Below are 115,343 nucleotides of genomic sequence, written 5' to 3'. Positions count from 1 at the left end.
CCGTAGTGCGAGACTGCGAAGTGGAGCCGACATTGCCTTGAGACTGCGGCATAGTACTTTCCATAACGCAAAATAGCATACGCCCGCAAAGTTAAGTCGCGGTGAACGAATTGTTAACAAGCCGTTAATAGAGGTCCGGCCAGGGCTATTCCATCCGTTGCAGATAACCCTTTTGGTGTATTATGTCCGAACCACTTTATTCTTGGACATATCAAATCTTTGACAACAGCGCATGGCATGTATGCATATTAGGTGGAATCGCCGAAAATGATAGCCCTTTCCCGCAATGCGACATACAACGTGTACATCAATGTTCTTATTTAATAGCCATCGGTTGTCAAGTATTATTTTCGTAGCAGGGTTGGACAACACAAGGCGCAGCGCAACTGGCAGAAGAACTTATAGAATGGCTAGGCGCGCAGCCGTTCGCCTAATCTTCAAGCCATGCCCTCGCTACCGTGAAGCGGAATGTGCTGCCTATGCCTTCTTCGCTTTGCACACTGACTTCGCCGCCGTGCGCTTGGACTATTTGCTGCACTATGGCGAGTCCCAGACCGCTGCCTCCGTCTCGCCGCGCTCTATCGACTTTGTAGAATCGCTCGAACACATGCGGCAGGTGCTCCCGCGCTATGCCGCTGCCCGTGTCTCGCACTTGCACGGCATGCTTGTCCTCGTCGCTTTCGATGGACACTGTCACGCTGCCCGCCGCCGTGTTCTTCAGCGCGTTGTCCAGAAGATTCACCATCGCTTGGCGCAGCTTGCCGCCGTCACCCAGTGCGAATGCAGGATAGCCCGGCGCATCGACGCGCAGGCTCACTCCGTCCGCCGTTCTGCCGCGGTATTCCCAGACGACCTCGTTCACCAGCGCGGACAGGTCGAGCGGCATCAGGCTCGGCAGCTGCTGCCCGCTTTCTAGGCGGGATAGTTCCAGCAAGTCCTCGACGATAGCGTTCATGCGGTCGAGCTCGCGGTTGATGCGCTGCAAGTAGTCTCGCGCGGTGGGCCTGCTTTCCAGTGCGCCGTCTTCCAGAGTTTCCACCATAATCTTGACGGACGCCAGTGGCGAGCGCAGTTCGTGCGATACATTGGTCACGAATTCGCGCAGTGTGTTTTCCACTTGACGGTTGGCGGTCAGGTCGTGCAGCGTCAGCAGGATGCTGTTCGAATCGCCGCCTAGTGGCGTTGCGATGGCGTTCAGGAAGCGGCGATGATGCAGCAGCTCGACTTCCGCCTGACGCAGTTGCCCGCTCGTCAGCGACAGCGTGGCGACTTGCTGTATCTCGTGGTCGCGCAACGCCTCTACCAAGCGCGCACCAACCGCGTCGCGCGCGCTGACGCCAAGCAGCCATTCGGCGGCGCTGTTCATCAGCGTTATTCTGCCGTCCGCCTCTATCACCACCACGCCGTCTTCCATAGTGTTCAGCATCGCCGTCAGCTTGCTGCTCTCCGCCGACATGTCGTTCAGCATGCGCCGTATCGTGTCCGCCATGGCGTTGAACGCGGCGGCGAGTTCCTGCGTCTCGTCCGACGATATTGGCGATACGCGGTGTCCTAAGTCGCCCTGTGCGAACCGAGTCGCGCCATCGGCGACCGCGCGCACGGAGCGCGATGTGCGGCGAAATATGAAATAGCCCGCTCCGACCGACAGCAGCCCAACTAGCACCGCAGCGACCGCGATTCGCGCAACGAGGCGGTTGATGTCGGGCTGCACTTGAGACAACGGCGCGGCAACGCGCACCGCTCCGACGACGCTGTCCGGGACGCCGGCGCCTGCTGTGCCGCCGTCCTGCGCGATTATCGGGACAACGGCGTAGAGCATTGCCTCGGTGGCATTAGGTTTGAGCGGAGTGCCTACACCGATGGCAGCCGTGCCATTTTGCGAGAGCGCCGCCCGAACATCATCGCGTCCAAGCTGCAACGGAAGCTGGAACGGAAGCTGGAACGGCGCCTGCCAACTGTCCGCGACAATCGCGCCGTCCATGCCAATAACAGTAACCCGCGCACCCGCGAGACCGCCAAGATTCGCGGTAAGCGCTTGTAAGTCGGCGGCGTCCTGCGCGTCAATGTACTGTACGCCGGCGCTTTGGTTGCTATTGCCTTGACCGGCATTACCTTGCTCGATTTTATCTTGACCATTCGCGGCAAGCGCAGCGGACGCCCTTTCGCTGACGAGCAGTGCTTGGCGGTGCAGACTGCCTTGCAGGTTGGCGATGTATGTGTCGCGCACGAAGCCGACGAGATACAGGCTGACGATGCCCAGGCTCAGGAATATCAGCGCGGTGTATGCGAGGGCGATGCGCCAGTGGAGCGAGCGGGGCAGCCTTACCATCCCATCTATCCGTCAAAGCGGTATCCGACGCCGCGAATCGTGACGATGCGGACGGGCTTGCCGGGTTCGGGCTCGATCTTCTCGCGCAGCCAGTGGACGTGGACGTCCACCGTGCGGCTGTCGCCGTAGTAGTCGTGCCCCCAGAGGCGTTCGAGGATTTGGTCGCGGGTGAAGGCGCGTGCGCGGTTCTTGGCAAGCAGCGCAAGCAGATCGAACTCGCGAGGCTTGAGTTCCAGCCGCACGCCGCCGCGCCGCACGATATGGCTTGTGCTGTCGATTTCTAAGTCGCCGGTGCGAAGTATATCCACATCTGCGGATTTGCCGTCTGTGGCGGGCGGACGCGTGGAACGACGCAGCATATTGCGAACGCGCGCCATCAGCTCGCGGACGCTGAACGGCTTGGTAACATAGTCGTCCGCGCCGAGCTCCAAGCCTACCACGCGGTCAATCTCTTCGCTGCGCGCGGTGAGCATCAGAATGGGCACTTCGCTCTCGCGGCGCAGGATGCGGCACACTTCGAACCCGTCAAGTTGCGGCAGCATAACATCGAGAATAACGAGGTCAGGGCGAACGGAGCGCGCGGCATTCAGCGCCTGTTCGCCATCAATAGCCGTCTGCACGGAATAGCCCTCGCGCTCTAAATTATACCGAAGCGCCTCAAGCAGATTCTCTTCATCCTCAACGACAAGTACGGTACTCATGTGTGTAAGTATGTCAGCATATCCGCGTAACAGTCAATACGACACGTGCTTAACGGGGTCTTTTGGTTGTCGAGACGATTTCACAATTCCCTAATGTTGTCATTCCGAACGCAGTGAGGAATCTGAAGCATGTCCCTACGAAGGCAGCGATCGTTGCATGCAAACCTGTTTCCGACTTTAGATTTCTCGCTTCGCTCGAAATGACATGAATAGGCGAAAGACCCTAGCGCTAACTATGTCACTTTAAGCGACGCAAGCCGCCGTTCCAATGCCAGTCCCTGCGCTAGCGGCATGTCCGCGCCTTCGAGTATGGCTCGCTTGGCTAGGGACATTGCGGACGGGTCGAGCGCGGCTAGTTCTTGTGCGGCTGCGATTGCCTCTTGCATCAGCGTGTCTGCGGGGACGACGCTGTGCGCCAAGCCGATACGCTGCGCTTCGTCCGCGCCGATGCGCCTGTTGGACAGCACCATTTCCAGCGCCCTGCTCGCGCCCACGACTCGCCGCAAAGTCTGTGTGCCGCCCGCCGCCGGTATCATTCCAAGCGCGACTTCCGGCATGGCGAACTGTGCGTCATCGGCGGCGATGCGAATGTCGCACAGGCAGGCAATCTCCACGCCCGAGCCGATGACATACCCGCGCATCGCCGCGACGAGTGGCTTGCCCAGCGACAGGAACAACCCCCAAATGTCGCGTTCCCAGCGCACTTGCCGCGCGATGACCTGCGACGGCGCAGTGCCGAACTCGGTCAAATCCGCGCCGGCGCAGAACGCGCGCTCACCGGCGCCGCTGATTATCGCGACGCGCACATCCGGGTCGTCGCGCACCGCCTCCAGCGTGATGAACAGCTCGTCGCGCATCTGCACATTGTATGCGTTCATCACGCGCGGCCGGTTCAGCACGATGTCCGCCACCGCGCCGCTCTTGTCGTACAACACCACAGGTTCATTCATAGTCAGTCAGTATTTCAGTCCGTCAGTCTGTCAGTCAGTATATCAGTTGGTCGGTGTTTTGATATTCATGGATCGTCGCTTCCGATATTTGTTAGGACTTGTTGATATAGGCGACCAGGATATAGAGTGTAGAAGACTGACAGGCTGACACACTGTCCGACTTACAGACTTGGAGGCACGACAATGAAAATCGGCTTTATCGGGCTTGGCAATATGGGCGGCGGGATGGCGGCGAATGTGCTGCGCGCCGGATACGACCTGACGGTGCACGACTTGCGCCGTGAATCGGCGACTCCGCTATTGGAGGCTGGCGCGTCTTGGGCGGACACTCCGGCGGAACTGGCGGCATCGTGCGACATCGTTCTGACATCGCTGCCCGGACCGCGCGAAGTTGAGGCTATCGCACTGGGCGAGGGCGGCGTGTTGGAGGGAATGGGCAGCAAGGCAGCGGAAGGTGGCGAGAGCGGCGGCGTGTATGTCGACCTTAGCACAAGCTCGCCCACGCTGATACGCGACATCGCAGCTCAGTTCGCCGAACAAGGTTTGAGCGTGCTGGACGCGCCGGTGAGCGGTGGGCCAGTCGGCGCGCGCACGGGCAGGTTGGCAGTGATGGTCGGCGGAGAACGCGATGTTTACGACCGTGTGAAGCCCGCTTTAGATGCCATCGGCGACAAGGTGAGCTACATTGGACCAGTCGGTTCCGGCAGCATCGCCAAGCTAATGCACAACTGCATTGGCTACGGCTTGCAGACCATCGTCGCCGAGTGCCTGACTCTGGGCGTGAAGACGGGCGTTGATCCGGAGCCGCTGTACCAAGCAATCTCCAACGGCTCGGTCGGACGCGGCAGTTCATTCGCCAATACCTACCCGAACACATTCCTCGCCGGAAACTTCGACCCGCCCAGCTTCGCATTGCGTCTGGCGCACAAAGACGTCAGCCTCGCATTGGAACTAGCGCGCGAATACGGCGTCCCGATGAGCGTAGGCAACATAGCGCACCAAGAGCTGACCGCCGCACTAAACCGAGGCTGGGCAGACAAGGACTCGCGCATAGCCATGACGCTGCAAGAAGAGCGAGCGGGCGACGTGGAAGTGCGTATAGTGAAGCCTGATGCCGACGCGCTGGATGCGTAATGGTAATTTCAGGAGACGATTTCACAAATCCCTAGCGTTGCCATTCCAAGCATTTCTCTATCGTCATTCCCGAAAGCAATGAGGATCCCAAAATCTTCGCCCGCAAACCTGTTTTCGACTTTAGATTTCTCGCTTTGCTCGAAATGACAGGAGCAAGGCAAAATGGCAGAGGAAAGGCGGTATGATAAAAGCAAATCACATTTGTGAAATCGTTTCAACTTTGGCTAATTAGACCGGAAACGAACGCGAAATGAAACGCGGCGAAAATCCTGTGAACCGCAGTAATACCTGATAAAATATGAAATGAGTTTGAAATGACATCAGAAAATATCAGCCGCTACATCATTCCGCAAAGGTGGAGCTACGCCAACTTTTGAGTGGACGCTGAAAAGCACAAGAACGCCCCGCTTGACACGCCGCAAAACCCGCAAGTATCATCCCGCCCATGCCAGACGCAGCGCACGCCACAGATCTCGACATACCCGCGCTTGAAGCTGCCCTCGCTCAGCGCATCATTGGGCATCGTGTTTGCCACTACGACCTGATAGGCTCGACTATGGACGAGGCGCGGCGGCTTGCGGCTGAGGGCGCGGCAGAGGGCACGGTGGCCATTGCCGAGGAACAAACGGCGGGCAGAGGTCGATTCAATCGCGCGTGGGTGTCGCCGCGCAGCGAGAATCTGTCGTTTTCGGTCATACTTACGCCGCCGGCGAGTCAACTGCCCTACATGAACATGGCAGCGACTCTGGCAGTCGCGCACACCGTCGCAGACTGCACGAATTTGCAGCCCACCATCAAGTGGCCCAACGATGTGCGCGTGGGCGGACTGAAGATTTCCGGCATCCTCATCGAGACGGCGATCGAAAGCGCGGACGCCGTATGCGCCATCATCGGCATCGGCGTCAATGTGAACTTCGATCCGTCACGCTACGCCGAAATCGCCGACATATCCACAAGCATCTACCGCGAAACCGGGCAGCGCCGAAATCGCACGCCGGTCTTGCAAACGCTGCTGGAACACTTCGACGACGCATATGCCATCGTGCGCTCCGGCGGCTCGCTGACCGCCGAATGGTCGGCGATGATAGACACGCTCGGGCGCTCCGTAACCCTGCGCTCGCAGAACGACACCATTGAGGGCATAGCAGAGTCTGTTGACAAACAGGGCAACCTGCTGGTGCGCCGCAATGATGGCTCGCTCTATACCGCCACCGCCGGCGAGGTTACATCGCAGACGTGATGGTGGTGGCGCGGATAGGTGGTATGCTAGAAGGGTAGAGAAGGGGACGCGCCCCATGAGTGAGCAATCAAGAATTGCATTGAAACGGCGCGCCCAGAAGGACAGCGATGAAACTCCACATCAAAAACTTCCGCTCCATAAAGCAGTTGGACTTGGAGCTCGCGCCCATCACCGTGCTATATGGACACAACGGCACAGGCAAGTCCAGCGTACTCTACGCTCCGCTGACGCTGAAAAATATCGTGGTTAATCCCGATCAAAACCTTTCAGAGTTCTTCAACTACGGCTTCACCAGCCTAGGAGAGTTTTCGGAGGTTGTGTTTGATCATAACCAGAACAATGAGTTGGAGTTGGGAATATCTCTTGAAACCGCTTCTGTGAACTTGCTAGACCATGAAGGTGCGGACTATGGTGGCTATGATGTTGAGATTGACTATCGCTTCGCTTGTCTCAGTAATTCCATAGGATCATTCAAATTCAAAACGCTGCTGCACGATTGGGATGGTGGTACACGGGTGTCTATTGATTTGATGTGTGTAGCCACACCCCCTGACCAAGAAAGCAACCGCGAACTTATATCAGAAGTTAAATCAGGCAAGACTTTCGTTTGGAATGGTGTAGCCACCAACGAGGTTGCGATAGGTCATGGAGATGTTCCTCATGATGTGGCAGACGGAGCTATGAAGATGCTAAACCTGCCGACAGAAGAGTTGGAACGGGTGGCTTTTGTGCCACTAGGACGGGGATTCTATCAACCTTTGTACTCTTTGCAAAAAGTATCGCCGATGATGGCCACTGAGCAAGAAGTTACCAGCATGCTTGCTAGTGACGAGCATCTCGAATACAAAATCGGTCGATATATGGAACAGATTCTGGATAGAGACTTTCGAGTAAGAAATCGCATAGGCTCTAAGAATTTTTCCCTGAATAGCATAGACAGACGCACTGGCATGGGCGCGTCCCTAGTGAACGAAGGCTTCGGCGTCAATCAACTGGTGTATATGCTGGCAAAGGTGTTGCATCCTGACTCCGGTATCGTGTGCATCGAAGAGCCGGAAATCCACCTTCACCCCACAGCCATTCGCCGATTGGCACGAACACTCGCCGACATAGTTCAAGAAGAACCTACTAAGCACCTGATAATCTCCACTCACAGCGAGCAGTTCATCCTGTCTCTGCTGGCGCTTGTTGCTGAAGATACGTACTCTCCCGACAACCTTGCAATTTATCACGTAACCAAGAAAGGCAAAGAGTCTGAATTCCAACGCCAACAGGTGAATGAAAACGGACAGGTCGAAGGCGGCCTCGCAACTTTCATGGAGGGTGAACTAGAAGATATGAAGGCGTTTCTGGGAGTGTAGAACTTGACGGAATTGCCTTCTAAAATGCTCGTGATAAACGAGTGGCTGTTTCAAGACATCAAAGGCGAGAACGGTCAAACCAAAAGACAGGAAACTGGTATATTCCTTACGCAATTCGCACAAGGGCAGGACAAGTTCGCGGTTCTGACTGGCAATCCCTGGATGCAAAAGGCCTACGAACTGATGACATATAGTGCACCTGATATACGAGAGCTAAGTAAGCTAGTGCGAAGCCTGATCATAAACCCGAGCAAGTGCATGATTCTTCAACCTGAACAGTCTGCGGATGTCGTCCCCCCAAGAGGCAATTACCGCCGCACCCCAAGAGGACATATATCTGATTCAGACATATTACGCTTCAAACGCCGACCTGCTGATTACCACCGACAAAGGCTTGCTTGAAGCCTTCAAATCCCACCAAGATATTGAAGTCGTTCACCGCGACACCTTTCTCGACGACTACCTGAATTCATGAAAACATATCCTTTTCATACCCAAGGACAAGGAGATACACAAACATGCTTGAAAAACTGAGTCTGGACGGCAAGACTGTCGTCATTACGGGCGGCGGCACCGGGTTGGGACGCGAGATGTCCGTCGCCATGGCGAAGGCGGGCGCAGATCTTGTGATTGCCTCTCGACGCATGGGACCAATCGAAGAGACCGCTGATGCCGTGCGCGCGGTCGGCAGACGCGCCATCGCCGTTTCGACCGATGTTACCGACTCGGCGCAGGTCAACGCCTTGTTCGAGCGCGCTATCGACGAGTTCGGCAAGGTGGATGTGCTGTTCAACAACGCGGGCATCGTGCGCGGGCAAGGCTCCATCCCGATCTGGGACATCTCCGACGAGGATTGGCGCATCGGTATAGACACGAACCTGACGGGGGCGTTCTACTGCTCTCGCGCAATTGCCCAGCACATGATCGAGCGCGGCGGCGGCAAAATCGTCAATGTGTCGTCCGGCTTCGGCTTTCGCGGCGGGCGCGACAACTATATGTACACCTGCGGCAAGGGCGGCATCGTGCAGCTCACGCGCACCATCACCACGAGCATGAGCCGATACGGTATCACCTGCACCTGCATCGTGCCGGGCTACATCCCGACCGAGGGCACGGCCGAATCCAATGACACTCTGCCCCGCGGCGGATTCATCCCGATGGGTCGCGTGGGCAGGCCGCACGAGATGGGACCGCTCGCCGTGTATCTGGCGTCGGACGCTTCAGACTACATGAACGGCGAGATGTTCGTCATAGACGGCGGCGGACTAGCAGGCGGCTACGCGCCCACCGGCTACGCGCCGGAAATACCGCTGGAAATTTAGAGTTTTCAGTTTTCAGTTGTTATTTCACAGTTTTCAGTTTTCAGTCATTGACTGACTGGCAAGGGACAATCCTAGAAATTGCACTACTGAAAACTGTTCACTGACTACTGACAACTAAAGGAGAATGACATGCCCATACCTGAAGAATGGAACCTGAGCGGCAAGGCGGCGATTATTACGGCGGACAGGCGCGGTTGGACGCCGTTTCTGGCGGCGGCGCTGGCTGAGGCAGGCGCGGATGTCGCAATCGCGGGCGCGGTGAACTCGGACGCCGCAGAAGCAGCGAGAGCGGTCGAGGCGCAAGGACGCCGCGCACTGCAAATCACGACCGATGTTACGAACGCCGACGATGTGGAAGCGATGACGCAGCGCGTCGTGGACGAATTCGGCAAGGTGGATATTCTGGTGAATAACGCGCGCGCCGAGTTCGGCAAGCCGTTTGAGGATGTGCTCGAAGACGAATGGCAGCGGCTGATGGACTTCAATGTGAAGTCGATGTTCCTGTGCAGCCAAGCGGCGGGCAGGCGGATGCTGGCGCAGGAGAGCGGACACATCGTGAACATCGGCTCCGGACTTGCGTTGCGCGGTCTGTGGAACTCGGTCGCGGCGTGCGCGGCATCGGGCGCGGTGGCGCAGATAACATCATCGTTGGCGCTCGAATGGTCGCGGCGCGGCATCCGCGTCAACGGCATCGGAGCCGGTTGGATTACGCCCGAAGAGCCGACCGAAGAATCGCAGCGCGAACTGCTGGTGCGCTATCTACCTTCGCGCCGCAAGGGGCATCCGACCGACCTGTGCGGCTTGCTCGTCTATCTTGCATCGGACGCCTGCGACTTCGTAACCGGCCAGACCATCTACATAGACGGCGGTGCGTTGGCGCATGCCTAGCGCGGCGGCGTAACTGACACCGATATGCATTACGATGTCCATTATTTGAAGCGTCTATCTTTATTTGCCAACTTCGTCAGATTGCCCACGCATATTATCCCTACATATTGTGTCCCTCCGTCCGACAGGATAGGACAAAGCGATGACATCCCGCCAAGCCGAACAGAACGCCAACATTGCGCTGGGAAGACTGCTCACGCGCATGCTCCCCACCTGCGCGGTGAAGACAGAGAATACCCGCGTTATCGTGGACAACCCCGCACTGCGCCCTGACATCCTCATCACCGGCGCCGACCGCGCGCCCGTGGTCATCGAAGCCGAGTTCATGCCGGCCGCCACTGCCGAGCAAGAGGCGAAGGACAGGCTCGGACTGGAAGTTGTGGACGGACGCCGCCCCATCGAAGCGGCAATCGCATTGCGCTATCCTGATGGGTTTGAGTTCACGGACGACATGAGCGGCGGCTTGGCAGGCGCGCGCTTGGAGTACGCAGTGTTCTACGCGGATGAAACGCGCTTCCCCGAATCCGGCTGGCTTCAGGGAACGCCCGCCGACCTTGCGGACATTGCGCGGCTGGTGTCCGTTCCGCAGTCTGCCGTGGACGCCGCGACGGATGCGCTCCAAAGCGGCATAGACCGCGCCGCCGCAATTCTGAAAGACCTCAACGAGCAGCGCCCGGCGATAACCCAAGCCGTCGCCGCCCTGCTCGGAATGTCCGACGTGCCGCAGACGCACCGCATGGCATGCGCCATCATCGCCAACGCGATGGTGTTTCACGACCGCGTAGCCGACATTCACGGCGACATTAAGCCGCTGCGCCTCGTGTGCAGTAGGGATGTGGCAAATCCGCAGCGCGAAATCATCGCCGAGTGGACGCGCATCCTCGCCATTAACTATTGGCCCATTTTTGCCGTATCAAGAGACATCATCGAGCAGATTCCGACTGCCGAAGCTTCGCGGTTGCTGCGGCTGCTGGAGTACACGGCGGGCGATGTGGCGGCGAGCGGCGCGAATGTGGAACACGACCTGACGGGGCGCATATTCCAGCGTCTCATCGCCGACCGCAAGTATCTCGCTACCTTCTATACCCTGCCCGCATCCGCCGCGCTACTGGCTCGTCTTGCCGTGAGCAAGCTGGAGAGCGTGGACTGGGCGGACGCCGACGCCATCGGCAAGCTGCGCGTGGGCGACTTCGCCTGTGGCACGGGCGCGCTGCTGTCCGCCGTATATGAGCAGATAGCGGCGCGGCATGAGCGCGAGGGCGGCAATCCCGCAGACTTGCATCGGGCGATGATGGAAGATGTGCTGTACGGCTGCGATGTGATGCCCTCCGCGATACACATCACGAGTTCCACGCTGTCGGGCGCGCAGCCCACTGTGGGATACAACGAGTCGCGCTTGTACAACATGCCCTACGGCAGGCAGGCCGACGGCACGGTCGCCATAGGCTCGCTGGAGCTGCTGCAATCGTCCTCCGTGATGACGCTGTTCAACACCAGCGACCCCGCCATGCGAACCGGCAGCGCGGGCGAAGAGACTGCGGCGAGTGTGCTAGTGGATGTTCCCGACGATGGGTTTGACTTGGTGATAATGAATCCGCCGTTCACCAGTAATACCAAGCACTATGACGCTGAAGATGGTGTTCTCAATGCCGCGTTTGCTGCTTTCGACTCTTCAAAAGAAGAGCAAGACGACATGGCGAAACGAATGAGGGAGAAGGCAAAGAATACATCCTACCACGGGCATGCAGGATTGGGTTCAGCGTTTGCCGCGCTTGCCGACCGCAAAGTTAAGCAGGGCGGCGTTGTCGCCTTCGTGCTACCGTTCACTGCGATAAACGGCTCGTCTTGGGCAAAGTTTAGAACAGTCATTGCCACGCGATACACCGATGTAACCATTGTGAGCATAGCCGCGAATGGTAAGGAAATGTCCTTTTCGTCTGATACAGGGATGGCGGAATGTTTGATTATAGGGCGCAAGTTAAGGAATAAAGAAAAGGCTGGTGGTCGCGCAGACTTCGTTTCTCTGCGACGCAGGCCCGCTGGTTTCGTCCACGCATTGGAACTTTCAAAGGACATGTCGGGCAGCGAAGATATTCGTAGAATTGAGGATGGACCTTATGGTGGCAATCCAGTCTATTGCGGTGAGGAACTTGCGGGCGAGATGCTCGTTGCGCCGACTGACAACTATGAGAATGGCTGGGGTGCAGCGCGTTTAGCGGACGCATCAGTAGCACAGACAGCGCAGGCGCTGTCGAATGGCAAGTTGTGGCTGCCTGCCCAACTGACAGCATTGCAATTACCAACTGCTCAATTGAAGGTCATAGGGCGACGTGGGCAAGACCATCAGATGTTCATCAGCACCGCGCACAAGGGACCTTTCACGAAATCATCAGCAAGCCCTACCGCGACTTATCCTGCGCTCTGGAATCACAATGCCAGCAAAGAAAGACGGATAATCTGCGAACCTGATTGGCAGATGCTGGTAAAGATTGGAATGGAAGAGAGGGCCAATGAACTATGGGCAACCGCAAGTAGAGGACACCTTAATGCCGATTTCACATTCGGATCACAGGCACTTGCAATTGCATACACGGAGCGAAAGTCAATAGGCGGAAGGGTATGGCCGAATGTCATATTCGACAATGAACGCTACGACTACACATTCGCCGTATGGGGCAACAGCACACTAGGCTTGCTTTCATACTGGTGGCATGCCAGTCGTCAGCAGTCCAGCAAAGCGGGTATAACAACACGGAAGGCGGAAACCCTCCCCATCCTAGACCTACGCGCCCTCACCGACGCCCAGCACGCCATCGCGCGCGAGATATTCGACGACTTCCGAGAGCGCGACCTGAAGCCGGCGTATCTGGCGGACGCCGACGAGAACAGGGCGCTGCTGGACAGGCGCGTGGTGTGCGATATGCTGGGCTTCGGCGAAGATGTGTACGAGGGCGTTCGGCTGCTTGCGGCGAAGTGGTGCGCGGAGCCGTCGGTGCACGGGGGGAAGGGGCGGCCGCGGGGGACGCGGCTGGTGGTGTGAGAGGGAAGGCTACCGATACACATCACCCCTAGCGCCCGCATGATAGACATGAACAACATTCTCGCCATCTATCACCTCATACAGCAGGCGATAGTCGCCCTGACGCCAGCGATAGTTGCAGTGCCACTTGCCCTTCAGATGGTTGATACGTCCGCCCTGCCTAGGCGATTCCGAGATACGATTACTGATTTCGTCCCAAATTGCCGCCAGTTCGTGATGCCTTATGAGAAACCGTCTTACGCTTCTGTGCAGTTCCACATCGTATCGCCGTCGGCCGGAAACCATCTACCGCGCGCCTCCGGGCATCCGCCGCTTGGACAGGATTTTTTCTATGTCGTCGCCTGCCGCTACGGTCTCCTCCATAGACGCGAACCAGCCGTTCAGCAGCCGTATCGTCTCCAAATCGGTATGCCCACCACTGTGGACAGCATCAACAGTGGCGTTCATCACTGTCGCGGCAAACTCTCTCAGGTCATCTATTTCTAATTGGGATATGACCGCAGTCACTTCATCTGGACTTGGTAGCATCTCAATCTGAACCTTGCGCTCGTCGCTCGCGGTTTCGACGGCTTGTATGTCGGTAGCCATACGGTTCCTCGCTTATGCTGGGATTGCGGAATCGCCAATGCTATCTGTGTAGTGATGATACATGTGCCGCGATGGACATGCAACCAGAGCAACTGAGACTTGACTGAACGAGCAGATGCACCGCAATCTTCAAGCAAGCCACAGCCGAACAGACGATACGCGAGATGAAGCACACGGACATCAGGCAGTTGAAGAGCGTCTGCGCGAACAGGCTACGATGAGCTTGCTGCAGACGCGCCCATCCTATATTCCCCGTTCGCTGTGGTCCTGCGGCAAATGGCGATGTTTGTCCCCCGAGATTGCCATTTGCCGCTTTCGCTTGCCTCTTGTATAGTGCTCTTGTTATACAATTGCTAAACAGCATCATAAATTGTTGTTCATTATTTGGCACAAAGAACAGAGGGCAGGTGAGATTATGCCTCAAGAGATTAATTTGCAGATGGTTACGCGGGACGATGTGGTGCGCATTCGGCGCTGGCTGCAGGACGAAGAGGTGTCGGAATCGTGGTTCGGGCGCTATGCGTATGGCGATCCGGCGCACTTGGGCTACCATCCCGAGGAGATGGACGATGTGGACGAGGAGGAGTGGGTGCATGTCTTCGACAATCCGGAGCATCGGATCCTGTCGATTTACAGCCCGGCAGCCGGGCATATCGGCGAGATTCACCTCGCTATCGAAGAGTCGCTCGGAGATGGGCAGCTATCGATTCTCATCGGGCGCAAGGATTTGTGGCATCATGGCTATGGGTCGGCGGCGGCGCGGCGCGCGCTGGAAACGGCGTTCGACGAATACGGGCTTTACCGCGTCTGGGTCGATATTCCGGAGTACAACACTGCCGCGCGGAGCATGTTCGCGCATTTGGGCTTCCAGCACGAGGGCACGCTGCGCAAGAGCCGCCCGCACGAAGGCGCGCGCTTCGACTCGGTGGTGATGGGCTTGCTGGCGAACGAGTATGTGCCGCTGGACGGCGCGTCGGTCCAAGCGATCCCGCGCGTGTAGCGTGTAGGACGACGCAGGAAGGGCACACAGGTGAGGCGAGAGTGCTGTACGATGCGCAGGCAGGCAATCTGACGCTGATAGCAAGCGGCGATACGATGATAACCCGCAGGATGTCCGTCTTCCGCGAGGATGGCTTCGCGCGTCTGCGGAAGCTGTTCCAAGACGCGGATGTGGGGTTCACAAACCTAGAAATGCTGATGCACGAGTACGAGCATTCGCCGGGCATGGCGGGCGGCACTTACACTGCGTCCGACCCGAAGAACCTGCGCGAGCTGGAGTGGATGGGCGTCAACCTGGTGTCGTGCGCGAACAACCATAGCTACGACTACGGCGAAGGCGGCGTGCTGACGAATCTGGCGCATCTGCGCGAGTCCGACCTCGTGCACGCCGGCACCGGACGCAACCTGAGCGAGGCGCGCGCGCCGGCATATCTGGACACGGCGAACGGCAGGGTCGCGCTTATATCGGCGTCGTCCACATTCGCGGAGGCGGGTCGCGCGCTGAACCAGCGGCCGGACATCAACGGGCGGCCGGGCTTGAACCCGCTACGATTCAGCACGACGCACATCGTTGACCGGCCTGCGTTCGATGCGCTGCGTCGCGTCAACGCGGAGCTGGGCTTGGAGGCACAGCGTAATGCGCTCCGCAACTTCCGCCATCCGGGAGCAATACCGGAAGACACGGACAGTCGCATGGTGTTCTTGGACAATGTGTTCGCGCTGGGCGAGGAGTTCAAGGTCAACACGCAGCTCAACCGCAGCGACCTGAACGACAACCTGAAGTGGGTGCGGGACGCGCGCCGCATGGCAGACTGGGTGATGGTGTCTGTGCACTGCCACGAGAGCGGCGACCACAGCGATGAGCCACCGCAGTTTTTGGTGGACTTCGCGCACGCGTGCATCGACGAAGGCGCGGATGTGTTCGTGGGGCACGGGCCGCATACTACGCGCGGCATCGAGATATACAAAGACCGCCCGATAATGTACAGCCTGGGCAACTTCATCTTCCAGAACGACACGGTGAAGTGGCAGCCGTCGTACAATTACGAGAGCGTGAAGCTGGACGCGGACGCGACGCCGGCGGACTTTTACGACGCGCGCAGCGACCACGACAAGCGGGGCTTTCCGGCGGACGCGCTGTATTGGGAGAGCGTGGTGGCGCGCTGCGAATTCAAGCGCGAGTCGCTGCACAGCCTGACGCTGCTCCCTATAGACCTGGGACACGGCAGAAAGCGCTCGCAGCGCGGCAGACCGCTGCTGGCGTCGTCCGGGGTCAGCCGTCGCGCGCTAGAGCGCCTAAAGCGCCTGTCCAAGCCGCTCGGCACCGACATCCGCATAGAGCGCGGCGTAGGGAAGGTGCGCCTATGACCAAGACGATGTGATCGTCTTTGAATTGAGGCAAAATGCATGCTGGCATTTTTGGATGAAAGCGGAATACCGCATCCTAACGACGAAACTAGCAGACCTGTCATAGTGAGTATCTGCATAAATGAGGAAGATGTGCGTGGAGAGTCGGCGCATCTATATTCTCTGAAACGCCGACTTGGAACTCCCGACGCGGAACTTAAAGGGAGTAAATACATAACTCCGAGGGTGTTCAGAAACAGACCCAACGAATGGGAATTGGCAGAGTCTTTCTTTGACCTGTGTCGCTCGTTGCCCTTTACCTTGTTTGCGGTTGTTATGGAGCATCCGGAGCAATTACCATATGGTCGTGAGGCAGAAAACTACTTGCCTAACGAATACAGATACCTGCTTCAACGCATAAATCAACTTGCCGAAGAAAAGAACAGAGTGGCAACAGTTCTGTTCGATGGTGAGGGACCTACTCTATACGGTGGCTTGCTCCCAAAGAAGTTCGACTCTTTTCTTTATCGTTCCGCAGAAGGGCAATCGTTCACATCAATATGTGATTCCCCGTATTTCGTAGATTCTGGCTTGACGCAAGGCATACAGATAGCGGACATGACGGCGTATGTGTGTCGTGTTTATCAAGAGAACAGCCTTTATGAGGGAATACCGCAAGCGGATGGCTACCTGTCCGCCATCAACAGATACTACAATGTAGTCAGGGCAAAAACGATCGACTTTACGACGCCGGAGGGTTATCCGCGTCCCGGCATCTACTTCATGCCTGAGAGCGACCATTATAAAAGCAGCGAGTAACGATGCGGTGAATATCAGTCAAAAAATAATGCCAGCAGTCATCTATAACCACTGGCATTAATAGGGAATCACCCATGACGCCCGCCGGGAATCACTTATGAATCCACTCCCAGATTATCATACGGAAACACCGGACGCAACTTAGGAGAGCAACCTTGACCCTCTACCTAACCGAAAGCGAAATCAACCAAATCCTGACGATGGAACTTGCCCTTGAAACCGTCGAGCAAGCCTTCAGCCTGCTATCCGATGGCGGCGCAACTAATGGCGCGCGTTCGCGCATTCGGCTGCCGGCGGGCGGGCTGTTCAACTTCATGTGCGCGGCGGCTCCCGGCGCGGGCGTGATGGGGCTTAAAGCGTATGGCGTAGTCCCCGGCAACCCCGTCAAGTTCTATGTGCAGCTGTTCAGCACCGACACGGGCGAACTTCTGGCGCTGATGGAAGCGGGCGATCTGGGGCAGGTGCGTACCGGAGCGGCGAGCGGCGTTGCGACGAAGTACATGGCGCGCGAGGACGCGGCGAGCGTGGGCGTCATCGGCTCCGGGTATCAGGCGCGCACGCAGCTCGAAGCGGTGTGCAAGGTGCGCCCCATCACGAGCGCGCGCGTGTTCAGCCGCAACCCTGAGCGCAGAGAGAGGTTCGCCACAAGGATGGGCGAGCGGCTGAACATAGACATAACCGCCGTAGATAGCGGCGAGGAGTGCGTGGCGGACGCGGATGTGGTCATCACGATGACGAGCGCGAATCGTCCCGTGCTCAACGGCGAGTGGCTCAAGCCGGGTACGCACATCAACGCGGCAGGCGCGAACCACTGGATGCGGCGCGAACTCGACGGCAATGCGGTGCGCCGATCGGATGTGATCGTAACAGACGACATAGAGCAGGCAAAGATGGAGTGCGGCGACCTGATTTACCCTGCCGAACTCGGTTCGATTCGCTGGGAGCAGGTGCGCAGCCTAGCCGATGTGGTCGGCGGCGCGGCGTCCGGGCGCAAGACAGACGACGACATAACGCTGTTCGAGTCGCAGGGGCTTGCGGTGCAGGACATTACCACGGGGATACGCGTATATCAGATGGCGTTAGAGCGCGGCATAGGCGCGGCGATGCCGTGATAGCGTTCCATTCAGGTGGTTTGATAAAAAACCCGTTCGTCCTTCGACACGCTCAGGACGAACGGGTTCTGTTATTTCGACCATCCGAATGGAAGCGCTATCATCTTACTCCTTCCTATTGACCGCCGAGAGGACCATAAATCGTACTCTTGGCGTACTTTTGGCATCGGCGGGAACTCCCAGGGTGTGTTGACATTTGTGTCATTCCCGTGAAAACGGGAATCCAGAATCTCAAAATCCAGCTTTTGTCTCATTAACGGCTGCTTGCAGACACTGGATTCCTGCGAAAGCAGGAATGACGGAATGTAATGGTGAAATGGCAACAGAACCTAGTTACGGTGTACATTCTTCGCCATCACTTTATCATCAGAGTCCCTGCTATCTCGCTATCACACCTTCTGGGGCGGTTACGGCAAGGGTGGCGGGAATAATGCGGGGGACTAAGCGGGAGATTACACGAATGACGCTCGCCGCCGCTTGACATAGGGATGAGTTAGGCGCACACTTTCACACGCGAATCAGCCGCTGACTGACGCGCTTTGACATATAATTAATCCCAAAGATGGCCGAAAGACGGCATGAACACAGGAGGAAACGACAATGGCGCTGACACCTGCCATTTTGGAAATGGGAATGGGCATAGACTTGCACGGGCGGAACTACACGGAAGCCGCCAAGCGCGCGACTTGGAACGCCGTGCACCAGAGCAGCCTGATGTTTCTCGGCTTGCTCGGACCTGACACATCCAAAGAGATGATTGTGGAAGTAACGATTGCTATCCCAAATCCGGACGCTGTTGACCACGACGAAGTGCTGAGCGTGCTGCCCCACGGCAAAGGCGTGCTCAATGTGGTGCAGGGCGGCCTGGAAATCGAGCCTAGGGAAGGCTCGGGCGATTTCACCGTAATGGCGAACGCTGCCGTCGTCGTAAAGGTTGATGTCGAATGATTGCCGCAATTGAGCTTGCCAATAGAAGGGAACGCCAGCACATTGCCTAAGGACGACTTCAAGTTCAAGCACAGCCTGCGTGTGCGCTGGGGAGAGTGCGACGCGCAGCGGATTGTGTTTAATGCGCAGTATGTGAACTACATAGAAGTCGCGCAGGCGGAGTACTTTCGCAATATCGGCATTGCGCATTACAGCGACGAGGTGCGCGCACGGTTCGACCTTGCCACTGTCAAGGCTACTTTGGAGTTTCTGGCACCCGTGCGCATCGACGATATGCTTGATGTGTACACGCGCGTCTCACGCATCGGCAACAGTAGCATTACATTCATTACCGAGATGTACATTCACGGCAAAAATGCGCCGTGCAACCGCGCCGAGGGGATTTACGCCAACTTTGACGCTGCTACGGGCGTGCCGCGGCGTGTGCCGGACGATATACGCGAGGCGGTGCGGCGATTTGAGGGCTGGGAGTATTAAGCCCCCGCTGACCCATCCTAATCTTCCCCAAGAACCTTCCGGTTGTCACCCTGAACGAAGTGAAGGGTCTAAAATCGCTGTGTGGAAACAAGCCTGTCCATAGTCAACGCGTTTAGATTTTTCGCTTCGCTCGAAATGACATGAATAATCGAAAGACCCTTCCCCCAAAGGAGGGAAGGGATATATTGCAAATGAGCGCGAGAATTATGCGGGTGCGATTTTGACGATGACGCGCTGCTCGTCGGGGTTGCGGAGCGGGTATTCGTCCACGCCGAGGTATTTCTTGGCGAGCGCGTCGATGTGCGCGTCTGCGCCGTCGTGCGTGAACTCCACGACGCGACCGCGAATCGTAACCTGCTCGTAGGGATTATCCGCATCGGTAACGGCGATGGCGACTCGCGGATCGCGCCGCAGGTTCTCGGTCTTGACGCGCCCTTCGGCGGTGTTGAATATGACATGCTCGCCGTCGGTGTCTATCCACACGACGGTAGCTTGCGGCGAGCCATCGGGCATCACGGTGGCGATGGTGGCAATGTTCTTGCCCTCGCTAAGCATCTTAATGGCGTCCGCGCTTAGTTTGCTCATATTTGTGCCTCCTAGTTGAGTTTTGCGCTGTTCGCTACGGCTTTGCTCACGCGTGCCTGTTACGGCAATTCGCCGCGCATACGGCGCAATTCGGCTTCGAGTTCAGCCATTCGCGCTTCCGTTTTCGCTCAATAGCACTGATTCTAGCACAGGGTGCCGCGGGTTAGAGGCATTGATTTAGAGGCATTGATTTAGAGTGAAACGATTTTCCCCGTCCTGCCTTTGGCCCCATTCTAACCTTCCCTCTAAGGGAAGGTGCTATATGACTAGCATTGACAAGAGTCTTGTCAATGCTAGGTTAGAGATATTCACTAGCCATTGGGCGATGAAAACTGGTAACTTTGATGGTGAGATGACTATCGTGTCGCGCACATATTTGCGGGTTGGCGTTGGCGGCGCATTGATTGCGCTGGTGATGATTTGCGGCTTGGCGCTGGGCGGCGTGCGAGCGATTGCCATTGCACAGCAGGCGCCGGTTACCATTGAGGGGCAGGTGGTGAACGCTTCGCCGGGCGCGGACAGCGCCGTTGGGCTGGCGGTTGTGCTGCACATGCAGGGCGCTGATTCGTATGACAACATGACGACCATCACCGACGGCGACGGCAACTTCGCGTTTGAGGGCATCCTGTACGACCCGGAGCTCGCCTATGGCGTGTCGGTGCGGTATCAGGACGCGCTGTATGGCACAGAAATCGGCATCGCGGACGGCGCGACGACCGAGGTTGTCATTGAAGTATATGACGCCATCTACGAGCAGGATGTTATTCGCGTGGGCTCGGCATCACTGCTTTTTGCGGACGCGGATCGCGTTACTCAGACCGTATCGGCGCTGGAAATCGTGAAGGTCGTCAACGATTCGGACTTCACATTCGTGCCGGGCAGCGAGGGACCGATGAGCCTGCTGCGTTTCGGGCTGCCGCCGGGCGCGGAAGGCTTGCAAGTCGATACGCGGCTGCTCGGCGCGGATGTCGTGCAAGTCGATAGGGGCTTCGCTGTCATCGGCAGCGTGCCGCCAGGCGAGCACGACATAATGTTCACCTACGCCTTCCCCTACGACGGCGACCGGACGACAATCGAGAAGTCGTTCCCGTTCGGAGCGGACAACCTGCGCGTGCTTTCGCCGGACGAAGTGCTGACGCTGGGCAGCGTGGACTTAGGCGCGCCGGAGTCTATCAGCATCGGCGAGCGCCCGTATCAGCTCATCGAGACGGCAGATATCGAGCGGGGCAGGCGCGTCGAGATGCAGCTGACGGGACTGCCTCGCGCATCGCTCGCCGACCGTGCGCAGGCCATCGTCGCCAACGCGCGCTACGAATACGCCGCGCCTGCGCTGCTCGTGGTGTTCCTGACGGCGCTGATTCCGTTCGCCGTACTGCGGCACAGAGCTAAAAAGGCTGCGGCAGAGCATATTACTGACGATGCAGTGGACGGCTCCGTGTAGAGGCGCGTATAGTTCAGGCTACGCCAAATCACATCTATGCTAATCCTAACCTTCCCGGAGACGATTTCACAAATACAATTCATTCGTGTCATTTCGAGCGAAGCGAGAAATCTAAAGTCGGAAACAGGTTTGCATGCGACGATTTCAGATTCCTCACTGTGTTCGGAATGACAACGGTAGGGATTTGTGAAATCGTCTCTAACTTCCCCATAGAGGGTTGACAGGAATGGATAAACGCGGCGGTTCAGGGCTGGGATGATGGCTGCGCGAAAATTACGGCAGCGGCTTGATAAGATATTCGCAGACTTCGCGCCATTCGCGCCGGATGCCGTGTCTGTCGTGAAATGTGCCGCCGATTTGGAACTCGCCGATGCCGGTGTCCGCGTAGCCCAGCCGATCGTACAGCGCACGGGCGCGCGGGTTGTCGATGCCGACCGCCAAGCCTATTTGCGTGAAATCGCGCGACACGGCGATACGCTCCGCCTCTGCCAATATCCGCGTGCCGATGCCATACGAGCGCAGGTGCGGCATAACGAATAAGTCTTCCACATGGGCCACATGGGCGCAGTCGGATATGCGGTCGGCGACATAGGCGTCCGTTGTGCCTGTCCAGCACACCATCGTGTGCCCGATGGGTATGCCGTCAAGCCATGCAATCAGGTATGTCAGGCAGCCGTCCCGCTGCTGCGCAAAGCGGTCATCGTGCCGCCCCGCCAGCCTGTCCACATCGAGATGCGCGTCTAGCAGTGGTATTTCGGACTTCGATAGTGGGCGTATTGTGGGCGCTGGTTGATATGGCATAGTAGAGTGCTTTACATGGATATGCAGGATGGACAGGATGGGAGCAATGTTGATGCTACTTTATCAGCCGGCGGCGCATTTGGCGGGAGGCTATCCACAGGGCTAATAGCAGGAATGCTACCATTTCCGCCACCGACACGAACATCCATGGCGTTATGTCCCCGGAGAATAGGCCTCGCACCAGCGCCGCGGCAGCCGTGAGCGGCAATGCCCATGCCGCGTTTTGCACCACTTCCGGCAGCCTGTCGAGTGGGAAGAATACGCCGCTCACCCAGAACATCGGCAGTATGAACAGCGTCAAGAAGTTGTTGATGCTGCCTATCGTGCTTGCTGTCGCCGTCATAATCATGGAAATTGCGGCGAATGTCATGCCTATCAGGTACGCCGCCGGCAACGCCAATATCGCCCACGGCGATTCCACCAGACCAAACAGCAATGCCACGAACATCACCGCGATGGCGGAAATCAGCGCGCGAGACGCGCCCCACATCACCTCGCCCATCACGATGTCGCTTGGACCGAGCGGTGTGAACAAGATGGATTCGTAGAGATTGTGTGTCTCCATGCGCATGTACGCGCCGTATGATGCATCAAATGTCGCGTGGAACATGGCGTAGGACGCGATGACGCCCGGCGCGAGGAAGTGCGGATAGCTGACGCCCTCGCCAATGTTGGATATGTATGTGCCAAGCCCGAAGCCCACGCCCACGAGCAGCACGAACGGCTCGACGAAAAGCCCGCCTATCTCGAAACGCCACGCGCGGCGAAACGCCTCTAAATTGCGCTGCCACACGCGGAATCCGCCCCAGATGGGGGTTCTGTGAATGCGCTGAATGGTGAGTTGGTTCATCAGTGGGTCGGTCAGTCAGTCGGTCGGTTGGGTAATCAGTCAGTTGGGCAGTCGGGAAGAAGTTCCTTTTGTCTAGCCCTCGCGCAATCCACGTCCGGTTAGTCGCAGGAATAGGTCTTCCAAGTTGCCGGGGCGCTGGAACATTTCGTAGCCGTTCAGGCTGGTGTTTTCGCTTAATCCCGCGCCGTTGTCGCCGTAGAAGTAGAGCGAATCGCCGCCGTACTCGAACTTCACGCCTTCGTCCGTCAGCTGCTGCACGATGCCTGTCATGTGTACCGGATTGACACGCAGCTCGACGACCTGATCGCCGACATGCTCGCGGATGAGCTGTCGCGGCGTGCCTTCCACCAGGATGTTGCCAAGGTCGATGACGACGAGACGGTCGCACAGGTGCGCCGCTTCGTCCATGTAGTGCGTGGTCAGCAGGATGGTGATGCCCTGCGATTTGAGCGTGGCGAGCTTTTCCCACACCAGCATTCGCGCCTGCGGGTCTAGCCCGGTCGTCGGCTCGTCGAGCACCATTATGCGCGGATTGTGCAGCATCGCGCGCGCGATGAGCAGCCTGCGCCGCATGCCGCCGGAGAGCTGGTCTATCGTCTGGCGCGCCTTTTCTTCGAGTTGGAAGAACTCCAGCGATTCCCAAGCGCGTTCCGATGCGAGCGCGCGGGGCATGTTGAAGTATCGAGCGTAGGTGAGCAGGTTTTGCAGCACTGTCAGGTCCGGGTCGAGGCTGTCCGCCTGCGACACGACACCGAGCGTGTACTTGATACTGCGCTGGTCGCCGCGCACATCCTTGCCGTCAACGAGCAGCTCGCCTTCGCTGACCGGCGAGATGCACGAGAGCATCTTCATGGTCGATGTCTTGCCTGCGCCGTTGGGACCTAGAAGGGCGAAGCACTCGCCTTCGTATATGTCGAAGTCGATGCCGTTGACCGCCGTGAGTTCGCCGTACCGCTTGGTGAGATTGCGCGCCTGAACCGCGATATGGGTATGGGTGTCGCGCAGCGTAGAGTTGCCCTGCAAAGTGAAATTCTAACCGTCCTGAAATTTGCGCTCCGAGGAAGAACGCGCACTTGTCCATTGTATCAATTATCAGTACCTGCATGTCAGTGATAATTTACATGGATATGAGACGCTTTCACAAATAAGCTACAAGCGTTAATCAGGCCGTTTTCATCCTATCGGTTGAAGTGGCGAGGATTGCGCTTGGCAGTCTCCCATTTATGACATATTCAAACATAATTCCTGTGGCCATTTGCTACACCATTAACGAAATTCGTCTCATCATCTCTACGGCTCTTACTTAGGCCTAACACTCCCAAACCCAAGAGCCTGTAATTCGACTGAAGCTCGCCCGTGGAACACCCTTGAATACTTGGCCGTCCAATGGGAACTTCGCGGATGGATTGTGGTACACCCGAATACTATGACTCGGAACATAGTGACGCATCACGTCAATTTTGTATATGAAGTCTAGGGGTGGGCAAAATTAGGGTTCCCGTCCAATTCCAGGACTAGCCCTTATTGAAAATTAGTGCGCCTCGATGCTCTTGTTGAGACTATGCGATAAGGGGAGCCGCTTTGTAATTCAGTGACTGGCCTCATGCCTTTGGCAGAAAACTGGCTTCCGCCGCTGCCTTACATTTTCTGTTGCTCTCTGGATAGTCGCGCAAAGCTCAGAGTAGGAATCATATTCCGATCAAGGTTGCACCCGTTACATAGTGTCGCTGTGAGAGCAACTGTGCACTCTCTTCACTAGCGGTCAAAAGTGGATTCGACGCTATCTGCTCCATAAGCTCCAAGCAGTTTCGCCTTGTCTATTAAGTCTAGGCATCTTGATTTCACTTCATCATTCGTCGCCTTGCTGTACACGCGAATGATAAGGCTCATCACGGTGCTTGAATCCGCTGCCACTCGGGTGCTCACATCACCCGCGCGCTCCCCGGCCAATTGAAAGTATCGCTCGCACGCCATTAGGGTTTCATTGGGCATATCCGCCGTTGTATCGCGCAAAGCGTTGATGAGAGGATTAAACCCAGGGTCAAAGGCTGGACTCCCTATGTACGCTTTGACTAGGTCGGAGTAATCTCGCAGGTCGTTGCCCTCAAACCCTATGAAACATCGTGAAGCCCTGTCGCGCACATCCCCGTCGTCGTCCGAAAACAGACCGACAAGAATCTCCTCACATTCTGCTCTGAGCGCGCCGTTTCTGAGATTGGCGGCATAGATTTCAGCCGCTCCTACCCGCATCGGCGCAGACCCGGATACACACCGCCGCGCAAGCGGAATCGCCTCTTCCGTCGAAAGTGAAGCAACGCATATCTGCCGCGCGCCAGCGATCGAAACCTCTTCATAGTTGGAATCTATCATTCGCTTAAAAATTGGTTCCAGTTCTGTGAAGTGCGTTTGCTTTGCATAGCTTAAGAATCGTTCAAAGTAAGGAGTTCCCAGTAAACGCTCATCCGCTTTAGAAAGTTCTAGAAACAATTCTACTGCAAGGCTTCGGTCATACCTCAATGTGCCCGATAAGGCCTCCGCTGCACACGCTCTTACGGCATCTGACGAATCGTTCACTATAGTTCGTAGATAAGGCTTGAAGAACGACAGATAGTGTTCATCTTGGAATATCAGCTTCGCCACAGTGCCGGCAGCGGTGCCTCTTACCGAGTTGATTCCTACGTTAATTGGGTCATAGTGAAGTTGCTGTTGGCCACCAACGGTATAGGTTCTGGTCGAAGAAACACGGGTAGGGTCTGGGTCCGTATCTTCCGTCGCATACCACGCAATCAACTCCAGCGCTTCTTGGGGCAAGATAGAATCAGAATAACGAGTTAGTGGTTGGGTTATCCAGCGTCCCAACGGACGGCCCGGAATCTTGTCGCATCGCAAGCACGTTGACACTGCTAATTCCACACTTAAGCCAATGTCTGATTCTGCAATTCCTTGCAAAATTGCATAGAAGTAATTGTCATTGGCATCGTCGGGCATCCTATGGATGAGGTGAGCAAACCTAGCGGGTGCTTCCTTCACCTGCGTTTCGAGTTCCCTGGATAGCTCCACCGCGCCGCCTTTCAGCCAATCTCCATCAGTACCGGACCTTCTGTCCGAAGAGTAGCAATGCATCGCGCCCAGCCAGTTATCGTCGCTCATTTTTTGAGCGGCTTCATGTGAGATTGGCGACCGAACTTCTCCTCCTTCAATATCTATGTACTGAGAGGCCTTCAAATACTCTGCGAACTTCCTATGAAGTTCCTGCAACCTACGCCGCGCCGTATCAGAGACACGAGATGAATCTACACATACTAGCAATCGCATTTGGCTTGCGCCCCAGACTCTGCGATCAAAAGACTTTCGCTCATATTGAGGGTAGTATTCAAGTATGGCTTGCTCCAGTTCGGTCAAATTCTTAGACGAACAATGAGGTGTCACAGACTCAATGAGCGACTCAATCCCATTGTCCGAAGTCGAAGACAATTGGGATGCTTTGATCCTGGCGTGCAAGTCTTCTAGTAGATACTGAACTGACTCATCGGCGTAGAGTCTGCCGTCCGCTTCGTATGCGCGCATCAGAAGGTTGTGAACTGCCGCATATTCTGAGCCATGCAACGCTTGAGCGCGCATGCGGAACTCATCCGGTTCGTTCTTGGCAAGCCAGCGCAAAGACGACTCCATCGCCAATATAAAGCCGCTGTCCAACCCTTTCATCATCCCGTTAGTCCTTATACCGGATGCCCAAACTGGATCACGCCATGGCGGGGTTACGTTCTTGTCGGCACTGATGTCAAGGACTCCGTTCAGGAAAGGAAGAAGAGATTCGACGAACATCTTTGGAACGGAGACTGCCAACTCCTCCATAACTTCACCACTTGTCCCTTGCCCGGCATGTAGAAAAGTCCAAGTGTCTGCTGTGGTTTCCAAGAGTTTCACTAGCCTTCGGCAAAAGGCGGCGGCTAGCTCACAGGCCATCTTCGGCTCGTTTTTCGCCAGTTGTTTTGCTCGATACCAAGTACCGAAACTGTCGCCATTGGGGCCGAGTAAGTCGTCGAAAATGCCTGCTTCTATTGTATCGAGCGCGAATTCGAAGAAGGCCCTACTTGCGCCAACCTCGGAATATACAATCAGTGTTTTCAGCCTTTGATTCCAGGACTCTGAGGCACCGAGGAATGGCGAAAGCAGTTTCGCAACCCTGTCTGCGCGCTTCTCTTGAACCGACTGGAGAAGCCATATCGTCCGATTGACCAAGTGCTCATCGTCGCTTGTCAGCCACAGCCGTAAAGTTCCTATTGAGTCCAGAACATCAAACCATACAGCAGACCCATTTACTGCTCTCCAAACACGCTCGGACAACTCAGTGTCAAGCAATTGTTCAACCATATACCAATCGTCTGCAGTAGGGTCGCTTAGCGAACCGAGCAGCGCCAGCACGATGTCCTTCAAATGCACACGTATGTCGGTATGGTTCAGGATCGCCTCTGCATTATTCAGCGCATCTTCTGGATAGACATCGCGTTGATGCAGCAGAACCTGCCTTATTTGCGAGCGCACAAATAAGCTTTGTCCCTGCTCAATGATGAATTGCACCGCATCAAAGTTGTTATGAACCATTCTACGGGCGAATATGTAGTCAAAAAAGCTTTCGTGGAAGAACGAAACCCGAGCGCCATCTTTCACGAGTATGTTTTCGGAAGCCATAAAGTCCACGACTTCGTGATGTTCGTCCAGTATTGAAACCGGAACTGAAAGCGCTTGCCGCTCGGACATGCTTTCAGCCATCAATTCAGCTACTTTTTGAACTGCCGTAGTATCCATACGCCCTCGCAGTACGCGCTTCTTCTCATCCCAGAACCTGTCGTAGAGTTCTTTCGCAGTTTGGAATCCGAGGGGCGTGCTGCTTTCTCCGGACGACACTTCTGCCAATAACCTGAGATGAACAGGCAATGATAGTAGTTCAATTTGCTTGGAGCTTAGTCTGCCGGGTTCGATGCCTAGTTTCGCAACGACTTCTCTGACGGTCAACTCGTCGAATTCAGCCAGTGGTGCTTCTTGTGCTATGCCGCCTGCGGTTATGAGATCCCGAATTCTGGGGTCGTTGTCTACATCGAATTTGCGGCAGGCTACAAGAACCCATACATTCGGATGACGCTTCGCCTCACGAAGCATCGCGTTGATGCAATCGAAGAAGTCAGAGTTGCGTCCGGACGCCAAACTGACGGCATCAAGCTGGTCGACTATAAGCAGACAATTGTGTCCTGCTGCGACATTCGCAAGGACACTTACAGGCGACTCTGGCAATCCAAGCGCCTGCCCCAACTCGCGTGGCGTTGCAGACGCCTCTAGGCGGTCAAGTCGGATAGATAAAACGGATTCGCCTCTGTTGTTCATTTTATCAAGGACTTGAGCGATGACCGAACTCTTTCCGACTCCCGCTCTCCCTGTGAGCAGTACGATGTTGTTCGATTCTTCACTACCGAACATAGTGAGTATCTGAGGAACTTCGGAACGCTGTACCGTCTGGCCACCAATACTTACCGGCTGTATTCCTGCCAAATAAGTTTCATTCAACTCTTTCATCACGTCCGCAACATCTTGACCTAGAACGCGTCTGCCGAAGTCGCGTGAATGCAAGTGCGTCCAAATTGCATCAGGAGTAAGGTTCTGGTGAGTTTGCGTAAGGGCGAATTGGGATAGGACATCCAACACATTGTCAGAATTTCCGCTTACATGAGCTTCGATCTTGCTCTTAGCTAATTCGCGCAGGTCATACTCGTCAATTGTATGGACAAAGACACGCTTTAGGCGCTGATAAGTGTCTTCCTTGCCCGACGCTCCCCATCGACTGTGCAAAGTGTCGAATTGGTTGGCCCACTGATCGGAGGCCAAGAAGTGGATTCTGAAACTTGCATAATTCACGGATTGTCTCGCCCTATCCGCAAGTTCATCTAGTGGATGAGCCGTATGCGTGGATATAAATCGGCAAGTTGCAGACGGATCGTCCAGTTTTTGGTAGAACTGTTGCAACACTCCTTCGTTTGTCAGAGAAGCGAGCGACCAATGACCAACTCCCCCTAATTGGCGCTTGACTTGGTGATAATCAACGCCATAGTTCGTCTCAATTGCGAATTCGACACCCTGGCCCTCTTCGCCAGGCGGCTCCAATCGGATGGACAAAGCGTCATCCTGCATGACACGTAGCATGCAGTTTACTGTCCACACGAGTTCGTATTCCAAACCAAACTTGGAACTGGCTCCACCTGGTAAGGGCATTACTTCATTCCTTTGAATTCGCACTCGATAAAGGCATTAAGGGACAGATTCCTCAACCGAGTAACGTTCTCGGCAACTAAGCTGTTAGACCGGTATTGCCGGTCCTATTGCGACGTCTCTACCACGCCCCAAAAAGAAGTCGTACAACTGAATTTCTAGTCGGATGGCGAAATGTAAGAGGTCCAGCTTACTCGTCAGCCGACCACACCAATTGATTCTAACTGGTTCAGGAACTCTATCAAGGCGCTGAAGGATGTCATTTCGTGCCTTGACAACTTCAGGGTTGCAACCTGACAACCTTTCCCAACCGTGCGGATTCCATTGTTTCATATAGGCCTCTGCGTATTCGCATCAGTTTCATGATGCGTTGGGCTGCGAAGTACCGTTCGGGTGACGACACACATATTGTAGCGCAGACACTCGGCACCAAAGCTCTAGGGTAGGCGTGATGATATAATCAGCGCGTAAGTGTCGTCCCACCTATAACCCGAACGAGTGAGAAGGAAATGCCCGATATTTTCGATAATCTAACGCCCGATTCCCGGCTGCTGAAGGCTATTCAGACGACGTTGGACGTATCCAGTAGCGCGGACTTTTGCGTGGGATACTTCAATCTACGAGGCTGGAAACATATCGAATCTCAGATCGACGAATGGGACGGGCAGACGCAGCAGTGTAGGGTTCTTGTCGGGATGCAGAAGATACCTTTTGACCAGCTTCGTGAATCGCTGTCATTGGCGGGCAGCCAAACAGTGGACACCGCCGGTGCCGCACAACTAAAGAGGCAAGTCGCTGAAGAGTTCAAAGAGCAGCTCGTCACAGGTGTCCCTACCAATGACGACGAACAAGCCCTGAAGAGACTCGCCGCACAGCTTCGAGCGAAGAAGGTGGTCGTAAAGCTCTTTCTCAGACATTCCTTGCACGCGAAGCTGTACCTGTTCCATCGTCCCGACCCCATAACCTCAATGGTCGGCTATCTGGGTAGCAGCAACCTCACTTTCGCAGGTCTGTCCGGGCAGGGTGAGCTGAATGTGGATGTGCTCGACCAAGATGCCTGCAACAAGCTCAATCGCTGGTTTGAGGACAGGTGGAACGACAGCTTCTGCATCGACATAACGGACGAACTTGCACAGATTATCGAGGACAGTTGGGCCCGGGTCGAGTTGATACCGCCTTATCACATCTACCTCAAGATGGCATACCACATGTCGCAAGAGGCGCGGGCGGGTCTTTCTGAATTCAACATCCCGAGCGACTTCGGGGATAGGTTGTTCGACTTCCAGACGGCGGCGGTGAAGATAGCCGCGCATCATCTACACAGGCGTAACGGCGTGCTCATTGGCGATGTCGTCGGGTTGGGCAAGACCTTAATGGCGACGGCGCTTGCCCGTATATTCGAGGACGACTTCGGCTTGGAGACGCTAATCATCTGTCCGAAGAATCTGGTCTCGATGTGGCAAGACTACGCATACGAGTACCGCCTGCGCGCAAATGTTATGTCCATCAGCCAGGCAATCGGACAGCTCCCGGAAATGCGCCGATACCGCCTGGTAATCATCGACGAGAGCCATAACCTTCGCAACAGAGAGCGAAAGCGATACGGCGCAATTCAAGACTACATTCGCGCAAACGACAGCAAGTGCATTCTGCTGTCCGCAACACCCTATAACAAGACATACCATGACCTGTCCAATCAGTTGAGGCTGTTCGTGGACGATGAGGAAGACATCGGAATTCGACCAGAGCGCCTCATACGGAAAATGGGCGGAGAAGTTGAATTCAACGCGTTACACCAGTCACCAATTCGCTCGCTGTCGGCATTTGATTTCAGCGAATACCCTGACGACTGGCGAGACCTGATGCGCCTGTACATGGTAAGAAGAACTCGCAGTTTCATTCAGAAAAACTATGCGGACATCGATCCCGACAATGGCCGATCGTACCTCACATACGAGAATGGCGAAAAGTCCTACTTCCCTGTGCGTAGGCCCGTAACGGTCCCCTTTGAAATTGACGGCTCCCGCTCTAGTGACCAATATGCAAGGCTTTACAGCAAGGGAGTAGTTGACAGAATCAATGAGCTGAGATTGGCACGCTACGGCTTAGGGCAATACGTGGACGAAGCGACGGAGAGTTCCTGGGGTGCTGCGGACACTAGACAGATTGAAAATCTGTCCCGCGCTGGCAAACGACTTATGGGCTTCTGTCGAACCAATCTATTCAAGAGATTGGAGAGCAGTGGTGCGTCGTTCATTCAGTCCGTTGAACGACACATATTGCGTGATTTCGTGTACCTGCACGCTCTCGATAACGATCTCCCCTTGCCAATAGGCACGCAGGACGCAACGCTTCTGGACACACGGTTCACGGACATGGACTCAATCCTGGATGACCCGGATGAAGACACAGACGAAGAGGGCCAGGTGGAAGAAACGAACACCGATAGTTGGACGGTGGACGGCTTCCGCGCCCGCGCCGCCGCGGTATACGGCGAATATACAAGTCGTTACCGAAACCGCTTTAATTGGTTGCGCCCTTCACTGTTCCACTCGTCTCTGCGAGAGAATTTGGAGCACGACACAGGCCAGCTACTTTCGCTACTCCAGTCGCATGGTAAGTGGGACCCGGAAGCTGACGCCAAGTTAGAGGCATTGCAGAAGTTGCTCACCGAGACTTACGCAGACAAGAAGGTTCTCGTTTTCTCCCAATTCGCGGATACCGTGTCGTATCTCGGTGAACACTTGGAGGCGCGAGGCTTGAAAGACATGGCGTGCGCCACAGGCGATACCAACAACCCTACCGCCTTAGTACACCGCTTCAGCCCCGTCAGCAACGAAAAGAATGCTTCGCCTAACGACCTTCGAGTTCTCATAGCCACCGACATGCTCAGTGAAGGTCAGAACCTCCAAGACTGCTCCGTAGTCGTCAACTATGACCTGCCATGGGCGATTATTCGCCTTATACAGAGAGCTGGTCGCGTGGATCGCATCGGGCAGAAGTCCGAAGAGATACTGTGCCACTCGTTCCTTCCAGCCGATGGAGTTGAGCGCATCATTGACCTGCGCGGTCGCGTCCAAAGAAGACTGGCAGAAAATGCCGAGGTCGTGGGTACTGATGAGGTGTTCTTCGAGGGTGACAAACCCGATGACGGCGACAAGGTACGGGACCTGTACAACGAACGATCTGGCATTTTAGACGACGAGGGCGAACTCGACAGCGAAGTTGACCTCGCATCCCATGCCTACCAGATATGGAAGAACGCGATTACCGAAGATCCCTCGCTCGAAGAATACATCGCCAAGATGCCGAATGTCGTATTTTCGTCACGGCACCATACTGCTGACGAGCGCCATCCTGAAGGCGTTCTGGTATTCGTCCGAACAGGGGACGGTAACGACGCTCTCGCCTATATCAATGCCGATGGAGAGAGCATAACCGAGTCGCAGCTCGAAATCCTGTCTGTCGCGGAGTGTGAACCAGACACGCCGGCATTTGAACACCGCGATAGCCACCATAACCTCGTCGAAAGAGGAGTCAAACATCTGGCGAACGAAGCGCGGCGAATAGGCGGGCAGCTGGGGCCTCGGAGAGGCGCGCGATACCGAGTCTATACTCGTCTCCGAGAACACCTGACTGACATTCAGGGCACATTCTTCGCGGAACCGCTTGATCGCGCTCTCAACGACATATACCGCTATCCGCTTCGACAGACGGCGACGGACAGCCTGAACCGGCAGTTGCAGGCCGGTGTTGACGACTCCACGCTTGCGGAATTGGTGAGGACGCTGCGCGACGAGAATATGCTCTGCATAATTGAGGAGAACGCGCAGGTTGCCGAACCCCGCATAATCTGCTCGATGGGCCTGTTCCAGGAAACTACGGGAGACGCTGATGACGACTGAAATCGCACAACTACGGCCATACCTGCAAGCCTTCGACTTCAATGGTCTTTTCGTGTCCGGCTTGGGCTGGGATCACTACCCTGGCAATCCCCTCCGGATCACAATCGACGACTTCACCTTTGGACTTGAACCTGTGGCTGAGAAGGCGGGCTTCGCGGTTTTCGTCTGCGCTCCGGGCGCTGACGGCGCAATTCCTCCATACCCGATACGACGCAAGATAGAGCATCAGGTAGCTCGGCGTGCCTTCGAGCACCTGATAATCTTCGTTGATGAATCTCGCGCGTCACAGATATGGCAGTGGGTCAAGCGTGAGACCGGCAAGCCCGCAGCATGTCGCGAGATGCGGTATCAGACAGGACAGAGCGGAAGTGCCCTACTTCAGCGCATTCAGCCGATAGCGGTCTCACTGGAACAAGAACTGCAAGGCATTGGTATAACCGAGGTCGCTTCCCGGGTGCGTCGCGCAATGGATATAGAGCGTGTAACCAGGCGCTTCTATGACCGTTTCAGAGGCGAGCTGACCGCGTTTCAATCTTTCATCGAAGGCGTAACCACGCAGGGCGACCGCGAGTGGTACGCCTCGCTAATGCTCAACCGGATGATGTTCGTATATTTCATCCAGAAGCAGGGCTTCCTGGACGGCGACATAGATTATCTTCGCAATCGCCTCCGCCTGGTGCAGTCCCAGGCAGGCGAGGGGCGCTATCAGCAGTTCTACCGAATGTTCCTGCTGCGCCTGTTCCACGAGGGACTGGGACTTCCCGAAGCGGAGCGAGCGCCGGAATTGGCCAGCCTGCTGGGTAGAGTGCCGTTCCTCAACGGCGGACTCTTCGATGTGCATGACCTTGAGCGCGACAATCCCGACATCAGTATTCCTGACGAGGCGTTCGAGAAGGTCTTCGACTTCTTCGACGCTTACCAGTGGCACCTGGACGACCGACCGGACAGGGACGACAACGAGATAAATCCCGATGTGCTCGGCTACATCTTCGAGAAGTACATCAACCAAAAGCAGATGGGCGCGTACTACACCAAGGAGGACATCACGGGCTACATCACCCGCAACACGGTCATTCCATTCCTGTTCGATGTTGCCAAACGCGAATGCCCCGTCGCGTTCGGGCCCGAAGGCGGCGTATGGCGTCTGCTGCAAGACGACCCGGACCGCTACATCTACCATGCTGTCGGGCATGGCGTCACATGGGCGTACTCTTCCGACCGCGAAGCGGTGCGGCTGGAAAGACCATTCGAGTTGCCCGACGACATCGCCCGCGGCATAGACGATATATCGCGGCGCGGCGGCTGGAACGCCCCTGCGTCCGAAGAATGCGCCCTGCCCACCGAAACCTGGCGCGAGGTAGTCGCCCGCAGGGAGCGATACCAAGAAACGCGCGCTAAGCTCGCCTCCGGAGAAGTACAGGACATCAACGACCTGATTACGCTAAACCTGGACATGGAGCAGTTCGCCAAGGACGTCATCGACCGCAGCGAAGGGCCTGAACTGCTGCGCGCCTTCTGGCGCGCCCTGAACTCCGTGTCAGTGCTCGACCCCACCTGCGGCTCCGGCGCGTTTCTGTTCGCTGCGCTCAACACCCTCGAACCGCTCTATTCCGCATGCGTGGACGGGATGCGCGGCTTTCTGAACGACCTCGAACTGTCCCGGCGTCAGCGCAGCCCGAAGGCGCTGAGCGACTTCCGCCAGGTCCTGGAACGGCTGGACAAGCATCCCAGCGACCGTTACTTCATCCTCAAGTCCATCGTGCTGAGCAACCTCTACGGCGTGGACATAATGGAAGAGGCGACCGAAATTTGCAAGTTGCGCCTGTTCCTCAAGTTGGTGGCGCAGCTTGAAACTTATGACCAGATAGAGCCGCTGCCCGACATAGATTTCAACATTCGTGCGGGCAACACGCTCGTCGGCTTCACATCGCTGGAAGCTGTGCAGAACGCGATGACCGTGACACCCGAAGGGCAGCATCGGATGCCCTCCGACGAGGATCTTGCCGCGCTCGCCGATATTCAAGAGCAAGCCGAGATAGCCAGCCGAGCATTCGACATGTTCAGAGAGCAGCAGACCGCGCTGGGCGGCGAGATAACCACCGCGCACAAAGCCGAACTGCGTCGCCGGCTGGACAGCCTGCGCGACACGCTCGACCGGCACTTGGCGGTCGAGTACGTCGTTCAGCCGGATGACACGGAAGCCTACGACGCTTGGCGCACCAGCCACCAGCCTTTTCACTGGTTCGTGGAGTTCTACGGAGTCATGGAAGACGGTGGCTTCGATGTTATTGTGGGGAATCCGCCGTATGTGGAATACCGCACAGTAAAGAGCGAATATACCATCAAGGGCTATTCCACAGAGCGGTGCGGAAATCTGTATGCCCTGACATGGGAACGGTCAATAAATCTGTCAACCGCCGGGCATCTAGGGATGATCGTACCTGCTTCTGCTGTCTGTACTGACGGATACGCCCCGCTACGTGAGCTGTTGATGGATTCTGGCAGGCTAGTCGTCAGTAGTTACAGCGACAACCCAGGCAAGTTATTTGATGGGATGCCTCATAATCGACTTCAAATTATTTTACTCAACAGAACCGCAAGTGCTGGACAAGCATTTTCAACGATCTACAACAGATGGCGCCCAGATGCTCGCCCTTACCTATTCCAAGACTTGGCCTTCTTTGAATCGACCGAGTTGAAGACTGATGCTGGAATTGCCAAAATTGGTGTTGAGTTGGAGGCTTCCATACTTAGAAAACTGCATTGCAAACCGTTAGTCTCTCAACAGTCCAACTCGCCATCCCGCGAATACACTATCTATTACACAAGGAAGCTTAGTCATTTTGTCCAAATACTCAGTTTCATTCCAAAAATCTACGATGCGAATGGAAAACTACGAAACCCGAGTGAACTGAAAGAAGTTCATTTCGACAGTGCCTTAGTTAGAGATGGGACATTAGGAATCCTCAATTCTTCTTTGTTCTCTTGGTTAGTACAGTGCTTTTCAGATTGTAGAAATCTCAATCAACGTGAGGTCAAGATGGTGAGATTTGATGCTTCTGACACCGACCGACTAGAGGCATTGGCAACTATAACCCATGACCTAATGAGTGACATTCAGGCGAATTCTGTTATCAAGAAGCAGGGCAAACTGACAATACAACAGACGTTTCCACGTCAAAGCAAAACAATTATTGATGAACTAGATTCTGTTTTGGCGAGGCATTACGACTTCAGCGACGAAGAGCTAGACTTCATTATCAACTACGACATCAAGTACCGCATGGGGTGGTGAAGGGCTACAATGGACCCTGGCGGAAAAAGACTAGATTCAGTGGTGAAAGAGAAGGGCATGCAGCATATTCACAGTCACCCTTCCAATTGCCTCGTTAACCTTGGTTTTGAGTTTGACGATGGCGGCAGTCGAAACAAAGACCGCCGCAAGGCTGGCGCCGGTGACTGTTCGGTGATTGCTGCATCCATTGCGTTGGAACAGGAGTATGACGAAACGTTTTCGGACCTGCACTTTATGACTCGTTTCAGGAAAGAGAATATATTTCATTTCAAGCAAGAGATACGCAAGGGTGGGCTAGGCGGCCTTCTGCGTGGAATCAAGCATCTCCACCCTAGGCGTTCCAATCCGCTGTACGGAACATACAGCGAAGTGCTTGACCGCTATCTCAGTTGGGTCAAAGCCAGTTTCGCCTTGGTTTACGGAGAAGACTCAGGCAATATCCAACATTGCATCTGCGATCCTTACGCGACTTTCATTGTGGACGGAAGATTCCCTGGAATAGACGACCACACTTCTGCGATCATCGATGGCGTGATACGCGGCGAAATTGACATAGGAGACGTTGATTTTGAAGTAGTCCACGTGTGGAAGATGCACTCTTCCATAAAGGCATATAGAAGACAAAGGGAAGAAGAGCAAGAGAAGTTTATTGAAGATACTCGACTCTTCTTGCAGAACAGACATTAGATCTGAGGGTGGGCAAGGTCGATTCGCCCCTTCTTCCTTCCGAAAACGCTAAAGTTAATGTTGACAAAATCGTCTGTCTACTTGCGGATCATAGCGGTTTCACGGCCAAGGAACGAGAAATATAATGCGGGGCCACAACAATGATTAAGAGTATCCTTCAGTCCATTCCCCTTACATGGAAAGTACGCCGTGAGAAGGAGGTAGCTGAAAGGACCACAATTGAGACACGGCTTCAAAGTTTGGAACCATCAGTCCGCCTACTTTCGAGTTTGGGGTTGTCTCAAGCAGCGGCTTGGGATGTCGCATTGCAATTGAGTGGCGCGCCGAATACGGAATCTGTATTGAGTCGCCTTTCGCAGGACGATTGGGAAAAAATGCCTGGAGCACTTGAGAATTCTGAGTCTCTGTCGACAGCTATACTAGCGACTCGGACAGCATCCAATGAGGCACTGCGAGATCTGTTGACAAGAATAATTGCAGGAGAACTTGAATCCCCTGACAAAACTCCGCGTTCAGTGATGTCGCTAGTTAATAAGATAGGCAAGAACGACTTGGAATGCTTTTTGAAGCTAAGACGGGTACTGTGGAAAGAATGCAGTTCGTCGTGGACTAATCCTCGTTCTGTCATCTACTGTATGGGAGAACTCCGCAGTTACCCCGGTTTACTCAATGCCAATGAACTTAAGCGATTAGTGGACCTTGGATTGATTGACTTTGGGACTGCACCGTTTGAGAGTTCGTTCCCAGGTCCTCTGGCAGCAAAATGGCTGGTATTCGGCGACAAGAAAATTATAGTGACCAATTCCAAACCTGATACCACTCTATATCTGGGGCATTTCGCATTGCCGAGCGATAGTCGCCACATTATTGATTTGTATAATGAACCTTGTGAGATGCTTTACGATCATTTTGAGGTAGCTTGCACCGAATGGAGCAAGCAAGGATTCAAAATAAACGATCACATAACTATCTGAAATAATACTATCGGAATTGGACTTCATAGCCGCCAATCCCGAGCCTGAAGAGTAGGTGATTCTATGCAAAAGGCACTATATATCAGAGCAACGGTACAGCACGGAGGCAGGGTGGAGTTTGCCAGTCCGGAGTTGGAGGCGGGGCAAACGGTGGACGTGGTGGTAAGCCCTGCCCCGCTAAGCCGCGGCGATCCGCCGTGGACATCTTGAACGAAGCACCGGGCGGCCTGTTATTCAAGACTGCAGCGGACGTGGCAGCATACTTGAAAGAAGAGAAGAAAGCATGGGATCGCTAAGGCCGGACTAAGCAGGTACATGAGACGGCAAGCGGCAAGAGTCCGATGATGGGAGGAGAGGGCATGAAATCACTGGAAAGAATTACCGTCGACCCCGCCGTGATGGGCGGTAAGGCGTGCATTCGCGGAATGCGAGTTACGGTCGGGATGGTTGTAGGTCTCTTGGCGGCTGGACGCACTCACGCCGAGATCCTCAGTGCCTACCCTTATCTTGAGCGAGAGGACATCGACCAATCGCTGGCCTACGCTGCTTGGAGGCTCGAAGAGCGCGAGCTTCCCCTATCTGCGTCATGAGACCGGCGCTCATCATCGACATGAACCTATCACCCCAGTGGGCACCGATACTACAGTTCCACGGCTGAGATGCAATACACTGGTCCGAGGTCGGAGACCCAAGAGCCACCGACAGGCACATCATGGATTGGGCGATAGCCCACGGGCGGATAGTGTTCACCCACGACTTGGATTTCGGCACCATGCTGGCGCTAACGCATGCGGCCGGTCCGAGCGTGCTTCAAGTCCGTGCCGAGAACATCTTGCCAGACTATCTGGCAGGGTCGGTCATTGCTGCCCTCAACCAGCATGAGGCCGACCTGTCCTCTGGAGCCTTGGTGGTGGTTGACGAGAGCCGAAGCCGGGTTAGAGTGCTACCGATATGAAACCGTTTGCATTGGAGCATAACTCGGCACGTGCCACTGCCGTCGGCAGAGAGAACGGTCAGACTGCCTATTCATTGCCTCTACAGAGCGCTCACTTGGGCAACCTACTGCTGCTCAAAGAGTGGCTGACCGCTTTGTTCTGCTCCAACCGCTGCCCCGGCGACCTTATCCTGAAGACCTACGATGTCGCAAAAGCGATGCGCGACGCCGGCGTCCCCGTGGTGGGTGGCTTTCAGACGCCGATGGAGAAAGAGTGCCTGCGCCTGCTTCTGCGTGGCAGCCAGCCCATTGTTATCTGCCCTGCGCGCGGCATAGAGAACATGCGAATACCGCGCGACTGGCGTCCCGCCCTGGACGCCGGACGGCTGCTCATCATCTCACCGTTTTCCAACGCTTATCGCCGCCCGACTCTGAAGCTCGCCGCAGAACGTAACCGTATTGTGGCCTCGTTGGCCAAGTGCATCTTCATAACCCATGCCACGCCCAACGGCAGCATCGAAACCCTAGCCCGCGAACTCGTCACCACCGGCAAGTTCCTTCTCACCCTACCCAGTTCCGCGAACGCCAACCTGCTCGCGCTGGGCGCACAGGCGGTCGAACCGGAGGATGCAGCGGATGTCATACTCCGACACCACGCGTCGGATGGCAACACCGCAATGCACAAATGCATCAATTCACCCGCCTCATCAGGCTGTAAACTCCCGGCATCGTGTAAGTGACGCCGCATTGCGTCTCGATATAATCCCTGACATCTTTTGCCATGCCGAAACAACCCGATTCCACTTCCCAACCCAACAAGGTCACCTCGTCGCTGTCTAGGTACGGCTTCCTGCCGCGCTTCCGATGCGCTAGTACTTCGGCCAAACCGCCATTCCTATACCAACTTATCCACCGTTGTACCGTCCTGTAATTGACGTCGAGCGACCGAGCGACCTCTGCAAGCGTCATCCCCCGCCGTAGCATGCTCAACCCTTGCAGGCGGGTCTTCACTGAGGGACTCTCCTCGGCCAGATACGCCGCCTTCAGTGCCTCCGGCGTATCCTTGTCGTCCCATTCAACTATGAATTTGCGACCTACCACGATGCATGTCCCTATCTACATCCGCATGTGACGAATTCGCTCGTAGTCGCCGTATATCAGACGCGCAAGCATCGTCACCGAGTAGGTCAACAACGAAGTTTGCGTATGTATGGCTACCTTATCCATACTGAGGAAATGATGCCTGTCGAGCACTCGTGACCGCTTGGCGCTACCGAAGAAGCGCTCTATGGTCTGCCTGAGCTTGTAGAGCTCCTTCCATCTCTTTGAGAATCTCGGAAGCACTCCCATTATCCTTACCAGCTTTCCCTTTGGCTTTATCCAATACTCATCTCCGCAAGACAGCGGGGACAGCACCTTCTCCGAGTGCCGTCTGTCTCGCGGGCATTTGAATGAGTGACCGTGTGTGGAATCGGTGCCGACATATCTCATAACTCGACCGCAGGGACACACGGGATAGCCATCGACGTTGAAGGATTCCGTATATTTACCATACGGTCCTTCGATTTCTGCCTTATATGTCCTTCTCTTACCGTCCTTGGCCTTCACGGGTTTGCGTACAGCGATAATTGGTGTTATGCCAATTGAATCTAGCCAGAGAAAATTCTTTGTGTCGTCATAGCCCTTATCGGCAAGTAAATATCTCGGTGCAAGCCACGGGTAGCGTTTGAGCGTCTCTTCAACGAGGGGTTTCAGTAGGTGGCCATCCCAGCGGTTAGCTGCGGTAAGAATGGCGTGCAATGGGATTCCGTAATAGGCGTCGCAGATGACGTGTAACTTGTATCCGTAATACCATTCTTTAATACCATTCTTTGCCATCCGGCGCATTAGGGTTTGTCTTCACTCCGTCCGCAGCCTCCCAATCCACGGTCTGGCAACACGTCGCAACCCTTGACGTACACTTGGAAGGATGCTTTGGCCTCGGAACGGCGGGGTCGATATGCGGACGGCGACCTTCATCGCTGAACGACTTTATGTCAGTAGAATCGATGGCCAGTATCTCCCCGAATGCGGGTGCGCTACTTCCGAAGGCGCCTATCTCTCTGCCTGTCGCCACATAGGTGTTGATGTGACGATTTATCACGGTGATCGTGTCCCAGTGGGCAGCACGGTACTTACTAAGAAGGCTGGTAAACCTGCTGATGGTAGCCTCGCTGGGAGTGCGCCCTTGCTGTAAACCGCAAGTCTTACGCGCTTGTGGAGTGCCCTCCAGACATCCAACTAAGTCTGCGGCAGACTCGTGCTTTTCAACTATCCTTAGAGCAATGGCTTTCAGCAAGGACTCGTTCGAATATATAAGAGTTCGGCCCCGTGACGGTTTGGAGGGAGTCGAGCGGACGGCCTGAAGGATGTGGAGGAGTCCAGACTCCCGAGCGCAATCAACAAAAAGGTCGGCGAAGAATCTCTTGAGCGCCCACCCACCCTTCGGAATCTTGTCCGCACTCGGGCGACTTAGCTGTTGATTTTCGACAGAAAATGGCGTAGGCTCATATTGAGCCGCATTCGGAGGTGACATCTCAAAATCCCCTTCCAGTGGCTTTTGAGACCGTCGGAGTTGGCCCTCCGGCGGTCTTATTTTGTGCGTTGTTTGCCTAGAACGATTGTACGTTGATTAAGTCATTCTTGCAAGCCTTTCGTTGCTTGTTTATCGCATCAATTCCGCTTAAATCGGCATTGATAGGCAACCCGAATATGAGACGCCTAAGCAACTTGAACAAGCTCATTGTCCTCGCCGTCATCATCGGCGACATCCTGGCGGCGGTAGTCAAAGATGTCACTGTCGACTGGCCGAATTTCGGGAAGGAGCCTGTAACGTCCTGGTCCCAACCTCTGCCAGTTATCATCATCAGCCGCAAGCGTATATATATTTGAAGAGATAGTTTTTAATTTACCCTTTGATAAGCCCGCTGCATATATAAGAGCGGCGGCCTCTCTCACTGCAAAGCCCTCCGGGTTGAGGGTGGCAATTTTATACGCTGCCTCTCTCTGATCCTGGCACGAAGCAATATGGTTGAGCGTCGCGTTACCACAAACTAACTCGGAATCAGAAGGAGGCGGTGCGTTGCCGTCTGACTCACTTGAAGAAATGCTTGTAGGGGGCGGATCTATTACGGACTCTTCTGAGTCCGTGGTCCAGTGGTCGGAAGCCGGTGTTATCTGCCCTTCACGGGCCCTCAGACACCGTTTCGCCCTGAGTTTGGCGATCCGCGTATCAAAGATACCAGCTACAATGTCCCTCAGATGTTCGTTGTAGTTGATTGCTGCCAAGTTGAGGTCCCTGGCCAACTCAAGGAGTTCGTCATCGGTCAGTACATCCCTGACTTCTGCGAATACCTGTACGGAAATGTCCTTATCGGTCATGAAATCACCTCCTGTACGAGCAAATCTTCGTTTCAACCAATTGCTTCACCTTGAAATCCCCCTTCCTCATGAGTGAAAATGCTTGGCGAAGGGTGGTGACGAGAGGCGTAACAAGGCCCCCGACACCACACAATCGCTTTACGGAGGAGGCTCGGCTGGCAAACTGAAGCCTTCTCCGTCTCAAATTTACTCTTTGTGTGAAAATTGGTTCAAGGGCTTTATGACTTGCCTTTTTGGTTTCTGAGTCATACTGCGACATGAACCGAAGGTCAAGCAGCAAACCAGAACACTTATACTAATCAAACCAATTCGTCTCAAGGCGGTTTCTGTTCAGGTCTTGGGTTTGGGTTATAAACCAAGTAATTGAAGGGCTGGCAACCATTACCGGTTGCCAGCCTTTTTGCTGAAACTACTTCGCCCCTATTGGAAGGTCATCACACAAACCGGTGATGAATTGAGGCGGCAGTGACTATGTTTGAAAATGTCATAAATGAGAAACATTGTCGAGGGACTGTCACTGATTCCACAAACTGACCGAAAATGTCTCGATTTCCACCTGTCGCATATTTGTGAAAGCGTCTCTACATGGATATACAGGATGGACAGGTTGATATGGTTGCTTTTACTGGTGGCGGCGGCCGGTGTAGGGGTGTTGGGCGGTTAGGGGTTTGCCTTCGGTGAAGCGGGCGGCGCGGAAGTCTTGGATTGGGTGGTCGGCGGACTTGCCGTGCAGGACGAACTCGGCGACCATTCTGCCCACGACGGGCGATAGCTTGAAGCCGTGCCCGCTGAAGCCGACTGCCCAGTACATTCCGTCGATGCTCGCCGCCTTATCTAAAATCGGGTTGCCGTCGGGCGTCATGTCGTACAGCGAACCGTATCCGCCGCGCTGTGTCGCCGCGCTGAAATCGGGGAAGCGCAGCTTGGCGCGATCCCAGAACTTCGTGATGGTGTCGTGGTCGGCGTTCAGACCGAATGCGTCCGGGTTCACAACTTCGTTCAGATCGTCCAAGTTCTCGCCGCCGATGAGCGTGCTGTAGCCGGCATCCACGCGGAAGTATGCGCCGGTCGTATGGTCAATGACATTGGTCGTCAGCCCTTCCAGCGACGGCGGGCGGCGCAGGTGCACCATCTGCACGCGAGTCGGCGCGATGGGCAGCGATTCACCGAGCGGCGCGGCGAGCTGGTTCACCCATGGGCCGGTCGCAGCGATGACTGCGTCGGCAGCAATATACCCGCGCTCCGTGTCCACGCCTACGACGCGACCGCCTTGAACGCGGATGCCGCTTACCGCGCAGCCTGTCTCGATTTCCGCGCCGTAGTCTTTGGCGCGGTTGGCGTAGGCGTATGTGGTCGCCATCGGGTCTGCATATCCGGAGACAGGCTCGTATGCGCCAATCGCGACGCCTTCAAGATTCGCCTGCGGGACGATTTCGCTGATTTCGCTTGGGGACATCGTGTGGATGTTCACGCCCAGCTCACGGTTCATAGCCACATTCGCGCGGACGGCAGGCACATCGTGTTCGCCGAACAGGAGCGCTCTGCCGGTCTCGATGAAGCGCGCGTCACCGCCCACCGCATCGCCGAAGTTGTGGAAGATGTCGCTCGCCTCCATCGCCATCTTGACGAGCGTGGGATGCAGGTAGTGTTCGCGCACCATCGCGCCGGACCTGCCGCTCGCACCGCCGGCGAGGTGTCCCTTTTCGAGCAGCAGCACCTTGCCCGCGCCCAATCGCGCGAGGTGCATGGCTATGCTAGTCCCATTCACGCCGCCGCCAATAACGACGACATCGGCGGATGTATTTGGCATTTTTCGCCCCTTTTCTAACATGGGTATTCAGGATAGGTGCTAATCGCGTTCTTATCCCGTTCATGCTGCCCATCCTGTCTATCGATGTTGGCTATGCCGCCGTTTAGAATCTGTACAGCGGGTCATCTGACGGTCTTGCCGCGCCGCCGCTGTAGCCGGCAGGGACGCCGTCTGCGCGGTAGCAGGCTGCGCCGCGGATTACGCCGTCCGCGTGGTCGAACATTACGCCGTTCATACCGCCGGCGACTCGCTGCACGACCTGCACATTGTGTCCCATAGATTGCAGCGCCTGCCGCGTAGATTGCGATACGCCCGGCTCCACTTCTAAATCCTGCCCTTGCGTCCAGATTCGCGGCGCTTCGACCGCTTCCTGCAGCGACATGCCGTGGTCTATGACATTCACGATTGCCTGCAAGACGGACGGGAATATGCGTGTCGCGCCGGGCGTGCCGAGCGCCATCAGCGGCTTGCCGTCCTTCATCACGATGGTCGGCGACATGCTGCTGACCATGCGCTTGCGCGGCGCGATGGAGTTCGCGTTGCCCGGATGCGGATCGAATATGTTCATCGTGTTGTTCAGCAGCATGCCTGTGCCGGGCGTGGTTACCTTGGAACCGAAGACGGCGTGAATCGTCTGCGTGGTGGACACCACATTGCCGTCCCCATCGGCGGTCGTCAAGTGCGTCGTATCCGCGCCTTCGCCGACATAAAGCGATGGATTGCCGTAGGTGAACTCGCGCGCGTGCGCCGTGTCGATCTCGCGGCAGCGTGCCGCTGCATAGCCTTTGTCCGTCAGCGCGCCGACAGGCACTTCGACGAACGCCGGGTCGCCAAGATATTCGAAGCGGTCCGCGAAGGCTATCTTCATCGCTTCCGCGAGCAGGTGCGCGCCTTCAGAAGTGCCGAAGCCGAGCGAGCCGACCTCGTAGCCTTCGAGTATGTTCAGTATCTCGATTATCGCCGTGCCACCGGAACTTGTGGGCGCGACGGACACGATGTCGTAGCCTCTGTATGTGCCGCGCACCGGCTCGCGGAAGTGTATGCGGTAGTCGTCGAAGTCGTCGCCGGTGATGATGCCGTCGTTCGCCGCCATGTCTTCCACGACCATCTCGCCGATACGCCCTTTGTACAGCGCGTCCGGACCTTCCGCTGCGACCGCTTCGAGCGTCTTGGCGTAGTCTGCGCGGACGATTGCCTGCCCGACGGCAGGCGGTCCGCCGCCCGGCAGAAACACATCCGCGCTCGCGGGGAACAGCGCCAAGTCGTCCGCGTTGAGGCGGATGATGTCCGCGAGGTATCGGCTCACGGCGAACCCGCGCTTGGCGTAGCGAATGGCAGGCTGCATGACCGCATCCAGCCCAAGCCTGCCGAAGCGCTCTTCGGCGACGCACCAGCCCATCAGCGCGCCGGGCACGCCGACGGCACGATAGCCGACCAGATTCTCGCGATCGACCGTCTCCATGTAGTCGGGCCATTCGTCCGAAATGGTGTCGTACATGTCGGGAGTGGCAGCCGCCGGCGCGACCGAGTAGTTGTCGATGTTCACGAACTCGCCGCTCGATGCGTCGTAGTAATTGATGAACCCGGCGCCGAAAATGCCGACCATCATTGGCTCGACGACGCTGAGCGCGAATACGGACGCGACCGCGGCGTCCATCGCATTGCCGCCCATCGCCAGCATTTCCAGCCCCGCCGCAGAGCCAAGCGGATGGTTAGTGGCGACCATGCCGTTGGACGCGACCGCTTCTTTCTTATAAGTGTCAAACGGGCTGCCCGCCAACTTTCTCCAAGACATGCGTTGTTCTCCTAAATATCCTGTCTATCCTGTTAATTTGACTTCCTCACCGTCAGCGATTCTAGCAGCGTGCGGGACGACAGCGCGATTTCGTGCACCGCGGAGTTGAACGCCTGCTCGTTGGCGCGCGACGGCTTGCGGTATCCGCTTATCTTGCGCACGAACTGTAGTGCCGCCGCGTGCAACTCTTCGTCCGTCGCCGGCTCATCCACCCGCCGCAATGTCTTGATGCTTCTACACATTTCCTAATCCTGCCATCCTGTCCATCGATGTTAATTATATCTTCCTGAACGAAGTGAATGTGCGATTGTATGTGTTCGGGCGGATCTTCGTCATCCAGTCGCACTCGATGTCCGCCTGCCGCTGCCACTTATCTGTCTGATGAATGCCCGGCGCGTCCACTTCGTAGATGGCGGCGTATCGCGCCATACCGTCGTCAGACGATGATTCCAGCCGGTATCGCGTGCAACTATGCACGCCATCGACTTGCAGCAGATTTGGGATATGCTCGGATTCGTACAGGCGATTGAAGTCGTTCTCCAACTCCGTCGGAATATCCATCTGTATCAGCAAGATGTAATCCGCCATATCCTATCCTCCGCATCGTGTCCGTCAATGTATGTTAAATCTTCTTGAATATCGACCGCGTGCGGTTCGTGTACAGCGGGCGGATTTTCGACACCCACTCGCCTTCTTTGTCCGCCCATGCGCGCCATTCGTCGCTGTCCGGTATATCCGGCGAGTCGAGGTGGTACACGGCTGCGTAGCGTGCCATGTCCTCGTCCGTCGATTCTTCCAGACGATACCTGTCGCAGCCATGCACGCCGCTCACATTCAGCAAGTTCGGCACATGCTCTTCGTCATACACGCGATTGAAGTCGTCCTCGTGCTCCGCCGCAATGTCCAGCTGCACGACCATTATGTAGTCTGCCATCGTCTTGCCTCCTGTGCATATAGTATGTCGATGCAACCTTACAACAATGCAATCTGCCTCGTATCAGATTTACGATGTTCCAAAAACTGCTTGTCCATGTGTAGTTCTTTGGCGAGAGCGAGCAGGTTAAGCCGCTGCAACAACTCGACCGTAACCGGGCGCTTGGTGTCCCAGAAGACGAACGCGGAGAAAAATTGTCGCGCCACATCACTATTCAGCATCTTTGCGATGCACATAGATTCTTCCTCTGTCCGACATGGGAAGAAGTAGCAAGTGTCGTCAAGCACAACCGGCTTTCCAAGCGACGGGCAAATCACCCTAAAATGCAGACTTTTGTAGAAGCCGGAGACGGCGACTTTCCAAGGCGCAAACGAGTATTCGCCCACGCCGAATACGGAGAATGACGGGCGCTTTCGGTAGATGGAACTCGCGCGGCGTTCCAGGTAGTCGGCGTGGCTGTTCAGATACTGCCATGTCTTCGGCGCGCGTTCCTTAATCGGGGCTGTGTCCTCGCCTATGAATGTTTGCGGAACTATCATCAGGCGGGAAGGGATTGGTTGTGGGCTATTCGCAATCTCCGAGCTCTTGAGCATCGGATATAGGTAGTCGCTTTCAAGACTTACCGTTTCGCCGAGTCCGTTCCGATACCGCCCTCTGAACCCGCGCAGTTCCATCACTTTGGCGCAATCATGCTTGATGCCGGACCGCCACTTGTAATTGCCCCTCCCCTCGAGATGTTTCCATGTCTCATAAGCCGCAGCATCGGCTAACAGACTGCCGTCGCTGTATCTGAAAACGGAATTGACGGAAGGCTCGTTCGGAGAGTCGTGAACTCGGCAATCGAAAGTCGGGCTTGCCAAAGACGCGGTTGCGACCAGAATGCACGCATCTACGGCAGCCCCGAAATGTGCCGTCGCGTCTATGTTGTAGATGTCCGCTTGTGCCAGTCTAATCCCGTTCTTCCACGCGTGAAGCAGTGCTTTGCGCGCCACTGCGGTCTTGCAAAGCATTGCTATCGTGGCGCGCTTTCCGTCTATCCACTCCAACGCCTTGATAAGCATGTACTCTGATATGTCGAAGTTTCCCTTCCCCGTGATTGCGTCCAGTCCGCGATGCTTTTGGAAGTTGGACTTCTCGGGCAAGTTCGCGCTGTTGATGGACGCAAGTTCGGCGTTGGTAACCCAGGGCGGATTGCCGATGACTAACAGGGGTTCAGGCAGAGACTTAAGTATGCGCTGCCAGTCGACGGTGAAAAAATCAGCATGGCGAATGTCGAAATGACAACGACTTTCCACAGTCTGAACGACGCTCTGCGCTCGCTTTACATGGTGGGGGTTTATGTCTATACCGACGGCATTTGTGATTGTCGGGAAGGTTTGAAGAGCGGCCGTCAGAAAATTGCCATCTCCGCAAGTAGGTTCGACAATCGACGCGGGTTTCAACCCTTGCATGTGAAGCAACGAACATACCTCACGCGCAAGTTCAGGAGGCGTCTGGAAGTCGCCGAACTCTCGCTTTTGTTTGCTCTTAGCCGACATTGTGATGCTACCTTATCCGACGGATGCCTTCCACATTCCCTGCTTGGTCGATTACTCGACGGTATTGGAGTCTCCACTGAAGGGCATTTGAGATTGTCAGATAACCCGTCTCCAGCGGATTCTCCAATAGTTCCTCAGCTAATTGCAACGCCTGAATATCGTCGACAGGCAGGGAGCGTTCATGAAAGAACGCAATCAAGTCGTCTTCGTTCCCGTCGTTTTCAATAATTCGTAGTATTCCGGTTGTAGTCTGATAGTCCGCCGTTCTGCTCGCTTCAACAAAGACAGTATGCACGATATTCAGCCTTCCGGTCTGTGTCTCCGCGTCGTCAGTTTTCTCATAGACAAAGATTAAAAGGGAGTAACCTAACCCGTAAATCTTCTGCCTAGCCGATTTGAACGGGCAAGAGGATTGAGGTTGTCGAATGCGCGTAACTTTCATGTCCACATTGAGATTCGGAAAGTCGATACCGATCGCAGAACTTCCTTCATCATAAGCATAACACTTACTAAGGTAGTCCCTGGAACTTATGCTCAAAATATGTCCCGACCGCCTTACCGTCCGTTACACCAAAAAGCGACGGCTCGGAGTGAAGAGATTCCTTTTGGGAGAAGCGGCTTGCTTCATCGGCAAGAAGTTCAACAGTTAAGGATGGTTTCATGAATGATTACCTAAAACCTTTCTTACGATAGCAAAATCCACCACGCCAGCGTTATGACGACCGCGCCCGCTGCCATTGCCGCGCCGTAGTTTTGCAGACGGCCCGTTTGCGTCAGGCGCAGCCACCAGCCGGTCAGGCGCACGGCGAGCGCGGGTCCGTCCACGGCGCGGTCATTCACCACGGCGCGGTCAAACAACGCGACGAAGCGGCTGAACGCCAGCGCGACGCGGTCGATTAGCCACTGATACATATCGTCCACGTAGTACTTGTTCAGCAGTATGCGGTGGACTGCGGGGAAGCGCGATGCTATGGCATGGTGCCTCTGCTCCGCGTACTCGCGTCTGCCGTAGATGTGCCAGCCAATTGCTATGCCGCCCAGCGCCAGCGCCAGCGATGCGACCGTCAGCCAGATAACGATGTGGAACTTTTCGTGTCCCGCCGTCAGCCAGTACGCGAAGCCATTGTACGACGCAGCGGAGAACGCGCTCCAGTCAATCGCCACGATGCCCAGCGTAACTGCGAACAAGGCTAGCAGCAGCAGCGGCACGGTCATGAGCGCGGGCGATTCGTGGGCAGTCATGGCATCCCTACTGCGCGGGCTGCCGTAGAATGTTAGCCAGACTATCCGCGCCATATACAGCGCACTCAGTAGAACGCCGGCGAGCGTCAGCGCGAGGAACGCGGGACTGCGATACTCCATTACGGCTATCAGCACTTCGTCCTTGCTGAAGAACCCACTTAGTGGTGCGACACCGGCGAGCGATAAGGCGCCTATCAGGAATGTTATCGCCGTGATGGGCATCGCGCGGCGCAATCCGCCCATCCGCCGCATGTCCGTTTCTTCGTCCAATCCGTGCATCACGCTGCCCGCGCCCAAGAACAGCATCGCCTTGGACACGCCGTGTGCGACGAGGTGGAACAGCGCCGCAGCGAGTCCGAACGCGCCCAGCGACAGCATCATCAGCCCAAGGTGGCTTATCGTGGAGTATGCCAGCGCGCGCTTGATGTCGGTCATCACCAGCGCGAGCGTCCCCGCGAACAGGAATGTTATCAGCCCGACGACGGCGACCACGAGCATCACGACGGGCAGCAGCTCGAACATCGGCAGCATGCGCGCGACCAGATACACGCCCGCTGCGACCATCGTCGCCGCGTGTATCAGCGCGCTCACAGGAGTAGGACCTTCCATCGCGTCCGGCAGCCACACATGGAACGGGAACTGTGCCGACTTGCCCATCGCGCCCATGAACAGCAGCAGCGCGGACGCGGTGAGCGTAGATTGTCCGATTGCGCCGGCCTGTGCCATTGCGATGATGTCGCTTATGTCGAATGTGCCGGTGGCGCGGTACAGCAGGATGATGCCTATCAGCAAGCCCACATCGCCGATGCGCGTGGTGATGAACGCCTTCTTCGCCGCTTCCGCAGCCGAGCGCCGTTCCCACCAGAAGCCTATGAGCAGGTACGACCCCAGCCCGACGAGCTCCCAAGCAATGTACAGGAACAGTAGGTTGTCGGCTAGGACTAGCGCGAGCATCGCCGCGCCGAAGAGCGAATGTACCGCGAAGTACCAGCCGAAGCGCGAGTCGCCGCGCATGTATTCGAGCGAATATATTTGCACCAGCAGCGCGACGAATGTAACCAGCAGCAGCATAACGACGGCTAGGCGGTCGATATGTGCGCCCCAGCCGATAGTCGCGCCGGCGGCGGTGAGCCAATCCACGCTATACGCGGCGATTTCCGCGCCGCTGCCGTTCAAGTCCAGCAGCGCGTAGAGCGCGAGCGCCAAGCCCACCGCCATCGCCCCAATAGACACGACCGCGCCGCGCATAGGCAGCCAGCGCCCGCCGAGCGCCACGATGACGAACGCCGCGGCGCTGAGGATGGGTATGAGGAATGCGAGGTGCAATTGGTTATTTCACTTCCAAACATTCATGGGGCGTTGTTCGTATGCCTACTTCTTTGAAGATGGCAATGTCTTGCGTGTGGATTTTCCGTTTCGCTACTGCTCGCGCATCTTATCCTCAACGCGCTTTGCGACGATTGCTATACCACGGTTAATTCAGTGTTCTCGTACATTGAACAATTTCACGTCGTCCCCTCCGATGACACCAGTCCAGTAACACGCTAAATCACTGTCAACACAACCTCGTGGTGTTCAGATTCCCTCACCACTTCAGCACATTCATATCGTCCACATTCACGGACGAGCGGTTGCGGTAGAGGCGCAGTATGATGGCTATGGCTAACGCGAGCTCGGCAGCGGCTATGGTGATGATGAAGATGATCAGCACTTGCCCCAGCGCGCGCTGCCCTTCTGTGAAGTCGCCGTATGCGGCGAATCCGATGAGGTTGATGTTCACCGCGTTTAGCATCAGCTCGATGGACATTAGCACGAGCACCGCGCTGCGCCGCGCCAGCACGCCGTATATGCCTATGGCGAACAACGCCGCGCCTATCACCTGAAAGTGCGCCAGTTCTAGCAATCTTTTTGTTCCTATTCGTCGTCAGGTTCTTTGCGGCTTGCGCCCGATGCCATTTCACCGTTCGCCCTGATATTGTCGAAGGGCAAGGCGAAAACTATCCCGTGCATCCTGTTCAGTCGCGCCCGCCCGAAGTGCGCACCATCACGACCGCGCCGATGAGCGCGACCAGCAGGATGAGCGACGCGACCTCGAATGCGACCGCCCATTCGGTGAATAGACTGCTGCCCAGCGCGGTGAAACTTAGGCTGACCCGCTCGGAGTCGGGCGCGGCTGTGCCGACGATGGTCGCCGCAATCACGCCGAAGACGGCTATCGCCACGACTGCCGCGATGGGCCACTGCGGGTGGTCGGACAGGTTCTCGAAGTCTTCGATGCGCGTGAGCATTAGCGCGAATAGGATGACGATGACGACCGCGCCTCCGTAGATGAGCAATTGCGCCAGCGCGAGGAATTCGGCAAGCGCGATGAGGAACAACCCCGCCACGCCGACCATCGACGCCAGCAAGCCGAACGCGGCATACACGATGTTGCGGCTCATCACAACCACAAGCGCGCCGCCAAGCGTAATCGCCCCGGCAACATAAAACAGCACCAACGAAGCGGTAATCATCAGTAGGTCGGGTTTTCAGCGTGTCGGTTAAGTTGTTTTGCCATTTATTCGACGTCCATCATTATTTTTGTCATTTCGAGCAAAGCGAGAAATCTGAAGTCGGAAACCGGCTCACAAGCAACGATTTGAGATTCCTCACTGCGTTCGGAATGACATAGATATGGTTGGCAAGCTTTTCACAAGGATAAGGCTATAGTTCGCGTGCCTTTCGCAAGGGAATGATTCTCTGGGCAAATATCCACAAGGCATAGTCAGTCGTCAGATTCCGTTCGTGATGAGGGCTGTCCCGAGCCTGCCGAATGGTCTGTCGAGCCACGACTTTCCCGTTCCCGTTCCGCCGCCCGCTCGCGCATCACGGCATTGCGCCGTTCGACGGCTTCGCGCGAGACGACGACGAGTTCGATTGGGGCGGGTTTATCCGGCGATGTCTCTGGCGGCACTGCCTTTGGCAGCGCTTTGGGCGGAGGCGGGACACCGCTGTTCTTTTCCGGCTGCTTGGGCTGCCACGCGGTCGCTTGCTGATATTTCTTGCCCATGTCCAGCAGCGCGGGCAGGTCGGCGCGATTGCCATTGCGCTCATATTTGCTCAGCTCGTGTTCGTGGCTCATCTCGATGGCATCGAAGTTGCACACATCCACGCAGATGCCGCACAGGATACAGCGGGCGAGGTTAATCTCGAACTCGTCGATAATCTTGCGGCGTCGGCTCTTGCCCTCGGCGTGCAGCGGGTTGTCCTGCATCTTCGCGCTCATGCACTGCGTAGGGCAGTTGCGGATGCACACCATGCAGCCGGTGCAGTACGGCTCACCGACATCGCCGTCCCATGTCAGCGCGGGGAAGCCCATATATCGCGGCTGCACATCGAGCCGCTTGTCCGGCGCGGGATACTCGGCAGTAACCGGCTTGCGCCCCGCCGTCTTGAGCGTGATTTTCAGTCCATCGAGAAAGCCTAGCATATCGTGCGCCGTTCCTGGATTGCCTGTTTTGCCTTTGCTGTGCTGTTACTTAGCCGTCCCTGCGCTATGTCGTCGGTCCGCTGCGCTGTCATTATGCTACGCCAAGAATGCGATGCACGAATATGCGTGCATTAGTGCGCAGTTCGACCACTTTCGGGGCTTACAGAAAGTCTTAATAGTATTCGGCGTGCCACAGCGTCGCGGAGCCTTGGCGCGCATCGCCGGCGGCGAACTGCCGGTCGGACTTCGCAAGCATCTGTTGTATTGACTGAGTATGCGCCTTTGTGGTCATGATGAATCCCTTACGTTCGCGGGTATGCGCTTGCCGGGTTCGGCGCCGCTTGCGCCGTCCGTTCAACCTTGCTCAGGTCGCTCAACGCTATTCACGCCATTCTTCCCTGCGTCTTGTCGCGCCGTCTCGCCGCTATCGCCGCAGGCTTGCTGCGCTGTACACGGACACGGTGTTGCGCTCCATGCGCGTGCCGGCGTTGCGGACGATTATGTAGAAGGTTATGGCTAATGTTATCACAGACAGCAGCGACAACACCCAGAGAGGCAAGCCGTAGAACAGCACCGCGCCGACCAACACGATGTTGACGAACGACAGCGGTACTAGCAGCTTCCAACCGAACGACATCAGTTGGTCGATACGAAGGCGCGGGTATGTGCCACGAATCCAGAATATGACTAGGATGACGGCGTATGTCTTGACCATAAACCACAGCACGGAAAGCGCCGAGTGCGCCAATCCGTCGAATGGCATCGTGGGCCAGCCCCAGCCTCCGAGGAACAGCAGCGCCGTCAGCGCTGCTATCGTGAAGGTGTTGATGTACTCCGCGAGGAAGAACACCGCCCAGTGTGCGCCGCTGTATTCCACGAACGGACCGCCAACGACCTCGCTTTCCGCGTGGTGTATGTCGAACGGCGTGCGCCCTAGCTCGGCGAGACCCGCAGTCAGGAACAGGAACAGGCTCAGCGGCAGAATCAGCGCGTAGGCGAATGTGGATTGCGCAGCGACAATCTCGCGCAGGTTGAGCGTCTGCGCCAGCATCGCAATGGCGAGGACCGCCATGATGAATGGAATCTCGTAGCTGACGAGCTGCCCGGCGGCGCGAAGTCCGCCCAGCATCGCGTACTTATTCGCCGAGCTCCAGCCCGCCATCACAAGCCCCATCACCGACAGCACCGATATGGCTACGATGTAGAACAGCCCCAGGTCGAGGTTGGCGAGCGCGACATCGCGTGCGACAGGTATCGTAACCCACAGCAGGAACGCGGGCACGAACACTGCGAGCGGCGCAAGCCAGTAGATACGGCGGTCCGCCCAAGACGGCAGGATGTCTTCCTTGGAGACGAGCTTCATGGCGTCCGCGATGGGTTGCAGCGCGCCGTGAAAGCCCACGCGCATCGGCCCCATACGCATCTGTATGCGCGCCAAAGCCTTGCGCTCCAGCCAAGTGAGCACAAGCACCATCACCGATAGGAACACCAGCAACGCCGCCGCGCCCGCGACAATGTATAAGCCTTGTGTCGAGGTCATTTGTTCTTGCCTATCGATATTACCCAAGTAATTTTAGTGTGCGGGAATTATATCCTAAACTAGACAATGCCTTTGAAGTGGAGGATGGGACAATTGGAATGGTATTCCTGCAAGAGCGTGGATGCAGGAAGGGACGATATGAATGCTTACTGCGCCACCCAACCGCCGTCCACGACTACCTCACTGCCGGTTACATAGGACGATTCGTCGCTGGCAAGGTAAAGGGCAACGTTGGCGATTTCGATTGGCTCTGCGAACCTGCCTAGCGGGATGCGGGAAAGCGTGACCTCAGTGTACGAAGGGTCTCCGCGGCGGCTCTCGGTCATGGGGGTTGCGACCGGCCCGGGATGTATGGAGTTGGCGCGGATGCCGTCCGGCGCGAACTGTATCGCCGTGGACTTCGTCAGGATGCGAACCGCGCCTTTGGATGCATGATACTGAGCGCTGGTGATGTCAGTCGCCACGATGCCCAGCTGCGACGATATATTGATTATGGACCCGCCGCCCGCGTCTTGCATTGCCGGGATCGCCGCCTTCGTGCCGAGAAACACACCCTTGCCGTTGATGTCCAACACGCGCTCCCAGTCCTCGACGGCAGTGTCTTCTATCAAGCCGCCCATACCGCCGATGCCCGCGTTGTTCACCAGGATGTCCAGCCTGCCAAAGCGCGATACCGTTGCCGCGATGGCGTCCTGCCAGTTGGATTCGCCGGTTACATCAAGGTGGATGTAGAGGCAGTCGCCGCCGCTCTCGTTGATTTCGGCTTCGACCGCGTGTCCGTCGTCGTCGAGTATGTCACCGATTGCGACTTTCGCGCCCTCTCGGGCGAATAGGCGGGCTTCCTCCGCGCCCATGCCGCGCGCGCCGCCGCTGATGAATGCCACTTTGCCGTCGAGTCTGCCCATTGTGCCGCCTCCTTATAAAGTACGGTTTCGGTAGAGCGGTTACTGCCGTGTTCGTAGTGTATCATGGGCGCAGAAACTAACTGTGTGGAGTGCAGGCGCAACAGCGGCAAAGGAAGGTGTTGCCATGACAACGAAGACGCAATTGATGACAGCCGACGAACTGCTCGCCATGCCTGATGATGGCTACCGCTATGAGTTGATACGGGGAGAACTGATAAAGATGGCGCCTGCGGGACATGTGCATGGACGAGAAGGCAATAGGGTCAATGTAAGACTGTCTATGCATGTGTATGAGAACGGCTTGGGGGAAACTTATCTTGCCGAGACCGGCTTTGTGCTGACGAGGTCGCCGGATACTGTACTTGCGCCCGATGCGTCTTTTGTGCGCCGTGAACGAGTTGAAGAGGTTGGAGATGTTCCAGGCTACTTCCCTGGCCCGCCGGACCTTGCAGTTGAAGTGATTTCACCCAATGACCGTCTTACGGAAGTCGCGGCGAAGGTCGCCGACTGGCTCGACCATGGCACGCTCATGGTCATCGTGGTGAACCCGCGCAACCATACGGCGCAGGTCCACACGCCCGACGGCGTAACATCGCTCACCGAAGGCGACACGCTGGACGGCGGCGATGTGCTGCCCGGGTGGAGCATGCCCGTCGCTGATATTTTCGGCAAGTAACTTACATTGATGGACATGATGGGCGGGATTGCTGGGGATGTGAGGGGTGCGGGCTAGGGCAATTGACGCTGTGCGGCGGACTTTGTAGCATGCGCTGAAATCTCTAATTTGCGCGCGATTGCGGAGGCGATATTATGGGCAGGCAAGATACCGAACTTATGGGGCACCTAATGCGGCGTGCGGGCTTCGGCGCGAGTCGCAACGAGATTGAAGAACGCGTGCAACACGGCTACGCAGCGACCGTCGATGAGCTGCTAGACCCCGGCGATGCGCAGTGGCTCGGCGACTTTATCGTGCGGCGCTTCGACTTGGAAGCGTCAGGGATGATCAACTATCCCGGCGCAGCGCGAAAATGGCTGTATCGCATGGTTACATCCACCGCGCCGCTGCAGGAGAAAATGACGCTCTTCTGGCACGGCATCTTCGCCACGGGCATGCCGAAAGTCGTCGTTGGCAAGGTGCTGTCCGATCAGGTGGACATGTTCCGGCGATACGGCATGGGCAAGTTCGACCGGCTGCTGCTGGAACTCGCCAAGAACCCGGCGATGATTGTCTGGCTGGACAATCAAGACAACCACAAAGACGCCATCAACGAAAACTGGGGACGCGAACTGCTCGAGCTGTTTTCCATGGGCGTGGGCAACTACTCGGAGCAGGACATCAAGGAGTGTGCGCGGGCGTTCACCGGCTGGACAATCGGCAACACCGAGTACATGATGGTGCGCGCCGAACGCGATTCGGACTGGCCATACGGCAGGATAGACTACTACTTCGAGTATCGCGCCGAAGACCACGACGAAGGCGAAAAGACATTCCTCGGGCAGACGGGCAACTTCGACGGCGAAGACATCATCGACATCATCTGCCGTCAGGAAGCCACCGCCCGCTTCATCGCGCGGCACCTGTATCACTTCTTCGTCGCGGACGAGCCGCCCGTGCCGTCTTGGCCCTACACGCCGCCGCGCGATGAACACGCCATCGACACGCTTGCTCAGGCATATTTCGACAGCGACTACGACATCACCGAGATGTTGCGCGTGCTGTTAAATTCGGACTTCTTCAAGGCGGAGAACGCGCGCTACGAAAAGGTCAAGGGGCCGGCGGAGTTCGCCGTTGGCATACTGCGAATGACGCGCGAGTTCGAGATACCGAACCGCGAGATGATAAACAGGTTCCGTCAGATAAACTGGATGGGGCAGGAGCTGAACAACCCGCCAAGCGTTGAGGGCTGGCACCAGGGGCTGGAGTGGATAGACACCGGCACGCTGATGGAGCGCATCAACTTCGCGTCCGAGCAGCTCGGCGACCTGAGCAAGCCGGGCGTGCGGCAGATGGTGGACAGCATCGTGGCAGATAGCAACGGCGGCGCGTCTGATGGCAGCGTGTCTGGCGGCAACGGCGCGCGCTCGGAGGCGATGGTCAGCCGCTGCCTAGAGCAGATGGGCGAGCTGTCCGTGTCCGACGACACCCGCACCGCGCTGCGTTCCATCGCCGGCCAAGACGGCGACGCACGGCAGAACGTCGCACAGATGCTCCGCCTAACCGCCGCATCCGAAGAGTTCCAGCGGAGTTAGTGTGTCAGTCGGTCAGTCAATCAGTTCGTCAGTCCTTCCCCTCTATGGAAGGTTAGTCAATCAGTTCCTTCCCCCAAAGGGGGAAGCCTAGGATGGGGGCTAATATGAGCAAGCAGGATAGCGTTCTCGAATACGACCTGACCATCGGGCTGATTGCGATGGAGGGTCGCGGCTTTGAGTATCCGACAGACTTGGTTGCCGCGGAGAACGGCAGGCTGTATGTCGCCAACCGCGCGCGCGACCTTGGCGAGCGTGGCGTGCGCGTTACCGTAACGGACATCGACAGCGGCTATTACGGCACATTCGCGCACCACGGCACCGGCGGCGGCAACATGATTTCCCCAATGTGCATCGCCAAAGACGGGCAGGGGCGGCTGTACATCACTGACGACTACACGCACAGCGTCAGCGTATTCGACTTCGATGGCAACTTCATTCGCCGCTGGGGTTCGCGCGGCGGCGGCAATGGCGAGTTCAACGGACCATCCGGTATCGACACAGACTCCGATGGCAACATCTACATCACGGATACGCACAACAACCGCATCCAGAAGTTCACTTCCGGCGGCGAGTTCGTCCTCGCATTCGGCTCGCGCGGCGGATGCAGCGGCGAGTTCGAGATGCCTTGGGGCGTAACCGTCGCGCCCAGCGGCGACCTGTACATCGCAGACTGGGGCAATGACCGCATCCAGCGATTCTCGTCCGCAGGCGAGTTCGTCGCATCCTACGGCAGACCGGGCAGCGGAGACGGCGAGCTGCTGCGTCCGTCCGGACTCGCGGTCGATGAGCGCGGGTATATGTATGTGTCCGACTGGGGCAACGAGCGCGTGCAGGTGTTTGACGCAAGCGGCGCGTTCTTGCAAAGTTTGCGCGGCGAGGCGGGTTTGTCGAAGTGGGCGGCGAACTTCTTGGAAGTCAACCGCGAAGAGGGCGAAGCGCGCGCCAAGTCCAACCTTGAGCCGTCGCTAGAAGTGGACGACGCCGACGACCCGCACACGCAGTCAGGCTACATCGAAAAGTACTTCTGGGCGCCCATGTCCGTCAAGCTAGACACCGCCGGCCGAGTGTATGTTACGGACGGAAACCGGCACAGGATACAGGTGTACCGGCGGGTATAGGGCTAACAGGATGGGGAGGATTTAGCGATATGGCGACGACAGCGCGGTTGATGACGGCGGAAGAGCTGCTGGAAATGCCGGACGACGGGTTTCGGTATGAGCTGGTGAGGGGGGAACTGGTACAGATTATGGGAACAGGCTTGGAGCATGCTTACATCGCGGACAACTGTTATGGGAGCATTAGAGATTATGTCATGGGCGCAAATCTTGGCAGGGTGTTTTCCAGCCAGTTGAGTTACATATTGGCGCGCGACCCTGACACGGTGCGAATACCTGACCTCGGCTTCATTCGGCGCGAGAGGTTGGAAACCGTAGGCGTGATACAAGGCTACTTCCCCGGCGCGCCCGACCTCGCAATTGAGGTAATATCACCCAGCAACTCCTACTCGGACGTGGCGGAGAAAGTATTCGATTACCTGGTGGCGGGAACGTTAATGGTAATCGTGCTGGAGCCGCGTACTCATACGGTCAGCGTTCATCGCTCTCCGACGGATATTGTCGCGCTGACGGAAGCGGACACGCTGGACGGCGGGGATGTGGTCCCGGGCTGGCGCATGGCGGTGTCGGAGATTTTTGAGTAGGGTCTTACATGGATGAATAGGATAGACAGGATTTATCCCATCTATCCTGCCCATTCTGTTAGCCCTACCCTGCTACGAACGCCCTGCCTGCCGCCAGAAATGCGTAGTCGGCACGCATTGATGCCATTACATCGTCTGCCATTTGCCTGCCTGCGGCGTGGACGGCGTCTCGCACTGTCACCTCGAACTGCTGCACATCCGGGTGGTTCGGCTGCCCTTGCAAGCCCATTGACTGCGCGATGTCCTGCGCGCCGGACGCGAATAAGTCGATGCCCTCTACCGACAGGATGTCGTCCAAGTTGTCCAACACTTCGATGTCCTCGAGTTGCGCGATGACTAGGATGTTGTCGTTAGTGTGCGCCATGTAGTCCACGCCCGATGGGAAATCTCCGAAGTACGCGCCGCGACCGGAGCCGAAGCTGCGATGACCACGCGGCACATATCGGCATGCGTCCGCGAGCTGCCGCGCACGGTCGCCGTTGACGATGTGCGGTCCCGTGATGCCCATAATGCCCCTGTCCAAAAAGCGCAGTATCGTCGGATGCTCAATGTCCGGCACGCGCGCCATCGGCGTCAGCCCCGCCATATCCGCAAACCGGCACAGGTCGTCGAGCATATCGACAGTGAACGGCCCATGCTCGCTGTCGAACGACACGAAGTCGAACCCCGCGCGTCCCGCAATCTCAATCAGCGTAGGCGACGCGAACGAAAATCCGCAACCGTACGCCATCTCTCCCGCTTTCATCTTCGTTACAACATTGTTGACACGCATTTCACACTCCATAGATTAGCGGTGGTCAATTCACAGTTGTCAGTCGTGAGTTTGGGGGCGATGCGCGCGCTTGTCAAGTGCCAAGTCTGACATGGATTAACAAGAAATTAGAGGGAGAAAATCCGTTGACGGGGCACGGCACTTATTGCTATCTTGGATACAACAAGTAAAGAACGATTGTACTATTTACGCTAGTGTATCAAAGCACGGTGCAAGGTTAAGGAGACGCTACGAATATATGGATTACGCAGTACAGACGCACGGGATTTGCCGGACTTTTGGCGATGTGAAGGCGGTTGATTCGATTGACCTGAGCATTCCCAAGGGCGAGATTTACGGCTTTTTAGGGCCGAACGGCGCGGGCAAGACTACTCTTGTGCGCATGCTCATCACGCTGCTGCTGCCGAGCGCGGGCAGCGCGACTGTCGCCGGCTGCGATGTTGTCAGCGATGCGAACGCTGTCCGGCTGCGTATCGGCGCCGCGCTGCAGGACGCCGCGCTCGACCTGAAGCAGACGGGTCGCGAGCTGCTGAAATTGCAGGGTAGGCTGTACGGGCTGAACCGCCGCGAACTCGACACGCGGCTAGACGACCTCGCCGGGCTGGTGGACATCGGGGATGCGCTTGACCGCTTTATCGGCACATATTCCGGCGGCATGAAGCGGCGGCTCGACCTCGCGGCATCGCTGATACACAACCCGGAAGTACTGTTTCTCGATGAGCCTACCACCGGGCTAGACCCCATCAGCCGCGCGCGCGTCTGGGAAGAGGTGCAGCGCATCAACAAAGAACTGTCGGTGACGATATTCCTGACCACGCAGTATCTCGAAGAGGCTGACGCGCTTGCGGACCGCGTGGGAATCATCAGCCAGGGCAGGCTGATGGCGGAAGGCACGCCCGCCGAGCTGAAGCGCTCATTAGGCAACGATGTGATTTTCGTTCAGATGGACGGCGACGCGGATGAAGCAAGGGACGCCGTAGCCGAAGTGGACGGCGTAGTCGATGTGGACGCATCGGGCGGCGAGCTCATCATCCATGTGGTCAACGGAGCGGCGCACATCAGCGATGTCGCACTGGCTCTGAACGCCCATCATGTGAAAGTAACCGAGTTGACGCTGCGAACGCCAACGCTCGACGACGTATTCCTCAGCGTCGCGGGCGCGCGCATGGAGCAGGAAGCGGAGTAGGTCTGTCAGTGCGTCAGTGATGTGATGTGGTTCGACAAACTCACCACGAACGATTAGAGGCATTACCGACGCACTGACAGACTGAACGACTGACGCACTGAAATACTTCCGAAGGAGATACAGAATTGAGCCAAGCAGTAATGACTACGCCCACCGCGCCGCGAATTCGCGCCAGACGCGCGGGCTTTCTCCGCGATGTGCTGTCCGTGGCGATTCGTGCGCTGCGAGGCATCCCGCGCGACCCGGAGGCGATATACCCCGCGCTCATAATCCCGGTGTTCTTCTACGCCATCAATATCGGGGCATTGCAGGATGTCGCCGAGCGCATTCCCGGTCTCGATTACAAGGCGTTTCAGTTGCCGGTGGGCATCATCTTCGCCGTGACAGGCGTCTCTCGCGCCGTGACGATGGTAACGGACATTCAGTCGGGCTATTTCGACCGCCTTTCGCTGACGCCGATAAACCGGCTGGCGATGCTGCTGGGCTTCACGGTCGCAGACTTCGTGCTGGTCATCGCACTGACGCTGCCGGTCGTGCTACTCGGCTTCATCGTGGGCGTCAGGTTCGAGTCAGGCATACTGGGGCTGCTGCTGTTCGTGGCGCTATCGGGGCTATGGGGGCTAGCGTACACGGGCTTTCCGTACGCCATCGCGTTCAAGACGGGCAACCCGGCCGCCGTCAATTCGAGCTTCTTGCTGTTCTTTCCGTTCGTGTTCCTGACAACCGTGTTCGTGCCGCGCGAGGCGATGACCGGCTGGCTGGCGACAGTCGCCATATTCAACCCGGTTACATACCTGCTGGACGCGCTGCGCTCGCTCATCAGCGTGGGCTGGGACTTCGCGGCGCTGCTGAAAGGCATAGGCGCAATCGCGCTGGTCGGCACGGTGAGCGGCACGCTGGCGCTCACGACACTGCGCGGCAGAACCCGGCGCAAGTAGCCTCCTATCTAACAAAGACGATTTCACAAATGGAATTTGTACCTGTCATTTGCGATCTATCCCTGTCATTTCGAGCGAAGCGAGAAATCTAAAGTCGGAAATAGGTTTGCACATGCAACGATCCCTGCCTTCGCAGGGACATGCTTCAGATTCCTCACTGCGTTCGGAATGACAAGAAGAACGCGGAATGACAAAGGCAGCGAGGAATGACAACAATGGGCATTCGTGAAATCGTTTCTATCTAACAAGATGGACAAGATGGGTAGGATGTGTAGAATATGGGTGTGAAGCGGATTATGTCCGCCTCAATTACCGCCCTTTCCCCTCGCAGCGAGGTTCGCTTATGGTTACGACAACGAAACTGGTAACGGCTGACGAACTGCTTGCCATGCCGGACGACGGCTTTCGCTACGAACTGGTGAGGGGAGAGCTTAGGAAGATGGCGCCTGCAGGACGCGTGCATGGGAAACGAGGCAATAGAGTAAATGTAAGCCTGTCTCTGTATGTATATGAGAACGATCTGGGAGAGACTTATCTTGCCGAGACGGGCTTCCATCTTGAAACCGATCCTGACCATGTACTTGCCCCGGACGGGGCCTTTGTGAGCAAGGAACGTGAGGAGGCTACTCCTGAAGCGGGCGGATTCTTTCCCGGCCATCCCGACCTAGTAATCGAAGTCATTTCACCCAGCGACCGATATACCGAAGTTGAAGAGAAAGTCAAAGAATGGTTCAATGCCGGTACGCGGATGGTCATCGTGGTTAACCCGCGCAACCGCACGGTGAGGGTATATCGCTCGCTTGCCGACTCTGACCTGCTGGCGGAAGCGGACACGCTGGACGGCGGCGAAGTCGTACCCGGCTGGCGATTGCCGGTAGCCGATATATTTTCCTAGAAACCGACCGATTACAATCGTCCACACTGAACCATCGGGAGGGACAGCCATGAAAATACTGCTCATCGCCACCAATCAGGCAGACCGATTTATGGATCGCATGGTGGTGCGCCCCGTGCCCATCGGCTTGGCGTACCTCGCTGCGAGCGTGGACGAAGAGCGCCACACGCTCCGAGTGCTCGACCTGATGTTTGCGGACGATGCCGTATCGCAAGTCGCCGACGCGGTGAGCGAGTTTGAGCCGGACCTCATCGGGCTGTCCATCCGCAACCTCGACAATCAGAGCAGCCTCAACCCGGTGTGGAACTTGCCCGCCGTGCGCGACATCATAGATCGCATACGGCAAATCAGCGCCGCGAAGACGCTTGTTGGCGGCCCCGCGTTCAGCATCCTGCCGTCCGAATGCATGGATTATGTCGGCGCGGACTTGGGCATCGCCGGTGACGCTGCCGAAGCGTTCGCCACGCTGGTAGAGCGCCTCGACAACGGCGCGGACTACCGCGACATACCGGGAATCGTGTACCGCGACGACGCCAACGACGGGCAGATAGTCGTCAGCGAGGGCAGATTCACATCGAACTTCCACCGCTCGCCGCGCCTAGATTTGCTGGATATGCGCGCCTACAACGGCTCCGGATTCGGCGTGGGCGTGGTTACCAAACTGGCGCAGTCGTACTACCCGACGCCGGGCGCGAACTACAGCGGCGACGATTGGCGCATCCGCGATCCACAAGAAGTAGTGGACGAAATCCGCGCGCTCGACGACGATTTCGGCATAAACAAGGTGTTCTTCATCGACAGCGGCTTCAACATCCCAGCCGAGCACGCCAAGGCGACCTGCCGCGCGATTATCGACGCCGGTGCGCGCGTGCGCTGGAACAGCTACGTGCGCCCGTCCGAAGACGCCGACGCCGAGCTTATGTCGCTGATGAAGCAGTCCGGTTGCTCGCTCGCGCTGATGGCGGAAGGCGGACGCGGCGGAGAGGGTCTCGACGACAGGCTGGCAGGCTTGGAGCGTATGGCAGACTTGTGCCGGGACGCAGGCTTGCCGTTCACGATGAATGTAACATTCGGCGAGCCGGGCGAGACAAAAGCGTCCGTAGAGCGCAAGCTAGACTTCCTGAAGCGCGTGAAGTCCGTGTTCGCGGTGCTGCGCGTAGGCACGCGAGTCTTGCCCAACACCGCCGTAGCGCAAACAGCCCTCGCCGAAGGACAAATAGCCTCCGAATCCGAGCTTATGCGCCCAACGTTCTACATTGAACCCCAAGTGCGAGATTGGCTCGCCGACCACCTCCGCGAAGCGGCAACCGACTATCCGCGCTGGAATCTGATGTAGATGATTAGATTGATTTGTGCCTCCGAACCTGCTGTCAGGAGACTACATGCTTAAAGCTAAAGTTGCAGCACATCTTATCTTGGTGAACGGCCGCAACGAGATTCTCATGCTGCGGAGATTCAACACGGGATTCAAGGATGGCGAGTATGGTCTCGTTGCTGGTCATGTGGAGGATGGGGAGAGCCTGAAGAGTGCGATGATAAGGGAGGCGCGCGAGGAAGCGAGCATTGTCTTGTCGCCCGATGAGATGGAAGTTGTCGGTGTAATCCCTTCTCTTTTCGATGAGTATGTGTACTTCTTCTTAAGCGTTGATGGTTGGTGTGGCGACGCCAAGAACATGGAACCTGACAAGTGCGATGATATGAGGTGGTTCCACCTTGGAGACCTTCCTGAGAATACAGTGTCTTACATTAGGCAGGCGATCGGGAATTATGTCGATGGGAAGTGGTTCAGCGAGATCAAAGCTGCTGACATTTAGCGCTTCTCCACCAATTCTCAACAACGCCTGACTCGGAAATTTTCCGTTGTTCTGCAGACGTCGTGAATTCACCAAGTTCGGTCGTCTGCGCGCCTTCATCTCGGGCAATCCATGCATTCTATACCACAGCCTCAGTGCCTCATATTCGCCGTTGACAGTGCCCTTAGTACAAGATATAGTGGTGGCATTATCACAAAACGCGATATATTGTATGTTTTCTAATACTTTAGATAGATAAAGTTTAATGCGCTGTCCTTACTGCGATTGCTCCAATACGAAGGTTGTGGACTCGCGAGAGTCCGGCGTTAGCATACGCCGGCGGCGCGAGTGTTCGCTCTGCGGCAGGCGATTTACGACATACGAGCGCGCGCAGATGAAGTCCATGATGGTCGTCAAGCGCGACGGCAGACGCGAGGAGTTCAGCCGCGACAAACTCTGGGCGAGCCTCACGAAGGCGTGCGCCAAGCGTCCGCTCACGGTCGGCAGCATCGACAAAGTGATCGACGAAATAGAGGCGCACCTGTCCGAGCAGAGCAAGGCGGAGTTCCCGTCGCAGTCCATCGGCGCAATGGTGATGTCCAGGCTGTCGAGCTTGGATCAGGTCGCGTACATTCGCTTCGCCAGCGTCTATCTCGACTTCGGCGATGTGGAAAGCTTCAAGACGGAAATCGACGCGCTGCTCGACACCGGCGCGATGCGCAACGGCAACTCCGACATCAACCAGCTCGCCCTGTTGGACGGCGACATCGCCGCATCCGCGCCCTCGCCGGAAAGCACGGCGCACCCGCATGCAAAACCGCCTGCCTAGCGCCTGAAGTATCTCTGTTCCCTGCCACTCTACTTCAAGAGTCCCTTCCTAATTGCTAGGAGCTCATGATGGAAGAAATCTAGGATGGGGTAAGGAACAAATCGGACAACATTTGCCTAATATGGCTGTTCCAATTTACGAATATGCGTGCTAAAATAACAGTCCGCCTGATATGGAATGACTAGACTGCATGAGAATGAATAGCAACAGAATTGATGGAAATATCGTCAGATTTTCCTGAAATCTGTGGAAAAAACACAACGAAATCGAGACTCAAATAGGGTATTTTTTATTTTCAGTCAGAAATATGACAACGGATTTGGCGCAACGATCAATCGCAATTCGGCGCAATTCGGCGCAATTCGGTTCGATGCGGCAAGGAAGAAGGGGCTGTGTTAAAGGAACGCAACACTAACAGTTCTGACGGTGGATACACGCATCAGGCGGCGCGCGATGCCGACCTGCGGCGGGCGCTCGCAGAGCATGGCATCGCAAGCGAGCATATCAACGAGGTGCTCGCCCAGCTGAATGTCCTTGCGGCTGCGCCTGCAAACGACGCGGCAACCGAGAACGGTAGCAACGGCAGTGGCGCGTATAGCAGCAATGCCAACGGCAGCGACGCATTACCGCGCTCTGCGGCGCTGTCCGAGAACGCGCGCATCATCATGCAGCAGCGCTACCTGATGAAAGGCGACGACGGCGAGCCGGTCGAAGACCCGGACGGGCTGTTCCACCGCGTATCCAACGCCGTGGCGCAGGGAGAAATGCCGGAAGCCCGCAAGGTTTGGGCACGCCGCTACTACGAGCTGATGACGTCGCTAAAGTTTCTACCGAACTCGCCGACGCTGGTCAACGCGGGCACCGGCGGGCGAGGATGCCTGTCCGCCTGCTTCGTGGTATCGCCCGACGACAATATGAACTCCATCATGCAGGTCGCCAGCGACGCCGCGATGATAGAGAAGTGGGGCGGCGGCATCGGCTTCGGCTTCTCGCGCTTGCGTCCCAGACGCGACCGTATCGCCACCACACACGGCGAGGCTTGCGGGCCCATCGCGGTGATGAAGCTATACTCGTCCGTCGGCGCAACGCTCACGCAGGGCGCGTTCCGGCTGGGCGCGCACATGGGGCAGCTCAGCATCACGCACCCCGATGTGCGCGAGTTCATTCACTGCAAGGACAACGACGACACTCTGCAAAACTTCAACATATCGGTGCAGATTACCGACGACTTCATGCGCGCCGTGAACAACGACGAAGATTGGTCGTTCTACAACCCGCGCGACACGGGCGACGGTCCGGTCAACGAGGTTGTGGACACGGTTCGCGCGCGCGACCTGTGGCGCGAAATCTGCGAATCCGCGTGGAAGACCGGCGACCCCGGCGTGGTCTTCATCGACCGCGTCTGGGACACGCAGCCCAACCCGCAGATGGGCGACATCCAGACGAGCAACCCGTGCGGTGAAGAGTTCTTGGAGAACTACGGCAACTGCTGCCTTGGCTCTATCAACCTTGACAAGCATGTGACCGCCGGCGGCTTCGACTACGACAGTCTCGAAGATACGGTGCGGACGGCGGTGCGCTTCCTCGACGATGTTATCGAAGTCAACCAGTTCCCGATGCCGAAACTGCGCGAGGTGAATCTCGCCACGCGGCGCATCGGTCTGGGCGTGATGGGCTGGGCGGACGCGCTCATCCGCATGGGTGTGCCATACGACTCGCCGCGCGCGCTGCAGCTCACCGAAGAGGTGGCGGGCTTCATGAACAAAACGGCGTGGGACGAATCCGCGCGGCTCGCCGCAGAGCGCGGTCCGTTCCCCGAGTACGAAGACTCCGCGCTCAAGACTCGTGGATTGCCGCCCGTTCGCAACTCCAGCGTCATAACCATCGCGCCGACCGGCACGATAAGCCGTCTCGCGGATTGCTCGTCCGGCATCGAGCCGCACTTCGCCAACGCGTGGTGGTCGAATGTGCTGTGGAAGGGCAGCGACGGCGCGGGTGAAGCGGCCGAACGCCTGCTGGACGCGCCGAAGTCGGTCTGGGAAGCATTGCGAGAGCGTCTGGACGACGAGGAGCAGGTACGCGCCGTGCTGGAGCAGCTCGCGGACGCGCCCGCCGACGCAGAGCGCATATTCACCGAGAACGGAATCGACCCGGCGCACTTCCGCACCTCCATGCTCATCAGCCCGGAGGCGCATGTGCGGATGCAGGCGGCGTGGCAGAAGTATGTAACGAACTCGGTATCGAAGACCATCAACCTACCCAACAGCGCAACCATCGAGGATGTCGAAGCTGCCTATTATCTGGCGTGGCAGACGGAATGCAAGGCGGTTACGGTGTATCGCGACGGCTCTAAGTCGATGCAGGTATTGGAGACAGGCAAGGACTCCGACACCGCGGACGATGCCGTCGCGGGAGACGCGAACATGGACAAGAACGGCTTCCTCGTGCCGCGCGAGCGTCCTACGGCGGTGCTGGGCATAACGGAGCGCGTTCGCACCGGGCACGGCACGATGTATGTAACCGTGAACTTCGACAACGACAATATGCCGTTCGAGCTGTTCACCGCCATCGGCAAGGCGGGCGGCAGCGAGCCGGCGCACCTCGAAGGACTGTCGCGCATGGTGACGCTGTGCCTACGCTCCGGCATCGACCCGAACGCGATAATCTACCACCTGAGCGGCATCACATCCGAGCCGATGTGGGACAACGGCGTGCTAATCCGCTCGGCGGAAGACGGCGTGGCGCATGTTCTGAAGAAGCACCTGAACGGCCCGAACAACCCGGGCGAATCGGGCGCGAAGAGCGACGGCGCGGCGCAGCTGGGCTTGTTCACCACGCCGAAGTTCGCCGAATCCGGCGCGACGTATGCGCCGAGCGCAGGGCAAGCGGACGCGGCGCAGCCGAGCGGCGACTATCAGCGCATGCATCTGCGCGCCGACTGCGCCACATGCCCTGGCCGCGTCATCCATCAAGAAGGCTGCCTGCGCTGCTTGGATTGCGGCTATACGAAGTGTGAATAGGGAGTAGCGCTGCTGACAGTTAAAAGAGGGACAGGTTTGCATGCCTGTCCCTCTTTTCTTACACGGCAATGTCAAAAGGCAGATCGCTTATGTCGCGCAGACGGTTGCCCTCTACCATGACTTCCAACATCTCCGACTGGTCTTCCATCTGCGGGTTAGTCCTGCAGACCTCATGTAGTTCGTCTAACGCAAAGTGATATACGCAGTCTATGTCGCCTGTGCCGAGGGCGAGGGACGCAATCCGCATCGGCAAGGGTTCAGCCGTTACCGCCACGATGTGTGGCAGATTTCCCTTGCGATTGCGAATTAGGTTAAGCGCTTCCGTCCGCGTATTCTGAGAACGGTCGCTACGAATTGTCCATTTGCACGATATGCTCGCATGCAATGTGGGATGCGGCGTGGACTGATTAGCGGATAGGAAAGGAGTGCGAGTCGCGCTACCCGAGTCGTCCAGAAAGTCTCTGCCGTTATTCGCTTCTTCCTGAGTTACCGGATGACGAGCGATGACTATGTCAGGCGTAACAATATATCCGTGCCCAAGCGCCGCAGACAGTGCCTGATTTTTGCTAACAAGCGAAGCGAGGCTTTCCAGATGCTGATATTGGGTGAAATTGGAAATCTGCGTCTGATTAGTCAGATATTGCCAACTGCCCGGTCGCAAATGTTGGATAGCCGTAAAAGCGCTTTCGATAAACTCACAGGTGAGGTTTTCGAACAAGTTTCCTGCTGTCTGCCCGGTAATCTTCGGACTCGTACGGAGCGGAATGCCTATCAACTCCGCGATTCCGCTTGCGATTAGTCTGCTCGACTGGCTGCTGACATCTGCAAAGTTGGGGTATAGACTACCGTTTCTTTCGGAATATCGGACTATGTCAGAACCGATTTTGGAATGATAAGTGTCGCGTAGTTCTGAAAGCGTGTACATAGGCGCAATCATCCGTGGAGCGGCTCAGTTAGATGGGCAGGGATTGTCGCACGCCCTTGCCTAGGCGTGCGCCGGACTGCGCCGCGTATTGCTCGTTCAACTCGATGAGGACAGCGCGACGGTTGGCTTCTATTGCCGCTACGCCAGTAGTTCCTGAGCCTGAAAACGGGTCGAGAATCAGATCGTGAGGACGGCTCCCTAGCAGTATGCAGCGCCTAGACAGTTCTCTTGGAAAAGTAGCAGGATGTGGCTTGCCACTCGCGTCTGGTCCTAGTACCCAATAATTTCTGAGGTTCGCGCCAGTTTCTTCTCGCACCGCCTGGTTATCGTAGTAGTATCTCGCAGTTTTGGAGAATAGGAATACTTCCTCTGTAGCGTTTGACGGTCGATTCTTGACACTTTCCGGCATGGGCGCTTTCTTCACCCATGTTATGTTTGAGCGCAGTATCCAGCCGTCTTCTTGCAGCGCGAACGCCACGCGCCAAGGCAATCCCATCAGATCGCGGTCCTTAAGCCCCCAACAGCCCGGCACCTTGCAATTGCGCTTTTGGATGAGTTTCCTGGTATTGCCCACTCGTGCATTTGGACCGTGCCTGCCAACCCCGCCGTTGCGCGCGTATCCGTCACCGACATTCAGCCATAAAGTGCCGTCATCAGTCAGCGTTCTTCTAACCTCACGGAAGATTGCGACAAGGTTTTTCACATAGTCTTCGGGAGTGTCTTCAGCGCCTATTTGGTCGGAGTGCTGGTAGTCTCTCAATCCCCAGTAAGGCGGTGAAGTAACACAGCATTGGACGGATTGTGAGGCGATGCAGGGCAATATATCCCTGTTATCGCCCACCAACACTTCGACATTGGCAGGTTTAGAGTTGCTCGTACCTATATTGCTATCGTCAACCATAGCGCGCTCCCAAACTGTTGTCTCATTCTAGTATGATCAACATTCCGCGTCAAAGGCGCGTGTGGTCGTAATAGTTGGCATTCTCATGTCCTACCCCGTCTTAACCTTCCATCCAAAAATGGAAGCAACTGCCACAACATTCATCACTGCCAGCCGATAGGTTATAGGTTATAATGAGCGGGTATGCGGTTGGATGATGGGTTTTGGGACGATGTAGCTTTGCGCGAGGTACTTCTTATGAGCGAACGGCCACTGATGGCGATTACTATGGGCGATGCGGCGGGGATTGGCGCGGAGGTTACCGCGAAGGCGCTACAGGATGAATGGGTCTATGAGAAAACGCGGCCGTTTGTCGTGGGCAGCGCTGCCGCGATGAATGCCGCCCTCGAGCTTATCGGCGCATCCGGCACGGCGCGCGTCGCGCACTCGGTCGAGGATGTCGCCGGAGAGCACGGGAACATCGATGTGCTGGACTTGGAAAACCTCGACTATGGCGCGATCGAGTATGGCAAACTGTCAGAGGCGGCGGGCAAGGCGTCCGTCGAGTGGATTCTGCGCGCGGGCGAACTCGCCAGCAGCGGCGCGGTGCAAGCCATCGCCACCGCGCCCATCAATAAGGAAGCGTGCAGCCTCGCCGGATACACCGACATAGGGCATATGGAGATTTTCCAGAGCCAGACGGGCGCGAAGGAAGTCGCCACGATGCTCACCGCGAACACGCTGCGCGTCGTGCACCTGACCACGCACCGCTCGCTGCGTATCGCCTGCGACTATGTTACCAAGGACAATGTGCTTGCCAAGCTGCGCCTCACCGACGAGTGCTTCAAGCGCTGGGGCTTCCCTGCACCGCGCATCGGCGTCGCCGCGCTCAACCCGCATTCCAGCGACGGCGGCTTGCTGGGCGACGAAGAAGCATTGCAAATTACCCCCGCTGTGGAGGCGGCGCGCGCCGAGGGCATCAACGCCACCGGTCCCGTGCCTGCCGACAGTGTTTTCCCACAGGCGATCGACGGCAAGTACGACGCGGTGCTCGCGATGTACCACGACCAAGGGCATATCCCCATCAAGGTGCACGACTTCGCCAAGAGCATCAGCGTCAACCTAGGGCTGCCGTTCATCCGCACATCGGTTGACCACGGCACGGCATTCGACATCGCGGGCAAGGGCATCGCAGACGCGGAAAGCATGCTGGAATCCATCCGCGTCGCCGTGTCGCTCGCCAGCGACAGCAAACTGCCTTAAGAGTTCTCAGTGTTCAGTTAGCAGTATTCAGTGCGATGTTTGCTAACAGCATATGGACGGAAGGACTTGCGGATATGGCAACCAATGAGCAACGCCTATCATCACTGGAACAGAAAATTGAGAACGAACAGGAATGGCGTCGCGATATGGTAGCGTGGTTTGACAAGCGTTTTGACCGGCTGGAAAGCAACCATCGATGGCTATTCGGCTTGCTGATAACGATACTCGTTGCCATCATCGCCAGCAACCGGATTGGCTAGACCGACTTTCAGCGACGGGATAGTTCCCGTTAGCGTTGTGAATACGGACAGGGTTATTCGGGTATCTTGTCCAACCATTTAGATTATGTCTTGGGGCGTTGAAATGAAATTGGCATTCATCGGCGGCGGCGTGATGGCGGAATCGATTATCGGCGGCGTGCTTGCCGCCGGGCTGACGCCACCGCAGGACATCGGCGTGGGCGAGCCTATAGCCACGCGCCGCGACTACCTGACGCAGACACACGGCATTAAAGCATTCGCCGCCAACGCGGACGCCATCGACGGCGCGGATTTGGTGATTCTCGCGGTCAAGCCGCAGGCGCTGTCCGAAGTACTCGTATCGGTCGGCAAATCGATGGCGCCGGCGCAGACGCTCGCATCCATCGTGGCAGGCGCGACTATGGACACTCTGCTCGGCGGGCTGAACGGGCAGGGCGCGGTGATACGCATTATGCCCAACACGCCGGCGCAAATCGGCGCGGGAATGAGCGTGTGGACGGCGACCGGCGCGGTGTCGCAGCCGATGCGCGAGGCAGTGGGCGACATCCTGCGCACTCTCGGCGACGAGGTCTATGTGCCGGACGAAAAGCTAATAGACATGTCCACCGCGCTCAGCGCGAGCGGCCCGGCGTATGTGTTCCTGTTCATCGAAGCGCTGATAGACGCGGGCGTGTATCTGGGCATGGCGCGCGATATGGCACGGCGGCTGGCGTTGCAGACCGTATTGGGTAGCACGCAGCTGGTGCAAGAGACGGGCAAGCATCCGGCGGAACTCAAGGACATGGTGACATCGCCGGGCGGCACTACGATAGCGGCGTTGCGTGCGATGGAAAGCGAAGGGTTCCGCGCCGCCGTGCTGGATGGAGTAATCGCTGCCTACGACAAGTCGCAGGAGCTGGGGAAGAAGTAAATGACCGCGTATCTGTCAATTTTCATCACCATCCTTTTTTACTTTCTTTGGGCGGCGATATTGGGGCGAGTCATAATCTCATGGATCAACCTGTCGCCGGATAATCCGATTGTGCAGGTTCTCTACGGCATTACGGAACCCATACTCGGACCAATACGCCGAGTGCTGCCCTCGACAGGCATGCTAGATCTGTCGCCAATGGTCGCGCTAATCATAATGATAATAGTCGAGCGTATTCTGCGAAGCCTGCTATAGCCGACGCGACTTAACATCGATGGACAGGATGGGAAGGATGGGATAGCCCATCCCCCAGCCTATCCAGCCTATCCATCTTGTTAGCCTCCGTTCCCAATCGGCGTGGGCAAAGGGAACTGACCGACTGACATACTGACTAACTACTCCCCAGCGGCGGCAGATTCATCTCGCGGCGCACTTCGTCTATGGTCATTATGCCTGCCTGCACGTAGATGCGGCGGCGCTTTGCCTTGTTCTCTTCGCTTTCTTTCAGCGCTTCCACGCCGCTTAGGTCGAACTGCACCGTCAGCGTGTCGTCGCCGAAGTACGGCAGTAGGTGCTGCTGGAGCGCCTCGCGGTAGAATTCGAGCTGCGCCGCGATGGTGTCTTCCCAGAACAGCCGCCGCGCCGTGCTGAAGTTCGAGAATGTCGTGTTCTCCAAGTCGCCGACCATCACCTTCGGCACGCCGAACACGCGCGTAACATCCTCAAGGCTCCAGCGCAGGCTTTCGATGTACTCCATGTCACGCGGGCTGAATCCGAGATTGCTCGCCTTCATGCCAGGGCTAAGCAGCGCCGGTCTGCGTGTCTTCTCGACGCCCTGAAATCGCGATTCCCAACGCGCGTAGAAGTCGCGCACTTCTGCGTCCGTGGGTATGCCTTCCATCTCGATGATGATGCCCGGCGTGCTGTCGTTCTGCAGCAGCTTGCGGTTCGCCCGCAACGCGTCCATGCCCATATCGGCTGATTGGCGCAGCGGCGCGATAGGCGACAGCCCCGCATATTCGTCAAGCGGGTTGAAGTAGCGCATCCATACCACATCTTCCGGCAGATACGGCACGAGCGCGCCGCCCGCGCCCATATACACGAAGCCCTTGATGTAGCGCCGCTCGTCCGGTATGAGGCGCATCTTGTCCGGGCGGAGCGGCCAGATTTCCACGATGCCGCCGTGTTCGTCGCGCTCCAATCCCCAGAACGCGGCACCCCACAGCGACAGGTATGTTTCGGTCGCGCGCCACAGGTCGCTGCGGCTCCAGAACGGGTTGGGCGAGTCCAACAGCCGCTGCAGGGGATGCTCCGCTCCGACAGGCTCGGTGCCCGCTCTCGCATTCAAGCCGTCGTCGCCTAGTCCGCGAGTTCGTGATGCAGGCATGCGCCGCATAACGCGCAACGGCAGCCGCGCAATGGCATCCTGCCGCACTTTGATCGCCGCATACACGATAGCCGAGCGCGGGTAATACTCGCCAAACGCCGTCTGCGCCCAGCCCGAACCGCCACCACCCATCAGCTCGCCAAACCCGTGCGTATATCCACCGGCATAGTCCGCCGCCGCGCCCGCGCTTCCATGTCGCCCAACATGCCGCCGACGCATCACCGCCGAAAACGCCCTAAAGCCCTGCCCAATGTCCTTCACGATGCCCACCTGTATCCTCCTCATCCCAAATCCATCCCATCCTATACATCCTGTTTAACTATCCTGTTAAATTAAACCCATATCTTCATCCGTAGCCGCGATTGCAGTGGTGCGAATGTCATCGCGAGCGCGTCCGCTTCGTCGGGCGAATCCGAAATATCACGCTTGCTTTGCAGCCTTATGCGTCCCCTGCTGTCGAGGCTGTACTCGCGGCTGCTGACTTGTCCGATTAGCTTTTCGTCGTTCTCGGTATCCAGCAAGCCGTCGAGGTAGTGTTCGCGCATCGCCCACCAGACTTCGGCGTTGCGATTGGCGAATCGGTCGGCGCGCTTGGCGGTACGTCCGCCGTTGAACGGCTCTATGCGCGCCGTGCCAAGCCCGACTTCGCGCACTCTGTCCGTTACGCCGCCGCCAACGCCCACATCGTCGATGACCAGCGCATCGACCGCATGCTCGTCGCAGTATGCCTTCAGGATGCCCGCGACTTCCATCGTGTCGTAGCCGCGCACGCGCCGCACGATGCGCGCCACGCCGCCTTGCCGCCGCATCACGACGGTGTGGTCGTGCCCTTTACGCGCGACATCGCAGGCGACGACAATCTCGCCGTCGGGCGTCAGCGCGCGTTCAACGGCAGCCTTCGCCGCGCTCAACGGCACGACCATCTCGTCGAGGTTCTCCGGGAATTGCCCCAGCACCGAGCCGATGTACCTCGGCGAGTCCTCCCCCCATTCCTGCTTATGGTCTTCCATGTCTTCGAGCGTCATCATGCCCGGCACGTCTATGTGCCCTTTGGCAATGTTCGGCGTATCCGCTGCGCCGATTTGCACCGTCTCCCAAAGATGGCGATGCAGGTGATGCGAGTCGTAGAACACACCGCCACTGCTGAACGGGTTGCCGGTCATAAGCAGCTTGGACGGGTGCAGCCGCCGGATGGCATGGTAGTATTCGTCCGGCACGGCGTGCGCCTCGGTGATGACCGCCAGCAGGTTGGGCGAGTGAAAGCCGAGAATCTTGTACGGCGAGTTGGATGTGAAGCCGAACGCGAATGTCTGCTCGTCGATTTCGTAGCGCGTCTTCGTCATCTTGCCGGGGAACTTGTCCGCCGCCTTGCCATACGCGAAGCGCACTTCGTTCCAAACGATGTCCTCGACCTGCCGCAGCGTGGGGCCGGTTACGATAGCCTTCGCCGGCGAATGGCGGTGAACCCACCACAGCACAACGCGCGCGGTCGTCCAGTCCTTGCCGGAGCCGTTGCATCCCACGACCGATATGCGCCGCGCCTCCGAGTCCACCAGCCGCAATATCTCCTGCTGCTTGCCGTAAGGCTCCTCCCCAAGCGTCCCCTCCACAAACTCTAGCGCCGGCATGTCTCCCAGAATGCCGGCGCTGCCGCCTGCATCAGCATCCCAATCGCGTTCCCCCATCAGGTCGAAATAGTTATAGTTAGCGTCATGCAATCCAGCCAAATCCTCACCACCCATCCCACACTAATCCCAATATCGGGTCAATTTCGCCCGGCGCTCCGGCGCATCGCAGTAATCGTAATCCCTCACAGTAATAGCACAGGGTAATCCTCAGAAAGCAAAAGAGACGCACCCACAAAGGCTCGTCCCCAGCTATATTGATAGTAGTACATATATGCTATATTGTCAAGGCGCAGGTTGGGAATGCGGGAGGCGGGATGTGGAAACTGACAAGGATGGACCTGCCATGTCCATCAATGCTAATGCCCCGTCCTGTTTCGTGATACGATAGCGCATACTACGAAACGCTAACGCTGGACCGCTAGGAGTGTGAAGATGGCTCGCTTGGAAGGAAAAGTCGCCGTGATTACCGGGGCAACGGGCGGTATCGGGAATGCCGCCGCTAGGCTGTTCGCAGATGAAGGCGCGAGCGTCGCCCTGGTGGACATCGACGAGGCGAAATTGCAGGATGTGGTGCGCGAGATTGGCGAGGACAAGGCAAGTTACACCGTCGCGGATGTTACGCAGCCGGAGCAGTCGCAGGCGTATATCGATGCCGCAGTGAGCCGCTGGGGTGGCATCGACATACTGCTGGCGAACGCGGGCATCGAGGGCACGCTGTCGCCCATCCCCGACTATCCCATCGATGTATTCGACCGCGTGATGGCGGTCAATGTGCGCGGCGTCTGGCTGGGCATCAAGTACGTCGTGCCGGTGATGCGAGAGCGCGGCGGAGGCAGCATCGTCATCACATCGTCCACCGCGGGCATCGGCGGGTCGCCGGAGATGTCCGCGTACAACACCAGCAAGCACGCCGTCATCGGGCTGATGCGCTGCGCCGCTCTCGAAGGCGCGCCGGACAACATACGAGTGAACACGGTCAATCCCGCGCCCATCGAGACCCGCATGATGCGCTCCATCGAAGAGATGCGAGTCGCGTCGATGGACGATGCGCGCGTCACAGTCGAAGTTACAAAGCAGTCGTTCGCCGACCGCATTCCCCTGCAACGCTACGGCGACCCGGAAGAAGTCGCGCGGATGATGATGTTCCTAGCCAGCGACGAAAGCAGCTTCAGCACCGGCGGCGTGTACATGGTCGATGGCGGCCGCTCCGCCGGCGCCCGGTAAATTGACATCGATGCACAAGATGAGCAGGATGTGGGCAATATCCTCAGGATAGGCGCACAAGAGGCGCACGCCTATCACATCACTCCCAAATGCTCGCCATCTGCCATATATCGAACGCCGCCAACCGCGCTCCGCTGCCGCGCGCGAAGACGGACACGCCGCTGCTGTCGTCGCGCTGCGGGTAAGTGCGCAGCGTCAGGCATTGCTTGTCGTTGGCGAACACTTCTACGATGCTGCGGTCAACGAACACACGCAGGCGCAGCGGCTCGTCCGGCGCCAACTTGATGGGCCCCGTCTCCGGCGTGCGCGCGAACACATCCGCGCTCTGCGAACCTTCCGAGATGTCGATCTGCAATGAACTCGTGTCGAAGCGGCGATGGTCCCGCGGGTACAGCGATACGCGCGTGCGCTCCTTGCCGTTCGGCGAGCGCAGCACATACAAGCCCACTTCCCGCGCATCGCCCGGCTCGATGACTGCCTGAATCTCCACCGTCTTGCCGCCGATGCCGTCCAGCACAACCTCATCGTTTGCCGGAATGTTCATCGGCGCGACCTGCTTATGTTCGCCGCGCAGCGACTCCATATTGCCCGCGACCGCCATGCCCAGCGTGCCGTCGTCCGCCAGCCAGTAATGGCGCGGCAGCGACATGATGTTGTCCCAGCCTGCCGCCGGCTTGCCTTCCTTGACATTGAAAATAGCGGTGAAGCGCCCATCCGGTCCGATGGCTGCGGACGGCGCGTGCAGCGCGCCTATCGTATATGAGCCGTAGTTCATGCGCTGGTGAAAGTCGGGCGTGAAATCGTGCGCAACAGGGTCGTAGTCGCCGACATAGCACCGTCCCGACCGCTTATGGCTGAACAGCAGCAGCATGTGCTTGCCGCTGGGCTTGCCGTCTTTGTCGCTCAGCTGCCAGAAGACGGGAACGGCTTGGTCTTCGCCGCGCTCGGCGTAGAGTTTGTCTTCCAGCAGCGCGCCGATGTGCTCCCACTCCGCCAAGTCCCGCGAGCGAAACAGGTGGTCGATGCCTTGGCAGTCCACACCGCGCTCGCCGTCCTTGTATGTGCCCGACAGCGCGTAGTAATAGCCGTCGTCCTGCTTCCAGATGCACGGGTCGAACACGCGATACGGCGAGCCGTCTTCGTCGATAGGCACGATGGGGATGATCGGATTGTTCGCATGCTTGTGCCAGTTCAGCAGCAGCGGATCGGACGCGGTGGCGATGGCATTGCCCGATTCTGTGCCGTGATAAATAGCGATAACGCGATCGTCCTCCACCAGCGCCTGCCCGCTGTAGCAGTCCTTCTCGGTGTCCGGATAAAGCGCGATAGGCAAGTCGCGCCAGTGCACCAAATCGTCGCTGACCGTATGCCCCCAGTGCACGCGGTCGTCCTCGCCGCCGGGCCTGAATTGGAAGAACAGATGCCACCGCCCTTGCCAGAAACACAGGCCGTTCGGGTCGTTCATCACATTCTGCGGCGGCGAAAAGTGGAACGCCGGCCGATACGGATCGGATGCAAGCCGCGACCGCGCGTCCGCAAACGCGCGCAGCGCATCGTCCGCATCCAGCGCGCGAATCTGCTCGTCGAGCGCATTCGGGTATGCGGGACCGTATAGAGGCGGATAACTGGTAGTCATTGTCGTAATCAACCTCTGTTGTGCTTGTATAAGCCGTTCTCGCTTTTAGTCGATCAAGGCGACTAGGGATCGGCGTTGTCGGGATGCTCGGTTGCCAAGTGTGGCAAATCGGCGCGTGAATTAGCTGTGGAATGTCTCACTTGGACAAGTCTTTCAGCTAGACGGTCGGCTGTCAACTCTTCGCCATCCGCCCGCGCCGCAAGCCGCTGAGCGATTATGCCTGAATTCAGCCTGACGGCAAAGTGCCAGCGCCCAACATCCTACGACATAAAATGGCAGGCTTCAAACGGCGCGCAGCCTTTGATTTTGCCTTGTTGTGCGCCTATGCGTTTGCTATATTTGGACGCAAAGTCAAATCTGAAGGTCGCCAATTGTAACCCTAAGCTAGACCTGCGCGAGATGTCCTTGAATCTGCACAATGTCGGAAACGGACACTGGAGAAAATCCACTATGGTTAGATTTCCCGCTACTCCGCTGAAGGGAACAGGAAACTGCTGGACCCGGGGCGGACAGTAGGGTTGGTTGCCTGCATACTTCCAAACAGGACGCATCCGCCACAACGGTCGCCGCCCTCACACCCCGCGCCATAAGCCGTGCCAATGCCAATATATTCGACAACTTTCGAGACGATTTCGCAGATGCAGCCAATCCGCCAATTGTCATTTCTGCGAAGATGAAACGCATATTTTCATAATCCTGTAAGATCATTCATTGTTAGAAACAGTCCATACCGAGGATGACCAGCATGCTCAATTTCGCCAGATTCTTGCTCTTGATTACCATCCTCTACAACGTCATAGAAGGGGTTATCGCGCTGTGGTCCGGCATCGCGGCGGGTAGCATCTCGCTTGTCGCATTCGGAGCGGATAGCTACATAGAAGTTGCCGCCGCTTCCCTAGTTCTCTGGCGGTTGGGCATTGCGGACGAAGAGTACGCGGAAGCCGTAGAGCAGCGGATCGTGCGATTCATCGGCTGGACTTTCCTAATCCTGTCGGCGGCGATAGTGTTCAGGTCGGGGTGGGCGATAATGGGGCACAGCGGCGCGGAGGAATCACTGATAGGCATCATACTCGCGCTGGTATCCATAGTATTCATGCCTCTCATAGCAATCTGGAAGCTCCGCATAGCGGCGAAGGGCAACCTGCAATCCATCGCTATAGAGGCGAAAGAGACAATAGCCTGTTCATACCTCTCCCTCACGCTGCTCACCGGTCTTGTCGCCAACGCTATGCTCGGCTGGTGGTGGCTTGACGCGGCGACCGCCCTGCTGCTCGTGCCTTGGCTAGTCCGCGAAGGACTGGAAGGAATAGGCGAAGAAAAGCATCACGAAGAACTTCAGCTATGCTCATGCCGCCCGTGCCTGTTCGGGCTGATAACGTGCACCTGCAACACGGAATGCTGCACGGCTTGACCGCTTAAACTTGCACAATACACCCAAGCGAGGAATAACATCGATAGGTCGGATGCGCAGGAGTGAAGAATACCCAACACCCATCGCATCTATGCTACATTATCGTCCTATCACCTCATCCTGGCCGTCCTGTTCGGCGATGTAATTCAACCCGCAGCGGAAAGGCGCAACACAACCATGACCGATCTGATGAAAATCAAGGCGCTGACATTCGACGTTGGCGGCACCGTATTCGATTGGCGCAGCGGCATAGAAAAGGAAGTCTCTCGTCTCGCAGCCGAGCAAGGCGCGGATGTCGATGTGTCGCAATTTGCCACAGACTGGCGCAGGTGGATGTTCGTCAATCTCGCGCGAGTCCGCTCCGGCGAGCTGTCGTGGCGCAACGCCGATCGGATTCACCGCGACGTCCTGGACGATGTGCTCGACAAGCACACCGGGCTGACGCTTTCCGCATCGGAGCGCGACGAGCTGAACGAAGTTTGGCACAACCTGGGCGCGTGGCACGACGCCGCGGACGCCATCAATCGGCTGCGCAGCAGGTACACGACAATCGTCCTGACCGTGCTCAGCTACGCCATCGCGGTGGACTGCTCCAAGCACAACGGCATCATCTGGGACGGAATCCTGTCGTGCGAGTTCCTAGGGAACTACAAGACCGACCCGGAGGCATACCAGACGGCGTTAAGGCTGCTGCGAGTCGAGCCGTCGGAGGCGATGATGGTTGCCGCGCACGAACGCGACCTGTTGGGAGCGCAGGCAATCGGAATGCACACCGCTTATGTCCACCGCGAAGGCGAATCCGATGCCTTTCCCGGCACATCCACCCTAGCCGCCGCCACAACGAAATTCGACATATCCGCGGCGGATTTCCCGGATTTAGCAGATATGCTGCTGGCGTAAGCGGAGTGTCACCCCTCCATATTTGGTCATAATCAGGAACATTTGACGCCTTGCGAAACGGCGTGAAATGGCAATAGCATGCGCGGATACGATGAGATTTATCGTTTAATTCGGGCAGGCGACTGCAATACAATTGCGCCGCCCGACGGGGAGGTCGTCAGTGTCTAGCCGCGCGCAACAGCCGAGTCAGATATGGGACGCAGCGCTAGGCGAACTGCAACTGCAAGTCGATCGCACTGCCTTCGAGACATGGTTCAAGAAGACGGACGGCGTCGCGCTCAACGACGGCGAGTTCGTCGTGGGTACCGAGACCGCGTTCATATCCGAGATGCTGACCAAGCGCATGTCGCAGATAGTCGAACGCGCCGTCGGGCATGTGCTCGGCGAGCCAACATCAGTGCGCTTCCAAGTGCTGACGCATGCGGATAATCTCGCCAACGGGCAGTCCGCCAATGACAATGACACCGGCGCAGATGGCGATCGCGATGATTCGCAGACGGCGTCCATAGCAGACGCCGCATCGTCGCATCCGGCGCCCGCCGCATTTGCGCCTGCACCGTCTCTGAACGCGCGCTATACCTTCGACCGCTTCGTTGTGGGCAAGTCGAACGAACTCGCGCATGCGGCGGCGCGCGCCGTAGCTGACAACCCGGGCAACGCCTACAACCCACTGATGCTGTACTCCGAGGTCGGCCTGGGCAAGACGCATCTGATGCACGCCATCGGGCATCAGGCGCTCGGTAAGGGCATCGATGTGAGATACACGACGGCGGAGGATTTCACCAACGAATACATCCGCGCCATCCACGAAGGCACGACCGAAGAGTTCCGCCTACGATACCGCAGCGCGGGCATGCTGCTACTGGACGACATCCAGTTCCTCATCGGCAAGGAGCAGACACAAGAAGGTTTTTTCCACACCTTCAACTCTCTGTACATGTCCAATGTGCAGATAGTCATAACGAGCGACCGACCGGCGCATTCGCTGAAGATTCTCAGCGAGCGAATTAGCTCGCGCCTGAGCAGCGGCTTGAGCGCGGACATCCAGCCACCGGACTACGAGACGCGGATGGCTATTCTGATAGCGAAGTCGCGGCAGATGAGCGTGGAAGTCAGCGATGAAGTGCTGGAACTGCTTGGCGCGCGCATATACAGGAACATCCGCGAACTCGAAGGCAGCCTCAACCGCGTGATCGCTTATGCGGACCTGATGCAGCGGCCCCTAGACAAGGAGCTGGCTCGTCAAGTAATAGCGGACACGCAGGATGAAAGCGCAAGACACCAGCCATCCGAGCGCGAGGTCATCAACGCAGTATCAGAGCATTTCGGAGTTGCTATTGAAGATTTGCGCGGGTCCAAGCGCGACAAAAAGACTGCCCTGGCTAGGCAGGTAACGATGTACATCCTGCGCGAGGACGCTAACATGAACGCCACTGCGATCGCGCACGCATTACACAAAAAACACCCTACTGTTCTACACGGTTGCAAAACCATAGAGACACAGCAAAATGTCAACCAGAAATTGCGGCGGGACATTCTGAGTGTGCGGGAAGCACTGGCTACGGGGTGAGTACGATGGATGTCTTTGACTTCTGACACAGCGCAGATTCAACAGTCCGAAAAGACTATGGCTACTACATCTGTCAACTGTGTACAAAAATCTACCACACTTCCTTCCCTCGCGGTTTGCAGAAATCGTCCTGTCCGTGCAGACTTTCCGGCATTATGCGCTCCCACATATCTGCTACGTACAAATATTTGCAACAATGTTAATCAACGAATACGTGCGTGCACGCACAAACTTTTCGCTGCCTGACGATGCGAATTATTGAAGTTCATCTGAACAAACAACATACATGCCAACCCCGTTAATGTAGATAACTCGCAGTTTTGCGTTGATAACCTTGAATTTCCGTACACAACTCATTCCTAACTTGTCTAATAAAAGTTCCATCTACGAGGATTCGCCATCCATCTACATAGAATGAAACGCTATCTACAAATGCCTATGCTAGAATCAGACACTCCAATTATCAGCATCAGTTCGTCATTTATCGCATGGCAAGCACATACATTAGATAAGCGACTCAGCAGCGCGATCGCCAATCAATAGTGTAATGTACACTATCTACCACCATATTATGATTATTGCTGAAGAAATTATGAAATGATAGACCAAGTATTTATCCACATAACCAGCGGCAACGGCGGAGACGGCAACATTAGCGGACGCCGCGAAAAGTTCGTGCCCCGCGGCGGACCGGACGGCGGAGACGGAGGCAGAGGCGGCAATGTCATCGCGCTCAGCGACGAGAACATCAACACGCTGCTCGCATTCCGATACCAGCGACGCTTCAACGGCGGTAACGGCGGCAACGGCGCATCCGCACTCAAGCATGGCGCAGACGGCGAGGATGTCATCATACGCATGCCCGTAGGGACGCAGGTGTGGGATGCCGATGCCAACCCTCCGCGTCTGCTCGCCGACCTGACGGACGCGGGGCAGACTGTCGAGCTCGCGCATGGCGGCGGCGGCGGCCGCGGCAACGCTTACTTCGCATCCGCCACGAACCAATACCCGCTGCTTGCGGAAAAGGGGGAGACGGGCGAGTCGCTGCACCTGCGGCTCGAACTGAAACTGCTTGCCGATGTGGGCGTCATCGGGCTGCCGAATGCGGGCAAATCCAGCTTGCTGTCCGTGGCCAGCGCGGCGCGTCCCAAAGTGGCGAACTACCCATTCACCACGCTCGAGCCCGTGCTGGGCGTGGTCGAGCATCGCAGGCAGACATTCGTGATGGTGGACATCCCCGGCATCATCGAAGGCGCGCACGAGGGCATCGGCTTAGGTCACGACTTCCTGCGGCATGTGGAACGCACGCGCGTGCTGGTGCACATGATAGACGGCGGCGCGGAAGACCCACTGCGCGACTACCGGCAGATTAACGACGAGCTGCGTATGTTCAACGACACGCTCGCATCCAAGCCGCAGGTCGTCGCCATCAACAAGACGGACATCACGGAAGTGGCGGAGATTGCGCCGATATTGGAAGAGTTGTTCGCGGACGAGTTCGATCTGCGCACCGCCGCCGCGCCGGGCGCAGAATCGCGTGGCAGGCTGCGCGGCCGCCGCGACGATACGCCTCAAGGCGAAGGCACTCTGCACTTCGTATCCGCGGCTACACGCAGCGGCGTCGATGGGCTGCTCGACAGCGTGCTGATAGCTCTCGATTCAGTCGATGACACTGACATTGCGGTTGGCGATGTTCCAACGCTCAATGGTATAGAAACTATTGTCGAAACTATTGGCATTGAACCGGACGGTGCGCGAGACCATACCGACCTGCCCGTGCTGCGCCCCAAGCCGCGCCGGGAGACGAAGCTCGTTCGCAAGCGCGGCGATGTTTTCGTGGTGCTGTCGCGTCGTGCCGTGCGGATAGCGGCGCTGCTGAACGAAGAAGACTGGAACGCGCGCGTGCAGTTCCTCGGTTACCTGCAGCGCGCCGGCGTGGTTCGCGCGCTTGAAGATGCCGGCGTGCTGCCCGGCGACACGGTGCGCTTTGGCGAAGTGGAATGGGAATGGGAGTAGGAGCGTAGCGTGCGAATCGGCGTGTTCGGCGGCACATTCGACCCGATACATCTTGGGCATCTCATCATAGCCGAGGACGCGCGCGCGGCGATGGAACTCGACGAGGTGCTGTTCATACCCGCCGGGCAGCCGTGGTTCAAGTCGTATCGGCAGATTACCGACACGCGCCATCGTCTTGCCATGGTGCGGCTCGCCGTCGCGGACAACCCGCTGTTCGCAGTGTCCGACATCGAAATACGGCGTAGCGGTCCTAGCTACACGGTGGACACGCTCGGCGAACTGTGCGAGCAGCCGAAGTACGCCGGCGCCGAGTTCATCGTGATTCTCGGCGTTGACGCGCTGCGGGAGATAGACCGTTGGCATCAGCCGCGCGCGCTGTTCGAGCTGGCGAGTGTGGTAGGCATGGCGCGCCCGGCAGCGACCATCAACCTGAGCGTGCTGCACGCGGCGATACCGGGATCGTCCAGCCGCATCAAGCTGCTAGACAGCGCGCTAGTGGACATCAGCGGCACGGACATACGCCGGCGAGTCGGAGCAGGCCGCTCCATCCGCTACCGCGTGCCCTTGAATGTAGAGCGGTACATTCACGACAACGGGCTGTACTTGCCCCCGTCCTAACAAGGGAGAGGGACTCTTGCTACCCATCTCTGTCCCTCCCCATCCTGTCCATCGATATTAGTTTCCGCTCTGTCATGCCGATACGCAGTGATGAATCCATGTCGAGGCAGGGTAGTGTAGAATCTCAATTATCGCGGTGGTATGTGCGAAGAGTGTCTCAAGAAAGGAGCCTGCGAGCATGGTTACACATAGAAGCAGGCTAAAGTTCACATACGAAGATTACATGCAAACGCCCGACGACACGCGGTACGAACTTCTGGACAGAGAATTGATATTGGTGCCTGCAACACGTGTAACGCATCAAAGAACCTCGGCGAAGGCGCCAATAATGTACAGGCGCTGACTCTGGTTGACGGCGAATACAAGGTCGCCGGCATATACGTCGAAGGGCAAATCGTAGTCTTGCTGCTGCTGCCGGACTTGCGCCTAGCCGTTGACGACCTGTTCTAGCCTGCATAATATCAATCCATAATGACAGAGACAGAATCCTTGAATAACCGACCAAATCTTCCCGGAGGTGAACTATGGGAAAGCTCGATGGCAAGGTAGCCATTATCAGTGGCGGCGCGCGCGGACAGGGTGCCGCGGAGGCCCGATTGTTCGCGGAGGAAGGCGCTAAGGTCGTCATCGGCGACATCCTCGACGAGCAGGGGCAGCAGGTCGAAGCCGAAATCAACGAACTCGGAGGCGACGCGCTCTATCTGCACTTGGATGTTACCAGCGAAGCCGACTGGGAGAGCGCCGTCGCAGCCGCCGTCAGCAGATACGGCAAGCTCGACATCCTCGTGAACAATGCCGCGATAGTTATCCAAAAATCCGCCATCGAAGACCGCACCGCCGACGAGTGGGATCGCATATTCGAGGTCAACGCGAAGGGCGTGTTCCTCGGCACGAAGCACGCCATCCCGGAGATGCGCAAGGCGGGCGGCGGCTCTATCGTCAACATATCGTCGGTGGCGGGCATCGCGCAGAGCCATCATCAGGAGCCGGCATACGCCGCGAGCAAAGGCGCGGTTCGCATATTCAGCAAAGTAACCGCATCGCAGCACGCCGCGGACGGCATCCGCTGCAACTCCGTGCATCCCGGTCCCATCGACACCGACATGATACAAGCCGCGATGAGCGACCCCAACCGTCTGGAAGAGCGCCTAACCCGCGTCCCTATGCGCCGTCTGGGTACGGCAGACGAAATCGCAAAGGGCGTCCTATACCTAGCATCCGACGATTCGTCCTATGTAACCGGCTCCGAGCTGGTAATAGACGGCGGCGCGATTTCTATGTAGAGGGCGCTGAATAGGAGAGCGGCTTGTATTGATATGATGAACAATCGCCACCGCGAAACTCTGAACGCGATTTTCAGAAATCCGGTCTCCAGAACACTGGAATGGCGGCGCATCGAATCACTTTTTGTCTATCTAGGAGCAAAGGTCGTTGAAGGCAGAGGTTCGCGTGTGCGGTTTGAACTGAACGGCGTAGTCGCGACCTTTCACAGGCCTCACCCACAAAGCGAAGCAAAGCCGTACCAAGTACGCGCTGCTCGGATATTCTTGCAGCAGACTGGGATAATGCAATGAACATGATGACTTATAAGGGATATGCCGCGCGCATCGAATACAGCGACGAAGACGCTTGCCTTGTGGGACACATTGCAGGCATTAAGGATATAGTCGGCTTTCATGGCGATTCCGTAGCCGAAATGCGTGACGCATTTAAGGAAGCGGTCGAAGACTATCTCAAAACCTGTGAATATCTGAATCGACAGCCGTCGAAGCCTTTTTCCGGCAAGCTCCAATTGAACATTTCCCCGGATGTCCATGCGGGAATCGCTGTGGCTGCTGAAGTCAGTGGCAAGACCATCGACCAGTGGGCAGAAGACACATTCACGAACGCTTTGGACGCGGCGCATTGATTGCTCGGACATATTCGGTTGCTTGCCGAAAGATTTCAAGTGTCCCCCGCCACTTTTGTATTAAATGGCTTCAGCCGCCGGTGGCTCGCACCCACACCATCGTGAAGGAAACCCTAAAGGACATCCTACCCCATGCCCAACAATTCCAACTTCACCATCCTAACCGCCGACCGTCTCATCGACTCTACGGGCAGCGCGCCTTTCGATGACGGCGCGATACTGCTTCAAGGCGATAGCATCGTTGCCGTCGGACGGGCGGCGGATGTTCGCGCGCCGGATGGCGCTGCCGTGCATACCAAGCGCTACTCCGGCTGCACGATTATGCCGGGCATGGTAGATTGCCACACGCACCACAATGGCTTTGGGGACGGGCGGCTTGGCGATGACCTGGCTCTGCTGCCTGACGAGATTCTTACCGTGCAGTCGGCGCGGAATGCACGCGCGAGCCTGTACTCCGGCGTTACCACCATCCGCGAGAACGGGCCCAAGAACCTGACCATGTTCAGGCTAAGGGATGCCATCAATGCGGGGCTTGCAATCGGACCGCGCATGGTGCTTTGCGGGCGTCCCGTCGCCATCATCGGCGGGCATATGGGCTACTTCGGCGGCGAGGTTACCGGCGCTAACGAGGTGCGCGCACTCACGCGGCAGCTCATCAAGGAAGGCGCGGACTATATCAAGATTGTCGCCACCGGCGGCACCACGCGCACATCGTTCCCGACGCTGGCGTCGTTCAATTTGGACGAACTCCGCGCCGTAACCGACGAGGCGCGCAAGTTCGGCAAGCTCACCGCCACGCATTCGTCGTCCACCGCGGGCATCGCCAACTCGCTTGACGCCGGCGTGGACATGATTATCCACTGCTATTACCTAGACGCAGACGGCACCGTGAACTTCCGCGAGGACATAGCAGAGCGCATCGAGCGGCAATCCGCCTTCGTCAATCCCACGCTGCAAGTTAGCCGCGCGACGGCGTGGGAACTCACGCACAAGCGAGACGACAACGGCTTGACTACATCCGAACAGACCGAGCTTGAAGTTGCTCGCCGCAACCTAGATGTGCGCCTCGACCACACGCGCCGCATGATAGAAATGGGCATCAAGGTTATCACCGGCTCGGACTCGTCTTGGAGCAGCTACCAACTTGGCAACACGCCATACGAGACCGAGCTGCTCGTCCACGCCGGATACACGCCGCTGCAGGGCGTGCTGTCCGTAACCGGCTGGGCGGCGGACGCGCTGGGCGTATCCGACCGCGTGGGCACGCTCGAACCCGGCAAGGCAGCGGACATCCTAGTTGTGCGCGGCAACCCGGCCGCCGACATCAACGACCTGTGGAATGTGGAGGACGTCTATCTCGCCGGCCGCCGTGTCGATCGTGGCTCAGAAGAATCCATCGCCGCCATCCGCCAACAGCCCGCACAGCCCTTCTAATCGTCATTCCTACGAAAGCAGGAATCCAGTAGCACCGAGTGCGAGATTGCTTGAAGTGAACACTACTATCCGGAGAACAAGCATGCCAGCAACATCCCCCCAATTCACCATCCTCAAAGCCGCGCGGCTGATAGACACCGCGCGCGAGACGGTGCAAGAGCAAGCCGCCATCCTGCTTGAAGACGACATCGTGCGGCAGGTCGGCACGGCGGAGACGGTGCGCGCTCCGGACGACTCGCCCGTGCGCGAAATCGACTACGGCGACGCCACGATTCTGCCCGGTCTGGTGGATTCGCATGTGCATCTGAACGGCATCGGCGATGGGCGCGCCGGCGACGATTTGGCGCTATTGCCCGACGAAGTGCTGACGGTGCAGGCAGCGGAGAACGCGCGCAAACACCTGTATTCCGGCGTAACCACGCTGCGAGACTGCGGCGCGAAACACCGCACGACATTCTTGCTGCGGCAGGCGGTCGAGCTGGGCATCGTCCCCGCCCCGCGCCTGATACTCGCGGGCAGACCTATCGCCATCATCGGTGGGCATCTCGGCTATTTCGGCACGACCGCGACGGGCGTGGACGAGTGCCGAGCGGCGGTGCGCCAGCTCATAAAGGAAGGCGCGGACTTCATCAAGGTTACCGCGACAGGCGGCAGCACGCGCACCAGCGACCCGCTCCGGCCGTCGTTCGATGTATCGGAGCTGCTAGCAATCTGCACCGAGGCGCACAGATTCGGCATGCACTCCGCGGCGCACTGCACTTCGTCGCAGGGCATGGTCAACTCGCTGGACGCAGGCATCGACACCATCCTCCACGCCGTCCACAAAGAACCGGACGGCGCGGACACATACCGCCCGGAAATATCCGAGCGCATCGTGGAACAGGGCGTATTCGTCAATCCTACGCTCGGGCAGGCAGTCGCGAGAATCCGCATGCTCGAAGACATGCCTAGCCTGACCTCCGAGCAGCAAGCCGAACTCGACGCGGCACGGCAATCGTCGGACGCGCGGATGGACCATTTCGCGCGCATGCGGGACGCGGGAGTGGTTATGGCAGCCGGCTCCGACTCCGCGTGGGCGCACTACCCGATGGGCGACTACCAGACGGACATCGAGGCGCACGCGATGGCGGGCATGTCCAATATGGAGGCGATAGTATCCGCCACCCGCGACGCTGCGCGCTCGTGCCGCATCGACGCACAAGTAGGCACGCTCGAACCCGGCAAGCAAGCGGACGCGCTAGTAGTAGTCGGCAATCCACTCGATGACCTATCCGCGCTTCGTGATGTGGCGGATGTGTACTTGGCGGGCGTACGAGTTGACCGTCAGAACTTCGTTTAGCGCCGCGCAAAAGTCCCATTCATCGCTCGGTCAGCACGCCGGTGTCTTGCCCCTTTTCGCGGTCAGCCCCTGTCCTGTAAAGGACGTCTCTATTCAGCCTGCGCATAATTAGAACGGCGTTGGCATAGTACAATAAATCCGAAATGAGAAGACTCAAACGCTGGGTTAGATTCTTTTTCGCTCGTGTTTCAGACTACTTTTTTCTGATGCAGGCGAGCGTGGTGGTCGTGCTTGGTCTCGCTGTCGTGAGCGGGCTTTTGTATGCCCTAAATGACGCGGTCCCGCTGCCCACTTCCTTAGAGCGGTGGATTTTGGCGATTGCGGCATTCATCAGTCAAGATCTGGGAATTGAAATAATGCTGACAATGGCTGCCTTCTTGATTATAAAGTGGTGGAGGTGGCAGCGTTCGAGAACCGGCTCTACGGCTCACCATGGAGGAACAAAGCCTAGCGCGTGAATGCCAAGCAAGGACTAATTCTTACCCATTCTGCCCATCCCGTCCTTCAGGATCTTTCGGTTATTGTGTTCCTCCGCTATGCCATTTCGAGCGAAGCGGGAAATCTAAAATTGCTGACCATGGACTGCCTTTTTACACAGCGATTTTAGACTCTGTACTTCGTTCAGCGTGACAACCGAAAGACCTTGTCCTGTCCATAGATGTTTGTCCCCCGTGATATGATGGCGCAATCATATCGACCTACTAGGAGGGAAAAACATGCCTGACAAGAAGAAAGTCTTGGTTACCGGGTTTGGCGGCAGGATTGGCAAAGTGCTGCGCGACCATCTCGGCGATAAGTACGATTTCAGCGGCATTGACCGCGTGCCGCTCGACGGCTTAGACTCGCTGACCGCCGACCTGACCGACTTGGACGCCATCAGCTCCGCGTTCGAGGGCAAGGATGTCGTGGTGCATCTCGCCGCGGAGCCGCGCCACACGCCTGACATCGGCTGGGATTTGCTGATGCCCGACAATGTTATCGCGACGGCGAATGTCTTTGAGGCGGCGCGCGCTAACGGTCTCAGCCGCATCATATTCTTCAGTTCCATGCATGTTGTCGGCATGTACGAGCGCGACCAGCCGTACAAGGCGATTGCGGAAGGCGACTACGGCGACCTCGACCCCGCCGCCGTACCTCTGATAACGCACGATATGCCGGACAGGCCGGACGGTCCATACGCCGTCAGCAAGATATTTGGCGAGGCGCTCGGGCGCTACTTCTGGGAAGACCACGGCATCAGCGTCACCTGCATCCGGTTCGGCACTACCAGCCCCGATGACTGCCCCGGTTCTGACGCGCGCAGCTTGGTAAGCTACTTCAGCCACCGCGACATAGCGGCGATGGTCGAAGCGTGCATAGAGGCGGAGGGCATAGGCTTCGACATCTTCTACGGCGCGTCGGCGAACAAGTGGAAGATATACGACACACCGCGAGCGTGGGAAGTGCTCGGCTTCGAGGCGCAGGATAACGCGGAGGCGTTTAGGGCGGGGAATTAACATGGATGTGCAGGATGGGAAAAATTAGTCCCCTGCAAAGCGAGGAATCAAAAATATCGGAATGCCCGCAGCACCACGACTTTTGATTCCTCGCTTCGTTTCGGAATGACAGGCAGGAGGATGGGCAAGGGGATTGGATGGGGCATCGACCGGCGTTATCGATTACACGCGGAGGAAGAATTGCGCTGGATCAGGGAGTAGTTAGAGCGGCGTAACGGCGCTAGCGGCTGAACGCTCGCTTACATATTGCGCCAGCGCATTCACCATGTGCCCCATCTTTGGGTATTCGGGCTGCGTATCGGTGGCGACGCCCACATCGGCGAGCGCGGCGGCGCAGGTGGGGCCCACGGCGCACACGATAGTCCGCTCGTTCAGTGCGTTCGACAGTTCTGATTGCGGCACATCGTTCGCCGCTGCGACTTGGTACAGGTGGCGAATTTGCACTTGGCTGGTGAAGGCGATTACATCCATCGTGCCGTCCAGCAGCTCGTCGATTAGCGATGCCATCGGCGTAGTGTCGTCCGGCAGCTGCCATTCATACAGGCACAACTCGTCGGCAGTCTCGCACTCATCGCGGAGCGCGGACATCAGCGCGGCGTTGCGCTCGCCGTATTGCAGCGCCATCAGCCGCTTGCCGCGCACCGGCAGATCGATGAGCGCGTCCAGCAGTTCCTTCGTCGTGTACGGCGCGGCGATGCCTGCGGATACCTGCACTTTCGCCTGCCTCAGCGCAGCGGTCGGCTTCGGACCGCGGCACACGGTGGTAATGCCACGCAGCGCGTCTAGCAGTTCGTCGAGCCTAGACTGCCTGTCTGCCTCTGCGAACAGCGCGCGCGCGCCAACGCCGGTCTGAAATACCACGACATCGATGCTATTGCCCGCCAGCTTGTCGAGCAGGTAGCGCACATCATCCGCGCAGTCCAGCGGCGCCTCTCGCAGCGCAGGAGCGGAGACCGGCTCGCCGCCGCGCTTGCTAATCATGCTCGCCAGCGCTCCGGTCATCCGTGCCTCAAGCGTCGCCACGCGCATTCCTTCTAGTTCCGCCATGTGCCTATCCTCACACTATCCTGTCGATATTCTCACTATGCAGTGATTTTCAATTCGTCATTCCTGCGAAGCATGTCTTCAACCTCGATCTGGGAGCAGGAATCCACGCAATTGATGATTGAGCTCCTTGCGCGCCGCAATATCCCCCTATGGTGAGAATACCATCTTGTCCATCCTGTATATCGATTATATCGATGTAAGTTATGGTTGTGAACTACTGTACGCTGACGCCGAGCGCGGTGGCTACGGTGTCCATATCTTTATCGCCGCGCCCGCTTAAGCCCATTAGGATGACTTGGTCGGGCGACAGCGTTGGCGCGAGTTGCGATATGTAGTACGCGGCGTGCGCCGGTTCCAGCGCGGGGATGATGCCTTCCGCGCGGCACATCAGCTCAAAGCCTTCGAGCGCTTCCGTGTCCGTTACACTGACATACTCGGCGCGGCGCGTGTCGCTCAGCCAGCTATGCTCGGGGCCTACGCCCGGGTAGTCCAGCCCTGCCGATATGCTGTGCGCTTCTTGCACCTGCCCGTCGTCGTCTTGCAGCAAGTAGGACATGCTGCCATGCAGCACGCCGACCCTGCCGGATGTCAGCGTGGACGAGTGCTTGCCTGTACTCACGCCTTCGCCGCCCGCCTCTACGCCGACCAGCTTCACGCTTTCGTCGCCGATGAACTCGTAGAACAGCCCCATCGCGTTGCTGCCGCCGCCCACGCACGCCACGGCATAGTCCGGCAGCCTGCCGATGGTGGCAAGCAGCTGCGCGCGCGCCTCCGCGCCTATCACCTTCTGGAAGTCGCGCACTATCATAGGGTAAGGATGCGGCCCCACGACGCTGCCGATGAGATAGTGCGTGTCCTCGACATTCGTAACCCAGTCGCGGATGCACTCGTTGATGGCGTCTTTCAGCGTGCGACTGCCCGACGATACCGAACGCACTTCCGCGCCCAGCAGCCGCATGCGGAACACGTTCAGCGCCTGCCTGCGGATGTCTTCTTCACCCATATAGACGATGCACTCTTGCTTGAGCATCGCGCACACGGTCGCGGTGGCTACCCCGTGCTGTCCCGCTCCGGTCTCCGCGATGATGCGGTTTTTGCCCATGCGCTTGGCGAGCAGCGCCTGCCCGAGCGCGTTGTTAATCTTGTGCGCGCCGGTGTGCGCCAGGTCTTCGCGCTTGATGTATATCTGTGCGCCGCCTAATTCTGCGGTCAAGTTCTCTGCGTAGTACAGCGGCGTAGGACGCCCGACATAGTGTGCCGACAGCGCTTGCATCTCCGCCTGAAACTCTTCGGCGCTCTGCGCCGCCGCGTACTCGCGCTCGAGCTCTTCGATCGCGCTCATAAGCGTCTCCGGCACAAAGCGCCCGCCAAAGTCGCCGAATCTTCCCCGCTCATCGGGCAGCGCCGCCCGCGTGTCTGCCGTAGTCATGTGGTGTCCTTTTGCGAAGTTTCTACTCGCCAGCCCAAAGCGCCAATCCAAAAGCGCGACTATTGTAAACTTCCTTCATTATCGCCGCTTGGTTGACCTGACGCAATGATAACCCTAGAATGGGGCGAACAAAGTCTAGCAATAATCTTATAGTCCTTCAGCTGTCTGCTCTCCATCCTATACATCTTGTTTAGAAAGGAAAAGCATGCCCATCTACGAATACTCCTGCGTTATATGCTCCAACCGCTTTGACAAGCGTCGCGCGATGAGCGAGATTGACGATCCTGCGCCGTGCCCGGATTGCGGCAGCGAATCTCGCCGGGTGTTATCCGTGTTCGCCTCGTTCTCGGCGGACGGCAGCGGGCAGACGAGCGCGATTGCGGGAGCTGTTCCCGCTGGCGGCTGCGGCGCGGAAGGCGGCTGTGCCTGCATGATGAACCTGTAACTCAACACATCCTGCCCATCCTGTACATCGATGTTAACTTATCATACTCTGCATATTGGGAGGACGAATATGGTAACTGCGACGAAGCCACGCTACACACTCATCGACCCGACGACGCTGCCGATTGTGCCGGAGTTCGAGGGCGCGCCGCGTCTCGACGACCTGAAAAACAAGCGCGTCGGCGTCATCGACGATAGCAAGGTGAACGCCAAGGAATACCTAGAGCAGCTGACCGACCTCATCGACCAGCGCTTCGGCATCGCCAGCGTCAAGTATCACGCCAAGCCGTCAGCGTCCAAGCCTGCAGACCCCGCCGTCGTCGCGGAGATGGCGGAGGAGTGCGACTATGTAATTGTCGGCATAGGCGATTGAGGGTCGTGCAGCGCGTGCAGTGTGCACGACGGAGTTCATGTGGAAAAGGCAGGCATACCCTCGGTAACTATCTGCACCGACCGCTTCATCGAGACATCCAATTCGATGGCGGCAATGTGGGGCGCGTCCGGCTATCCGGTCATCTTCACGCCGCATCCGATAGCCGGACTCAGCGAAGAGCAGCTTCGCGCACATGCCGGCGAAATCTTCGACACGGTGGTCACAATCCTCACCGGCAAATAGCCAAATACCCCTTCCCCCTAGATCGGGGAAGAGCCTGCGCCCGCGTAGGCGGGTGTTGGAATGGGAGTGAACTTCCTTTTTCCTCGCCCATATCCAATAATGGAAATACCCTGTCGGAGCGCCCGGCAGCGAAGGAGAACGCTCGATGGCGCAGCAAACCATGCCCAGGCGCAGCGACATGAAAATGCCGCCGGGTCCCAGAGGCCTGCCCATCATAGGCTCCATGCTGAGCCTGCGTAAGAACCCGCACCACGCCCTGACCCGCATCGCGCGCAAGTATGGCGATGTCTGCACCGTCCGGCTCGGCAGCGTGCCGACCATTGTCATCAGCCACCCGACGCTGCTGCGAGACGCCTTCAGCAGGGTTACGCTTGCCGACAGGTGGCTCAGCAGAATCACGGAGGCACTCACCAACGGCGAAGACCTGGCTTTCGCGCCCTACGGCGAATACTGGCGGCAGCTCCAGCGTTTCGCCAACAGGGAACTGCTCAGTTACAGGCGCGTTCAGGACATACGCGAACGCTACATCGAAGACTCGGTGAACGGCCTCGTGGCGCGCGTGGACGAGATGTGCGACGAAGGCGTCCCGCTGGAACCGCGCGATTTTCTGCCCCGCGCCAACGGCGAGATGATGTTCCGCGCCATTTTCGGCAGGGGCGAGAGCGATACCGCGGAGTTCAATGAAAAACTGGATGACCTTCTCGAAACCGTCTTCTGGTTCTTCGCAAATGCCAACGCCGCAAATCCTGCCGATTACATCCCGGCGCTGAAGTTCCTGCCCAATCGCGCTCTGGAAGAGGCGCAGAAGGTCTCGGACCAGATGAGCGAAATTCTCGACTTCCTGATTGACAAGGTGAAAGAGCGCCCAAACCTGAACCTCAACGAGCCTTCCTGCCTTGCCGAGGTGATGCTGGCGAGCGTGGAAACCGAAGAAATCACCCACGAGACGATGCGAAGCCTGATAGGCGACCTGCTGGTCGCGGGTATCGACACCACCGCGCAGACAACCTCATGGCTGCTGCTCATACTCGCCAATCGACAGCACATCCAGGACAGAGTGCATGAAGAACTGAAGGCAGCCGTCGGCGCGGACGGGCTGCCCGGCATGGAGCATCAAGCCAGCCTTCCCTACCTGCATGCGATTATCCTGGAGAGCATGCGCTACCGCACCGTAGGCCCCCTGGGACTACCGCACAAGGCAATCGAAGATGTCGAACTCGACGGTTTTGTCATCCCCAAAGACGCGCAGGTGCTGGGCAATATCTACGCCATCCACCACGACCCGCGCTTCTGGGAGTCGCCGGACGAGTTCATCCCGGAACGTTTTATGTCCGTCGAGGACGGCGCGCCCCCGCCCGCGCTGACAAGCGGCGCGTTCATGCCATTCGGCACAGGGCGACGCGGTTGCCCTGGGCAGGGCTTCGCCGAAATCGTGATATGGCTTCAGGCTTGCCGCCTGCTGCACAAGTACAGATTCACGCCGCACGGCACAGACAGATTGCCGGAAGATGAAGTCTTCGGACTCGCCATCAGCCCCATACCCTACGCGCTGGACATAGAGCGCAGGTAGCCCGCGCAAGAGGCATCGACAGGGAGACGCATCAATGACATACGCAGACACTCCGCAGCCGCCGTACTACGCCGCCATATTCTCGTCCACGCACACCGGCGCGCACGAAAACTACGCCGAAGACACCGAGACCGTCTTGGAACTGGCGAAGAACCACCCCGGTTTCTTGGGCGTGGAAGCGACGGGCGACGACGATTTGAGCATCGCCGTATCATACTGGGACAGCGACGATACTATACGAGCCTTTAAGCAGCTCGCCGAGCATCTGATAATACAAAAGCGCGGCCGAGATACATACTACCGAAGCTACAAGATGCGTATCGCAAGGGTGGAGCGCGACTACGGGTTTAATGCGTAATATGAAAGCCGCGCGCCACAATCCGACCGATGCGCGGCGCGGCGGCTAGCACGGCGGCGGCGGCGATTGTGCAGAATGCGATGAACATCGTCGCGTCGAAGAAAAACCCTTGCGGGAACATCGCTATCAGGTAGTCGTGGCGCGGGTCCAGCATCCAGAAGTCGTTGCTGAAGCTGATGAGGTGGAACAGCAGGAACAGCTGGTTGAAGGCGACCAGTGCCAGCAGACCTACGACGACGACCAGCGCCAGAGTCAGCTTGCCGCCCCTGCTTACATCGCGCCCCAGCATCCCCCAGAATTCGGCGCGCCGCAACCAGAATCCGACCACAATATAAGTGGCGATGTACAGCAGCGTGAGCATCTGCACCAGATATACGCCGCGCACTAGCGCCTTCACATCGCGCATGTGGTGGATCTCGCGCGCGTTGTACAGCGATTCCACCAGCACGCCGCCGACATAAGTGCGGATTATCAGGTCTTCGTCGTCGTTGTTGAAGTAGTCGCGAAACTGCTTGCCCGCGGCGATTAGGTCGTCACGCTCGATGCGCGTATATTCCGCGATGTCGTATCTGTCGAAGCCGTAGCTATACAGCGCGGGCAGGTTGATGACGAACCTGACGCTGCTCGTAATCAGGAGCAGCGGTATAAGCGCCACGAAAATCGCGGCGGCGGCAATTCTTGCAATTCGCTTCATACCCCAATGCTACCATCCGCCCCGCCAATCTGGTAGCGTTTCAGTAATCAAGACGAATTCACAAACGCAATTCATACCTGTCATTTGCAATCTATAACTGTCATTTCGAGCGAAGCGAGAAATCTAGAGCCGGAAACAGGTTTGCATGCAACGATCCCTGCCTTCGCAGGGACATGCTTCAGATTCCTCACTGCGTTCGGAATGACAAGAAAAGGCGCGGAATTATAAAGACAGCGCGTAATGACAACATTAGGGACTTGAGGAATCGTCTCAGCAATCAACATCGATTGACAAGATTGATAGGATGGGCAGGACGGGCGAAGCTCCGTTCTACCGCCAAGTTTGGAAATTCACAACGGGAAATTGACATGAATAAACAGGATGGGACAGGATGAACGCTAATTCCCCCGTTACTTACCCCGCCACTTACGAAGGCGTCGAGCAGGTGCTGGCGCGGCTGTTGGGGCCTGATGGCTGCCCTTGGGACAAGAAGCAGACGCGCGAGACGCTGGCGGAGGATTTCTTAGAAGAGTGCTACGAGCTCATTGAGGCAATTGAGGAAGGCGACACTGCCAAGATGCTCGAAGAACTCGGCGATGTGCTGTTCCATGTGATATTTCAGGTGAGGCTCGGCGAAGATAATGGCGAGTTTTCGCGCGAGGATGTGCTGGGCGGGTTGGTGGACAAGCTTGTGCGCCGCCATACTCATGTCTTCGGTGACCAAGTCGCGGCAGGCGCGGACGATGCGATCGCCAACTGGGAAGCGGTCAAGCGGCAAGAAAAGGCAGCGTCCGGCGGCTCCATACTAGACGGCGTACCGAAGAACATGCCCGCGCTCTCATACGCCCAAGCCGTACAGGGACGCGCCGAGCGTGCGGGCTTCGACTGGGACGATTTCAACGGCGTGCTGGCGAAAGTCGCCGAGGAACTAGCGGAGATCGAAGCCGCCGGCACCGACGCCGAGCGCGAAAGCGAACTCGGAGACTTGCTGTTCTCTGTGGTCAACGCGGCGCGCTGGCTGGGCATCGACGCCGAGACCGCCCTGCGCGGCACAAACCGCCGATTCTTCGCCCGCTTCACACAAATGGAACGCATCAGCAGAGAACGCGGCACAACATTCGACACCCTATCCCTAGACGAAAAAGAATCCCTGTGGCAAGAGGCAAAGGCGGCAGAATAGAATTACCATATCCTGCCCGTCCTATCCATCGATGTTAATTCCCAATACCCCCTTAAGGAGGCTGACGAATGAGCGGAATATGGCACGGAGACCTGCGCTGCGTGGTAATGCTGAGTTTTGATGTGGACGGCGTGTCCGGCGCGCTGAACCAGAACCCGGACAGCGCACGCCTGCCCAGCTTCATGTCCGCGCGCGAATACGGGCCAAGTGTAGGCACGCCCCGCATCCTTGACCTGCTGGACAAGTATGGCATCAAGGCGAGCTTCTACATCCCCGGCTATGTCGCAGAAACGCACGAAGACTTGGTGCGCGACATCCATCGGCGCGGACACGAAATCGGGCATCACGGCTACCTGCACGAGCCGCCCGCCACGCTCACCCGTGAGCAGGAAGCGGCGGTGCTGGACAAGGGCAGTGCTATACTGGAGCGCATAACAGGCGAACGACCTCTTGGCTATCGTTCTCCGAGCTGGGAATTGAGCGAAGACTCGCTGCCGTTGCTCGCCGAGCGCGGCTTCATCTACGACTCCAGCCTGATGGGCAACGACATCCCGTACAAGGTGGACGCCGACGGGCAAAACATCGTGGAGATACCGATTCACTGGGAGTTGGACGATGTGCCGTACTTCAACTACTCGCCCGCACTAGGCGTGCGCAATGTGATGGCGAGTCCGGAGCATGTGTACAGCGTCTGGTCGGCGGCATTCGAGGGCATGCACCACTACGGTCGATCGTTCGCGCTCACTATGCATCCATACACCATCGGTCGCCCGGGACGTCTGCGAATGCTAGAGCGCCTAATCAACTACATCAAGACCTTCCCCGGAGTGGAGTTCATGCGAACGGTGGATGTGGCGCGGCTGTTCGCGGACGGCGACTAACATGGATGTACAGGGCGGATGGGGTGGAATTGGCGCAGGAAGGAGCTAGAGGTGATGCAAGATGCTGACCGACTACATAGCCGCCGCGATGCGACAGGCAGAATACAAGGTGCTGGAAGACGATACCTACTGGGGCGAAACCCCGCCACTTAGAGGCGTGTGGGCAAACGCAGACAGCCTGAAAGAGTGTGAGAAAGAGTTGGAGAGCGTCTTGGAGGACTGGATTTTGATAAGTCTAAACTTCGGCGATGCGATACCGGAGATAGACGGGGTGAGGGTGCGCGCCAAAGCGAAGGGCTTAGTCTAATGCCAGCGTTCGGGCCGGTCAGCAGAAGAAATCCGATACGGCATCTACGCGACTTGGGATTTGACGGCCCGTATCAGGGCAGACGACACCAATCCAATATATGCAAAGGCATGGAATCAATGAAGAGGACGCGGCGCGAATTCTCTCTTGGCTTGCGAATATGCCCGAAGAAGTGGCTATCATTGAGCGCGAACCATAACTACCCCCGCGCCCTTCCGCTGCCTAGTGTCAGTATCATCGGGATGGCTATCAGGACGCTGAATGCCATCAGCACGAATGGCTCGCGGTAGTTGCCGCGTATGTCGAATATCCAGCCCACCAGCACTGGCGCGATTACGCCGAACACCGCGCTTGTCGTCATCAGCGTGCCCATTATCGAGCCGTAGTGCCGTCTGCCGAACAGGTCGGCTATCAGCGCGAATCTCACAGGTATCGACGCGCCGAAGCCGAAGCCCCAAGTGATGACGAATATCACGATGTGCCATATTTCGCTGCTGAAGGCGAAGACCATCGTCCCCACGAACTGGAACATCAGCGCGCCCGCGATTACATGCCGCTTGTCCAGCCGGTCGCCGAAGTAGCCGCTGCCCAGCCGTCCAGCCACGCTGAACATAGACACGCCCAATATCGCCAGCCCCGCTATCTCGCGGCTCATGCCGAAGCTGGTTATCGCCGGTATCTGGTGTATCGACGCGGACATCACCATTCCCGAAACGCCCATCGCGATAGCCAACTGCCAGAACACCCAGCTCTTCAGCGCCTGCCGCGTGGTGTATGTTACCTCGCGCGACAATGCACTCCTTCGCGGCGTCGTTTCGCCCATTGTGGGTTCGTCCGGAAGCGGGATGCCGTCGGGCAGCATGCCGTAGTCTTCCGGGCGGCTCTTCATCGCGAACGACACGGGTATGCCCACTATCAGGTATCCGATGCCCACTATCACCAGCCCGGTACGCCAGTCTGTCGTGGCGATGAGCCAGATGACCACCGGCACCAGCACGCCGCCGATGCCCGAACCCGCCATCGTGTACGACAGCGCCTTCGACCGATTCGCCACGAACCAGTTGGCGACGGTGGTGGTTACGACGAGAAATGTGCCGAACGACAGCCCGAGGGTGAGCACCATAAAGGCTGCGTAGAACTGCCACAATTCCTGTATCCGGCTGAGCAGTATGAAGCCCAGCGTCGTCAGGAATGTGCCGAAGAGCATGACATTGCGCGGACCGAACTTGTCGATGAACCAGCCGACGAACGGCGAGATCGCGCCCGATTCGGTGCGCTGCAACGACATCGCGCCTGCGGTGAGCGCGCGGCTCCAGCCGAACTGGTCGATGATGGGGTCAAAGAATGCGCCGAAGCCCTGCCAGAATGTGCCGGATGTATAAGCTTGGCTGACCGACCCTGCCAGTACAATCCACCAGCCGTAGAAGATGCCCTTGTCCTTGCGGTCGCCCTTCGCGGCAGCGGAAGGCGTGGTTTCGCCGGCCGTATCCCGCGATGCGGACTGCCGCCCATTGTCAGCCGCATTGGCGCGGCGTTTGCGACTTCTCAGCAAGACATCTCCGTAGAAATGCGCCTCCATTGGCGCAGCGCGAATAATGAAACAACCTTCGCATTTTATAACCGCAAGAAACACTATGTAAACCGATTTCCCCGTATGAGACGATTTCACAAATGCAATGGATCTCTGTCATTTCGAGCGAAGCGAGAAATCTAAAGTCGGAAATAGGCTTGCATGCAAAGATCCCTGCCTTCGCAGGGACATGCTTCAGATTCTTCACTGCGTTCGGAATGACAAAGGCAGCGCGGAATAGCAGCGCGGAATCACAACATTAGGGATCTGTGAAATCGTCTCGCCACCGCGCCTTTCATAGCGCCGCTTGCCAACTTTGCTGTACACTTTCAGATGTGAAGACGACATTTGATAAGAAATACTCGAGTGAGAATACCCATGCCAGAATTTCGACACCTGACCGCCACTAGCCAACTCGACAGGGCGCATATCGAGACGCGGCTGTTTCCGCTGTGTGAGATGCTGCGAGACGACGGCGCCGCGGACGGACGGCTGACAGGTCTCGCGCTGTATTCGCTCTTCTACGAGCCGAGCCTGCTGACGCGCACTTCGTTCGAGCGCGCGATGGGGCTGCTTGGGGGGCAGGTGTACCAGACCGAGGACGCGTCGCAGTTCTTCCCCGTGTCCAACGCGAGCCACATGGACAATATCATCAAGATTCTGGCGAGCCTGCGCATCGATGTGGTCGTGCTTCGCAGCAGTGCGGCGGGCGTCGTGGAGCGCGCGGAGTTCGCGGACGCGCTGACGGTCATCAACGGCGGCAGCGAGGACGATCATCCCACGCAGGCGCTCGCCGACCTGTACACACTGCAACGCGAACTCGGCGGCATCGACGGCGCGCGCATAGTCGTCGTGGGCAGGCTGGAACACCGCAATGTGAACGCGCTGCTGCGCGGTCTCGCGCTCTTCGATGGCGTCAATGCGACGCTCGTGCCGTCCAGCGGCGACGCGGATCCGGATGTGCTCGGCTACTGCCGCCAGCGCGGTATGAGCATCAGCGTTGAGAAGGACTTGGACGCGCTGGAATCTGCGGATTCCATCTATCTCAACGCGCCGCGAACGCTTGCGCACACGCGGCTGCTGCGCTCGCGTGGCGCGCTCAATCTGCGCATCGACCGCGCCTTCATGGACAGGCTGAAGAGCAACTGCGTCATCCTAGACCCAATGCAGCGCAGCGGCGACTTCACCGTCGAAGTCGAAGACGACCGCCTTGCATTCTACCGCCAATCCGAAAACTCGCTGGTAATGCGCATGGCAATCCTCGCAGATCTGCTCGGCAAGGACTAGGCTCTGTGGACATTTCTGATTTTCAGCCCGTCATTCCTGCGTAAGCAGGAATCCAGAGGTTTGCAGATAGTATTATTGGCACGAATTCGGCTTCATCTTACGGCTCTGGATTCCCGTTCCCCGATCGGGGTCGAGGACATGCTTCACGGTAATGACGCAAATGTCCACACAACCTAACCTGGATGCGCAGGATATGTCCTTACCCCCGCGCTTGCAGCAGGCGGGCTACGAACGGCGCGGCGGCGGGGCCTAGCGTGGTGAGCGAGCGGCGTATGCCGGTGTGCCGCAGCACTTTCAGGATGACCTTGCTGTGCCAGTCGAACGCGACATCTTCGCCTATGTAATCCGCGATGTCGCCATCGGACAGGAATGCGTCCAGCAGCCGCTCGATTTGTTCGTCGCCCAGCGTCTCGTACAGCATGCGCGCGTAGTATCCGATGCGCAGTTCTCTGCCGAACACCGCCTTCCACTGCCGCTCGTAGCCGCGCAGGTCGTTGGCCGCGTACTTGCCGCGCGCGATTGCGGTTTGCGCCGCCTCAGCCGCGATTCGCCCGGACAAGAACGCGTAGTATATGCCGCCGCCCGTCGTGGGCTTGACCAGTCCTGCGGCATCGCCCGCCACGAGCGTCCTGTCCGCGTAGCTCGGCGACAGCGGGCGTATCGGTATGCCCCACGCCTTCTGCTCACCCGCGAGTTCGCCGATTCTGCCTTCCGCGCGCAGTCGTTCGATGAACGCGTCCATCTGCCCGTTCGCGCGGCGTCTCGGCGCCATCCCGGCGAGCGCGCGATTGCCCGACAGCGGCACGAGCCACGCGAACGAGTCGTGCGCCGTCCCGCTGCCAAGATAGACCTCGGTCTCGCGCAAATCGTTGGCAATCGCTTCCACCTGATAGCCGACGAGATACTCGCTGCTGGCGCTGCCGTTATCCCGGTAATTGTCCCTGCCATTGTCCCGGCGGTAGTCGCTAGTCTTTCGATTACCGGCAGTCTTCTTATCGCCGTCCAAACCGACCATTCGCAGCAGCGGCGAGCCGAAGCCGGACGCCAGAATCACAATGCGGCAGGTGTATGCGCGGCGCACGCCATCGCTTACGGCTTCAATCTTCGCGTGCGTGCCGTCGATGCGTATGTCGGTAACGCGCGAATCTAGGATGTACTCCGCGCCGGTGTGCTGCGCTTGCTCTGCCACCGCGTTGATATACGCGACACGGTCCACGATGTACGCCTGCGTCGCAGTGCGCTCGATGCGATAGTGTCTGCCAGCCGGCGATACGATGGTCGCCGAGCGCGCCTCGCCGTGGATATGCTCCGCCGCCGGCGCGAACAATTCCGCGCATTCCCTGCCGATGATGCCCGTGCAAAGCTTATCGCCAATTCGCGTGCGCCAGTCCAGCACGGCAACACTGACGTTGCGCTGTGCCAGTTCCAGCGCCGCCATATTGCCGCATGGACCGGCACCGATTACGATAACATCTACATCACGCAAGTGGACGACCTCCCATCGTGCAGACTGCCAGACCTACTATGCCAGACCTTTTGACTGAATGACTATGACTGAAGCACTACCGCGTTATGCGAACAAGGGACAACGGCGCAAATTGGAAGCGCAGTGGCTCGCCGCGCTCGAGAACGGCGTGTACCATCCTGCGTCGATTCAGCCACAAGGTGCCGCGCCGCCGCAGCTTTTCGATGCCGTGCGGCTCTTCAATGCGGGGCTGTATTGGGAATGCCATGAAGTTCTTGAAGAGGTCTGGCTGGATACGCCGTATCCGCAGCGATTCTTCTGGTCAGCGCTGATAAAGCTGGCGGTCGGAATGCACCACGCAGCGCGGCGCAACACGCACGGCGCGCGCGTCAAGATAGGCGATGCCGTGCGTCTGCTGCCGCTCTTTCAGCCAAACTTCGCCGGCGTCGATACGGCCGCCGCACTTTCGGACGCTCTGCGCCTGCAACAAGCCCTGCGCGCCCAGCCAATAGATTGGTCGGCAATCGCGAATATGTGCCAGCCGGTCATCATTGTGCAGCTGCAATGCGAAGGCTAGTCGTTAGACTGCGCGGATTCGGCGTACATCGCGTCCGTCTTCGCCGCCATCACGAAGTCGTTGCGGTGCAACCCGCGAATCTTGTGAGTCCACCAGTCCACGCCCACGCGTCCCCACTCGACCGTGATGCGCGGGTGATGTCCCTCGGCGTCCGCAGACTTGCCGAGATTGGTGGCAAAGTCAAGCGCGCCGCCGAAGTCCCTGAACCTGAATGTCCGTTGCAATCGAGGAATGCCGTCCGTGTCGGTCAGATCCCAATCCGCGACCTGCGGATGTAGCTCCGCGACCTCCGCATCGGTAACACGCGGCGAGTCCCTGCGGCAGGCAACGCACTTTTCCCTAACGAGCATAGTCATAGCAATGTCCCCTTCATTTTCAGCAAGTCGGTCAGCAAGTGTGTGTGGCACAAGTACATAATAATAGCGTCCGCCGCCAAAACGCAAAAGCCCCCGCAAGGTATGAGAAGATTTCACAAATGCCGATTCGCCAAGTTAGGATATCCGTCATTCCTGTGGAAGCAGGAATCCATACCCTTGAACGCTGGATTCCCGCCTTCGCGGGAATGACGGTTAGAGATTGACGCCGAGTCTTTCACAAATGCAATTTATACCTGTCATTCCGAACGCAGTGAGGAATCTAAACGCGTTGACTACGGACAGGCTTGTTTATACACAGCGATTTTAGACCCATCACTTCGTTCAGGGTGACAACTGAATGCCCCTGTGTTAAACACCCCTTTGCTTGACGGCTCTGGCACTGCCACATACACTTTCGCGGTGAAGTAGGCACAAACAACACAAACGTACCGACACAATCAAGTAAGGAGCGTTGTTATGCGGCAGAATCGTGTTAAGCAGCTTATGCGCGAGGGCAAGCTGGCGCTGGGCAAATATGTCAGCCTTGCCGATCCGCAAGTCGTGGAGATTATCGGCATCGCGGGGTTCGATGCGGCGTTTATCGACATGGAACATACCGGCTTCGACCTGCGAACCATCGAAGAGATGATCCGCGCGTCCGACTTGGCGGGCGTTACATCGATGGTGCGTGTGCCGGACAACGACGCCAAGCTGATTTTGCGCATCCTGGATATGGGCGCGGAGGGCATTATCATCCCGCATGTGGATGGCATCGAAGGCGCGAAGCGCGCGGTGGACGCGGTACGATACCCGCCGATGGGCGAACGCGGCGGCGCAGGCGGCACACGCGCAGCGCGGTTCGGCGATGTGGCTTGGAACGACCATGTGCGCCAATCCAATGAGGAAATCGTGCTGTCCGTGATGACCGAAGACGACAAGGGCATCAATGATGTGGAGGCTATCGCCGCGCTGGACGGCGTGGACTTGGTGTCAATCGGACCCACCGACCTGTCGCAGACGCTCGGCGTTACCGACCCGGCAGACCCACGCCTGCGCGACAAGGTGAACGAGATAGCGGCGCAGGTCAAATCCATCGGCAAGGCGAAGCTGCAAATCCCGATGGGACACGCCGCGCTGCCGCTCACTCCGCAAGAGCTGCTGGAACTCGGCGTCGGCTACACGCATGTCGCCCCCGCGCCGCCCGCCATCTTGATGCAGCAGTTCCGCAACAGCGTCAGCGAAATCCACGCGGCGGTGGGCAGAGAAAACTAGGTTCTAGTTGACATTTCATCTAGTACTCCATTTTCGCTTGTCATTTCGAGCGAAGCGAGAAATCTAAAGTCGGCAACAGGTTTGCACGCAACGATCCCTGCCTTCGCAGGGACACGCTTCAGATTCCTCACTGCGTTCGGAATGACAAAGATAGCGCGGAATGACAACATTAGGGATTTGTGAAATCGTCTCAACATAGATATGCAGAATGAGTATGATATGGGAGGACAGATAGATTATGCGCGCTCTCGTATTGAATGGGGATACTTATGCGGTCGAGGACAGGCCGACGCCGGAGCCGGACACGGGCGAGGTGCTGTTTCGCACGCATTACTCGGGGATTTGCGGCACGGACTTGCACGCGCCGAATCTTGATTTCTACACTTATGGCGTCGTCATTGGGCACGAATTTGCCGGTGAAGTAGCAGCGCTGGGCACCGGCGTGCGCGACTGGAAAGTGGGCGACAGGGCGATAGTGCATCCGCGTGGCAACTTCTGCGGCGTGTGCTACGAATGTCGGCAGGGCTGGCCGAATATATGCAGCGCGGACGAGATTTGCGCTCCGGCAGGCAGCGTGCGAGACGGCGGCATGGCTGCCTATGTGAGCCTGCCTGTGGGCAAACTGCGCGCGCTGCCGGACGAAGTTACAATGCTCGAAGGCGCGTGGGCAGAACCGATTTCCATCGCGCTGCGCGGTGTCAGCAGGTCTGGATTCAGCGTCGGACAGCGCACCGTCGTCATCGGCGCCGGTCCCATCGGGCTGCTGACGACTATGCTGCTGCGGCACGGCGGCGCGAGCGACATCACCGTCATCGAGCCGAGCCAAATGCGCCGCGACAAGGCGTTGGAACTCGGCGCAGACCGCGCTATCAACCCGTTCGACGACGACCCTGCGATGGTATTCGGCACGGACTTGGACTTGGCAGACTGCGTGTTCGAGTGCTCCGGCGCGCGCACAGCGCTCGACACGGCGGTGAGCATCGCCCGACCGCATGGCGTCATCATGCTCGTGGGCGTGGCGAGCGGCAATGTCAATTTCCTATCGCTGCGCGCGCTCACTAAGGAAATCACCATTCGCAGCAGCTCGCGCAACGCCGATGAAATCGTCACGGCGACAAGGCTGCTCGCGAGAAAGGCGCTCGATGTGCACGCGCTCACCAGCGATGTCGTGTCCATCGAAGACTCGCTCGCCGCCCTGCAGCGCCTAGATAGAGGCGAGGGAATCAAAATCTTAGTGAAACCAACTGAATGAGATAAACATCGACATACAGGTGTAGAGGATGGGGCAGACGAATATGAATAGCAAACCGATCATTACCGCCATCGAAATCGTGCAGTGGCAAACCGAGCTGCGAGATGTGCAGCCGGAGCCGACCATTGGCATTCCGCAGTATTCGCCCGGCAGCGTCATCAAGCGCGCGAACCACGCGCTCCGTGTCCACACCGATGTGGGAATCACGGGCGAGTACATCGGCGGCTCGGCGCTGGACTACACGGCGATCGCCGGATTTGCGCGCGTGCTGCTGGGGCGAAACGCGCTGCAACGCGAAAACATCTACAACGACCTCAAGCAGGCGATGCGCCAGTCCGGGCGAATGGGCACAGGCGTTATGGACATCGCGCTGTGGGATGTCGCGGGCAAGTACCACGACGCGCCTGTGTACGAACTGCTCGGCGGGTCGCAGAAGAAGCTGCCTTGCTACGCCAGCACCTATGTCGGCGACTCCGTGCCGGGCGGTCTGAACTGCGCCGAAGCATACGCGGACTTCGCCGAGTACTGTCTCGATTTGGGCTATCCCGCGTTCAAGATTCACGGCTGGCAGTCCGCGCCGATACAAGAGCAAATCGCCATCGTGGAAGAAGTCGGCAAGCGCGTGGGCGGCAAGATGGACCTGATGCTAGATCCGTTCTGCGCTATCAACACATTCGGCGACGCGCTGAAATTGGGGCGCGCGTGCGACGAGTACAACTACTTCTGGTACGAAGACCCGTTCAAGGACGGCGGCGTGTCGATGCACGCGCACAGGAAGCTGCGGCAGATACTGAAGACGCCGATATTACAGTTGGAGCACGTGCGCGGGCTGGAGTCGCATGTGGACTTCATCGAGGCAGAGGCGACTGACTTCGTGCGCGCCGACCCGGATTACGACGGCGGCATAACCGGCACGATGAAGATAGCGCACGCCGCTGAGGGCTTCGGTTTGGATGTGGAACTGCATGTAGCCGGTCCGGACAGGCGGCACCTGATGGCGTCGATGCGCAACACGAACTACTACGAGATGGGCTTGCTGCACCCAAAGCTGCCGCTAATCAACACGCCCGAGTTCAAGTGCGACTACCGCGACGCTATGGACGCCATAGACGAAAACGGCTGCGTGGACATCCCTGAAGCCCCAGGGCTAGGCGTCCAATACGACTGGGATTTTATTAAGGCGCACGAGACGGACAGGGCAGTGTTCAACTAAGGTACTTATCAGGATGGGTAGGTTGAGTGGTATAATCCGCCATTGGTATAGCCATTAGTATATAATGGCAACGCTCGAATAGACACAGCGGCGGTATTCTCATACTGTCCCCATTGGCGAAAGGAATGCAGCAAGGCTATGAGCCGAAGAAACCTATTATTGGGAACCATCGTAATTGGCGCACTCGCGATAGTCCTCGTGGCGAGCGGCGCGTTTGGCGGTCCGCTGTCGCCGCAACCCGACGGCAGTGTCGCGCACGCGCAGACATCGGACACGCCCACACCAACACCCGTACCGCCGCCAGACCAGCCGGGCAGCGAACCACCCAACGACTTCGACGCCCGAAACTTGACGCCAGTCGATGACATGCCGCCCGTCAACGAGCGCGCGGCGCAGACGTACCCGAACCTCGATTCCAACCTCAACCGCCTGGTCGAGCAGGTCACGGTGGGCGCGCTGTCCTTTGCGGCGGCGGCGGAGCAAGCGCCACTGCACAGCGGCGAATCGGTCGCTGTTACGCTGTTCGTCGAATCGGGCAGCGCGGAAGGCATAGCCGACTGGCTCGAAGAGAATGGGGCATCCCCGCGCAACATCGGCGACGACTACATCGAGGCGTATGTCCCCGTATCGCTGCTAGGCGCAGCGTCAGAGCAGGACGGCGTCGGCGTCATCCGAACCATGATCCCGCCGGAGGCGCTGCAAGGCAGCATCGTCAGCGAGGGTGCAGCGCTGCACGGCGCACCTGCTTGGAACGCCGCAGGCTTCACCGGAGTCGGCGTGAAAATCGGCATCATTGACGTTGGGTTCGAGGGCTTCGCTAGCCTGATGGGAAGCGAAGTGCCAGCAACGGTGCAGACTAGGTGCTACCACGACCTCGGGATGTACACATCGGACCTGTCAGACTGCGAGTATGACAGTCGGCACGGTACAGCGGTAACCGAAGCTGTGTTCGACATAGCGCCGGACGCCACCTACTACATTTCTAATCCAGGATCCTGGAGCGACTTGCAATCTGCTACGCAATGGATGGTCGCCAACGATGTGGATGTGATCAATCATTCGGTTACCTGGATATGGCATGGTCGTGGCGATGGCATATCACCCTTCGCATCTGGGCCACTCACTACGGTGGATATTGCCGTAGATGGCGGTATTATCTGGGTCAACTCTGCTGGCAATAGCGCGACTGACACATGGTATGGCACGTTTAACGATCCTGATGGAGATAACGTGCATAGCTTCGAATCGGGTGACGAGTGCAATAACATAACTCTCGATCCGGGCGATGTAATTCTAGTCCAACTACGCTGGGGCGACATCTGGATGGGCGCGAGCCGCGACTTGGACCTAACGCTTAACCGCGTAACATCCTCCGGTAATTTTCCTGTCGCATCCAGTACGGATAACCAATTCGGCGATATAGAGCATATACCGCTTGAGCTGTTTGTGTACGCTTCGGAGGAAGGCGGAGAGTATTGCTTGACAGTCAATCAATGGGGCGCAAGGAGACCCGAGTGGCTTCAGATGCAGGCATGGAGAATTCGCGAACTGGAGCATCATACCAATAGCTACAGCATAACTAGCCCTGCAGAAAGCAAAAACCCCGGCATGCTCGCCGTCGGCGCTACACGATACAGCGACACTTCCACAATCGAGTTCTTCAGCAGCCAAGGTCCGACGCCGGACGGCAGGATCAAGCCGGAAATCGTGGGTGTGGACGGGGGACAGACAGCGGCCTATCGCTCGGGTGAAAGTCCTGAGGGCCGCTTCTACGGCACGAGCCAAGCAGCTCCGCACATTGCGGGGCTTGCCGCTCTTGTCAAGCAGCAGAATCCGGATTACACACCTGCACAAATTGCCGATTACCTGAAGAGCAACGCTGAAGCGCGCGGCTCCGTTCCCAACAATACTTGGGGCTACGGCTTCGCCAAGCTGCCTAGCGATGTGACATCGATCATACCTACTCCCACGAGCACGCCCACAGCCACGCCGATACCCGACGATGTCTGCATCGCAGCGCTGACCGGCCCTGCGACGATAGACGGCTCGTGGACTGCGGACTGCCTCTCTTCTACGGCGGCTCCGGGTGGCGAGGGCGACCGCTACGCACGGTTCTATACATTCACGCTCACGGGCAATACCGTTGTGGATGTCACGCTGGAATCGGAAATAAACACATATCTGTACATTCGCTCCGGGCATGGTCCGGACGGCGCGATAGTGGAGGACGGCGGCAGTTCCACGATATCCGAACTATCGCAGGAACTTGCGGCAGGCGACTATACCATCGAAGCGACGACATACAATCCGAACGAAGGCGGAGACTTCACGCTGACGGTGCAAATGGAGGGAACGGTCACGCCGACACCGACACCGCCTGCCACTCCCACCCCAATACCGACACCGACACCGCCTGCTCCGCCTGCTCCGGACATCAAGGAAGCCGCTTGCAACGCGGATGACCTGAGTCATATCGGTGACTATGAGACTGTCGTTGAGTACGGTCCGTTTACATATCGCAGCAATTACTATGGAATCGTTCAGGAGTACCTAATCCGGCTTGAAGCCACGACATCGGATGTCGCAATCGTCTGTATCGCCACCAGATACGACATCGTCGATAATGCGCGTTGGCACGGTCTGAATTACTCGACCGCGCTGAGTGAATTCGGGACTATCGTTGACGGTAACATAAATGACCATGAGCAGGCTTTCATAGCAAATCAGATAGGCCATGACATGCTCGGCTTGCATGTGGATTATCTGTCGAGTGGCGAGGAGAGAAAATTAACCGACGCTAGGTTCATCGACGCTCGGAATCTGACGGTAGCATTAGTCCGCTTCATACACCCCGGCGCAGACGAATATCCCGATATTGAAGGTCCCGCGGGCGTAGCTAGGACTATCGCGAACAGGTTGTTCTCGGCTGTCGGCGCAAACTCGTGGGGCAGGCAGGCGTTCGACGCGGCTGAAGCGCTGAAGTAGAACCCTAAACGAACAGGATGGACAGGATAGATAGGATACGGCATCAACATGCCAAGCCGACATCTTGCCCATCCTGTATATTCGTAGGATCTTTCGATTATTCATGTCATTTCGAGCGAAGCGAGAAGTCTAAACGCGTTGACTACGGACAGGCATGTTTTCACACAGCGATTTTAGACCCTTCACTTCGTTCAGGATGACAACCGAAATATCCTGGTATATCCGTGTAAATGTTTATGGGCAATAGTTGGCTTGGCATAATAATAGTGATGGCGGCGGCGCTGTTCGCGGTGGGCTGCTCGAATGCACGGGCGGACGTGCCGCCGGCGGAGCAGCGCGCGCAGGCATTGAATCGGTCTATCATGTGTCCGGTGTGCCCAGGCGAATCGATAGACCAGTCGCAGGTCGCGCTCGCCGTGCAGATGCGCGGCATTGTGGACGAAAAGCTCTCAGAAGGCTGGACCGACGAGCAGGTGCGCGAGTTCTTCGTTGAACGATACGGCCCCAGCGTGCTGCTGCAGCCGCCGACCGAAGGCGTGTCGCTTGCCGTGTGGATATTGCCGCCGATGGGCGTCGCCGCCGCGCTCGCCGTGTTCGTCTTGGTCGTGCGCAATATGCGCCGCAAGCCGGACCCGGACTACGATGCGGGCGACATGCAGTCCGCGCTCTCGGACGATGATTTGCAGGCGTATTACGACCGCGTGGAATTGTCGGTATCCGATACTAACATTGATGGGCAGGGTAGGGATGAACAAGGAAGTTAAGCATGGTTGATGCTGGGCAGCTGGCGCTTGTGATTGCGATGGTGGTTACGGCGTATGCCGCGCTCGCCTCGTTCGTGGGCGCGTGGCAGCGCATTCCGGACTTGACGGCGAGCGCGCGCTACGGCTTCTACTCCGTGCCCATGCTGCTGTTCGTCTCCACTGCCGCGCTGGTGTACGCCTTCGTTACGCGCGATTTCAGCGTGCGCTATGTCGCAGAAAACAGCAATCTGGCGATGTCGCACATCTACACATGGGTCGCGTTTTACGCGGGCAACGCGGGGTCGCTGCTCTACTTGGCGCTGGTGCTGGCGGTCGTATCCGCCATCGCCGTGCTGACGATACGCAAGCGTTTGCCGCACACCACGCCCTACGCGCTCGGCGTGATGGCGCTGATACTGGCGTTCTTCCTCGCCATAATGTTGTTCCTCGCCAACCCTCTGGAACGCCTGCCGGTAACGCCGCCGGACGGGCAGGGCATCAACCCGCTGCTGGTGCATTTTGGCATGTTCATCCACCCGCCGCTGCAAATGGCGGGCTTGGTGCTGGTCGCCGTGCCGTTCAGCATAGCGATGGGCGCGCTTGCGGCAAGGCGCGGCGGCAGAGACGAATGGGTCGATCTCGGCAGGCTGTGGGGCATGGTGTCGTGGCTGGTGCTGACGCTCGGGCTGCTGCTCGGAAGCTGGTGGGCGTACACGATACTCGGCTGGGGCGGCTACTGGGCTTGGGACCCGGTGGAAAACTCCGCGCTTATGCCGTGGCTCGCGATGACCGCCTTCGTGCATTCCATAATGGTGCAAAAGCGGCGCGGGATGTTCCGCATGTGGAACATGGCGCTCATCATCACTGCGTTCACGATGGCGCAGATGGGCATGTTCATCAACCGCGGCGGTCCGGTGCCGTCCGTGCATTCGTTCGCGCAAAGCACGATGGGCTGGCTGTTCCTCGCATTCATGGCGGGGACGCTGCTCATATCCATCGCGGTCTTCATGTGGCGATACGACTCGTTGCGGAGCCGCGCGCGCCTAGAATCTTTCGTATCCCGCGAGAGTTCGTTCCTGGGGCAGAACATCCTGTTTCTCACAGTCGCGTTCGTAACGCTGTGGGGCACGATATTCCCGGTGTTCAGCGAGGCTGCGGACGACACGGTGATTACTGTCGGTCGGCCGTTCTTCGATCGCGTGAATGGGCCCATCCTGCTGGTAATAATCGCGCTGATGGGCATAGGGCCGCTGCTGCCGTGGCGCCGATCCACCACGCAAAGCCTGATACGGGCATTGCGAGCGCCGGTCGTTACCGCCTTGCTGGTAGTCGTCGCGCTGCTGATCGTGGGCGTGCGTCAGCCATTCGCGCTGCTTGGGTTCGCTGCCGTTGGCTTGGCGGTCGGCGGCATAGCGAGCGAGTGGTATCGTGGCACGCGATCGCGACACAGACGCGGCGAGGCGTATCCGGTGGCGTTCCTGAACCTGCTGTCCGGCAATCGCCCGCGCTACGGCGGATACATCGTGCATATCGGCATATCCATGCTTGCTGTTGGAGTGGTGGCGTCTTCGTTCTTCAGCGCGCAGCGCGACATCGTGATGCTGCCCGGCGATGTGCAGGCGTTCGGCGATTACACATTCAAGTATGTCGGCGCGGTGCACACGGTGCATACCGACAGAGCGGAGTCGATAGCGGCGTTCGATGTGTGGAAGGGCGAGCGATTCTCAGGCAGGATGGAGGCGTTCCGCGCGTTCTACCCGACATTCAGCATAGCGTCCACAAAGGGCGCAATTCGCAGCACGCCCATCGAAGACTTCTACATCGTGCCGTCCGAATTCGGCGCGGACGACCAAGCGGTATTCCGCGTGCTGATAAACCCGATGGTCTGGTGGATGTGGGCGTCCGGTCCTGTGCTGGCGCTGGGCATACTGGTCGGGCTTTGGCCCTCGAGGCGTCCTGAGCCGGCTGTAGTGCGCGTGCCATCCGGCGCGCAGGCAGCGAGGGCATAGCGGACAATGCTTGTGTTAATTGCCGTGCTGCTGGCGCTGATACCTGCCGTCATCATCGCGTACCCATTTCTGCATCGTGGCGAAAGCGCCGAGTGGCTGGACGACGAGAGTTCGCCTATGGCAACGCTGCAACGCCGTTGGGATGCCGCGCTAGACGGCGTCCGCAGCGCCGAGCTGGAGTACGCGATAGGCAGCCTGGCCGAAGAAGACTATCGCTGGCTGCGCCGCCAATACATGCGAGAGGCGGCAATAGTCCTGC

Annotated in this window: 103 protein-coding genes and 2 pseudogenes (1 of these 105 only partly in view); 66 read left to right on the top strand and 39 right to left on the bottom strand. The window is 57.6% G+C overall.

Features of this window, described 5'->3' with window-relative positions; genetic code table 11:
* Positions 1 to 430 precede the first annotated feature (430 nt).
* The 3 genes from F4X57_12385 to F4X57_12375 form a co-directional block, all read right to left on the bottom strand.
* Positions 431 to 2,329, bottom strand: a complete 1,899-nt coding sequence (locus F4X57_12385; GenBank protein ID MYC07947.1) for a cell wall metabolism sensor histidine kinase WalK — start codon at positions 2,327 to 2,329, stop codon at positions 431 to 433.
* A gap of 5 nt (positions 2,330 to 2,334) precedes the next feature.
* Positions 2,335 to 3,030: a response regulator transcription factor gene (locus F4X57_12380; GenBank protein ID MYC07946.1), complete on the bottom strand. Its 696-nt coding sequence runs from the start codon at positions 3,028 to 3,030 to the stop codon at positions 2,335 to 2,337.
* A gap of 233 nt (positions 3,031 to 3,263) precedes the next feature.
* Positions 3,264 to 3,980, bottom strand: a complete 717-nt coding sequence (locus F4X57_12375; GenBank protein ID MYC07945.1) for an enoyl-CoA hydratase/isomerase family protein — start codon at positions 3,978 to 3,980, stop codon at positions 3,264 to 3,266.
* Positions 3,981 to 4,163: 183 nt separating this feature from the next.
* On the opposite strand from F4X57_12375, the gene F4X57_12370 reads away from it, so the two are divergent.
* The 7 genes from F4X57_12370 (at position 4,164) to F4X57_12340 (ending at position 12,965) form a co-directional block, all read left to right on the top strand.
* Entirely contained in the window at positions 4,164 to 5,114 is a 951-nt protein-coding gene (locus F4X57_12370; GenBank protein MYC07944.1) for an NAD(P)-dependent oxidoreductase, read from the top strand.
* Positions 5,115 to 5,559: 445 nt separating this feature from the next.
* On the top strand, positions 5,560 to 6,354 hold the full coding sequence (locus F4X57_12365; protein ID MYC07943.1) for a biotin--[acetyl-CoA-carboxylase] ligase: 795 nt from the start codon (positions 5,560 to 5,562) through the stop codon (positions 6,352 to 6,354).
* 107 nt (positions 6,355 to 6,461) lie between these two features.
* A complete protein-coding gene (locus F4X57_12360) occupies positions 6,462 to 7,715 on the top strand; it encodes an ATP-binding protein (GenBank protein MYC07942.1) in 1,254 nt (417 codons plus the stop codon).
* Positions 7,716 to 8,001: 286 nt separating this feature from the next.
* On the top strand, positions 8,002 to 8,190 hold the full coding sequence (locus tag F4X57_12355; protein ID MYC07941.1) for a hypothetical protein: 189 nt from the start codon (positions 8,002 to 8,004) through the stop codon (positions 8,188 to 8,190).
* A 43-nt stretch (positions 8,191 to 8,233) separates the two neighbouring features.
* Entirely contained in the window at positions 8,234 to 9,037 is an 804-nt protein-coding gene (locus F4X57_12350) for an SDR family oxidoreductase (GenBank protein ID MYC07940.1), read from the top strand.
* A gap of 129 nt (positions 9,038 to 9,166) precedes the next feature.
* Positions 9,167 to 9,925, top strand: coding sequence for an SDR family oxidoreductase (locus F4X57_12345; GenBank protein ID MYC07939.1), 759 nt, complete (start codon positions 9,167 to 9,169; stop codon positions 9,923 to 9,925).
* Between the two features lie 142 nt (positions 9,926 to 10,067).
* Positions 10,068 to 12,965 carry a hypothetical protein gene (locus F4X57_12340; GenBank protein MYC07938.1) on the top strand — a complete coding sequence of 966 codons (2,898 nt, stop codon included), beginning with the start codon at positions 10,068 to 10,070 and terminating at the stop codon, positions 12,963 to 12,965.
* Positions 12,966 to 12,974: 9 nt separating this feature from the next.
* Here F4X57_12340 and F4X57_12335 read toward each other — a convergent pair whose 3' ends face one another.
* Together F4X57_12335 and F4X57_12330 are read right to left on the bottom strand one after the other, a co-directional pair.
* Positions 12,975 to 13,250 carry a hypothetical protein gene (locus tag F4X57_12335; GenBank protein ID MYC07937.1) on the bottom strand — a complete coding sequence of 92 codons (276 nt, stop codon included), beginning with the start codon at positions 13,248 to 13,250 and terminating at the stop codon, positions 12,975 to 12,977.
* Entirely contained in the window at positions 13,251 to 13,553 is a 303-nt protein-coding gene (locus F4X57_12330; GenBank protein ID MYC07936.1) for a hypothetical protein, read from the bottom strand.
* Positions 13,554 to 13,968: 415 nt separating this feature from the next.
* On the opposite strand from F4X57_12330, the gene F4X57_12325 reads away from it, so the two are divergent.
* The 6 genes from F4X57_12325 to F4X57_12300 all read left to right on the top strand — a co-directional run bounded on the left by F4X57_12325 (position 13,969) and on the right by F4X57_12300 (position 19,255).
* Entirely contained in the window at positions 13,969 to 14,553 is a 585-nt protein-coding gene (locus F4X57_12325; GenBank protein ID MYC07935.1) for a GNAT family N-acetyltransferase, read from the top strand.
* Between the two features lie 41 nt (positions 14,554 to 14,594).
* A complete protein-coding gene (locus F4X57_12320) occupies positions 14,595 to 15,920 on the top strand; it encodes a CapA family protein (GenBank protein MYC07934.1) in 1,326 nt (441 codons plus the stop codon).
* 39 nt (positions 15,921 to 15,959) lie between these two features.
* The gene (locus F4X57_12315) at positions 15,960 to 16,718 is read left to right on the top strand and encodes a DUF3800 domain-containing protein (protein ID MYC07933.1); all 759 of its coding nucleotides are present in this window, start codon (positions 15,960 to 15,962) and stop codon (positions 16,716 to 16,718) included.
* A 155-nt stretch (positions 16,719 to 16,873) separates the two neighbouring features.
* Positions 16,874 to 17,830 carry an ornithine cyclodeaminase family protein gene (locus F4X57_12310; GenBank protein ID MYC07932.1) on the top strand — a complete coding sequence of 319 codons (957 nt, stop codon included), beginning with the start codon at positions 16,874 to 16,876 and terminating at the stop codon, positions 17,828 to 17,830.
* A 600-nt stretch (positions 17,831 to 18,430) separates the two neighbouring features.
* On the top strand, positions 18,431 to 18,778 hold the full coding sequence (locus F4X57_12305) for a hypothetical protein (GenBank protein ID MYC07931.1): 348 nt from the start codon (positions 18,431 to 18,433) through the stop codon (positions 18,776 to 18,778).
* Positions 18,779 to 19,255, top strand: a complete 477-nt coding sequence (locus tag F4X57_12300) for an acyl-CoA thioesterase (GenBank protein MYC07930.1) — start codon at positions 18,779 to 18,781, stop codon at positions 19,253 to 19,255. It abuts the gene before it with no gap.
* A gap of 204 nt (positions 19,256 to 19,459) precedes the next feature.
* Here the strand turns inward: F4X57_12300 and F4X57_12295 are convergent, their stop codons facing one another.
* Complete coding sequence (locus F4X57_12295) at positions 19,460 to 19,840, bottom strand: PPOX class F420-dependent oxidoreductase (GenBank protein ID MYC07929.1); 381 nt, start codon at positions 19,838 to 19,840, stop codon at positions 19,460 to 19,462.
* 262 nt (positions 19,841 to 20,102) lie between these two features.
* Here F4X57_12295 and F4X57_12290 point away from each other — a divergent pair, with 262 nt between their 5' ends.
* Positions 20,103 to 21,281 (top strand): hypothetical protein, encoded by a 1,179-nt coding sequence (locus F4X57_12290; protein MYC07928.1) that lies wholly within the window; start codon positions 20,103 to 20,105, stop codon positions 21,279 to 21,281.
* A 273-nt stretch (positions 21,282 to 21,554) separates the two neighbouring features.
* On the opposite strand, the gene F4X57_12285 is transcribed toward F4X57_12290, so the two are convergent.
* The 4 genes from F4X57_12285 to F4X57_12270 all read right to left on the bottom strand — a co-directional run bounded on the left by F4X57_12285 (position 21,555) and on the right by F4X57_12270 (position 29,220).
* On the bottom strand, positions 21,555 to 22,082 hold the full coding sequence (locus F4X57_12285) for a GNAT family N-acetyltransferase (GenBank protein MYC07927.1): 528 nt from the start codon (positions 22,080 to 22,082) through the stop codon (positions 21,555 to 21,557).
* Positions 22,083 to 22,137: 55 nt separating this feature from the next.
* Complete coding sequence (locus F4X57_12280; GenBank protein MYC07926.1) at positions 22,138 to 22,932, bottom strand: ABC transporter permease; 795 nt, start codon at positions 22,930 to 22,932, stop codon at positions 22,138 to 22,140.
* Between the two features lie 72 nt (positions 22,933 to 23,004).
* Positions 23,005 to 23,937 (bottom strand): ABC transporter ATP-binding protein, encoded by a 933-nt coding sequence (locus F4X57_12275; GenBank protein ID MYC07925.1) that lies wholly within the window; start codon positions 23,935 to 23,937, stop codon positions 23,005 to 23,007.
* Between the two features lie 750 nt (positions 23,938 to 24,687).
* Positions 24,688 to 29,220, bottom strand: a complete 4,533-nt coding sequence (locus tag F4X57_12270) for an ATP-binding protein (GenBank protein MYC07924.1) — start codon at positions 29,218 to 29,220, stop codon at positions 24,688 to 24,690.
* 482 nt (positions 29,221 to 29,702) lie between these two features.
* On the opposite strand from F4X57_12270, the gene F4X57_12265 reads away from it, so the two are divergent.
* The 7 genes and pseudogenes from F4X57_12265 (at position 29,703) to F4X57_12235 (ending at position 39,728) form a co-directional block, all read left to right on the top strand.
* Positions 29,703 to 33,098 (top strand): NgoFVII family restriction endonuclease, encoded by a 3,396-nt coding sequence (locus F4X57_12265; protein MYC07923.1) that lies wholly within the window; start codon positions 29,703 to 29,705, stop codon positions 33,096 to 33,098.
* Positions 33,088 to 36,393, top strand: a complete 3,306-nt coding sequence (locus F4X57_12260; GenBank protein MYC07922.1) for an SAM-dependent methyltransferase — start codon at positions 33,088 to 33,090, stop codon at positions 36,391 to 36,393. The genes F4X57_12265 and F4X57_12260 overlap by 11 nt, the downstream gene beginning before the upstream one ends.
* Positions 36,394 to 36,402: 9 nt before the next feature.
* Positions 36,403 to 37,080, top strand: coding sequence for a hypothetical protein (locus F4X57_12255; GenBank protein MYC07921.1), 678 nt, complete (start codon positions 36,403 to 36,405; stop codon positions 37,078 to 37,080).
* Positions 37,081 to 37,355: 275 nt separating this feature from the next.
* A complete protein-coding gene (locus F4X57_12250; protein ID MYC07920.1) occupies positions 37,356 to 38,054 on the top strand; it encodes a hypothetical protein in 699 nt (232 codons plus the stop codon).
* Between the two features lie 359 nt (positions 38,055 to 38,413).
* A complete protein-coding gene (locus F4X57_12245; GenBank protein ID MYC07919.1) occupies positions 38,414 to 38,644 on the top strand; it encodes a DUF433 domain-containing protein in 231 nt (76 codons plus the stop codon).
* A gap of 20 nt (positions 38,645 to 38,664) precedes the next feature.
* Positions 38,665 to 39,009: pseudogene (locus F4X57_12240) on the top strand (hypothetical protein).
* On the top strand, positions 39,006 to 39,728 hold the full coding sequence (locus F4X57_12235) for a hypothetical protein (protein MYC07918.1): 723 nt from the start codon (positions 39,006 to 39,008) through the stop codon (positions 39,726 to 39,728). Before F4X57_12240 ends, F4X57_12235 begins: the two are co-directional and overlap by 4 nt.
* On the opposite strand, the gene F4X57_12230 is transcribed toward F4X57_12235, so the two are convergent.
* The 17 genes and pseudogenes from F4X57_12230 to F4X57_12150 all read right to left on the bottom strand — a co-directional run bounded on the left by F4X57_12230 (position 39,679) and on the right by F4X57_12150 (position 55,641).
* Complete coding sequence (locus F4X57_12230) at positions 39,679 to 40,089, bottom strand: helix-turn-helix domain-containing protein (GenBank protein ID MYC07917.1); 411 nt, start codon at positions 40,087 to 40,089, stop codon at positions 39,679 to 39,681. The genes F4X57_12235 and F4X57_12230 overlap by 50 nt on opposite strands.
* A gap of 15 nt (positions 40,090 to 40,104) precedes the next feature.
* Positions 40,105 to 40,875, bottom strand: coding sequence for a transposase (locus F4X57_12225; GenBank protein ID MYC07916.1), 771 nt, complete (start codon positions 40,873 to 40,875; stop codon positions 40,105 to 40,107).
* Positions 40,847 to 41,563: a hypothetical protein gene (locus F4X57_12220; GenBank protein ID MYC07915.1), complete on the bottom strand. Its 717-nt coding sequence runs from the start codon at positions 41,561 to 41,563 to the stop codon at positions 40,847 to 40,849. The genes F4X57_12225 and F4X57_12220 overlap by 29 nt, the downstream gene beginning before the upstream one ends.
* A gap of 185 nt (positions 41,564 to 41,748) precedes the next feature.
* On the bottom strand, positions 41,749 to 42,408 hold the full coding sequence (locus F4X57_12215) for a hypothetical protein (GenBank protein MYC07914.1): 660 nt from the start codon (positions 42,406 to 42,408) through the stop codon (positions 41,749 to 41,751).
* Between the two features lie 622 nt (positions 42,409 to 43,030).
* Positions 43,031 to 44,239 carry an FAD-binding oxidoreductase gene (locus F4X57_12210; protein ID MYC07913.1) on the bottom strand — a complete coding sequence of 403 codons (1,209 nt, stop codon included), beginning with the start codon at positions 44,237 to 44,239 and terminating at the stop codon, positions 43,031 to 43,033.
* Positions 44,240 to 44,321: 82 nt separating this feature from the next.
* On the bottom strand, positions 44,322 to 46,013 hold the full coding sequence (gene ggt, locus F4X57_12205) for a gamma-glutamyltransferase (GenBank protein ID MYC07912.1): 1,692 nt from the start codon (positions 46,011 to 46,013) through the stop codon (positions 44,322 to 44,324).
* Positions 46,014 to 46,045: 32 nt separating this feature from the next.
* The gene (locus F4X57_12200; protein MYC07911.1) at positions 46,046 to 46,255 is read right to left on the bottom strand and encodes a DUF2277 domain-containing protein; all 210 of its coding nucleotides are present in this window, start codon (positions 46,253 to 46,255) and stop codon (positions 46,046 to 46,048) included.
* Positions 46,256 to 46,289: 34 nt separating this feature from the next.
* Positions 46,290 to 46,601 carry a hypothetical protein gene (locus F4X57_12195; protein MYC07910.1) on the bottom strand — a complete coding sequence of 104 codons (312 nt, stop codon included), beginning with the start codon at positions 46,599 to 46,601 and terminating at the stop codon, positions 46,290 to 46,292.
* A gap of 34 nt (positions 46,602 to 46,635) precedes the next feature.
* Entirely contained in the window at positions 46,636 to 46,947 is a 312-nt protein-coding gene (locus F4X57_12190; protein ID MYC07909.1) for a hypothetical protein, read from the bottom strand.
* Positions 46,948 to 46,985: 38 nt separating this feature from the next.
* A complete protein-coding gene (locus F4X57_12185) occupies positions 46,986 to 48,485 on the bottom strand; it encodes an SAM-dependent DNA methyltransferase (protein MYC07908.1) in 1,500 nt (499 codons plus the stop codon).
* A gap of 7 nt (positions 48,486 to 48,492) precedes the next feature.
* Positions 48,493 to 49,147, bottom strand: a pseudogene (locus F4X57_12180) (restriction endonuclease).
* A gap of 22 nt (positions 49,148 to 49,169) precedes the next feature.
* Positions 49,170 to 51,053 (bottom strand): NADH-quinone oxidoreductase subunit L, encoded by a 1,884-nt coding sequence (nuoL, locus tag F4X57_12175; protein MYC07907.1) that lies wholly within the window; start codon positions 51,051 to 51,053, stop codon positions 49,170 to 49,172.
* Positions 51,054 to 51,312: 259 nt separating this feature from the next.
* Complete coding sequence (nuoK, locus tag F4X57_12170; protein MYC07906.1) at positions 51,313 to 51,630, bottom strand: NADH-quinone oxidoreductase subunit NuoK; 318 nt, start codon at positions 51,628 to 51,630, stop codon at positions 51,313 to 51,315.
* Between the two features lie 112 nt (positions 51,631 to 51,742).
* Positions 51,743 to 52,240: an NADH-quinone oxidoreductase subunit J gene (locus F4X57_12165; GenBank protein ID MYC07905.1), complete on the bottom strand. Its 498-nt coding sequence runs from the start codon at positions 52,238 to 52,240 to the stop codon at positions 51,743 to 51,745.
* A gap of 251 nt (positions 52,241 to 52,491) precedes the next feature.
* Positions 52,492 to 53,196: a 4Fe-4S dicluster domain-containing protein gene (locus F4X57_12160; protein ID MYC07904.1), complete on the bottom strand. Its 705-nt coding sequence runs from the start codon at positions 53,194 to 53,196 to the stop codon at positions 52,492 to 52,494.
* Positions 53,197 to 53,620: 424 nt separating this feature from the next.
* Positions 53,621 to 54,736 (bottom strand): NADH-quinone oxidoreductase subunit NuoH, encoded by a 1,116-nt coding sequence (gene nuoH / locus F4X57_12155; protein ID MYC07903.1) that lies wholly within the window; start codon positions 54,734 to 54,736, stop codon positions 53,621 to 53,623.
* A 146-nt stretch (positions 54,737 to 54,882) separates the two neighbouring features.
* Positions 54,883 to 55,641 carry a glucose 1-dehydrogenase gene (locus F4X57_12150; protein ID MYC07902.1) on the bottom strand — a complete coding sequence of 253 codons (759 nt, stop codon included), beginning with the start codon at positions 55,639 to 55,641 and terminating at the stop codon, positions 54,883 to 54,885.
* A 124-nt stretch (positions 55,642 to 55,765) separates the two neighbouring features.
* Here F4X57_12150 and F4X57_12145 point away from each other — a divergent pair, with 124 nt between their 5' ends.
* From F4X57_12145 to F4X57_12130, 4 genes are all read left to right on the top strand, one after another.
* Positions 55,766 to 56,317 carry a Uma2 family endonuclease gene (locus tag F4X57_12145; protein ID MYC07901.1) on the top strand — a complete coding sequence of 184 codons (552 nt, stop codon included), beginning with the start codon at positions 55,766 to 55,768 and terminating at the stop codon, positions 56,315 to 56,317.
* A 134-nt stretch (positions 56,318 to 56,451) separates the two neighbouring features.
* Positions 56,452 to 57,891, top strand: a complete 1,440-nt coding sequence (locus F4X57_12140; GenBank protein ID MYC07900.1) for a DUF1800 domain-containing protein — start codon at positions 56,452 to 56,454, stop codon at positions 57,889 to 57,891.
* A gap of 92 nt (positions 57,892 to 57,983) precedes the next feature.
* Positions 57,984 to 59,009: a 6-bladed beta-propeller gene (locus F4X57_12135; protein ID MYC07899.1), complete on the top strand. Its 1,026-nt coding sequence runs from the start codon at positions 57,984 to 57,986 to the stop codon at positions 59,007 to 59,009.
* Between the two features lie 29 nt (positions 59,010 to 59,038).
* Positions 59,039 to 59,590, top strand: coding sequence for a Uma2 family endonuclease (locus F4X57_12130; GenBank protein MYC07898.1), 552 nt, complete (start codon positions 59,039 to 59,041; stop codon positions 59,588 to 59,590).
* Between the two features lie 64 nt (positions 59,591 to 59,654).
* Here the strand turns inward: F4X57_12130 and F4X57_12125 are convergent, their stop codons facing one another.
* Positions 59,655 to 60,374 carry a siderophore biosynthesis protein SbnG gene (locus F4X57_12125; protein ID MYC07897.1) on the bottom strand — a complete coding sequence of 240 codons (720 nt, stop codon included), beginning with the start codon at positions 60,372 to 60,374 and terminating at the stop codon, positions 59,655 to 59,657.
* A gap of 226 nt (positions 60,375 to 60,600) precedes the next feature.
* Here F4X57_12125 and F4X57_12120 point away from each other — a divergent pair, with 226 nt between their 5' ends.
* The 7 genes from F4X57_12120 to F4X57_12090 all read left to right on the top strand — a co-directional run bounded on the left by F4X57_12120 (position 60,601) and on the right by F4X57_12090 (position 69,023).
* Positions 60,601 to 61,548 carry an ATP-binding cassette domain-containing protein gene (locus tag F4X57_12120; GenBank protein MYC07896.1) on the top strand — a complete coding sequence of 316 codons (948 nt, stop codon included), beginning with the start codon at positions 60,601 to 60,603 and terminating at the stop codon, positions 61,546 to 61,548.
* Positions 61,549 to 61,688: 140 nt separating this feature from the next.
* Positions 61,689 to 62,486, top strand: a complete 798-nt coding sequence (locus tag F4X57_12115; protein MYC07895.1) for an ABC transporter permease — start codon at positions 61,689 to 61,691, stop codon at positions 62,484 to 62,486.
* Positions 62,487 to 62,829: 343 nt separating this feature from the next.
* A complete protein-coding gene (locus tag F4X57_12110) occupies positions 62,830 to 63,381 on the top strand; it encodes a Uma2 family endonuclease (GenBank protein ID MYC07894.1) in 552 nt (183 codons plus the stop codon).
* 49 nt (positions 63,382 to 63,430) lie between these two features.
* Positions 63,431 to 64,717, top strand: a complete 1,287-nt coding sequence (locus tag F4X57_12105; protein ID MYC07893.1) for a hypothetical protein — start codon at positions 63,431 to 63,433, stop codon at positions 64,715 to 64,717.
* A gap of 46 nt (positions 64,718 to 64,763) precedes the next feature.
* Positions 64,764 to 65,195 (top strand): NUDIX domain-containing protein, encoded by a 432-nt coding sequence (locus F4X57_12100; GenBank protein ID MYC07892.1) that lies wholly within the window; start codon positions 64,764 to 64,766, stop codon positions 65,193 to 65,195.
* A 244-nt stretch (positions 65,196 to 65,439) separates the two neighbouring features.
* Positions 65,440 to 66,003 (top strand): transcriptional repressor NrdR, encoded by a 564-nt coding sequence (gene nrdR, locus F4X57_12095; GenBank protein MYC07891.1) that lies wholly within the window; start codon positions 65,440 to 65,442, stop codon positions 66,001 to 66,003.
* A gap of 392 nt (positions 66,004 to 66,395) precedes the next feature.
* Positions 66,396 to 69,023, top strand: a complete 2,628-nt coding sequence (locus F4X57_12090; GenBank protein ID MYC07890.1) for an adenosylcobalamin-dependent ribonucleoside-diphosphate reductase — start codon at positions 66,396 to 66,398, stop codon at positions 69,021 to 69,023.
* Positions 69,024 to 69,081: 58 nt separating this feature from the next.
* Here F4X57_12090 and F4X57_12085 read toward each other — a convergent pair whose 3' ends face one another.
* Both F4X57_12085 and F4X57_12080 read right to left on the bottom strand, forming a co-directional pair.
* Positions 69,082 to 69,948, bottom strand: a complete 867-nt coding sequence (locus tag F4X57_12085; GenBank protein ID MYC07889.1) for a restriction endonuclease — start codon at positions 69,946 to 69,948, stop codon at positions 69,082 to 69,084.
* Positions 69,949 to 69,976: 28 nt separating this feature from the next.
* Positions 69,977 to 70,849 carry a site-specific DNA-methyltransferase gene (locus F4X57_12080; GenBank protein MYC07888.1) on the bottom strand — a complete coding sequence of 291 codons (873 nt, stop codon included), beginning with the start codon at positions 70,847 to 70,849 and terminating at the stop codon, positions 69,977 to 69,979.
* Positions 70,850 to 71,086: 237 nt separating this feature from the next.
* Here F4X57_12080 and pdxA point away from each other — a divergent pair, with 237 nt between their 5' ends.
* The 4 genes from pdxA to F4X57_12060 all read left to right on the top strand — a co-directional run bounded on the left by pdxA (position 71,087) and on the right by F4X57_12060 (position 73,516).
* A complete protein-coding gene (gene pdxA / locus F4X57_12075; protein ID MYC07887.1) occupies positions 71,087 to 72,091 on the top strand; it encodes a 4-hydroxythreonine-4-phosphate dehydrogenase PdxA in 1,005 nt (334 codons plus the stop codon).
* A 74-nt stretch (positions 72,092 to 72,165) separates the two neighbouring features.
* Entirely contained in the window at positions 72,166 to 72,351 is a 186-nt protein-coding gene (locus F4X57_12070; protein ID MYC07886.1) for a hypothetical protein, read from the top strand.
* Between the two features lie 85 nt (positions 72,352 to 72,436).
* Positions 72,437 to 73,261, top strand: a complete 825-nt coding sequence (locus tag F4X57_12065) for a pyrroline-5-carboxylate reductase (GenBank protein ID MYC07885.1) — start codon at positions 72,437 to 72,439, stop codon at positions 73,259 to 73,261.
* Positions 73,262 to 73,516 carry a YggT family protein gene (locus F4X57_12060; protein ID MYC07884.1) on the top strand — a complete coding sequence of 85 codons (255 nt, stop codon included), beginning with the start codon at positions 73,262 to 73,264 and terminating at the stop codon, positions 73,514 to 73,516.
* A gap of 136 nt (positions 73,517 to 73,652) precedes the next feature.
* Here F4X57_12060 and F4X57_12055 read toward each other — a convergent pair whose 3' ends face one another.
* Entirely contained in the window at positions 73,653 to 74,933 is a 1,281-nt protein-coding gene (locus F4X57_12055; GenBank protein ID MYC07883.1) for a phage portal protein, read from the bottom strand.
* A 47-nt stretch (positions 74,934 to 74,980) separates the two neighbouring features.
* Positions 74,981 to 76,375: a hypothetical protein gene (locus F4X57_12050; protein ID MYC07882.1), complete on the bottom strand. Its 1,395-nt coding sequence runs from the start codon at positions 76,373 to 76,375 to the stop codon at positions 74,981 to 74,983.
* 333 nt (positions 76,376 to 76,708) lie between these two features.
* Here F4X57_12050 and F4X57_12045 point away from each other — a divergent pair, with 333 nt between their 5' ends.
* Positions 76,709 to 77,500 (top strand): SDR family oxidoreductase, encoded by a 792-nt coding sequence (locus F4X57_12045; GenBank protein ID MYC07881.1) that lies wholly within the window; start codon positions 76,709 to 76,711, stop codon positions 77,498 to 77,500.
* Positions 77,501 to 77,579: 79 nt separating this feature from the next.
* On the opposite strand, the gene F4X57_12040 is transcribed toward F4X57_12045, so the two are convergent.
* Complete coding sequence (locus tag F4X57_12040; GenBank protein MYC07880.1) at positions 77,580 to 79,136, bottom strand: glycoside hydrolase family 32 protein; 1,557 nt, start codon at positions 79,134 to 79,136, stop codon at positions 77,580 to 77,582.
* A 745-nt stretch (positions 79,137 to 79,881) separates the two neighbouring features.
* Between F4X57_12040 and F4X57_12035 the strand changes: the two genes are divergently transcribed.
* The 11 genes from F4X57_12035 to F4X57_11985 all read left to right on the top strand — a co-directional run bounded on the left by F4X57_12035 (position 79,882) and on the right by F4X57_11985 (position 91,829).
* A complete protein-coding gene (locus F4X57_12035; protein ID MYC07879.1) occupies positions 79,882 to 80,547 on the top strand; it encodes a hypothetical protein in 666 nt (221 codons plus the stop codon).
* 177 nt (positions 80,548 to 80,724) lie between these two features.
* On the top strand, positions 80,725 to 81,447 hold the full coding sequence (locus F4X57_12030; protein MYC07878.1) for a haloacid dehalogenase type II: 723 nt from the start codon (positions 80,725 to 80,727) through the stop codon (positions 81,445 to 81,447).
* A gap of 127 nt (positions 81,448 to 81,574) precedes the next feature.
* On the top strand, positions 81,575 to 83,017 hold the full coding sequence (gene dnaA, locus F4X57_12025; protein ID MYC07877.1) for a chromosomal replication initiator protein DnaA: 1,443 nt from the start codon (positions 81,575 to 81,577) through the stop codon (positions 83,015 to 83,017).
* A gap of 597 nt (positions 83,018 to 83,614) precedes the next feature.
* Positions 83,615 to 85,033, top strand: a complete 1,419-nt coding sequence (gene obgE / locus F4X57_12020; protein MYC07876.1) for a GTPase ObgE — start codon at positions 83,615 to 83,617, stop codon at positions 85,031 to 85,033.
* Positions 85,034 to 85,042: 9 nt separating this feature from the next.
* On the top strand, positions 85,043 to 85,651 hold the full coding sequence (locus F4X57_12015) for a nicotinate-nucleotide adenylyltransferase (GenBank protein ID MYC07875.1): 609 nt from the start codon (positions 85,043 to 85,045) through the stop codon (positions 85,649 to 85,651).
* A 524-nt stretch (positions 85,652 to 86,175) separates the two neighbouring features.
* Positions 86,176 to 86,934 (top strand): glucose 1-dehydrogenase, encoded by a 759-nt coding sequence (locus F4X57_12010; protein ID MYC07874.1) that lies wholly within the window; start codon positions 86,176 to 86,178, stop codon positions 86,932 to 86,934.
* A gap of 36 nt (positions 86,935 to 86,970) precedes the next feature.
* Positions 86,971 to 87,225, top strand: a complete 255-nt coding sequence (locus F4X57_12005; protein ID MYC07873.1) for a type II toxin-antitoxin system HicA family toxin — start codon at positions 86,971 to 86,973, stop codon at positions 87,223 to 87,225.
* Positions 87,222 to 87,560, top strand: a complete 339-nt coding sequence (locus F4X57_12000) for a type II toxin-antitoxin system HicB family antitoxin (protein MYC07872.1) — start codon at positions 87,222 to 87,224, stop codon at positions 87,558 to 87,560. Before F4X57_12005 ends, F4X57_12000 begins: the two co-directional genes overlap by 4 nt.
* A gap of 132 nt (positions 87,561 to 87,692) precedes the next feature.
* Complete coding sequence (locus tag F4X57_11995) at positions 87,693 to 88,994, top strand: amidohydrolase family protein (protein ID MYC07871.1); 1,302 nt, start codon at positions 87,693 to 87,695, stop codon at positions 88,992 to 88,994.
* Entirely contained in the window at positions 88,900 to 90,333 is a 1,434-nt protein-coding gene (locus F4X57_11990) for an amidohydrolase family protein (GenBank protein ID MYC07870.1), read from the top strand. Before F4X57_11995 ends, F4X57_11990 begins: the two co-directional genes overlap by 95 nt.
* Positions 90,334 to 91,049: 716 nt before the next feature.
* On the top strand, positions 91,050 to 91,829 hold the full coding sequence (locus F4X57_11985; GenBank protein MYC07869.1) for an NAD(P)-dependent oxidoreductase: 780 nt from the start codon (positions 91,050 to 91,052) through the stop codon (positions 91,827 to 91,829).
* A 201-nt stretch (positions 91,830 to 92,030) separates the two neighbouring features.
* Here the strand turns inward: F4X57_11985 and F4X57_11980 are convergent, their stop codons facing one another.
* Together F4X57_11980 and trpB are read right to left on the bottom strand one after the other, a co-directional pair.
* Positions 92,031 to 92,876: a uroporphyrinogen-III synthase gene (locus F4X57_11980; protein MYC07868.1), complete on the bottom strand. Its 846-nt coding sequence runs from the start codon at positions 92,874 to 92,876 to the stop codon at positions 92,031 to 92,033.
* Between the two features lie 214 nt (positions 92,877 to 93,090).
* Positions 93,091 to 94,305, bottom strand: a complete 1,215-nt coding sequence (gene trpB, locus F4X57_11975) for a tryptophan synthase subunit beta (protein MYC07867.1) — start codon at positions 94,303 to 94,305, stop codon at positions 93,091 to 93,093.
* Between the two features lie 205 nt (positions 94,306 to 94,510).
* On the opposite strand from trpB, the gene F4X57_11970 reads away from it, so the two are divergent.
* The 5 genes from F4X57_11970 to F4X57_11950 all read left to right on the top strand — a co-directional run bounded on the left by F4X57_11970 (position 94,511) and on the right by F4X57_11950 (position 97,293).
* A complete protein-coding gene (locus F4X57_11970; protein ID MYC07866.1) occupies positions 94,511 to 94,750 on the top strand; it encodes a zinc ribbon domain-containing protein in 240 nt (79 codons plus the stop codon).
* Between the two features lie 69 nt (positions 94,751 to 94,819).
* Entirely contained in the window at positions 94,820 to 95,122 is a 303-nt protein-coding gene (locus tag F4X57_11965; protein ID MYC07865.1) for a hypothetical protein, read from the top strand.
* A 21-nt stretch (positions 95,123 to 95,143) separates the two neighbouring features.
* Positions 95,144 to 95,365 (top strand): hypothetical protein, encoded by a 222-nt coding sequence (locus tag F4X57_11960; GenBank protein MYC07864.1) that lies wholly within the window; start codon positions 95,144 to 95,146, stop codon positions 95,363 to 95,365.
* Positions 95,366 to 95,510: 145 nt separating this feature from the next.
* Positions 95,511 to 96,935 (top strand): cytochrome P450, encoded by a 1,425-nt coding sequence (locus tag F4X57_11955; protein MYC07863.1) that lies wholly within the window; start codon positions 95,511 to 95,513, stop codon positions 96,933 to 96,935.
* A gap of 34 nt (positions 96,936 to 96,969) precedes the next feature.
* Positions 96,970 to 97,293, top strand: coding sequence for an antibiotic biosynthesis monooxygenase (locus F4X57_11950; protein ID MYC07862.1), 324 nt, complete (start codon positions 96,970 to 96,972; stop codon positions 97,291 to 97,293).
* On the opposite strand, the gene F4X57_11945 is transcribed toward F4X57_11950, so the two are convergent.
* A complete protein-coding gene (locus F4X57_11945; GenBank protein MYC07861.1) occupies positions 97,283 to 97,987 on the bottom strand; it encodes a TIGR01906 family membrane protein in 705 nt (234 codons plus the stop codon). The two genes, F4X57_11950 and F4X57_11945, sit on opposite strands and share 11 nt — an antisense overlap.
* Positions 97,988 to 98,378: 391 nt before the next feature.
* On the opposite strand from F4X57_11945, the gene mazG reads away from it, so the two are divergent.
* The 4 genes from mazG (at position 98,379) to F4X57_11925 (ending at position 100,645) form a co-directional block, all read left to right on the top strand.
* Positions 98,379 to 99,167 (top strand): nucleoside triphosphate pyrophosphohydrolase, encoded by a 789-nt coding sequence (mazG, locus tag F4X57_11940; protein MYC07860.1) that lies wholly within the window; start codon positions 98,379 to 98,381, stop codon positions 99,165 to 99,167.
* A gap of 68 nt (positions 99,168 to 99,235) precedes the next feature.
* The gene (locus F4X57_11935; protein MYC07859.1) at positions 99,236 to 100,048 is read left to right on the top strand and encodes a polysaccharide deacetylase; all 813 of its coding nucleotides are present in this window, start codon (positions 99,236 to 99,238) and stop codon (positions 100,046 to 100,048) included.
* A gap of 61 nt (positions 100,049 to 100,109) precedes the next feature.
* The gene (locus F4X57_11930; protein MYC07858.1) at positions 100,110 to 100,355 is read left to right on the top strand and encodes a type II toxin-antitoxin system HicB family antitoxin; all 246 of its coding nucleotides are present in this window, start codon (positions 100,110 to 100,112) and stop codon (positions 100,353 to 100,355) included.
* Complete coding sequence (locus F4X57_11925) at positions 100,355 to 100,645, top strand: hypothetical protein (GenBank protein MYC07857.1); 291 nt, start codon at positions 100,355 to 100,357, stop codon at positions 100,643 to 100,645. Before F4X57_11930 ends, F4X57_11925 begins: the two co-directional genes overlap by 1 nt.
* On the opposite strand, the gene F4X57_11920 is transcribed toward F4X57_11925, so the two are convergent.
* Entirely contained in the window at positions 100,555 to 101,934 is a 1,380-nt protein-coding gene (locus F4X57_11920; GenBank protein ID MYC07856.1) for an MFS transporter, read from the bottom strand. The genes F4X57_11925 and F4X57_11920 overlap by 91 nt on opposite strands.
* Before the next feature lie 369 nt (positions 101,935 to 102,303).
* Here F4X57_11920 and F4X57_11915 point away from each other — a divergent pair, with 369 nt between their 5' ends.
* A complete protein-coding gene (locus F4X57_11915) occupies positions 102,304 to 103,212 on the top strand; it encodes a hypothetical protein (protein MYC07855.1) in 909 nt (302 codons plus the stop codon).
* Positions 103,213 to 103,411: 199 nt separating this feature from the next.
* Here the strand turns inward: F4X57_11915 and F4X57_11910 are convergent, their stop codons facing one another.
* Entirely contained in the window at positions 103,412 to 104,698 is a 1,287-nt protein-coding gene (locus F4X57_11910) for an NAD(P)/FAD-dependent oxidoreductase (GenBank protein ID MYC07854.1), read from the bottom strand.
* A gap of 58 nt (positions 104,699 to 104,756) precedes the next feature.
* Between F4X57_11910 and F4X57_11905 the strand changes: the two genes are divergently transcribed.
* Positions 104,757 to 105,254, top strand: a complete 498-nt coding sequence (locus F4X57_11905; GenBank protein ID MYC07853.1) for a DUF309 domain-containing protein — start codon at positions 104,757 to 104,759, stop codon at positions 105,252 to 105,254.
* Here F4X57_11905 and F4X57_11900 read toward each other — a convergent pair.
* Positions 105,251 to 105,610 carry a 4a-hydroxytetrahydrobiopterin dehydratase gene (locus F4X57_11900; protein MYC07852.1) on the bottom strand — a complete coding sequence of 120 codons (360 nt, stop codon included), beginning with the start codon at positions 105,608 to 105,610 and terminating at the stop codon, positions 105,251 to 105,253. The two genes, F4X57_11905 and F4X57_11900, sit on opposite strands and share 4 nt — an antisense overlap.
* A 477-nt stretch (positions 105,611 to 106,087) precedes the next feature.
* On the opposite strand from F4X57_11900, the gene F4X57_11895 reads away from it, so the two are divergent.
* From F4X57_11895 to F4X57_11865, 7 genes are all read left to right on the top strand, one after another.
* A complete protein-coding gene (locus F4X57_11895) occupies positions 106,088 to 106,882 on the top strand; it encodes a siderophore biosynthesis protein SbnG (protein ID MYC07851.1) in 795 nt (264 codons plus the stop codon).
* 238 nt (positions 106,883 to 107,120) lie between these two features.
* The gene (locus F4X57_11890; protein ID MYC07850.1) at positions 107,121 to 108,134 is read left to right on the top strand and encodes an alcohol dehydrogenase catalytic domain-containing protein; all 1,014 of its coding nucleotides are present in this window, start codon (positions 107,121 to 107,123) and stop codon (positions 108,132 to 108,134) included.
* Positions 108,135 to 108,177: 43 nt separating this feature from the next.
* Entirely contained in the window at positions 108,178 to 109,347 is a 1,170-nt protein-coding gene (locus tag F4X57_11885) for a mandelate racemase (GenBank protein ID MYC07849.1), read from the top strand.
* A 138-nt stretch (positions 109,348 to 109,485) separates the two neighbouring features.
* A complete protein-coding gene (locus F4X57_11880) occupies positions 109,486 to 112,332 on the top strand; it encodes a S8 family serine peptidase (protein ID MYC07848.1) in 2,847 nt (948 codons plus the stop codon).
* Positions 112,333 to 112,562: 230 nt separating this feature from the next.
* A complete protein-coding gene (locus F4X57_11875) occupies positions 112,563 to 113,096 on the top strand; it encodes a cytochrome c-type biogenesis protein CcmH (protein MYC07847.1) in 534 nt (177 codons plus the stop codon).
* A gap of 2 nt (positions 113,097 to 113,098) precedes the next feature.
* Positions 113,099 to 115,084: a heme lyase CcmF/NrfE family subunit gene (locus tag F4X57_11870; GenBank protein ID MYC07846.1), complete on the top strand. Its 1,986-nt coding sequence runs from the start codon at positions 113,099 to 113,101 to the stop codon at positions 115,082 to 115,084.
* A 6-nt stretch (positions 115,085 to 115,090) separates the two neighbouring features.
* Positions 115,091 to 115,343, top strand: partial view of a hypothetical protein gene (locus tag F4X57_11865; GenBank protein ID MYC07845.1) — the 5' portion only. Its footprint extends 116 nt past the window's final position; only the first 253 of its 369 coding nucleotides appear in the window; the start codon lies at positions 115,091 to 115,093; its stop codon lies beyond the right edge, outside the window.

The organism is Chloroflexota bacterium, from assembly GCA_009840355.1.
Taxonomy (GTDB): Bacteria; Chloroflexota; Dehalococcoidia; order Lucifugimonadales; family JADFKI01; genus Bin90.
Note: the sequence above shows the minus strand (reverse complement) of the source record. Positions and strands in the feature narration are given on the sequence as shown.

What these genes read in the sequence shown, in the direction of transcription:
- F4X57_12325 (MYC07935.1), top strand. Translation starts at nt 13,969, where the DNA reads ATGCCTCAAGAGATTAATTTGCAGATGGTTACGCGGGACGATGTGGTG.
- F4X57_12110 (MYC07894.1), top strand. Translation starts at nt 62,830, where the DNA reads ATGGTTACGACAACGAAACTGGTAACGGCTGACGAACTGCTTGCCATG.
- F4X57_12035 (MYC07879.1), top strand. Translation starts at nt 79,882, where the DNA reads ATGCTCAATTTCGCCAGATTCTTGCTCTTGATTACCATCCTCTACAAC.
- F4X57_12070 (MYC07886.1), top strand. Translation starts at nt 72,166, where the DNA reads ATGGCAACCAATGAGCAACGCCTATCATCACTGGAACAGAAAATTGAG.
- F4X57_12305 (MYC07931.1), top strand. Translation starts at nt 18,431, where the DNA reads ATGGCGCTGACACCTGCCATTTTGGAAATGGGAATGGGCATAGACTTG.
- pdxA (MYC07887.1), top strand. Translation starts at nt 71,087, where the DNA reads ATGAGCGAACGGCCACTGATGGCGATTACTATGGGCGATGCGGCGGGG.
- F4X57_12085 (MYC07889.1), bottom strand. Translation starts at nt 69,948, where the DNA reads ATGTACACGCTTTCAGAACTACGCGACACTTATCATTCCAAAATCGGT.
- F4X57_11915 (MYC07855.1), top strand. Translation starts at nt 102,304, where the DNA reads ATGCCAGAATTTCGACACCTGACCGCCACTAGCCAACTCGACAGGGCG.
- trpB (MYC07867.1), bottom strand. Translation starts at nt 94,305, where the DNA reads ATGACTACGGCAGACACGCGGGCGGCGCTGCCCGATGAGCGGGGAAGA.
- F4X57_12235 (MYC07918.1), top strand. Translation starts at nt 39,006, where the DNA reads ATGAAACCGTTTGCATTGGAGCATAACTCGGCACGTGCCACTGCCGTC.
- F4X57_12210 (MYC07913.1), bottom strand. Translation starts at nt 44,239, where the DNA reads ATGTTAGAAAAGGGGCGAAAAATGCCAAATACATCCGCCGATGTCGTC.
- F4X57_12160 (MYC07904.1), bottom strand. Translation starts at nt 53,196, where the DNA reads ATGCTAGGCTTTCTCGATGGACTGAAAATCACGCTCAAGACGGCGGGG.
- F4X57_12005 (MYC07873.1), top strand. Translation starts at nt 86,971, where the DNA reads ATGAACAATCGCCACCGCGAAACTCTGAACGCGATTTTCAGAAATCCG.
- F4X57_12285 (MYC07927.1), bottom strand. Translation starts at nt 22,082, where the DNA reads ATGCCATATCAACCAGCGCCCACAATACGCCCACTATCGAAGTCCGAA.
- mazG (MYC07860.1), top strand. Translation starts at nt 98,379, where the DNA reads ATGAACGCTAATTCCCCCGTTACTTACCCCGCCACTTACGAAGGCGTC.
- F4X57_12135 (MYC07899.1), top strand. Translation starts at nt 57,984, where the DNA reads ATGGGGGCTAATATGAGCAAGCAGGATAGCGTTCTCGAATACGACCTG.
- F4X57_12080 (MYC07888.1), bottom strand. Translation starts at nt 70,849, where the DNA reads ATGGTTGACGATAGCAATATAGGTACGAGCAACTCTAAACCTGCCAAT.
- F4X57_12385 (MYC07947.1), bottom strand. Translation starts at nt 2,329, where the DNA reads ATGGTAAGGCTGCCCCGCTCGCTCCACTGGCGCATCGCCCTCGCATAC.
- F4X57_12060 (MYC07884.1), top strand. Translation starts at nt 73,262, where the DNA reads ATGACCGCGTATCTGTCAATTTTCATCACCATCCTTTTTTACTTTCTT.
- F4X57_11900 (MYC07852.1), bottom strand. Translation starts at nt 105,610, where the DNA reads ATGACTATGCTCGTTAGGGAAAAGTGCGTTGCCTGCCGCAGGGACTCG.
- F4X57_11930 (MYC07858.1), top strand. Translation starts at nt 100,110, where the DNA reads ATGCTGACCGACTACATAGCCGCCGCGATGCGACAGGCAGAATACAAG.
- F4X57_11935 (MYC07859.1), top strand. Translation starts at nt 99,236, where the DNA reads ATGAGCGGAATATGGCACGGAGACCTGCGCTGCGTGGTAATGCTGAGT.
- F4X57_12065 (MYC07885.1), top strand. Translation starts at nt 72,437, where the DNA reads ATGTCTTGGGGCGTTGAAATGAAATTGGCATTCATCGGCGGCGGCGTG.
- F4X57_12030 (MYC07878.1), top strand. Translation starts at nt 80,725, where the DNA reads ATGACCGATCTGATGAAAATCAAGGCGCTGACATTCGACGTTGGCGGC.
- F4X57_12200 (MYC07911.1), bottom strand. Translation starts at nt 46,255, where the DNA reads ATGTGTAGAAGCATCAAGACATTGCGGCGGGTGGATGAGCCGGCGACG.
- F4X57_12010 (MYC07874.1), top strand. Translation starts at nt 86,176, where the DNA reads ATGGGAAAGCTCGATGGCAAGGTAGCCATTATCAGTGGCGGCGCGCGC.
- F4X57_11870 (MYC07846.1), top strand. Translation starts at nt 113,099, where the DNA reads ATGGTTGATGCTGGGCAGCTGGCGCTTGTGATTGCGATGGTGGTTACG.
- F4X57_12365 (MYC07943.1), top strand. Translation starts at nt 5,560, where the DNA reads ATGCCAGACGCAGCGCACGCCACAGATCTCGACATACCCGCGCTTGAA.
- F4X57_12125 (MYC07897.1), bottom strand. Translation starts at nt 60,374, where the DNA reads ATGGAGTGTGAAATGCGTGTCAACAATGTTGTAACGAAGATGAAAGCG.
- F4X57_12265 (MYC07923.1), top strand. Translation starts at nt 29,703, where the DNA reads ATGCCCGATATTTTCGATAATCTAACGCCCGATTCCCGGCTGCTGAAG.
- F4X57_12355 (MYC07941.1), top strand. Translation starts at nt 8,002, where the DNA reads ATGTCGTCCCCCCAAGAGGCAATTACCGCCGCACCCCAAGAGGACATA.
- F4X57_12140 (MYC07900.1), top strand. Translation starts at nt 56,452, where the DNA reads ATGGGCAGGCAAGATACCGAACTTATGGGGCACCTAATGCGGCGTGCG.
- F4X57_12000 (MYC07872.1), top strand. Translation starts at nt 87,222, where the DNA reads ATGAACATGATGACTTATAAGGGATATGCCGCGCGCATCGAATACAGC.
- F4X57_12290 (MYC07928.1), top strand. Translation starts at nt 20,103, where the DNA reads ATGACTAGCATTGACAAGAGTCTTGTCAATGCTAGGTTAGAGATATTC.
- F4X57_12370 (MYC07944.1), top strand. Translation starts at nt 4,164, where the DNA reads ATGAAAATCGGCTTTATCGGGCTTGGCAATATGGGCGGCGGGATGGCG.
- F4X57_11970 (MYC07866.1), top strand. Translation starts at nt 94,511, where the DNA reads ATGCCCATCTACGAATACTCCTGCGTTATATGCTCCAACCGCTTTGAC.
- F4X57_11905 (MYC07853.1), top strand. Translation starts at nt 104,757, where the DNA reads ATGACTATGACTGAAGCACTACCGCGTTATGCGAACAAGGGACAACGG.
- F4X57_12340 (MYC07938.1), top strand. Translation starts at nt 10,068, where the DNA reads ATGACATCCCGCCAAGCCGAACAGAACGCCAACATTGCGCTGGGAAGA.
- F4X57_12055 (MYC07883.1), bottom strand. Translation starts at nt 74,933, where the DNA reads ATGAGGAGGATACAGGTGGGCATCGTGAAGGACATTGGGCAGGGCTTT.
- F4X57_12260 (MYC07922.1), top strand. Translation starts at nt 33,088, where the DNA reads ATGACGACTGAAATCGCACAACTACGGCCATACCTGCAAGCCTTCGAC.
- F4X57_12380 (MYC07946.1), bottom strand. Translation starts at nt 3,030, where the DNA reads ATGAGTACCGTACTTGTCGTTGAGGATGAAGAGAATCTGCTTGAGGCG.
- nuoH (MYC07903.1), bottom strand. Translation starts at nt 54,736, where the DNA reads ATGACCTCGACACAAGGCTTATACATTGTCGCGGGCGCGGCGGCGTTG.
- F4X57_11925 (MYC07857.1), top strand. Translation starts at nt 100,355, where the DNA reads ATGCCAGCGTTCGGGCCGGTCAGCAGAAGAAATCCGATACGGCATCTA.
- F4X57_12185 (MYC07908.1), bottom strand. Translation starts at nt 48,485, where the DNA reads ATGTCGGCTAAGAGCAAACAAAAGCGAGAGTTCGGCGACTTCCAGACG.
- F4X57_12295 (MYC07929.1), bottom strand. Translation starts at nt 19,840, where the DNA reads ATGAGCAAACTAAGCGCGGACGCCATTAAGATGCTTAGCGAGGGCAAG.
- F4X57_12145 (MYC07901.1), top strand. Translation starts at nt 55,766, where the DNA reads ATGACAACGAAGACGCAATTGATGACAGCCGACGAACTGCTCGCCATG.
- F4X57_12045 (MYC07881.1), top strand. Translation starts at nt 76,709, where the DNA reads ATGGCTCGCTTGGAAGGAAAAGTCGCCGTGATTACCGGGGCAACGGGC.
- F4X57_12190 (MYC07909.1), bottom strand. Translation starts at nt 46,947, where the DNA reads ATGGCAGACTACATAATGGTCGTGCAGCTGGACATTGCGGCGGAGCAC.
- F4X57_12105 (MYC07893.1), top strand. Translation starts at nt 63,431, where the DNA reads ATGAAAATACTGCTCATCGCCACCAATCAGGCAGACCGATTTATGGAT.
- F4X57_11880 (MYC07848.1), top strand. Translation starts at nt 109,486, where the DNA reads ATGAGCCGAAGAAACCTATTATTGGGAACCATCGTAATTGGCGCACTC.
- F4X57_11950 (MYC07862.1), top strand. Translation starts at nt 96,970, where the DNA reads ATGACATACGCAGACACTCCGCAGCCGCCGTACTACGCCGCCATATTC.
- F4X57_12130 (MYC07898.1), top strand. Translation starts at nt 59,039, where the DNA reads ATGGCGACGACAGCGCGGTTGATGACGGCGGAAGAGCTGCTGGAAATG.
- F4X57_12220 (MYC07915.1), bottom strand. Translation starts at nt 41,563, where the DNA reads ATGTCACCTCCGAATGCGGCTCAATATGAGCCTACGCCATTTTCTGTC.
- F4X57_11885 (MYC07849.1), top strand. Translation starts at nt 108,178, where the DNA reads ATGAATAGCAAACCGATCATTACCGCCATCGAAATCGTGCAGTGGCAA.
- F4X57_12115 (MYC07895.1), top strand. Translation starts at nt 61,689, where the DNA reads ATGACTACGCCCACCGCGCCGCGAATTCGCGCCAGACGCGCGGGCTTT.
- obgE (MYC07876.1), top strand. Translation starts at nt 83,615, where the DNA reads ATGATAGACCAAGTATTTATCCACATAACCAGCGGCAACGGCGGAGAC.
- F4X57_11920 (MYC07856.1), bottom strand. Translation starts at nt 101,934, where the DNA reads ATGGAGGCGCATTTCTACGGAGATGTCTTGCTGAGAAGTCGCAAACGC.
- F4X57_12150 (MYC07902.1), bottom strand. Translation starts at nt 55,641, where the DNA reads ATGGGCAGACTCGACGGCAAAGTGGCATTCATCAGCGGCGGCGCGCGC.
- F4X57_11995 (MYC07871.1), top strand. Translation starts at nt 87,693, where the DNA reads ATGCCCAACAATTCCAACTTCACCATCCTAACCGCCGACCGTCTCATC.
- F4X57_11955 (MYC07863.1), top strand. Translation starts at nt 95,511, where the DNA reads ATGGCGCAGCAAACCATGCCCAGGCGCAGCGACATGAAAATGCCGCCG.
- F4X57_11990 (MYC07870.1), top strand. Translation starts at nt 88,900, where the DNA reads ATGTGGAGGACGTCTATCTCGCCGGCCGCCGTGTCGATCGTGGCTCAG.
- F4X57_12345 (MYC07939.1), top strand. Translation starts at nt 9,167, where the DNA reads ATGCCCATACCTGAAGAATGGAACCTGAGCGGCAAGGCGGCGATTATT.
- F4X57_12335 (MYC07937.1), bottom strand. Translation starts at nt 13,250, where the DNA reads ATGGTTTCCGGCCGACGGCGATACGATGTGGAACTGCACAGAAGCGTA.
- F4X57_11895 (MYC07851.1), top strand. Translation starts at nt 106,088, where the DNA reads ATGCGGCAGAATCGTGTTAAGCAGCTTATGCGCGAGGGCAAGCTGGCG.
- F4X57_12245 (MYC07919.1), top strand. Translation starts at nt 38,414, where the DNA reads ATGAAATCACTGGAAAGAATTACCGTCGACCCCGCCGTGATGGGCGGT.
- ggt (MYC07912.1), bottom strand. Translation starts at nt 46,013, where the DNA reads ATGTCTTGGAGAAAGTTGGCGGGCAGCCCGTTTGACACTTATAAGAAA.
- F4X57_12215 (MYC07914.1), bottom strand. Translation starts at nt 42,408, where the DNA reads ATGACCGATAAGGACATTTCCGTACAGGTATTCGCAGAAGTCAGGGAT.
- F4X57_11985 (MYC07869.1), top strand. Translation starts at nt 91,050, where the DNA reads ATGCCTGACAAGAAGAAAGTCTTGGTTACCGGGTTTGGCGGCAGGATT.
- F4X57_12195 (MYC07910.1), bottom strand. Translation starts at nt 46,601, where the DNA reads ATGGCGGATTACATCTTGCTGATACAGATGGATATTCCGACGGAGTTG.
- F4X57_11980 (MYC07868.1), bottom strand. Translation starts at nt 92,876, where the DNA reads ATGGCGGAACTAGAAGGAATGCGCGTGGCGACGCTTGAGGCACGGATG.
- F4X57_12280 (MYC07926.1), bottom strand. Translation starts at nt 22,932, where the DNA reads ATGAACCAACTCACCATTCAGCGCATTCACAGAACCCCCATCTGGGGC.
- F4X57_12255 (MYC07921.1), top strand. Translation starts at nt 36,403, where the DNA reads ATGGACCCTGGCGGAAAAAGACTAGATTCAGTGGTGAAAGAGAAGGGC.
- F4X57_11945 (MYC07861.1), bottom strand. Translation starts at nt 97,987, where the DNA reads ATGAAGCGAATTGCAAGAATTGCCGCCGCCGCGATTTTCGTGGCGCTT.
- F4X57_12120 (MYC07896.1), top strand. Translation starts at nt 60,601, where the DNA reads ATGGATTACGCAGTACAGACGCACGGGATTTGCCGGACTTTTGGCGAT.
- F4X57_12040 (MYC07880.1), bottom strand. Translation starts at nt 79,136, where the DNA reads ATGACTACCAGTTATCCGCCTCTATACGGTCCCGCATACCCGAATGCG.
- nrdR (MYC07891.1), top strand. Translation starts at nt 65,440, where the DNA reads ATGCGCTGTCCTTACTGCGATTGCTCCAATACGAAGGTTGTGGACTCG.
- F4X57_12100 (MYC07892.1), top strand. Translation starts at nt 64,764, where the DNA reads ATGCTTAAAGCTAAAGTTGCAGCACATCTTATCTTGGTGAACGGCCGC.
- F4X57_12330 (MYC07936.1), bottom strand. Translation starts at nt 13,553, where the DNA reads ATGGCTACCGACATACAAGCCGTCGAAACCGCGAGCGACGAGCGCAAG.
- F4X57_11875 (MYC07847.1), top strand. Translation starts at nt 112,563, where the DNA reads ATGTTTATGGGCAATAGTTGGCTTGGCATAATAATAGTGATGGCGGCG.
- F4X57_12165 (MYC07905.1), bottom strand. Translation starts at nt 52,240, where the DNA reads ATGATTACCGCTTCGTTGGTGCTGTTTTATGTTGCCGGGGCGATTACG.
- F4X57_11965 (MYC07865.1), top strand. Translation starts at nt 94,820, where the DNA reads ATGGTAACTGCGACGAAGCCACGCTACACACTCATCGACCCGACGACG.
- F4X57_12350 (MYC07940.1), top strand. Translation starts at nt 8,234, where the DNA reads ATGCTTGAAAAACTGAGTCTGGACGGCAAGACTGTCGTCATTACGGGC.
- F4X57_11890 (MYC07850.1), top strand. Translation starts at nt 107,121, where the DNA reads ATGCGCGCTCTCGTATTGAATGGGGATACTTATGCGGTCGAGGACAGG.
- F4X57_12375 (MYC07945.1), bottom strand. Translation starts at nt 3,980, where the DNA reads ATGAATGAACCTGTGGTGTTGTACGACAAGAGCGGCGCGGTGGCGGAC.
- F4X57_12360 (MYC07942.1), top strand. Translation starts at nt 6,462, where the DNA reads ATGAAACTCCACATCAAAAACTTCCGCTCCATAAAGCAGTTGGACTTG.
- F4X57_12315 (MYC07933.1), top strand. Translation starts at nt 15,960, where the DNA reads ATGCTGGCATTTTTGGATGAAAGCGGAATACCGCATCCTAACGACGAA.
- F4X57_12225 (MYC07916.1), bottom strand. Translation starts at nt 40,875, where the DNA reads ATGCGCCGGATGGCAAAGAATGGTATTAAAGAATGGTATTACGGATAC.